This window comes from Pseudomonas sp. ICMP 3272 (assembly GCF_001466905.1).
GTDB lineage: Bacteria > Pseudomonadota > Gammaproteobacteria > Pseudomonadales > Pseudomonadaceae > Aquipseudomonas > Aquipseudomonas amygdali.
This window is the reverse complement of the sequence record NZ_LKEK01000042.1, coordinates 1-115,343: the sequence shown is the minus strand read 5'-3', so window position 1 is coordinate 115,343 and position 115,343 is coordinate 1. Positions and strand designations below refer to the sequence as shown.

The following is a 115,343-nucleotide window of genomic DNA, read 5'->3' as shown; positions in this document are numbered from 1 at the left end:
TGCGGAACGTTGACGGTGTAGCTGGTGAACAACCCGGCCAGTTCCGGCACGCTGCGGCTCTTGGCAATGATGTTCTGGGTTTCCTTGTACAACTCGTCGTAACCCAGGTTGCCACGGTCCTCTATCTGCAGTCGGAAACCGCCGATGGTGCCTAGCCCCTGTACCGGAGGTGGCGGGAAGATCGCCATGTACGCTTCCTGGATAGAGGCGAACTGGCCGTTCAGGGCGCCGGCAATGGCGTTGGCCGACAGGCTGGGGTCCTTGCGCTCGTCAAACGGTTTGAGGGCGACGAACACCACGCCGTTGTTCGGGCTGTTGGTGAAGCCGTTGATCGACAGGCCGGGGAAGGCAATCGCGTTTTCCACGCCCGGCTGTTTGAGTGCCAGCTCGGACATGCGCTTGATGACATCTTCGGTTCGGTCGAGGCTGGCAGCATCCGGCAGTTGAGCAAAGGCCACCAGGTATTGCTTGTCCTGGCTGGGAACAAAACCGGTCGGCGTGCTGGCGAAACCCAGCCAGGTCAGGACCATCAGGCCTGCATACACCAACAGCGCGATGCCGCTGCTGCGAATGACTCTCGCGACGGTGCCGACATAGCCATGGCTGGCTTTTTCGAAGAAGCGGTTGAACGGACGGAACAGCCAGCCGCCAAGGATTCTTTCAAGGAAACGCGAGAAACGATCCTTGGGCGCATCGTGGCCTTTGAGCAGTACCGCGGCCAGCGCAGGCGACAGGGTCAGCGAGTTGAAGGCCGAAATCACTGTCGAGATGGCGATGGTCAGTGCGAACTGCTTGTAGAACTGTCCGGTCAGGCCGGAAATGAACGCTGCCGGTACAAACACGGCGCACAGCACCAGCGCGGTGGCGATGATCGGTCCGGTCACTTCGGCCATGGCTTTGTGCGTGGCCTCAACCGGTTCAAGCCCCAGCTCGATGTTTCGTTCGACGTTCTCCACCACCACGATGGCGTCGTCCACCACGATGCCGATTGCCAGCACCAGCCCGAACAATGACAGCGCGTTCAGAGAGAAGCCGAACATGTGCATGACGGCAAAGGTGCCGATCAGCGACACCGGTACGGCCACCAGCGGGATGATCGAAGCGCGCCAGGTCTGCAGGAACAGGATCACCACCAGCACGACCAGGATCAGTGCTTCAAACAGGGTGTGAATCACCGCCTCGATGGAGCCGCGCACGAAGATCGTCGGGTCATAGACGATGCTGTAGTCCATGCCTTCCGGGAAGCTCTTTTTCAGCTCGGCCATTCTGGCCCGTACATCGTTGGAGATGTCGATGGCGTTGGAGCCGGGCCGCTGGAAAATAGGGATGGCCACGGCAGGCTGATTGTTCAGCAGCGAGCGCAGCGCATACTGGCTGGAGCCCAGCTCGACGCGCGCAACGTCTTTCAGGCGAGTGATTTCGCCGTCTGCGCCGGCACGAACCACAACGTTCTCGAACTCCTCCTCGGTGACCAGACGGCCCTGGGTGTTGATCGACATCTGAAAACTGGTGGCATTCGGCGAGGGCGGGGAGCCCAGCTGACCTGCGGCAACCTGACGGTTCTGCTCGCGAATCGCATTGACCACATCGGTGGCGGTCAGGTTGCGTGAGGCAGTCTTGTTCGGGTCCAGCCAGACCCGCAGCGAATAATCGCCCATACCGAACAGTTGCACGTCACCGACACCGCCCAGTCGCGCGAGCTCATCCTTGATATTGAGCACGGCGTAGTTGGACAGGTACAGCATGTCGTAGCGCTGGTCCGGCGAGGTCAGGTGCACAACCATGGTCAGGTCGGGGGAGGCCTTGTCCACGGTAATGCCGATGCGTGTCACTTCTTCAGGCAGCTTCGGCTCGCTGCGGGTCACGCGGTTCTGCACCTGCACCTGCGCATTGTCCAGGTCAGTACCCAGTGCGAAGGTGATAGTGAGGGTCAACTTGCCATCGGCAGTGGCCTGCGAAGACATATAGAGCATGCCTTCGACACCGGTAATCGCCTGTTCCAGTGGCGAGGCCACGGTTTCGCCGATCACCTTGGGGTTGGCGCCGGGAAAGTTGGCGCGTACGACTACTGTGGGCGGCACTACTTCCGGGTATTCACTGATCGGCAGCTGGAACAGTGAGATAGCACCGGCGATCAGGATCAGCAGCGACAGCACTGCGGCAAAGATCGGCCGGGAAATAAAGAATTTGGAGAAGTTCATCGGACGAGTCCCTTAGCCGCGCGGCGCAGTGGCGCTGGCGATTTTGACGGCCGCTTTGGGCGCCACTTGTGGCAGGTTGCTGGCTTCGAGAGCCTGGCGTTGTTTGAGCAATGCTGCGAGGGTGTCGGCACTGGCCATCGGTGTCACTTCAGGGTCCACAGGCTGGCCGGGACGCACGCGCTGCAAGCCTTTGACGACGATGGTGTCGTCCTTGCCCAGACCGTTACGGACAATGCGCAGGCCTTCGATTTTCGGGCCCAGCTCGACAGCCCGATAGGCAGGCTTGTTGTCCTTGTCCATGACCAGCACAAACTTCTTGCCCAGGTCGGTGCCCACTGCTTCGTCATTGATCAGCACCGCCGAGTAAGTGCCGCTGCCCACCAGTTTCAGACGGGCATACAGGCCGGGGGTGAAATCCCCGTCGGCGTTATCGAACACCGCACGACCGCGAATGGTGCCGGTCCTGGGGTTGACCTGGTTGTCGACAAAGTTCATCTGGCCCAGGTGCGGGTTGCCGGTTTCATTGGACAGGCCCAGGTACACCGGAGTGGTCTGGCCGCGCTGGCCTTTGCGGGCCAGCTCGGTGTACTTGAGGAACACGCGTTCGTCAGCGTCGAAGTAGGCGTAGACCTTGTCGGTGGAGACCACGCTGGTCAGCGCGGTGACATCTGCAGTCACAATGTTGCCAGCAGTGATTTCTGCGCGACTGACACGACCTGTAATCGGTGCGGTAACACGGGTAAAACTGAGGTTCAGTCGAGCCAGATCCAGCTGCGCCTGAATGGCCGCGACACCGGCCTTGGCTTCCTGCGCCGAGGTGGTGCGCGAGTCGGCCAGCTCGGCGGAAATCGCGTTGTTGGTACGCAGACGCTCGCCGCGCTGGGCTTCATTGTCACTGCGCAGTGCGACGGCACGGGCCTGTTGCAGTTGTGCCTCAAGACGACGAACTTCGGACTGGAACGGACGCGGGTCAATCTGGAACAGCAGGTCGCCTTTCTTGACCAGCGAACCGTCGGTGAACGCTACCTGATCGATCTGACCAGATACCCTTGGGCGAACCTCGACGGTTTCCGGTGCTTCAAGACGACCCGTGAATTCATCCCATTCGTTGATCGGCTGCTCCAGCACCTTGGCCACGCTGACCTTGGCTGCGCCAGGCGCACTGGTGGCTTCCGGCGCGCGGCCGCAAGCACTGATAACGATAAGGGCGAGGGCGGTGAGGGGGTAGCGCAGATGGCTGAGTGTCTGGTGCATGGGAAGTTCCGCCGATAGTAAAGAATGGGCGGATTCTGTTGCGCACAGGGTGTTATTAACGAATCGAATAAACCGAAGGTTACTATCACTGGCAATGATGAGTACCCATAGGTCTTCGAAAACCTGCCTCCGGGTGACCCGCAAGGTGGATGGTGGCCAGGCATTCGGGGCTGAGAATGCTCCCCTTATGGCGAGCCAAAAAGCTCATGTCATATTGCTATCTCTTCGATCAATCTTTGCAATCGCCGCCGCTATCAAGTTGTCCAGCGAACAGTCGATCCTTGAGTATTACGATAAATCCCGAGGAAAAGTTTGATGAAGTCGACATGGCTGGACAATTTGAAGGTCAGCAAAAAGCTGAGTATAGGCTTCGGTCTGATACTACTGGGCGTGCTGACGGTCACCGCGATCGGCTACCTCAGCACCAACCTGCTGATCGAGCGGCTGGGCAAGGCAGCCAAAGTTTCTGAAGTAAAGGCCGATGCGCTAAGCCTCAGGATCGCTGCGCAGGCCTATACTGCCAAGCCTGACGCGAGCAATTCGCAGGGCTACACGGTCGCTTTGGACAACCTGGGCAAGACCATCGAGGACGGCCTGAAGCTTCTGACTGTTCCGGCCAATGCCGATATTCTCAGAGGTATTCGCGATCAGGTGGGTGGCTTGAAACAAACGTTCAGCCAGTTGGTCGATAATAATCGGCAAATTGATCAGGCCATGCAGCCGTTGATCACCATTTCCGAGCAGGTGAGCGGAAGCTTCGAGACACTCCTGCAAAAGACCTTCGACGACGTTTCCCGCTCGCTGGATCAAAGCGGTATCGACCAGGTAAAGATTGCCGGCGACCTGCGCAATGGCATGACCAGTTTTCGCCTGGTGTTTCGCCGTTATATCAGTATCCCGACCACTGAAAACAGGCAGATCACCTTCGATGCTGCCGACTCACTGATCGCTAAGGTGAGCAGTGCGCGCAACCAATTGCCGAACAAGGCCGGCCCGGCAGTGGATGAGGCGCTCAGGGCACTGCAACAGTACAAATCGTTGATGGTCTCCATCTCGCAGCTGATGCAACAGAACGATCAGATTCGCGACAGCCTTCGCCAGCAGTCAATGGAGATCGTCACAAGTACCGAAAAGCTGATGGCGGGCCAGGTGGTCAGTGCCAATAAAGAAAAAGACAGCGCGGTCACCCAGTTGCTCATGGTGGCGGTGATCGTATTGCTGCTGGGCATCTTCGCGGCGATCCTGATTACCCGTCAGATTACTCGTCCGCTCGATTCCACGGTGATCGCTGCGCGTCGAATTGCCGACGGCGATCTGACCAATGACCTCAGCACCACTCGCCAGGATGAGCTGGGCCTGCTGCAAAACACCATGCAACACATGACCGTATCGCTGCGTACCCTGATTGGCGGTATCAGCAATGGTGTGACACAGATCGCCACGGCGGCCGAGGAGCTTTCAGCCGTCAGCGAACAGACCAGCGCGGGCGTCACTCAGCAGAAACTGGAAGTCGATCAGGTGGCGACCGCCATGAACCAGATGGCGTCTACCGTTCAGGAAGTGGCGCAGAACACTGAAGATGCATCGCAGGCCGCCAGACAAGCCAGTGATCGTGCTGCTCATGGCAGCAGCGTGGTGCAACACGCCACGCGTGAAATCAGCCAGCTTGCCGGTGAAGTGGGGCAACTGGGCGAGGCCATGCAGCGCCTGATACAGGACAGTGACAAGATCGGCGGTGTCATTGATGTGATCAAGGCGGTCGCGGAACAAACCAACCTGTTGGCCCTCAACGCGGCGATCGAAGCCGCACGTGCGGGTGAGCAGGGGCGCGGCTTTGCCGTGGTGGCCGATGAGGTGCGCTCGCTGGCTCAGCGTACACAGTCATCCACGACTGAAATCGAGGCGCTGATAAAGTCCTTGCAGGATGGCACCGGCGCGGCATCGGATCTGATGAATGCCAGCCGTCAACGTACCGAAGGCACCGTGGCGCTGGCGCGGCAGGCCGAAGAATCGCTGCTTGAAATCACTCATTCGATTGGGACCATCGAACAGATGAGCCAACAGATTTCTGCTGCCGCTGAAGAGCAGAGCGCCGTCACCGACGAAATCAATCGCAGTGTCATCAGCGTACGGGACATCGCCGATCAGTCGGCCACGGCCACTGAGCAGAGCGCGGCGTCTACCGTGGAACTGGCGCGCCTGGGCAGCAACCTGCAGGACATGGTTGCGCGCTTCCGGATCTGATTGCCGCCACTTTCAAAAAGTCGCGAGGCCCAAAAGTCTCACCCTGCAAAAAGAGCAGCGCTGGCAATCAGCGCTGCTCCACCAACTGCAAAAACCTTCGGGTTCGCTCGTTTTGCGGATTCAGCAGAATTTCGCCCGGGGTGCCGTCTGCCACGATGCGGCCTCCCTCCATGAACAGCACCCGGTCAGCGATGTCCTGAGCGAATTTCATCTCGTGGGTCACCAGTAACATGGTCATCTGAAACTCGTGGGCAATCGAGCGAATCACTGACAGCACCTCGCCGACCAGCTCCGGGTCGAGCGCCGAGGTGACTTCATCGAACAACATGACCTGCGGGCGCATGGCCAGCGCTCTGGCAATCGCTACACGTTGTTGCTGACCACCGGAAAGCTGGCTCGGGTAGGCATCGGCCTTGTGAGCGAGCCCGACCAGCCCAAGGTATTGATGCGCGCGTTCAAGGGCCTCTTCGCGAGGCAGTCTGAGTACCCGTAGTGGTGCTTCGGTGACATTTTCCTGCACGGTGAGGTGTGGGAACAGATTGAACTGCTGGAACACCATGCCTACCCGATGTTCCACCGGAGCCTTGCGTGCGCCAGGCCAGTGCCATCCGGATGTGCGCGCGGGCACTGCTTCGCCTGCGACTTCTATGCTGCCTTGCTGATAGTTTTCCAGCCCCTTGATGAGGCGCAATACCGTTGATTTACCCGAGCCACTGGGGCCGATCAAGGCGACTTTCTGACCTTGAGGAATGCTCAGGTCCAGACGGTCGATGATCCGGTTGCGGCCGAAGTCCTTGACCACGTGTTTCAGCTGTATCTGCGCAGTGGTGACGGGTAGGATTGCGGTGTGTGCGAGATCAGACATGGCTGCGCCTTTCCAGGTATTTGAACAGCAACGAGGTCGGCACACTGATCGCCAGAAACATCAGCGCCATCACTGTGTACGGTTCGTTGTAACGATAGGTCATGCCGGCGATCTGCTTGGCAGCCTGAAACAGTTCAGGGATGGTAATCACCGCCAGAAGCGGCGTTTCCTTGAACATGCCGATCAGGTAATTGCCGAGCACCGGCAGCATGGGTTTCAACGCCTGCGGCAGGATAATGCGCCGCCAGGTGTCGCCACGGCTGAAGTCCAGCGCGCGTGCGGCTTCCCATTGCCCGGCAGGGATGTCATCGATGGCACCGCGATACGCTTCGGCAATGTAGGCCGCGTAATAGCAGCCAAGACCTATCACACCGGTGGTTATGGCCGGGAAGGTGATGCCCGCCAGCGGCAGCGCGAAGAACAGCACATACAACTGGACCATCAACGGCGTATTACGGAAAAAGCTCAGGTAGCCTTTGCTCAGGCGATGCACGATGGTTATCTGCGAGCGCAGTGTCAGGGCCAGGATCAGACCGAGCAAAACCGCGAGCAGGAACCCCAGCACCACGACCTGCACGGTCACCAGCAAGCCCTGAAACAGCTCCGGCAGAATCGACCAGGCGAATGCTATATCAAACTCCATCGTTCATCCCCTGGCCGTGCGCCACGCGGTGGCGTGCTGCTCATAACGCTTGACCAGCCAGCTCAACGGCCAGGCCATCACGAAGTAGCAGATCAGCACGATGCTCCAGATCAGCGTTTGCTGGCCCAGCGTGGTTATCAATTGACTGCCGGTAAAGGTCAGGTCGGTGAGGGTGATGAGTGAGACCAGTGACGTGGTTTTCAGCAGCTCGACCAATTGATTACCCATCGGCGGGATCATGAACGGCAGGGCCTGCGGCAGAATGATTCGCCGAAACGCGCTTATCGGCCCGAAGTCCAGCGCACGCACGGCATCACGTTGGCCCTGGCTGACGTTGATCAGTGCCGAGCGAATGATTTCCGCGCCATACGCCGAAAACGTCAGGCCCAGCCCCAGCACACCAGTGGTCATGGGGGACAGGCGGATGCCGAACAGCGGCAGAATGAAGAACAGGTAAAACAGCAGCACCAATGCCGAGATGCCACGCAGCACCTCGACATACACCATGGCGAACCAGCGTAACGCCCTGAATGGCGACAGGCGCATCAGGGCGATTACAAACGAGAGCACCAGCACCAGCAGTTCGGCAAGCACAGTGATCTGCAGGGTGATCCAAGCGCCGTGGGCCAGTTGTCTGGCAATGAAACCTGCGGTTTCCAGTGTTGCAGCATCAACAGGCATGGCCGTACTCGTGTGGGTCAGGGCCGTTTACTGCGCGCCCTTGCGGGACGGGGCAGATCATGGGTTGCAGCGTTGGGCTGCGGTGATGGCCGGGTCAGCCAGTTCGTTTTCGGTGTAGCCGTACTTCTGCAGGATTTTCAGCAGCTCGCCCGACGCCCGGAGTTTGGCCAGTTGTTCGTTGAAAGCCTGTTCGAAGGCCGGATCGTTTTTTGGCAGGCCGTAGGCGTGGTAATTCCAGCCCGGTTTGCCACTGGCGTCCGGAATCTGCTCGAAAGGCAAGGCGCGCTCGATGTCCGGACTGTTGGATTTCTTGATCAGACTGATGACTTCGGCATCCGGGAAATACACCACGTCCACGCGACCCGCCTGCAAGGCGGCCAATGCCTCGGTGTCCTTGTCGAACAACACCACGTTGCCGTTGGCGATACCGCTGTCTTTGGCTTCCTGAACCTGATTGCTGCCAGGTTGCGTGGCCAGGCGCACCTTGGCGTTGCTGGCGACGTCCTTGAGGCTGTGCAGGTTCAGCGGGTTGCCGGTTTTGACAATGAACGCACCGCCGGATCGCGTCACCGGGTTGGAGAACGCGATGACCTTGCAGCGATTCGGATTGATGAACAGGCCTGCACCGATCAAGTCGAAACGACCTGCTGCCAGACCCGGCACCAGCGAACCGAAGTCAGTGATGGGCGTCTCGATCTGCTTGATGCCCAGCGGTTCAAGGATTGCACGCAGTATCTCGACGTTGGCCCCGGTCGCTTTGCCATCGGTGCCGATGTAGGCATAGGGCTGTTCGTTGGCGATGCCAGCGGTCAAGCCGTCAGTGCGGCCTTTTTCCAACAGCCCGGCCAGGGCGGGAAACGAAATGACGGCATTCAGCAACAGCGCTGAACCCATCAGGGCTGGGAACGACAGGGGGTTGATGCCTTTCATTGCGGTGCTCGAAGTAGGGGGATAGGGGCTTCTTGCTGATGCAGCCTGAACATGCGAGTCAGGTGCGCAAGTTGGCCTGGTCTTGCCTGCATCCTGCTTCGGCAACGTTTGGTGCATAAGATGAAACTCTATAGCTATTAAAAAGATAATTTAAATATCGATAAGGAATATGCATATACGCAGTCGCCGACGCCATGGGTTTCAAACGTCGTGCGACCAATTGATGCAAGCCCAGGTATTTGTCAGTGCATCCCTGTTTGTAACTCCAGACGCCGGCCAGGTATCGCAGCAATCAATTCCTGGGTGTAAGCCGCTTCAGGTCTGGCAAAAACATCCTCGGCCAGACCCTGCTCGACGGTCTTGCCATGCTTGAGCACCAGCACCTGGTGGGCAACGCTGGCGACGACTGACAGGTCGTGGGAAACCAGCACGTAGGCGATGCCGGATTCGGATTGCAGTTCGACCAGCAAGTCGAGAATCTGCGCCTGCACCGACACGTCCAGTGCCGAAACCGGCTCATCGAGCAGCAGCAGATCCGGTTGCAGGGCCAGCGCTCTGGCAATTGCTACGCGCTGACGCTGGCCACCGGAAAGCTCGCGGGGCAGCCGGTCCAGGTACGCTACGGGCAAGTGCACTCGCTCGATCAACTGGCGTGCGGCCTGCTCCAGTTCGCGGCCTTTGAGCAGGCCGAACGAGACCAGTGGCTCGACGATGCTCTCGAATAGCGTGAAGCGCGGATCAAGTGCCGCGAACGGGTTTTGTTGCACTAACTGGATACGCCGCCGCAGTGGTCTGAATTCGCGCCAGCCCAGGTCGGTAACATCCTGGCCGTCCAGCAAAACTCGCCCGTGGGTGGGTTTTTCCAGGCCCAGCGCAATGCGCAGTGCAGTACTTTTGCCAGAGCCGGACTCGCCGACGATGGCCAGGGTCTGGCCGGGATAAACCTTGAAGTTGACGTCCTGCAATGCCTGGAAGCCTGTGTCTTCACCTTTCACGTAGGGCAGGCGATAGGTCTTGCCGATGTTGCTCAGGGTCAGCAGAGGCGTGTCGCTGCTCGATACCGGACGCACTGTTGCCGGGCTCTTGCGTTGGCCGAAAGCCGGTGCTGCCGCGATCAGTGCGCGCGTATAGGTATGGCGAGGCGTGATGAGTATCTGTTGCGGCGGGCCTTGTTCGACCAGCTCGCCCTTGTTCATCACCAGCACACGGTCAGCACGATCGGCAGCCACGCCGAGATCGTGGGTAATGATCAGCAGGGAAATGCCGCGCTCGGCCACCAGGCGTTGCAGGTGATCAAGGATTTTGCGCTGCACTGTCACGTCCAGAGCGCTGGTGGGCTCATCGGCGATGATCAGGCGAGGATTGCCCGCCAACGCGATGGCGATCAGCACGCGCTGGCGCATGCCACCGGATAGCTCGTGCGGGTACTGGCGGGCGCGCAATACCGGCTTGTCCAGACCGACCTGCTGCAGTAATTCCAGCACATCGGCATCCACTGCCGGGTAACGCCGGCCGTGGGCTTGAATCAATGCTTCGGCAATTTGCCGGCCGATGCGCAGGGTAGGGTTGAGGCCGACCATCGGGTCTTGCGGGACCAGACCGATCACGCTGCCGCGAACCCGACGTTTTTCTCGCTCGGAGGCGTGGCTCAGGTCGTGACCATCGACGTGCAGCTCGCCGCCGGTGACGGTCGCGTTGTCTGGCAAAAGGCCGAGTATGGCGTTGGCCAGGGTCGACTTGCCGGACCCGGATTCTCCGACAATTGCCACGGTTTCACCCCTGGCCACCTGAAACGAGACGCCGCGTACAGCCTGGTTGGTCTGGCCGTCGAAACGGTAGGCGACACCCAGATGACGAATGTCGATCAGTTGAGCGGTATCGGTCATCGTTGAGTCTCTTCCAGAGTGCGGGCGATGTGATTGAAGCTGAACACTACGCCAACCACGAACAGACCAGGCAGCAGCGACACCCAAGGCGCGGTCATCAGGAAGTGACGACCGTTGGCGATCAGCGTGCCCCATTCGGCAGCCGGTGGCTCGGCACCGAAGCCGAGGAAACTCAGCCCGGCAGTCGCCAGAATCGCTGCACCGAAATCCAGTGTGGCAAGCACCGCAACTGGGCCCCAGGCGTTGGGCAAAATGTGGCGCAGCAGGGTTCGGGTCCAGCTGGCACCGCCCAGACGCGCCGCTTCGACGTAAGGCAGGGTCTTGACCCGCAGCACTTCGGCGCGGGTTGTGCGGGCGAAGCCGGGGATGATCCCTACACCCACCGCGATGGCCACCGGAATGGTGCCGAAACCGATGGCGGTGACAATCGCCAGCGCCAGTAAAAGGCCGGGCAGGGCCAGCAATACATCGATCAGGCGCATGATCACCGCATCGATGCGCCCGCCTGCAAAACCGGAAATCACCCCCAGGCTCAGGCCTCCGGCCATGGCGATGCCCACCGCCAGCAATGCGGCCTGTACCGACAGGCTCGATCCGTGTACCACGCGAGTGTAGAGATCACGGCCCAGTTCGTCGGTGCCGAACCAGTGCGCGGCATTTGGCGCGGTGAGTTTGTCGCTGGGCGAGGTGGCGTAAGGTGCGTAGCTGCTCAGCAGGTTGGGTGCCAGCGCGGCCAGTAATGCAAAGGCGACCATTGCCACTGCAAGCAGAAACCCCGGACGGCGCAGCAGGGGCTTGGCGGCCTCCACGGCGCGACTCAGGCTGCTGCGTCGCTGCCACTGCGCGGCAGGTGCGTTTTTGCCGGGAAGGTTTTGAGCGGAATCAACAAGGCGGGTCAGGCGCGCAAGGCGGTTGTCGAAGATAGTCATGGCGTCAGGAGACCTTTGGCGTGTGGGCGATGCGCGGATCCAGCGCGGGGTACAACAGGTCAACGATCAGATTGACCACGACGAAAGCCGCTGCCGAGACTGCAACGATGGCCAGCACCACCGGAATGTCCTGGCGCAGCACGGCCTCCTGGGCAAGACGACCGACCCCGGCGCGAGCGAAAATGGTTTCCACCAGCACGGCACCGGACACGGTGTTGCCCACTTGCAGACCGATCAGCGTCAACAGCGGCAAGGCAGCGTTCTTGAACGCATGGCGGGCCTGAACCTGGGCGCGAGTGAGGCCCTTGGCGTAGGCGGTAATGATGTAGGGCTCTTTCCAGACGCCCTGAAAGCCGCGTTGTAAAACTTGCGCGTACACTGCAGCGCTGGGGATCGCCAGTGTGACAGCGGGCAATATCAGGCTGGAAAAGCCCTTATTGCCGGTCGCTGGAAACCAGCCAAGGCTGAATGCGAACAGCTGAATGAACAACAGGCCCATCCAGAATACCGGTACTGAGAAGCCCAGCGACGGCAGCCGGGACAAGGCGACCTTCAACGGCTGCCAGCGCACGTAGGCGGTGAGATAAGCCAGCCCGACGCCACCGATCAGCGACAGAACAATGGCCAGCCCGGCCAGGCTCAGGGTTTGCGGCAAACGTTCGACCAGCAGTTCCGAAACCGGACGATTGAGTGTCAGCGAATTGCCGAAGTCACCCTGAACAGCGCCCCACAGCAGATCGACATATTGCTCGAAGACGCCTCGGTCCAGCCCGTAATAGAGCTTGGCTTGAGCAAGGTCCTGCGCGGACAGGGAGTCGATTTCGACACCTGAGGCGCTGAGCATGATCGACAGGGTATCGCCGGGCAGCAGATACAGAATGAAATAGGTGATGCTGTAGGCACCCCAGAGTACCAGCAGCGCCTGGGCGATCCGGCTGAGGATATAACGGCTCATGGCGTGACGATCTCGATGTCGTTGAACAGCGCAAAGCCTTCCGCCGTCCAGTGGAAGTTACGCACGTTTTTCGCCGTGGCGGCTTGCCAGACCCGCTCGTAGACCGGGAATGCCGAACCTTCATCGATCAGCAGGTCCTGCAGGTCGCCATAGGCTTTTGCGCGTTGTTCGCTGCGCGTGGCGGTCAGCCCGGCGTCAAACAGTTCCAGGGCTTTGGCCAGTGTTTGCGGTGCGTAAAGATTGGTCGCCAATGTCGAGCTGTTGGCGCTGCGCGGGTCGATGATGGTCTGCAGGATGATCGGGTCGGCGCGGGTCATGTAGGTGGACGTCAGGTCATAATTGCCTGCCGCATTGGCAGCTGCCCATTCGGCGGTAGTAACCACGTTGAGCTTGAGCTCGATACCCACCTTGCGCAGCTGATCCTGAATCAGCACATCACCAGCGGTTTCAGCGGGGGACAGGTTGTAGGCCAGCTTCAGTCGTTTGCCGTCCTTGTACCGATAGCCGTCGGCGTTCTTCTGCCAGCCAGCTTCGTCGAGCAAGCGCTCTGCACCCTGAGGATCATAGGCCAGTTTGTCGGATTGATTTTTGTAAAACGGCGTGGTGACGTCGTAGATACCCGACACCACCGGAAATTGCGGGTTGTAGACAGTGGCGGCGTAGGTCTTGCGGTCGATGGCCTTTTGCAGGGCCAGACGCACATTGCGGTCAGCGAGGATGCGATTGCCGCGCGTGTTGGGGTACATGTTCAATGCTGGCCCTGGCAGCGAGCGGCTCTGGATGGTCGCGCCCCTGGATTTGAACAGGTTCAGGTCCACTTCGGAGAACGGGTTGCGTGGCCAGAGGATATCGACCTGGCCCTGAACGAACTGGCCATTGCGCACGCTCTCTTCCGGAACGTAACTGACCTCGACCGCATCCAGATGCGCCTCGCCCCTGTTCTGCGCATTGGCCGATGGCCAGGCATAGCCCTTGCGTTTGATCAGGCGCAAACCGCTTTCAGGTGTGTAGCGCTCCAGCACGAATGGCCCGGTGCCAATGATCGCGCCCAACGAACGCTCCTTGACGCTGAGTGCGTAGGACTCTGGAGCAAGAATGGCGAGATTGGTGGTGGAGGTGGCTTGCAGAAAGCCCGCATTTGGCGTGGCCAGCACCAGTTTTACAGTGAAATCGTCCACGACTTCGGCGTGGTCGTAACCCTTCAGGTAGGTCGCGCCAAAGGTTGCAGGTAATTGCGCGGCAAACGCTTTATTGCTGTCGTAGGCGGTTTTTACGGCCTGTGCGTCGAAGCGCGTGCCATTGCTGAACGTCACATCCTTGCGCAAGTGGAAGGTGTACTCCAGCGCGTTTTCACTGACGTCCCAGCGCTCTGCCAGCCAGGGAATGATAATGCCGGTCTGTGGGTCCTGATCGGTCAGCGACTCGGCGACATTACGCAGCACCACGCGGTGCTCCAGCCAGTACACCTGGAACGGATCAAGGCTGACCAGCGTGGTGTTGTCTCTGAAGAAAGCGACTTTAAGCGTCTTGCTTGCCAGGCCTTCCTGGCCAGAGGGCGAGCAGCCGAGCAGGGTGAGGGCAGTAATGGCGGCGAATAACAGGCGTGCAAGAAGAGGGCGCACGGTCATCGCGCTGTCCTCCGATATACGAATCCGTGGGTGAAAGTCGAGGGTTGAGTGCGATGCATGGAAAAGTCCTCTTCAAGTCGAGCGCAGCGATCCGGCTGGTTTTAAGACCGTATGCTTATGGAAAGAGGCTGTAAAAGTATTTTTTCTTCTAAGCTAATATAGGTTTTTATGATTTATTTGATAATTTATTATGCTTTATAGGTATTTTGTGGTGCTTGGCTAATGTCTGCGGTGTAGGTTCGCAGCGATTCCAGGGAGAAGCGGGGTGGAACCTGTTCTTTCCTGATCGCCACCCATTGCTGATTTTGCGGGTGAGTCAGCCCGCAGCATCAGGGCGCGCAGGCGAATCCAGCAGCGGAATTGTCGCTGAGTATCCTGATCACGCAGCCCAGGCAGGTCTGATTGCAGTGGATGGTTTGCGAACCGGCTTGATGCCGGTTCGTTCGTTTACAAGGTGGCTCCCGCCGCGCCTGCCTTGCTCTTGAGCTCTGCTTCAAGGCGGTCAATGAACAGGCGCACCCTGTGGGGAACGCGCTGGCGTGTTGGCAGCACTGCCGTGACAGACAGCTGTTCGGGTATGGCATCTTCGAAGTCCACCTGCTGAAGGCTGCCTTCGTTGATTTCCTGTCGGACATCCCAATAGGTCAGCATGGCCAGTCCCATACCTTGTTTACATGCCGTGCGCACGGCCTCGACGCTGTTGGCAGAGAAGGGGCCCTGAGCGCGAATGGTGATGGGCTCGCCGTTTTTTGTGAACGACCACCAGGGCATTGCGTGCAAGGCAATGCACGGGTGGTGTCTGAGTTCGTCCAGTAGCGCTGGTTTGCCGTGCCTCGCCAGGTAGTCTGGGCTTGCACACACCACCCGTGGGTTGGGCGCCAGCGACCTGGCCACCAGAGCCGAGTCGCGTATCGTGGCAATCCGGATGGCGACATCGATTCCCAGTCCGGCGATGTCGACAATGCTGTCCGACAGCGTCAGGTCGATACTCAGTGCCGGGTTTTCCAGCATCAATGCGGGCAGCAGCGGCATGATGACTGTCTGACCAAACACACTGGGTGCCGTGACCCGCAAAACGCCGTTGGCAGATACTGCATCAGCCTTCAGTGTGGTGCGAGCGGTCTCGCTTGCTTCCAGTATGGTTTTGGCATGAGGCAGAAAAACTTCGCCTTCCGCCGTCAGCGATACCGAGCGGGTTGTACGGTGAACCAGCCTCACGCTCAGGTCGTTTTCCAGCGCTGCCAAACGTCTGGAAACCGCCATGGGAGATAACCCGAGTCGACGGGCCGCTTCGGACAGGCTCCTGCTGGATGCAATGGCCGCAAATACCTCTATGTCAGAAATTTGCACAGGTTCTATCCATTTCCGTTAAAGCGCCTTATCTGAACGGCTGGGTTCCAATGGGCTGCAACAGCACTTACCGTCATGCAGGTTATGTCAGCTGCTGCGGGCAATTCGCAGGCGATCTGCACAGTGAGGGTTTGAAGTATGAGCGAGATAAACAAACACGTTACAGCCCCGTTCGACATGGGTCATCTGAAACTGAAGAACAGGTTTGCGGTAGCACCCATGACACGCGTGAGCGCGGACGAGCAGGGCAATGCAACGCAGAACATGACGCGCTATTACGAGCGGTTCGCCAAGGGTGGTTTTGGCCTGATCATCACCGAGGGCAGCTATACAGATCGCAGTTCTTCCCAAGGCTACCGCTTCCAGCCCGGGCTCACCGATGACGAGCAGGCTCAGGCATGGCGTGCTGCCACCGATGCCGTTCATCGCCATGGCAGTGCGATGATTGCGCAGATCATGCACGCGGGTGCACTCAGCCAGGCCAATCGCTTCGTCAGCGAGTCTGTTGGCCCTTCGGCCATTCGTCCCAAGGGCGAGCAGATGGCGTTCTATTACGGCGCGGGCAGCTACCGGATTCCGCGAGCCATGAGCGACAAGGATATCGCCGAGGCCATCGACGGGTTCGCCCGTGCTACGCAGCTGGCTTTGGGCACTGCGGGCTTTGACGGTGTCGAGATTCACGGCGCAAATGGTTATTTGCTGGACCAGTTTCTGACCGACTACAGCAATCAGCGTACCGATCGATGGGGAGGTGATGTTCAGCAGCGCCTGCGCCTGACGCTCGATGTCATTGCCGAAGTGAAAAAAATGGCCGGGCAGGCACCGGTGGGTGTGCGCCTTTCACAGGGCAAGGTCAACGACTTCCAACATAAATGGGCGGGAGGAGAGCGCGATGCCGAGATTATTTTCGGTACGCTGGCAGATGCCGGAGTCGATTACATTCATGTGACGGAACACGAGGCATGGCAACCTGCTTTTGCCCAGAGTGAAGCCAGCCTGATCAAACTGGCCCGTCGCTACGCGCCCGATGTTGCGCTGATTGCCAATGGCGGCTTGCACGACCCGGAAAAAGCCGACAAGGTGCTGCGCGAGGGTGCAGACATCATCGCCGTGGGCAAGGGCGCCCTGGCAAACCCGGACCTGCCGCGGCTGCTGCTCGAAGGCCGAGCAGCCCGCGACTTTGATCCTGCCATCCTCGGGCCCATCGCCAACATCAAGGACAGCGAACTGGTCTGATTGCTTCTGATGAGTATCAGCGCGGGATAAGCGTGCTTAATGCCAAGTCGATAGGCGTTGCGCCCTGGGTCAGTTCGATGATCTGCCGGGATATCCCGGGTCGTTCGACCAGAGCAGCCAGGACGGCGGCTACGTCGTCGCGTGGTATTTCGCCATACGCAATGGCCAGGCCTGCGCTGACCTTACCGCTGCCCTGGCTGTCGACCAGGGTGCCCGGTCTGAGAATCACCCAGTCCAGTTCTGAAGATGCCAGATACACATCGGCTTGTTTTTTAACCCGCATGTAATTCTCGAAACCGGCTGAAGTGTCTGTGCCGCGCGCAGCTTCAGGAAATGCCGACACCAGCAGGAAGCGATTTGCCTTGGCAAGCAACGCGGCTGCCACGGCGGTTTCCAGGCCCTTGCCATCGATGGCATTGGTCAGCTCGATGCCCGCGCCGCCAGCCCCGGCGGTGAAAACCACCACGTCGCTGCCTGCCATCAAACCGGCCAGTCGAGACGCATCCAGCTCGGTGAGGTTGCCTAGCAAGGGCAGGGCGCCGGTCTCTTTTATGGCCGCTGATTGCTCTTCCTTGCGGTGCAGTGCGAGCACTTCGTGACCGTTGTCGGCAAGGTTTTTTACAAGGCGTCGGCCGATCTTTCCGGCGGCACCGATGACGAAAACTTTTGACATGAGATCTTCCTCTGGTGAGTCGTGCGCCGCTGCTGCGTAGCGTCGGCGCATTTCAGCCGGGTTAACCTTCGAACTGATGGTAAACCTTGGCAATCACTTTCCAACTGCCGTCGATTTTTATCAGCGTCAGGTAGTCATTGTAGTCCGCACCGATAGCGTCCTTTTCCATATCAATCCGCACCACTGCCGTGGTTGGCGTGATGGCAAGGACATCCAGACGCGTTGTGATGTCTGGAGCGGTACCGTTGCTTTCGACGAATGTGTACAGGTTGCTGATCGGTCCGCCCAGTAGTTGACCATTGGTGAAGCCATACATCACAGCGTCCTTGTGAAAAGCTTCTGCGATAGCGGCAACGCTGCATGTGCGCAAGCCGTCTACGTACTTGCTGGCCGTTGCGATAACTGCGTTGTAGTCGTTGGTCGGGACTGTTTTGATGTTTTTGCTCATGGGGGGCTCCTGGTTTAAAACAAACTGATTCTGGTGCTGCTGTGGTTTCAATAGTTACCCGGTGGCCAGTCCGTATAGCCCTTGGCACCACCACCGTAGTAAGAGTCACGCGGGGCAATGGTCAGTTCGGCACCATGGCGCAGACGCGCAACGAGATCGGGGTTGGAGATAAACAAGCGGCCGAAAGCCACTGCGTCGATCTTGCCTTGTGCGCGTCGCTCTACCGCCATCTTCAGGTCATAGTTATTGTTGCCAATGAACGGGCCATTGAACTGGGTACTTAGCGCGTCCATGTCGACACCTTCAGGCACTTCACGGGACGTGGCAGTGGCGCCTTCGACAAAGTGCAGGTAGGCGAGATTGAGTGTGTTCAGTTGCTGGATGAGATAACCATGAAGGCCCATGACGTTGCTGTCAGGGGCGGTGTTACCGGCATCCGGCGTCACCGGCGACAGGCGAATACCTACGCGCTCACTGCCCCAGATATCCACGATGGCCCTGGTTACTTCAAGCGTCAGGCGGGCGCGGTTTTCTATCGAGCCGCCGTACTGATCGGTTCGCTGATTGGTGGAGTCGCGCAGAAACTGGTCCAGCAGGTAGCTGTTCGCCGAGTGGACTTCAACGCCATCGAACCCGGCACGCTTGGCGTTTTCTGCCGCGTGTTTGTATTGCTCGATGATCCCGGGGATTTCGTCAGTTTCAAGCGCGCGCGGCATGGACACCGCTACGAACCCGTCGACGGTGTAGGTATTGCCCTCGGCCTTGATGGCGGAGGGAGCGACCGGTGCCTCACCATTGGGTTGCAGGTCGACACTGGAGAAACGACCTACGTGCCAAAGCTGGCTGACGATCCTGCCTCCAGCGGCGTGTACCGCATCTGTGACTTTCCTCCAGCCCGCCACTTGCTCTTCGCTCCAGATGCCAGGCGTTGCGGCATAGCCTCGACCTTGAGCGGAAATGTTTGTCGCTTCGCTCACAATCAACCCTGCTGTAGCGCGCTGTGCGTAGTAGGTTGCGTGTAATTGATCGGGAACGCCGTCCTCGTCGTAGCGACTGCGAGTGACGGGGGCCATGACAATACGGTTGGCCAGCTTGATCGAGCCCATCTGCATGGGTGAGAAAAGGTCGGTGGTAGTGCGTGAGTCGTTCATCAATTACCTCTGTTAGTGGACCGGTCGTCTACTAAAAAATTAAAAAAACGCGTGCTAACGCAGCAGGCGCTTGGTCATGGTCAGTGCTTTATCGAAAGACTCTGTGGACTTGTTCACCTTCACCAGAAGGGAAGCACCAAGCCAGAGTTGGTAGAGGGATTGCGCGAAGCCTTCATGGTCTCCCTCGGGATGAATGCTGCCATCGGCCGCACCCATGTCTACGCAAGCAGTAATACGTTTGATAATTCTGGCTGTACCGACTTCGAGCACGCCACGCATGTCCTCGGACAAGTCGCAAACTTCCGCTCCCAGCTTGACGACCAGGCACTTGCCTTCGGGAAGTTCGGTGCCTTGGGTTTCTGCCCAGTAATTAAAGTAGGCCAGCAGCCGCTCGGCTCCGCTGCCGGGACGCGCCATAAGTGCATCGATTCGGCCCAGGTATTCGGAAAAATACTCTTCCAGCAGTGCCTGACCGAATTCTTCTTTCGATTTGAAATAGTAATAGAACGAACCCTTGGGTACACCTGCCGTGCTTAAAACCTCAGCGAGGCCGACGGCGGTATAGCCTTTGTTCGTCATGAGCGATCTGGCCACATTGATGATGTGCTGTCGCATGTCCTGGGCTGGTTTCTTCATAATGTCGAGCATCCTAAATTGAAATAGACCAGTCGTCTACAAAAAATCGAAATTTACTGCATGGAAAAACCGCAATCGGTGGCAATAGCGCAGCTCATAAACAAAAATAATTTGTGCTTATGAAAAATTTATATTGATTTATTTTAGGTTAGCGTCGCTTTAGCATGAAGCTACCTTGAAAAAGCCGTCGGGCAGGGACCGTACCGTCCGACCTCATAAGCCAATAAGAGCTGTAATCGGAGTCCTGATGAGTCTTTCTCCTTTCCATCTTGCAATCCCTGTTTACGATCTGGCCGCGACACGTACCTTTTACGGCGAAGTGTTCGGTCTTTCCGAAGGACGCTCCAGCGCCCAGTGGGTCGATTTCGACTTCTACGGCCACCAGTTAGTGATTCACGAGCACCCGAAAACCGCTTCTCAAGAGAGTGTTCACAGCAACCCGGTGGACGGTCATGACGTACCGGTCCCGCACTTCGGCATCATTCTGGAATGGGCCCAGTGGGAGGCCCTGGCGGAGCGCTTGAAATCCTTTGGCACCGAGTTCGTCATCGAACCCTACATTCGATTCAAAGGCCAGGTGGGTGAACAGGCCACCATGTTCCTGTTCGATCCCTGTGGTAATGCCCTTGAGTTCAAGGCCTTCAAAGACATGAGCCAGCTCTTCGCAAAATGATAAAAGGCCTGGCGCGCAACATTGTGCCAGACCCTCTTGAGTGATCAGCAAGTCCTGAGTCAGTGCTTGTTCAGGGCCTGCTGGTTAATCAGTTCGACCAGCGCTTGCACAGGCTCGCTCAGGCTGCGACGAGCGCGATGTACCAGCCCGATATCGCGATGAAACGTGTGTTGTTGCAAATCGATGGAACGCACACCAGCAGGCCAGTCCTGGCTGCTCGCGGTTTCTGGGACCAGTGCGACACCCACGCCATTGGCCACCAGTTTGATGATCGCATCCAGTTCATCGAGCTCGCATACCTCGCGCAGCGAGACATGGGTTTGCCGCAGGAACCGGTCAACCTGACGGCCGCCAAACGACGATCGGTCGTAGCGAATGAATGGGTGAGCTGAAACCAGCTCCGACCAGTCATCCCCCGGCGTATCGGCAGGGACGATAAGCCGGTAGGGCTCGCGCACCAAGGTAGTCCATCGCAAGTCACTGTGCAGCGAGAAGGGTGGGCGAATGATCGCGGCCATGTCGATCTCGCCAGCGTCCACCTGATTGACCAGATCCATGGACAGCCCCGGGATGACACGCGTCCTGCACGCGGCGAATCGTTGGTGAAACTCGGCAAGCGCCTGCGGCAGAAATGAGCGCTGTACAGAGGCAATCGCGCCGATAGTCACCAATACGTTAGCGGGCAACCCCACCGTAGCAGTGCCCAGGGCGTTGAATTGGCGCACCAGGTCCTGCCCCTGTAACAGCACCTGTTGGCCCATTCGGTTGAGTTGGGCTGAACGTCCTTTTCGGTCAAACAGCTCGACACCTAGTTCCGCCTCCAGACGTTGCATCTGCGCACTGACGGCGGCCTGGGTGAGCCCTATCTTGCTGCCGGCAGCCGCAAAAGTCCCTTCTCTGGCCACGGCAATAAATGTTTTCAGTTCTTTAATCATGGTCAAATAATAATTGTATTTTGACTGAAAACGCATTTATTAAATTTGTTATTGGCGGGTTGCCCCGCCCGTATGTGAGCGATCACGAATGGCGACAGTCATTGCGGACCGCTCACACTTGTACCTACTCCATGGCCTCGGTCAAACCCTGATCTTCGCCGAGAAACCCGCCGCTCTGGTGATGCCACAGCCGCGCATAGGTTCCGTTCTTGCCGAGCAGTTCGGAGTGGGTGCCTTGTTCGATGATGCGACCGTCGTCCATGACAATGAGCCGGTCCATGGCTGCGATGGTAGACAGGCGATGGGCGATGGCGATCACGGTCTTGCCTTTCATCATTTCATCGAGGCTTTCCTGAATAGCCACTTCGACTTCCGAGTCCAGCGCGCTGGTGGCCTCGTCCAGCAGCAGGATCGGCGCATTCTTGAGCATCACCCGGGCAATCGCGACACGTTGACGCTGACCGCCCGACAGCTTGATGCCACGCTCACCCACCAGAGTGTCGTAGCCGCTATTGCCTTGCTTGTCGCTCAGTTGGCTGATGAACCCATCGGCCTGAGCACTGGCCGCCGCGCTGTGGATTTGCGCATCAGTCGCGTCGGGACGGCCATAGGCGATGTTGTCGCGGATGGAACGGTGCAGCAGGGATGTGTCCTGAGTGACCATGCCGATGGCACTACGCAGGCTGTCCTGGGTGACGTGCGCAATATTTTGCCCGTCGATGCTGATTGCTCCTTCATCTACGTCATAGAAGCGCAACAGCAGGTTGATGAGTGTGGATTTCCCGGCGCCGGAGCGACCCACAAGGCCGATTTTTTCACCCGGCCGAATGGTCACGTTCAGGGCATCGAGCACCTGACGTTCGCCGTTGTAATTGAAACTCACATTGTCAAAGGTTACCGCACCACCCGTGGTGACCAGGGCGGCTGCATCCGGCGCATCCTCAACCTTGGGGCCGCGGGTCAAGGTTTCCATACCGTCCTGTACGGTGCCAATGTTCTCGAACAGCGAGGTCATTTGCCACATGATCCAGTGCGACATGCCATTGACGCGCAACGCCATGGCGGTAATCGCCGCTACGGCACCGGTGCCGACCTGACCCTGATGCCACAGCCATAGTGCATAACCACCTGCACCCATGATCAACGCGACCACCAGTACCTGATTGACGATCTCGAACTGGCTGACCAGACGCATCTGGCGAAAGCCGGTCAGCTTGAAGTCTTCCATCGCAGCGCGTGCGAAGTGCGCTTCACGTTTGGAGTGGGAGAACAGCTTTACCGTGGTGATGTTGGTGTAGGCGTCCGAGATACGCCCGGTCATCGATGAGCGCGCGTTAGCCTGCTCCTGTCCGACTTTGCCCAGGCGGGGCACGAAATACAGCATGGCCAGACCGAACAGGGCGATCCAGGCAATGAAAGGCAGCATCAGCTTCAGGTCGAAGCCGCCGGCCAATGCAATGATCGCGATAAAGTACACCCCGATTCCGGGCGCGATTTCGATGAGTGTGAACAGCACCTCACGCACCGACAGTGCCGTCTGCATCACCTTGGTGGTGACGCGGCCAGAGAACTCATCGGAGAAAAAAGAAAGGCTTTGGCGCAACATCAACCGATGGAAGTCCCAGCGCAGCCGCAATGGCAGGTTGATCGCCAATACCTGGTGCTGGACCATCGTACGCAACGCGACCAGCCCGATGCTGGCCAGCAATACCAGGCCGATGCCCCACAGCACGCTGCTTTCCTGCATGGCCGTATCGTCGCCGGCCTTCCAGGCCGACAGCAGGTCCACGACCTGCCCGAGAAAAGAAAACAGCCAGGCTTCGTAAATCGATACGCCGGCACTCAGTAGCGCAAGCGCCAGGATGTAGCCACGGGCTCCCCGTGTGCAGGCCCAGAGAAACCGCACCAGACCGTCAGGAGGCGGCGGCACTTCGTCGGGCGGGAAGGGGTCGAGCCATTTTTCAAACGCGCGAAGCATGGTGGTCTCCGAAAGGATTTGGTGAGGATTCTGGCATTGGACGCCTATGCGCAATGCATCAAGGCGTTACCAGGGAATGCAGATGAGTCTGGACCTGCGGGTCATTGGTCGTCGGTAACACTACGCAGACTATCCCACAGGCCCATCATTTGAGTGACTGCGGCATCCAGTGTGGCATGTGGAACATCGTCGCGAGCCAGTGTAGACAAGCCCAGAAGAAAACTGTCGAACGCAGCAGCGAGAGCCTCCGGTATCACCGTCGCGGGCAATTCCCCTGTAGCAATGGCGCGGTGGATGCAGGCAACGATACCCGCACGATTCAGGTTCCTGGCTTTTGCGAGCGGTGCGGAAATCGCCTTGCTCTCTTCCGAGCACGTGCTCATCAGACCTAACGCCACCAGGCAGCCCTTGGGATGATCGGGCTCGCACTGCATTTTTGCGGACCGGCGAAGGGTGAGTTCAATCGCCTCCCTGGGCGGCAGAGTGTTGTCAAACAGGCTGTCGGTAACCCGACCGTGGGTGGCGAGATAGCGCTCCATCACCTCATTGAACAGTGCCTGTTTCGAGCCAAAAGCGGCGTAAAAGCTTGGTGCGGTAATGCCTCCGCCTATGTTCGCCTTCAATTGGCTCAGGGATGTTGCATCGTATCCATGCTCCCAGAACAAATGCAGCGCCTGAGTGATTGCCACGTCACGGTCAAACGTGCGCGGACGTCCCATCTGTGCCATGCCGGGTCTCCTCCAGAATTATTTAAATACTAGTCGATACATAAGTCGTTGACCACCTGGGGTGTTCTGCCTATATTTGTATCGATCAGTATATTAGTGGGGAGATTCGAATGACGACAGACGAGAAACAGAGCGAAAAACTTCCGCTCGGGGCATTGCTGGCTTTGGCGATGACAGGGTTCATTTGCATCGTGACCGAGACGTTGCCTGCGGGTTTGCTGCCCGAAATCGGCAGTGGCCTGGGAGTCTCGGCATCGTTTGCAGGGCAAATGGTGACTGTTTACGCGTTGGGCTCACTGCTGGCAGCCATTCCGCTGACCATCGCTACGCAAAGCTGGCGTCGCCGAACAGTCTTGTTGCTGACGATTGTCGGCTTCCTGGTGTTCAATTCCGTCACTGCGCTGTCTTCCAGCTACTGGCTGACCCTGATCGCGAGGTTTTTCGCTGGCGTCTCTGCGGGGCTGGCCTGGAGCCTTATCGCGGGTTACGCACGACGTATGGTCGTTCCCCAATTGCAGGGCCGCGCGCTGGCGATCGCAATGGTGGGAACGCCCATCGCGTTGTCATTGGGCGTGCCTCTGGGAACCTGGCTGGGCGGATTGATGGGCTGGCGCATGGCATTCGGATTGATGTCCGCAATGACCCTGCTGTTGATCGTCTGGGTGCTGATCAAAGTGCCGGACTATCCTGGCCAGTCCGCGGCTAAGCGCATGGCATTGCGTCAGGTCTTTTTCACCCCGGGCGTACGCTCGGTACTGGGAGTGGTCTTCACCTGGATGCTGGCTCACAACATTCTTTATACCTACGTCGCGCCGTTTGTTTCCGAGGCCGGGTTGGCGAGGGACGTCGATTTGGTATTGCTGGCATTCGGTGTCGCCGCGCTGGCGGGCATCTGGGTAACGGGACGGCTGGTTGATCGTCATTTACGCAAGACGGTGTTGGCCAGCCTCGCGAGCTTCGCGGCGGTTTCGGTGTTCCTGGGTGTGTTTTCTGGCTCGGCCCTGGCCATCTATATCGGGGTATTTATCTGGGGCCTGACCTTTGGCGGTGCCGCCACGCTTCTGCAAACCGCGCTCGCCGACTCGGCAGGCGAGGGCGCTGACGTGGCGCTTTCGATGAATGTCGTTGTTTGGAACAGCGCTATTGCAGGCGGTGGGCTACTGGGCGGCGTGTTGCTTGGGCAGTGGGGCGTGAGCTCGTTTACGTGGGTCTTGTTTGCATTATTAGTGCTGAGCCTGGTTATTGCGCTGCGTGCGCGGGCTCATGGTTTTGCGAGAGGTGATCGGCTGATGGAGTAAATCGGTGCCAGTGGCTGGAGACAACCACTGGACTTGCTCTTCGCTCAACACATGGTCGTCGGCGAGGCGAGCGCCATGGCGTTATCGCATCGCCGGCCGATCGTCATTACGCAATGCTGTAAGCGTTGAATGCCTTGCCCTGTTGCAGCGCGGTGACGATGTTTTTACGGGTCGCCGGCAGCTCGATGCCTTCATTGTCGACAAAGGTTGTTTCTTGCAGTTCGGCGGTATCGCCTTCACCGACAAAGGTGAAGCCAAGAAACTCGAGGGCTTCGCGGTCGACATTAAGGTTGGAACGCGGGGTGCGCAACGGCAGGCTGACACTCTGGCCATCCTTGCTGATGGTGTAGACCTCGGCTTCCTTGCGGGCACGCGTTGTCTTGCTCTTGGCGGTAGTGGGGTTGCTGATCGCCTGATGCGTCTGGTTCAGCACCTTGAGCGCCAGGCCGTAGACCAGTTCCTGAAATGCCGGGTCATTCTTGTAGCTGGACAGAATACGGCTGATCGGGAACTGCGTGCCAAGATCGGCCAGTGCTGCGCTGTCTGCCGCTTCGGCATCCTTGAGGCGTTTCAGTTGGCCCATCAGTTCGTAGGCTTTGTCGTCATCGTGCTCATCCTGCGCCAGACGAATGGCGGAACGCAGCTCACGGATTTCTTCGCTTTCCTTGGCGGTCTGGAACGCATCAAGCACCATCTCGCTGATGGTCTTGGCCTGCGGCACGTGCTGGGAAAGACCAATTGCGCTTTCGTATTCCAGCTTGGAGGAGGTCAGGGCTTCGTTGGTCTGGGAGTCAGGCATTGAATTTCACTATTTCAGGTTTGAGGCGCGAAAGGCTCAGGGCGTTTCGGGGGGCGTAATTTAGTGGAGCAACGCGAGGATGTCACGGACCATTAGCCAGGAGGTCCAGTCAGCACCTCGGCTTTAACCGGAGACAAGCAAGAAGTGAAGGCACTGGCCAGACCCGCTATCAGGGTACGAAAGATGCATAGAGCGTTCAAAAGTCAATTTGATGACGCACCCATGAAGCATGTTTACCGATCCTCAGTCAGGCTCGCGCCTTCCATGCTCACCAAAGCACTAATTGGCTTTATTGCTCTGGTGTGTGTATCGCTGGTTTTGGCTACAGCCTGGCAAATGAACCAGTCCAGACGTGAGCGTGTCGCTACCGCCACAATTACGGTTTCAAACATCGTTCTTGCTGCCGAGCAGCAAGCTCAGGATACGGTACGACAGGCTGATAATACGCTGCGTGATCTCGTGGAACGCGTGGAGCACGATGGTGTAGAAGGGCCTCAGCAAGCTCGACTGGCGAAGCGAATGGCTCAGGACGTGTTGAACGTCAACGGCATTCAAGGGCTTTTTATCTACGATGCCCAAGGCAACTGGGTCGCCAACTCTTTTTCTCAAGGTATACAGGTAAAAAACAACGGTGACCGCGCGTATTTCGTCTATCACCGCGACAACGCCGACGAGTCCATCCACATCGGCTCCATCATTGAGAGCCGCAGCACGGGAGACAGGGTCATCCCTATCAGCCGGCGTATCAATACTGCTGATGGCACATTTGCAGGTGTGGCTCTGGCGACTGTGCCTGTGGCCTATTTTCAATCATTCTTCAAACGCATGGATGTGGACGACAAGGGCGTTATTTTCCTCGCGCTGAACAATGGCGACCTGCTGGCTCGACGACCGACGCTGGCAGCATTGATGACCACCAATATCGCCAAAGGTGATCTTTTCACTCGCTATCTGCCATACAGCGACAGCGGCACCGCTGTGTTCAAGTCTGTAGTGGATGGCGTGGAAAGAATTTATGCCTATCGGCGGGTGTCCGGGTTGCCCATCGTCGCCGCCGCTGGTGTGTCCTGCGAGCATGTATTCGCCCCTTGGTGGGCTTATGCATATCGATCCATGGCGCTGGTCGGCATGATCAGTTTGACCCTGGTTTTACTCGGCATCTTGTTATACAGGCAAATCCGACACCTGATCACTGCGGAAAATGAGTTGAGTGTCGCCAGAGCCGACCTCGAGATCATCGCCAGGACCGACAGTTTGACGCATCTGGCCAATCGGCGTTGTTTCGACGCTACCTTTCAACTGGAGTGGGAACGAGCTTCCAGAGATAACTCATCCATCGCCCTTATTTTGTTGGATATTGACTGGTTCAAACAATACAACGACTGCTACGGCCATCTGCGGGGCGACGACTGCCTAAGCCAGGTAGCGGGGCTTATCGGAAGCGGTATCAAGCGGCCTGGCGACCTGGCCGCACGATATGGCGGAGAAGAGTTTGTGATTCTGTTGCCTGGCACAGATTTAACGGGTGCTTTAAGCGTTGCCGAAGAGGTCAGGTTATCCATTGAAAACGCACTGATAGAGCACTCCGCCAGCCCGCTGGGCCACGTAACAATCAGCTCGGGCGTGGTGGCGATCAACGCACTCGAGAAGGAGGGTTACACAGCGGCCCTGAGGGAAGCAGATCGACTTCTTTACTGCGCCAAAACCAGAGGTCGCAACTGCGTCGAGGGGCGGTCGATGGCCCATTCCACACGAAAGCAGTTCATAGGCCAGCCCGTTCTGGATTCAGGCCACTGCTGAGTTGAGGTCTTGTAAAGTCGTGACCGCTTTCTACCATCCAAAGGGCCTTTCGACGACGAGCTTAAAGTTTCCAGATTTGTGTCGATAGTCTCTTTAACATGTCAGCCATCATTGAAAAGCAGGAATCTCGCATGCGCCTCCGAAACCTCAATTTAGCTCCCCGAGCTGCCTTGTTTTTCGCGTCAATCATCGTATTGGTATTCGTGCTGGGGGTATTTGCAGTCCTGCAAATGGGCAAGCTCAGAGACGCCGAGAAAGACGTCGAACTCAATTGGATGGCCAGCATCCGCCAAACGTCGTTGATGAACACCACGACCCTTCGCCTGAGGCTCGAAACGCAGCGAGGCCTTGCTGACCCTCAATCCATTCAAAAGAATATTGAAAGCTTCGCTGGCTACCGTAAGGCATTCACCGAAGCGGTGGCGAACTATGAGCCCCTCATCGCCGATGAAAAGGAGCGCTCGCTTTATATTCCGGTAAAAAACAGTGCCGATGCCTATTCCAAGCAACTGGATATTCTTGAGCCGTTGATGAGACAGGGTGATATTGCGGCTGCGGTCAGCCTGGTGAGTACCAGCATCCGTCCAATGACGAACACAATGGAGGTGCAGATCAAAGACCTCACCAACTTTAACAACGAAGGCGCTGCACGGGCCGGGCAAACTGCGACGGATCTCTATGAAAACGGCCTGTGGCTTGTTGTAGGCCTGATAGCGGGTGTCGTTATCTTGACGGTCGGTTTGGCATTACTGCTGACGAAAAGTATTACCTCCCCGATTAACGACGCGCTGTCTGTCGCTGAGCGCATCGCGGCCAGTGACCTCTCCAAGGAGGTCTTGGTAAGCGGGACTGATGAAGCGGGGAGACTGTTGAAAGCGCTCGCGCAGATGCAGGCAAACCTGCGAAACACCATCATGCAGATATCCGATTCCTCTAATCAGTTGGCGTCTGCGTCTGAAGAGATGACGGCGGTTACCGAGGAGTCGAGTCGCGGCCTTGTTTCCCAGAACGATGAAGTCAATCAGGCAGCAACAGCGGTCACAGAAATGAGCGCTGCTGTTGATGAGGTCGCTCGTAATGCCGAGTCAGCTTCCGAAGAGTCAAAACGTACCCAAGGCTATACCGAGGTAGGTTTGGCGCGGGTGGCTCAGACGTTAAAGTCAATTGAAAAGCTGAACGGTAACGTTGAAAACACGAGCGAGCAGATTCAAGGGTTGTCAGACCGTGCTCAGAGCATCACCAAGGTTGTCGAGGTAATCAGGGCCATTGCAGAGCAAACCAACCTGTTGGCGTTGAACGCCGCCATCGAAGCCGCACGGGCGGGCGAGCAAGGCCGTGGATTTGCGGTGGTGGCTGACGAAGTAAGGGCTTTAGCCCATCGCACCCAGGTGTCTACTCAAGAAATCGAGCAGATGATTGCTGCCATCCAGAGCGATTCTGACCTGGCCGTGAAGGCGATGAATACGAGCAGAGACCTTGCGACCGAATCACTTGGCGTTGCCCAGGAGGCCAGTACCTCGCTGGATCAAATATCAACGGCCATTATTCAAATCAATGAACGCAACCTCATGATCGCGACCGCTTCTGAAGAACAGTCTCACGTCGCTCGAGAGGTGGACCGAAATCTGGTCAGCATTCGTGAGCTTGCGACACAGAGTGCTGCGGGAGCCGCGCAAACCGCGAGTGCGTGCGGTGAAATGTCGAAGCTGGCGGTTAATCTGAATCAGTTGGTTAATCGGTTTGTTGTGTGAGAACGGTTTTGGGGGCTGTATCCAGTTCCAGCATGAACGCCTTGAGGAGTAGGTCTTCCACCGCAGGGCTTGATTGCTTGATCAAGTTACAGCCGCCCGTGTGTGCAGTGAGGTAAAGCATGCCCTCAGATGTGCCCCCAATGTAGAAATCCACTGGAGGTGGATGGAGCTCTATGGTTTGTGGAAACGCAGAAATGATCAGCTGAACGGCCTGCCTGCCGACCCCTACAGAATATCGGGATCGCCGAAGAACATTTTGACTGGGTCCTAGCGCAGTATTTTCAGGTCGGAAAAACTAAACTATGCCCCCGGTTGTGCCCCACGTAGCGCGGGATATACGGGCGATCGAGATTTACGATCTCTAAGGCAAGCAATGCGCCCAGCCAAGAAACACCTGCTTGCGCACCACCGCGAACTCAAAAAACGCATCAGCGAGAACACCCCCAACGCAGCTTTGAAGCGAATGGATTACGAGAGTCTTATAACTGGCTACGGCATCCGCGGAACCATTTCGATAGAACTGAAAGAGATCGGCTACCCCAAGATCTGGGTAGATGCGCAGTTGTTCCCATGCTGATCCGAATAAGGTGGGTTCGGCCTATAACCATGCCAAATATCTTGAGGACGAAGAAGGCCAAGTCAATCTAGTCGTCAAGCTCTGTCCGGGGGTGATGTCGCCGAGGTCGCGATACAGTGAGCATGAGGAAAACCATAGTCATGCGTGGTCGTCCCTGGTTTTAACGGGTTGTGCGAAAACGTCGGCAAGCGCACACCGAGGACGGCGCACTAAAGCCTATCAAATGGTGTGACAGAGGAAGCGGCATGGACACACGTATCCAGCCCTCTACATAAATTGATTGCTCGACATCAAATCACCGTACTGGAAGTGCCTCCCAGTGGATTAATATGGATGCTATCTGGAACAGGCGCACGCAGTTTCGATGTTGGAAGGAGATTTCTGGTCGCAACTTGGCTCCTGGCCTTATCGGCAGCCAACGTATGTCCGCCCGAGATGCGAAAATAGACTGATCGCCCAATGAAGGGCTCGTTCGGCGGAAATTGTCCGCCAGGGACATGACGATGGACAGTAAGACAGAAGCAGCAACGCCCGACTCGACCATGGATGCATCGATTTTCCAGAGCACGCTCCCCAACGCCGAGAAGCTTGAGCAGGCGCGTACACAGTTGCTTGACCTCTCAGCGCGAAATCGACTCCTTAATATGCCGCGATCGAGCCGTACCTCGGCGATAGCGATCGTTGATGAGAAGACATCCGAGGTCTATCGCCTCCTCGTTCGGGAGGGAAAGGCGTTTACCTTCCTGGCCGGCAAGGCGGCGACTGATGAGTCCGATGACGATTCGGCAGCCGACGACACAAAGCCGGCCATTGAGTCCGATGAAATCGACCAGCTTGCCCAACCCGACGACAGCGTCGACGAGAGGGGCGTACTCACCCGTCACAGCGACACAAGGCTCCAGACTCGGCTCACGGGCACGGGTCTGCAAAAACACCTGCTCGAGCTGTACCTGAATTCAAAGACGCTCGAAGAAGAACAGGGCGTGAACGTCCTCTTTGCCTCCCTTGGCGCTCTCAAGTGGATCGATCCGAACAATGCAGCGAACGTCCGCCATGCTCCCCTGATCCTGATTCCCGTCGAGTTGAACCGCGGAACGGCGGGCGAGAAATTCCGACTCAAGGCTCGCGCTGAAGATGTCGCATCTAACCTGTCGTTGGAAGCATACCTCGACCGCATTCACAAGCTTCGTATGCCCGCCTTCGAAGCCAGCGATAGCTTCGATATCGATTCCTATTTTACGGATGTTGCGGCTGCGGTGGCGGACAAGCCCCAGTGGGAAGTGCTGCGGGATGAGATGACCGTCGGGTTCTTCTCCTTTGCCAAATTCCTGATGTATAGAGACCTCGACCCCGCCGTGTGGCCTAAGGGCAACACACTCGTTGATCGCCCACTCATCAAAGGCCTGCTCTCCGACGGCTTCCCTGGTGGAGAGGGTATGCTCGACGAGAGCGCCAACATCGATCCGGTCATCCCGCCGGCGGAGATGCTCCACATCCTCGATTGCGATAGTTCGCAAGCTATTGCCATCCATGAGGTGCGTCGCGGTCGCGACATGGTGATTCAGGGCCCTCCTGGCACCGGTAAGAGCCAGACGATTGCCAATATCGTTGCGTCGGCCATTAAGGACGGCAAAACTGTTCTGTTTGTGGCGGAGAAGATGGCTGCTCTCGAGGTGGTAAAACGTCGCCTTGATGAAAAGGGCGTGGGCGATGCTTGTCTGGAACTCCACAGCAACAAGGCTAACAAGCGCGCGGTACTGGATGAGCTCCGACGCACTTGGGATCTCGGAGCTCCGAAGTCAGCTCCCACCGGAAGTCTAATTGCTCGCCTGACCGAAGCGCGGGACGAGTTGAACGGCCATGTAGCGCGGCTCCATGCTGTCGACCCAGCATCCAGTCTGTCCCCATTCCAGGTCATGGGTCATCTCGCGCGCCTGCGGCAAGCGGGGGTGATGCCCAACGATGTCGTTCTGGAGGGAATCGACGCTTGGGGGGCGGATGGTTTCGAACGGCGCCATACACTTCTGAGCGACCTTGTCACACGGATTGAGATCATCGGCACACCCGACGACCACGCTTTTACCGGGGTGGGCATCGAAGCGATGCTACCAACCGATCGTGAGCGTCTCGTCGCTCGTATCGAAACCCTGCGCGGCCAGCTCCAGAACGCCCGCCAGTACATGAATGCTACTGCCAGTTTGCTTGAAGCCGAGTTTCCGCGCACGCTCAAAGAGCTGGTCCCTGTCAGCGCACTCGCCCGGCGCATCAGTGTGGCGCCTGTGCTTGATGCCGCTGCCATGGCAGATGACGGTTGGTCAAACGTTTCGATGGTCGATACATTGCTAGCGTTGGGTCACCGCTTTGCCGCCTTGCGCCAATCGCTGTCGACCGAAGTCAATGTTGAGGCATGGGACGAGGACACCCACGAGGCGCAGCAGGCGCTCACCGAATGCCCTGGTGACTTCAATGCGGATACCGTTCGCCGCCTCTGCGCCGTTCGCGACGCCATCCCGGCGTTATTGCAGGCTGCCCGCGGTCTGTCTCACGCACTGGGCCGCGAATGCGCGCCGACCGCTGGCGAATTTGCCCGCCTCGCCAAGATCGGCGAGCGGGTTGCAAATGCGCCACCGGCGAGCCCCGAAACGTTCGCTTCCGAGCTATGGGAGGGAGGCGTAGAGCGGGCCGGGCAGATCGCCCATACCGTCGCTGAGCTCGAAGGGGTTCATACGTCACTGGCAGGTCAGCTCCAGGAGCTCGCTTGGGATATCGACGTAGGTCCCGCCCGCGCCGCGCTCGCTGCGAAGGGCACAAGCCTATTCCGCTTCCTCAGTGGCGACTGGCGTGCAGCCAACAAGCTCATGCGCTCGGTCCTGGTTCAGCCCGCCCAACCTCTCCCGGTGACCCTGGCTTCTCTCGATACCCTGATCCGCGGTCAGGAAGCGCGGCGCGTCCTGCGCAATGAAGACAGTTTTGGCAAGGCAGCCTTCGGTGATGACTGGCAAGGCGATAGCTCGGTCTCCGCGCCGCTCGTGGCTTTGGTTGAATGGATGCGGTCCCTGCGCGGGCTCGGGGCCGAACCCCGTCTCATCGCTTCCCGCGGTCCTGAGAAGAATGATGTCGCCCAGCGTTCGAAGTACGTAAGCCTTTTGCTCTCGCAGGTCGCTCCCGACCTGTCCGGCGTCCATGTCGATTTTCTTACACAGGCAACGCAGGCGTTCGGCGACGCCACCGCGCCTGAACAACTCGACCTCGAGTCGTTGTTGCAGCTCGCCGTCCGCCACACGAATGCCTGGTCGACGGTAAGCGGCTTCCTGATCCAGGCCCCCACTAGCGCAGAATCAGTCTGTGCCGTTTTTGAAAGGCTCGATGCGGGACGCGAGGCGCGTCAGGGAGTACGAGATGGGGATAGCCTCGGCCGCGCACTATTCGGCTCCGCGTGGCGAGGGCTCGACAGTGATTGGGACGCCCTCTCGACAGCCGCTGGCTGGCTCAAAGTCAATGGAGACATCCGCGCGCTGGCCGGTCGAGTCCATGAGCGTGAGGCTCTCATTCCTCGCGCCAAGGCTCTCGACGAACAGGCCGTGCATCTCGCTACCGCCTTCCACGCCATCGCAGATGAGCTTGCACTCGATCTATCAGCAAGTGTTGGTGCGCCGCTCATCCATGAGGCGCATCTGGATTCCCTGACAGGGCGGCTATCACGCTGGGTTACCGAGCAGGAAGAACTCCACCGGTGGCTGGCCTATCGCGATCGTGCTGCACGGGCCGTTCGCGACGGTTGCGCGGATTTCGTCGCCCGACTTGCTGATGGACGGCTATCGACAACGAGCGCGGTCGCTGCGTTCGAGTTCGCTTATTTTGAAGGGCAATACCGTCGGGTGCTGAAGGCTGAACCGGCTCTGGGCCGCTTCGATGGCGTCGCCCACGGCCATATTGTCCGCGAGTTCGCCGAGCTTGACCGCCTGCGTATCGCAGCGGCGGCAGGCGAAGTCGTTCAGGCTCACCACCAGAATGTTCCTCGAAGAGACAGTGGTTCGATTGGCCCACTCGGGGTGCTTCGGGGGGAAATTCAGAAGAAGAAGGGTCACATGGCCCTGCGAAAGCTGGTCGAACGCGCGGCACCTGCGCTCACCGCCCTGAAGCCAGTCTTCATGATGAGCCCGTTGTCGGTCGCGCAGTTCCTGCCGCCCGGTGCACTTGAGTTCGACCTGCTCGTGATGGACGAAGCGAGCCAGATTCAGCCGGTCGACGCCCTCGGTGCGGTGGCTCGTGCGAAGCAGGTGGTTGTGGTCGGTGACCCTCGTCAGCTACCGCCAACCAGTTTCTTTGCCAAGCTCACCAGTGGCGATGAAGACATTGACGAGGATGAGCCAACGAAGGTCAGCGACGTTGAAAGCATCCTTGGGCTGTTTACCGCACGCGGCCTGCCTATGCGCATGCTCCGCTGGCATTACCGTAGTCGCCACCAGTCGCTCATTGCAGTCAGCAACCGCCAGTTCTATGAAAACAAGCTATTCATCGTGCCTAGCCCCTGGACTCAGGAGGGTGGGCGTGGCCTGCGCTTCCACCATGTTCGGGATGGCGTCTTCGGTTCACCGGTAAAGAGCGTCAACGGGCCAGAGGCCAAGGTAGTCGCTGAGGCTATCGTCCAGCACGCCCGTATGCATCCGAATCTGTCGTTGGGTGTAGCAGCGTTCTCCGCGTCGCAAAGCCGTGCCATCTTCGACGAGCTTGAAGTACTCCGCCGTGGTTTGCCAGCGGAGGTGGAGGCGTTCTTCAACCGCCGCAACAGTGAGCCTTTCTTCATCAAGAACCTTGAAAACGTTCAGGGTGACGAGCGGGATGTCATCTTCATCTCGGTTGGCTATGGACCGACCGTACCAGGCGGCAAAGTACCCATGCGTTTCGGGCCTCTCAATAACGAGGGCGGCGAGCGTCGCCTCAACGTGCTGATCAGCCGCGCCAAGCAGCGATGCGAGGTGTTCTCCTCAACGACCGATGAGCACATCGATCCTGCATTTTCCGCCAGCCGCAAAGGTATCGAGGCATTCCGTATCTTTCTCCGCTATGCCCGCACGGGAAAGCTCGACACGGCTGCCGTCACGGGACGGGACTTTGATTCCATATTTGAAGAGCAGGTTGCCTCGGCTCTCGAATCTCGCGGATACAGTGTCCAGCGTCAGGTGGGCTTGGCTGGGTTCTTTATCGACCTTGCGGTGACTGATCCGGAGCGCCCGGGTCGCTTCCTCCTGGGCATCGAGTGCGATGGCGCGTCGTATCATAGCGCCCAGTCCGCCCGGGACCGTGACCGTCTTCGCCAGCAGGTTTTGCTCGATCATGGCTGGAACCTCCACCGTATCTGGAGCACCGATTGGTTCCAGCGTCCACAAGAGCAACTCGACCTTGTCTGCCGGCAGATCGATGCGGCTCGTGCTGCGTTCGACGAGCGCGTAGTCGAGGAGGTCCTTTCAAAAGAGCAGGCTGTCGATGCAGCTGCCATCGAACGGGAGCTGAGGACGGAAGACGGTGATTTCACCTTCGAACCGTATGTCGAAGCGAACCCACAGCGGCCAACACATCGTTCGGAAGAAATCCACGATACCCCGACCGGCGTTCTTACCGAGATTGCGGTTAATGTTGTGCGTATAGAGGGACCCGTGCATACCGATGAGGTCGTGTCCCGTATCCGTGACGCCTGGGGCGCCAAGCGAGCTGGTAGCCGGATTCAGGACGCCGTCGAAAGGGCCATCGATGTGGCTGTCCGCCAGAACTCTGTGGTGCGTGACGGCGTTTGGCTCGCCATGACCAGCGCGCCTGTCGTTCCACGCGATCGTTCGCAGGTATCTTCACTGGCGCTCCGCCGGGCGGAGTATCTACCGGAAGCAGAACTTGCAGAGGCCATCGTCATCGTCGTAGCGCGTAACTTTGGCGCGAACCGCGATCAGGTCATCGAACGCGTTGCGCGCGCCATCGGCATCCGAGCTATCTCGGCTTCGGTACGAGAACGTGTGGCGGCGATGGTCGAGCACGTCGTCGCCTGTGGTCGTTTGGTTGATGAAGAAGGCCTCCTGAAAGTTCCGGAGTAGCTATTTTCTTGGGGGCGTCCTGACCGGTCCTAGAGTGTCATAAGACATTTGCGGTCGGTGAGGCGTCTGGCGACACGATGAGGACTGCTGGGCAGACCGTTATTTAGCGTGGAAATCTGAGCATCAGCCTTTCGTATGCGTAACCTCTTACAGGCACAACTTAAGGTAGGGATAATGACAGTAGTGGAATATTGCGTTTTCTAGGGATGGTCTGAAGCACGCGACTATTCAGGCGTGAATACCCAAGTCAAGGTGAAATTTACTTGAGTGGGGACAGCAAATCAGAAAAACGGCCCGAAAAAACGCTTTTCAAACCCGTTTTTTGCCTTGCAGAAGGGCCATCGGGCCCATTTGTCTCATGGCGGACGCACCTGTCCTGCCATGTCCAATAAACGTCGCCGCGACATCCATAGGTTCGACAAGGCAAACAAAGTGGTTCTATGTGCATGGTTCTTGGCCAGCCCGCGAAATCTCACCTTGACAGTATGGGCTCAACAGTTGATTGAGTGAGCACAACGTGCTAGCTCACTGCTTTGGGATTCTTAAGCTTCGGTATTCCCCGAATTTTGACCCAGTCTGACTACCTTTTTGGATGCTGTGGCGTTTTTATACGCCCTCATCTGACCTGTCATCAAATTTTTGGATCGCTTGCTGTTCAGCTTATAAATTATTGGTACGGCACCTTGGTTGGGATGCGAATACAGGTCGAACAAGAACTGATCTTTTTTGATATGAAATTCGAGATGGTTATAGTTGAAGAAAATTGTGCCGTCTTTCAGGCGCGTGGGGAAAGTTGTTGTCCAAATATCAGTCGGTGGTGAAACACTAACCTCCAAATAGTAGCCTGCTGGGAAGTTAGGTGCGCCGTCCGACAGTAAATAGTCCTTGATGGCAAGAGAGTCTTCTTCTGGCAAGGATATAGAATTGTAGTTTGGCCAGCCCTCTTGCGATGCTCTCCAGATGATGCTGAGCGCAAGGTAGTATATTTTCTTCGATTCTAGGCCTGGAACATCTTTAGCATAGAGGCTTGAGTCTTTAAGTCCCTTGAGATGATCATATATGATGGGCATTTCATTTGGTCTGGGCGCGATCAGCTTTGCGCAGTAGTCCTCTCCGTATGTGGAGAAACGGCGTTCGCAGTTTTTACCAAGCAGATACTGCGTCACCTGACGTCCGAGATTGTTAAGGCGATTGTCGTCCGTCTTGAACTGAGTTTTTGTCCCCTTTTTCTTCATTCGATCTATGTATTTATAAAAGTGCTTTGGCAAGAGATGGCTGTCTTGTAAATCATGCTCATCGTTGCAAAGCGCACATAATTTCTCGTTTTCAGCCATCTTGAATCCTCAATCATGCTCGTATGGTGGTGATGTCGGAGAGTCAATCGGCTGCATGTTCAACGTTCAGCTGAAAGCCTCAGGCCAGTCTATCGACTCACAGAGAGTCCGGTCGGAGCTATCCTCATCAATAGTCTGCTCGGCCTTAGGCTGGGGGCATCCTTTTGAAACCATCCAAAGCATGCCCTCAAATATGCCCCCGAATGTAGCAATCCACTGGAATTGAATGGATCTCCATGGTCTATGAAAAGGTAGAAATGATCAGCTGAACGGCCTGCCTGCCGACCCCTACAGACTATCCGGATCCCCAAAAAACATCTGAATCCGCGACCTCAACCAACGCTCTCCCGGGTCATTATCCTGCGCGCCCCTCCAGGCCATGTGCAGTTCGAACGTGCGGGTTTCAATCGGCAGGTCTTCAGACCGAACGCCCCCAGCGGCTGTTAGTACCTGCGCGGCATAGTCAGGCACGGTGGCGATGATGTCGGTGCCGGTCAGCAGTGTCGCCAGGCCATTGAACTGTGGTACGGCGAGGACGACGTGGCGTTTGCGGTCGATTTTTTCCAGGTGCTCGTCAATGAACCCGCTCAGGTCGCCGGCGAAGGAGACCAGTGCGTGGGGGCGGGCGCAGAAGTCGTCGAGGCTCAAGGGGCCGGGTATCGAGTCGGCGCGCAACAATTGCGGCTTGCTCCTGCGCAGAACCTTGCGCTTGGCGTTTGCAGGCAGGTCCTGGGTGTAGCTGACGCCGACCGAGATTTCACCCGAGGCCAGCAATGGCGGCATGAGGATGTAATTGACGCGTCTGACCACCAGCACAATCCCCGGAGCTTCAGAGCGCAGGCGTTTGAGCAGGGTGGGCAGCAAGGCAAACTCGACGTCGTCCGACAAACCGATACGGAACACCGAAGTGCTGGTGGCCGGGTCGAACTCTGAAGCACGGCTGACCGCTGTCGAGATGGAGTCGAGTGCCGGGGAAAGCAGGCCGAATATTTCTGTGGCGCGGGCGGTGGGCTCCATGCTCCGTCCGGTACGCACGAACAGTGGGTCGTCGAACAGGCCACGCAGACGAGAAAGTGCTGCGCTGATGGCTGGCTGGCCCAGAAACAGCTTTTCCGCCGCACGCGTAACGCTGCGCTCATGCATCAGGGTTTCGAAAACGATGAGCAGATTGAGGTCGACGCGACGCAGGTCGTTACGATTCATGCGGAATATCTCGGGCCATTTGTCGGTTGGGACGTGAGCAGGGTGCGATAGTACGAGCAAATGCGGGTCTGGCGCAGGGAAAATTAATGGCAAGGCCACGGAATGTCCACATGGCTTGCAATGTCTCGTCGACATGCGAACAATGGCGGCCATTACGCATCGTGGCTTCCAGACGCTTTCTGGCTGCGACATGCAGCTCACAGGACACAATCGATGACAGGCATGTCGACTATCAATAGCCACCGATAGTGTTCCCGGCAATGCCCGGATAAAGTTTGTGGCATCAAGGTTTACCAGGCGAGGTTCTAAATGTCCCGCACGATCCGTTTTCACCAGTTTGGCCCGGCCGAGGTGCTCAAGCTCGAAGAGCATCCTGTCGCGTCGCCTGTTACCGGCGAGGTGCAGGTGCGCGTCCAGGCCATCGGTGTCAGCTGGTACGACGTTCTCTGGCGACAAAATCTCGCGTCTACCCAGGCCCGGCTGCCTGCTGGCCTGGGTTATGAGATGGCTGGCGTGGTGACTGCGCTGGGCGATGGGGTCGACGATTTGCAAGTTGGCGACAAGGTCGCCAGCTTTCCGGCAGCCGATGCCAACCAGCACCCGGTCTATGGCGAAACCATCGTATTGCCGCGTCGGGCATTGACTCGCTACCCGGATGTGCTTTCGCCGGTCGAGGCCAGCGTGCATTACACACCGTATCTGGTGGCGTACTTTGCCTATGTTGACCTGGCGCGTATCAAGTCCGGGCAAACCGTGCTGGTCACCGACGCCAGCCACTGTTCCGGTCCTGCTTTCGTGCAGTTGGGCAAGGCGCTGGGCGTTCGGGTGATCGCCGCGACCAAGACCGAAGATGCCCGTGAGTATTTACAGTCTCTGGGTGCCGACAAGGTGGTGGTCACCGAAGAGCAGGACTTGCTGATGGCGATCAGCAAGTACACCGAAAACCGTGGTGTCGATGCTGTTTTCGATGGCCTCGGTGGCCCGCAGATGTCGATCATGGGTGATGTGCTCGCGCCACGCGGCAGCCTTGTGTTGTATGGCCTGCAAGGCGGTAATCAGACGCCGTTCCCGGCCTGCGCTGCGTTCCAGAAAAACATTCAGTTCTACGTGCACTGCCTGGGCAATTTCACCGGCAAGCCTGAACTGGGTATTACTCAGGATGAGGCTGCACTGCAACGCGCCTTGCAGCAGATCAATCAAATGACCGCCGACAAGGTACTTGCGCCGTTGCAGACACGCAGCTTCCCGTTCGAGCAGGTGGTGCAGGCGCACCGTTACATGGACGTCTGCCCGATTGGTGGGCGTGCGGTGCTGGAAGTCGAGTCGGTCTAATATTTTTTTGCCCTGTAATAAAAAAGCCCTCCGTTCTGGAGGGCTTTTGCATTCAGGAGTTTGGCGTTTCCTGCTCCTTCAATAATTGCTTGATGGATGACGCGAACTGACTGCCACCCTCTGCGGCGGTGTAGACGATGTGCAGTTGAATGTCGGTAACTGCAGCTTTGTTGTCTTTTCCTATGAATTGCTTCACAACTTCTGCATCTGGAAATTCCAGCGTCCAGTTCGATATCGCGCCTGTCCCTTCAAAAGGCAAATAGCGCCCATCGTCGAACATCAGCTCGCACAGCCAAGCTTCGCTGCCTATGCCCCGGCCGTCGTCCGACAGGCTGGAAGACAGCGCGATTTGCTGTTGCGCGCGCAGATTGGTCTTGAGGTACGGGTTGGACTTGCGTGTTCCGTACAAAAGCCTGGCGGCTTCGATATCCGGTCTGACCAGCGTGGTGCTGCCGGTCTGGTTAAGCACAGCGCAGAGGTTCTGCAAGCCGTCCGGATCACTGGATTGCAACTTGAAGGACACCGACACATGCTTGAGTTGGCGCAGATAGTGCCCGGGGTAATTACGATCAAAGTCAGCAGCTCTCAAGGAAAACATCAGAGGCTTGGTGCCCAGTTCCTGCAACGTCTTAAGCCATTTACCGTCGTCGGTTATACCTACTTGGGATCTGAGCGAAACCGTTTTGCGAATGTTCATGCGCCGTTCGGAAGACTGCAGGTAAGCCGCTTCCATCTCCAGCACATCCAGTTGCAATGACTCTCCGGCCAGCATGCCGCGGAAGTTGTCATTCCAACCGCCGGTGCGAATGAACTGCGCATGTTCGTAGTCGCCTATCTCATAGCGCCAGGCGCCTTCGAGGGCGAGAGCCATTGACAATACCGCATCGTAGGCCGGGGCGTAGACAGTGCTCATCCGCGCGACCAGCCAGTTGTAGGTAGGAATGATAGTGAAGCCGGTGGTCATCGACACATAGGCTTCCTGCATTGCAATACGCTGAGCTTTTGCTTCTTCGACGGCGATTGCTGCAGATTTTATAAGTATGTCTTGTTCGACGATTTGTTGGTTCAGGGTCGCCATTTCGAAAGCGGCGAGATCCACTTCAAGTTGCCAGCCTCTTGAGCGACGTTCGTATTCGGCCTCGGTAGTCAATCTGTCCGACGCGAAGGCCAGTGCTCTGCTCAAAGCATGAGCACTACCAATCGCGGCAGACACCGGAGCAGAAAATTCCTGACCACCCATTGCCATACCGAAAACATTGGGCAGCGCATCAAGCGTTCCTTTTACGGCCTCTGGTAACGACGTTGCAGTTTCCATGTACGCAGCATCGACCTTGCAACGCAGTGCTATAGACTCAAGATCAGTTTTCCCCTCGGAGACCTGATCCCTATAAAACGTGTGCCGTAAATCTATTGCATGCTTACCCGATATCAGCGTCTGTTTGCCTGCCTGGGCAGCGTTGAGCGCTTCTGCCTGGAGCTTTATTGTGAAGTCAGCAAGCTGGACTTGCTGGTCCTGTAGCTGCACCGACAGTGATGTGTCAAATTCACTCTCCATAAGATGCATCAGATGACGACCCATGTCGGTCAACACCCTTATTGCTTGCTGCACCCTCGTTACCAGTGCGGGAAAACGATAGACCGGTATCAGGCCGAAGGCACTATTATAGGTGGAACTGAGTCCACCGGCTTTCCCGGATGAATGGCTGAACGGATCGTCGGTTGCGTAGAGTGGCAAAAATGGCATTGCCTTGCCGTCAAGCGTCAGGCCGTGGCGCAGGTTGAACAGGCGCTGTTCGATGGTGCTGCGCAGATCGGTAAGGCGGGCGTTGAGCGGGGTACGGAACGCCCCTTCGGTGATGCCTTTCAACGGTTGAGCCGTCCAGCTGTCTCCCCTTGATGTTTCGGCAATCTGGCCGATCAGCTTGAGCGCCTGCTGATAGCTGAGCCAGGCCTGCGTGAGGCTGTCACGGGTGAGGTGCCGATAATAATGATCACCCTCGCGCTGCCAGTGTTCGACCAGAAACAGGAATACTGCCTGCCGGTAGTGACGGGACGAGGTGAAGGCCCGTATCGCCGGGTCGACAGAATCATCAAGCTGCGACGTGCCTGTGCTGATGTCGGCAAGCGGCCTAGTACTCCACAGCGCAGGTTGGTCATGTTCTCCAGTGCCAGTGCGGTAAGGGTCAAACAAGTGCTCAGTACACCAGCGTAACGCCTCCTGAAACTGTTTCTCCTCGCTGAGACGTGTGGTGACCAGAAACGGGAGATGCAGGAATAATTCACGGAAGTAGCGCCCGTTGGCACCATGGAAGTCCACCGAAACTGTACTTTCGGCGTCGATGGCAGGCTCCAGTAGCATCTGTGTATCCCATGCCAGCACACGATCAACCGACTGCGTGGCCCGGCTGACCAGTTGCTTGCCGAACAACGTGTTGAGCCGGATAGTGCTGAACGGGAGGTCTTGCATACCACTGAGTTCCAGGTAAAGGGCCTGTTCCGGGTTGCGGGTGATTTTGCAGTCCCATAGAGTAGACGTTCGAGACGAGACTATTTTGACTTCATGGAGTTGATTGACCACCCAGTGGTCCACCCCCACCAACGCCACCTGGTAAGTACCAGGTGAAATCTCATCAAGGTCTGCTTCGATAAAAGCCTCTCCATTGGCCACTACCTCTTTCCTGGCCCGCTCTACGAACGTTTCGTCAGCGGCAGCTTTGGTAAGGATTTTCAGCTGTATGGAGGCAAAGGCGGCATCACCCTGAAGGGCAGACGATGCGCCGTTGGGCAGCGGTATTTGCTGCAAAAAGTTGAATGAAATACGTAAGGTTTTGTTCAGTGGTCTTTTTACATAAGTCGATAGCGTGCTCGGCGACGCCTTGACTGGGACGAAGGTGACAAGATGCTCGTGGGTGGTGAATACACGTTTTTCGTATGATATTTTGCTCGATGTGAAAGGTAGTGCGACAGTTAAGTTTCCGTTTGTTGAAGCAGTTTTAAGGTTTAAGGTTTTTATGTGTTTAATTAAGTATTCGGGTGTATTTATTGTGTGGTTTATTTTAAAAAATTCTGAATGGTTTCGTGTCAAAAATTCATTACCTCTATCGTTGCCGATGTCGTTAAATAATTCGAGCATTAACTGTAAAACTATTTTTTTTTGATTTTTAGTAGGTGGCGAGATACCTATGGCTTCGAGTATTTCGGCGATATAATTTTCAAGCCCATTTATGTGTTCAGAGTCCTGTATAAGTACTGTGCTGTCAGTGAAAAAATTTATAATTGCTCTTTCATATGTTCTTGTAAAGATGGTGGGGTTTTCACCTTTGGTTGAATCTGTTGTCGATTCTATAGGAAAGTCGCTTTCAGTAAGTTGAAACTCAAGTTTGTAGGATTGGCTGGATAAAATGTCACCTACATACACGTGCTGAATCCTTCTAGCATCGTTGTACTCAGTATGCAATGCAGTAAGCAGTTTGCTTTCCTTGTCCTCTTCATTTTGGTGTTCTTCGCCTATCACTTTTTCATCAATCAACAACAAATCACGTGCCTGAACAAAAAAATCATAATCTTTCGTTCCTAGCGCATCCTTCTTTTTACCTGGTATTTTTGGCTGTCCTTTTACAGGGTTCTCTCTTTCAGGCTTGTCTTCTGTCGTTGCATCGTAAAGCAATGCGATCAACCAGGGGTCGTTCTCGCGCTTGCCATGTTCGTCCACAATAGCAATTAGCCCGGGTTTGTAAGTGTCGTCTTTAAGGTAATTATTATTTTCATCTTTTAAACGCTTGCCATCCTTTGTCCCGTCCAGGGCCAGCAACTCATTCGCTGGGCTCCATAGCCCATCTATCTGCTTATAGCAGTAATGCACGGTAATTTTTCTGAACTTTGTAGGCGTCTGCTTCGTTTCGTCTGCGCTGGGTATCGGAGTGGTCGAGCGTTCGACCCAGATCACATAGGGACGCCCAGCGATGATGATCGGACGAATCACATCCAGCGTTTGCCCATCTGTGGTTGGTGTTTGCACGATCTGCCCGCTCAGAGGCAAGCCGATTTTCTCCCATTCACTCCATGCCAGCGGGCTGAGTTGCCCCAGATTATCGCGCTTGCTGATATCCAGCGATCGCCAGTAGTACTCAGTCGGTTCGACGTTGGTCTTGCCGATGAAATGGTAGGTATCGCTTACCGGGTCAAAGCCGTCGAGGTAGCCGCTGACCACTTGCAGGTTGCTGACGTGCTCGAACTTGCCGATGTAGTTAGCCACCGCGAGTTGCACCATGTCGTTGGTCAGTTTGCCCTGATTCAGTTCATTTTCCAGCTCGACGAATGGTTGGCTCTTGCCGGGCCGCAAGGCTGGCTGGATAAGGTTTTCCGGATGGTTGACCTGTTGGTGCCAACTGCGCCAGCGCGCGTACTGGTTGCAATAGCGACGCCATTCGTCGTCCGCGTCAGCAATAATATTCCGCGCCGCTGTGTCGTAACCCGGTTCCAGGTGTGCGAAAAATCGGCTGAGGTAATGTTGCAAACTGGCCGTCGCATGCGCCATCTGACTGGTCATGACTTCACTGGAAACCTGCACATCGGTCAGCAGAAAGTTGGACAGATCGTCGGCGTCGGCAGCAGTGGAAAACCTGTAGTCAGGCGTGTTGGGCAAGTTGATCAGCAGGTAGCCAACCAGTGCATCTCGCCACGCTTCGTTGAGCGGAATATTGATAGCGTGCTGCTCGGCCTCATCACAACTTGCGAACAACAGCGTGGCAAGTGACTGAACCTGTCCATAGGATGATTTTGCATCCAGTGCAGTCAATGCGATAAGCGACTGGCATGACAGCCCTGTCTTCTGGCAAAGCAACTGTAAGCGCAGGACCTGATCGACATCGGCGACATTGAAAGCTCTCTTCTGAATCGGTTTGGCTTCAGCTACTTCTTTGGGTGCCGTGTTCAGCAGCCCATTTAAAGGGTTCCCGGTTCGCGTGCGGTCAGTAAAGCCGAGAATCTGACCTTTAAATTTTAAGAGTTTGCCACTTTTCTTCAGGTACTCAGCTCTTTCCTTATTTTGCGAATAGACTTCAGTGAACTCATCCGGACTAACGATCAGCGGTCCAGGGTTATCGCTTAAAAATTTTTGAAACGACATGAATATCGGCTTTATCCCTGAATACACATTGTTGATGTCCAGGGTCCAATAATAGTTTTGTGCAATATATGAGACTCCTCCATTCCCGTTGACGGTGTCTCTGGAGCTCTTGTCCAGGCTGGCGAGGTAATCGGCAAATGTCTTACGATCTGGTTTGACGATAACTTTGGTGGCCTCTGGCGCAGGCTTTGGCTCCGGCAGATACGTAGTCCCCACGGCACACAGCGTTTCTTCAGCGTTCCAGCCAATCAACTTGGCCAGCCGCTCTGCCGCTTCAAGTCCTGTTGACTCGTCTCCATCGCTGTTGATGGCCTGCAGATAATCCAGAACATCGGACTCCTGATAGCCAGTCTCCTGAGCGCGTTTGACCCAATTGCCAAGGCATGAAAGCTGGTAGCACAGGTCAAGGCTTGATCCCGACTCGTCCAAGGCCATTTGCTCAGGGTATTCCAGTAGCAACTCAAGCCCGGCGGGGCTGAGGTTGAAGCGCATGATCAGTTCGGCATGGCGTTTTAGCTCTGACCACATGACGAATGCGCTTTTGCTGAACGTGTTCTGGCTGCCCGCCTGAATTGCGTTGTTTTTTATTTCATTGAGCAAGGTGGCGGTACTGATGTCGAGCCAGCGCAACAGGAGCAATACGTGCTGTTCACTCAATACCGATCGACCAGGCTGATTGCTATTGCCTGACAGCGCCGCCCCCAACGACTTGATAACATCTTCCTGAGCGATCAGCGCCCCATTGATCTGCGCGGCGAAGGCCTCACCGGTTTTGAGGTAGGCATCTACATCCAGTGCATCACTCTGTGCTAACGCGCCCGCCAGACAGATTGAAATCTGAGCATTGATCGCCGCCAAGCGGTCCTGGCCCTGGAATACGGGAATTGCCTTGACCCAGCCATCTGTGTCAATCAGAGGGTTGAAAAGCTGCAGCCAGGTATTCTTGTCGTCCTTGAGTGCAACCTGCTGCACAGCGGCCAATGATGCAAGTCTGGCTTCTGTCAGCGATGATTTGCCCAGCCGATCTGCAGATTCCGTGATCAATTCCAGCCAGTCGGCCGGAGCGGGGAGCGTTTTCGCCTCGATATCCGGCGTGGGCGTCAGCAGCAACGCCAGTAGATCCAGACCGATGTTTTGCAGCCTCGCCCACTGAGAGAGGTTCACCGCAGCCATTATCACGTCGAGGATGTCCGGCTGATCGTCTTTATCAAGAAGCGTCGGTGCGCCAGCCAGTTGCTTGAGCAGGTCGTCGTTGCCGATGAACAGCAGCGACATCAGACCGGCCCCGGCCTGCGGCGATAGCCTCAACAGGCGCGGCAGGTAAACCTGACGATATAACGCAGAAAACAAGGTCAGTGATCGTTTGGGCAGTTTTGCCGGGGCGCCTTTTGCGGCGGGTTGCTGGAATCGCTGTGTAGTTGCAACGAAATCTCTGGCGGTCTGTTCGTCGATCTTCAGTGCGTAGCACATCTGCGCCAGCGTAGCCTGGCCCGCGTCGGTATCCAGATCGAACTCAGCGTCATCGAATATCACTCGGGTCTGATTGCTGTCGTTACCGTTGGCGGCCTGCGCACCCAATACGGTATCCAGAGCGGGCAATGCCTGACCCACCGAATATACCGGCAACGCGCCAAGCATGGTCGCAAACTGCCATGCGCTGACCTTGAAATCACGATGCAGGTAACGGAACACGCTGATTGCTCGCAACGTGTTGGCGGTAAAGTGGAAATCTTTGGTTTGACCTTCTGCACGCAAGGCGGACATTACCAGCGTATCGACGTCAGCGAACGGCATGCCGAGGAAGTGCTGCAAGTGAATGAGCTTGTGCAGGCGGGCGAAATGGCTGGCGCTGACGTTGGTCAGTTGCTGGCCTGACGAGCTGTCAGCGGGCACTGTAATGGCGATTGCCGGGCTGCTGGCATTGTTGATAAACGAGGCACCGTAAACCTGACTGGCTGCAACCTCTGTTTGCGATGCGACAGGGAGGTGTTCGGAACGTTTTACCGTGGTGCTGAAGCCGGTCTGCTTTCCATCGTCCGTACTTTTGAGGGCAAGCAGGTCGTAAAGGTCCTGTTCGCTCAGTCCGGTCTGGTGGCGAAACAGGGCTACATCGCTGATCGCCAGCAGAGCCTCGGTTGCGCTACCGGCTACGCCGTAGGCAGTTTTGAAAAAATCGGCTTTTGCCGCAGTCTCATTGTCCAGCAGCAGTGTGTGCAGGGACGGGTCAAGGCCGCTGCCCGAGAGTATGGCCGCGCGCAGGTCTTTCTGGCGGAAATTCTGGTAGCAGAAGTTGGGATAATCATAAGACGCAAGCTTGTGCACATCGAACAGCGTGATGCCCTTCTGCTCAAGCACCGCCCGCATTTGCTGGAAAGCCAGATGGAATGGCAGCGTTGCATGACTGCCCGATGCGGCGATGGCATTCGGCAATGGTGTAATGCCGGCCAGCATCTGCGCGGGATTAGCGAGTATATCGATCACCAGTTTTAGCGCGGATACGGTCTGGTGGGCGCTGGTTTCGTCAAGCAGCAGATCGCCCAGCGCAGGGCGCCGCACACCGAGTTTGATGGCCTTGTTGTCGGCCATTATTTCCAGCTTGATGGCTCGTTGATACAGGTCGCTCAGGTAGGCGATAGGCCCGTCGTTGGAGTCCAGCGCGCCCGAGGAGGTGATGTGCGCAAGGTTTTCCGGAAACAGACTGGCGTAGGTCGGAGATGAACTTTTTTCGAGGGAAGCGGATGGCAGGGCCATGGTTGTACGTCCTTGTTGGGTTTGAAAACTCCTTGTGCGTCTTTAATGCAGAGCGCATTGATCAAGCTTAGGACAGAGTGGGTCGATGTCGGTGAGTGCCGCTTAGAACCTTTGGCGATAATCGAGACAATTGAATGCCGGCTGTGTGATATTTCACCTCGACAATGCCGCGCCGGGCACGATGCTCTTTATGGCTTCATTGAAAGTACCGGTTCAGTTCCGCTGGACGAAGGTAAATATGGAGCTGTGGGCGACATGAGTATTAAAGTTTAATCAATCTGTCAGAATGCGCACAATGCCACTGGTGTTTCCTACAGGGCAGAGTAAAAGCATCATTGTATGTCGATACGCTCTTGCTCGCCGAGAGCTTCCTATAGAGGGATCTGGCGTGGAGTATAATTGGCAAAATGATAAGTCCTTGGCTGCTGAATGAGTGAGGCGTTTAAACGCGTTGTCTAATACGGCCGCCTTATGTAAACATTCTGCGTTGTTTTCAAAAGAAAACTGTCTATTGTAATTGTTTTGAAGATATTGATAATGCGTCGGTAATTACCACTCAGGGAATGAGTCATGCTCGACTATAAACTTGGTTGTCAGCTTGATGTTCAATGTTCTGCCTGCACCGTGTCGCGTCTTGAGCGACAGGCAGGTGACACACAATGAGTTCTATCCACGAACAGGCAATGAATTACGTCTATCAGCAAGTGCTGCAACGTTTGCTGGGGTATTTCACCCGTGCGGAACGCACTGCGTTGCAGTTGTTGATTCAGCGATTGATTGTCGCGGCTGGCGGGATCGAGCGAATTTCCGGTTTCAAGGTGCTGGTGGCGTTTGGCGGAGGCAAGGACAGTGCCTACACGCTGGCCTTTTTGCGCGCCGCCCAGTTGAGCATTGCCTGTCGATCGCCCGGTACGTTCAATTTGCGGGTCGCCAACCGACGTCACGCGGGCATGACCCCCGCAGTGATGGATAACATCAACCGCACCTATTCAGCATTGTTTCTGTATGACGACCCGCGCGTCGAAACGCTGGTGATCGACAACCAGTACACCCAGGCCTTCGAGCCGGATCTGCCTTTCTCCAGCGCAGGGCGCGAGCAGAATCGCCTGGACATGCTGCTCGGTGGACACCTGTCCGCAGGTGACGCCCGAACCACGTTTTGCAATACCTGCTACCTGGGGCTGGCAGAATTTCTGGGGCGTGCGTTGAGCTGGGGTAACGGTGTCGATGCTGTGGTCAGCGGCGATTCACGCAGAGAGCAGCGGCAGTATGCGACGTGGATCATGCGTCTGGCCCAGCGCTCCGGGCAGTACACGGGCAGCTGGGGCAACCAGACGCTAGCTGGCGTACTCAAGGTCATCGACACGATCGGCCAGGCGTATTACCACGAACTGTACGGGGACGGCGAAGACAGCCCGCGGGCAAACCGATCCATAGCGGTCCCTGAAAAAGCCAACGCGCCAGCCTTTATCACCATCGCCGATCTGGTCAGTTGCAAGGCGGATGAGCACTGGAATCTGCTGACCGAATTTCTTGATTTCCGCTTCGATGATCTGTCGTTCGGCTTCAGTGAGTCCGATTGCGCCAATCCTTTGCTGATGGCTCATATGCGTGGCCTGACTGCGCAGTACCTGCAAGAGCGCAATTATGCCGACGGGATAGCCGAATACCTTGAACTGGCAACATCGCTGATGCGCAGAAAGCAGATGCCGCCGCGATTGATCGATCAGGCGCTCAGCGCTTATGCCGGGCGGGCGCGAATCGAGACGCGTCGCGAGCTGGCTTCAGGCTTCGCTCAGGAGGGGTTTGGCCTGAACGAGACTCAACTGGTCTGCATGCTGTTCTCGCCATTCGTCAATCAGGGCGATGGCCTGGAAGCATTTCTGCGCCGCTGCCATCCCGGCATGCTGGTGGCACTGCCGGATCTGCACAAGGCGCTGTCAGGCTCGACGGCCCCGGATCAAGTGATGCAGTGGTTGGTGGATATCAGCGGACTGAACCTCAAATCGCTGCAAAACCTCTACGGCAAACAACGGGTGAACTTCGATGACCCGCACTCGATCATCGCCAGAATTCGCGCTGCCGATCCTGACAAACGCCGAATCATGACCGTTGACCCGGCGACCGGTCAGGCAGTGGTCGAGATGCTTTCCGGGCGCTGAACCGGTTTCGGATCATGGCTGCTGTCGGCAACCGGCGTCAGTCATGTCGCGATTTTCTGAAGCCTGGTCTGGCTGAGCGGCGGATACCTGGATGAAAAACAACACGGATTTCGCCTATCAGGCGGTTTACCGCTACCTTGTGCGGCTGGTCGACCAGCAGCAAGGCGAGCTGGCGCTGAAGATGCCGTCACTGCGACAGCTGGCACAGCGACTGAGCGTATCGATATCCACGGTGCAAAGTGCCTATTCGCTGCTGGAGAAGGAAGGGCGCGTCTATTCGCTTCCCAAGTCCGGCTATTACTCGGCACCGTGCAGCGGGAACAGGGAAGGGCGAGCATGCCCTGACAGCGATGGCGATCTGTTGCACGTACTGTGTGATAACGCCCGTCGCCCGGGCATGTCGCTGCTGGGGTGCGATGAACCGACCCTTCTGCATGCACAGGAAAGTCCGCTGCCGGCAATGGAGCAAGAACTGGTTCGCCGTTACCCGCGCCTGCGGGAGCCAGGTTTTCAGCCGTTCGGCGAGCCAGAGCTGCGCACCGCGCTGGCAGCCCGCTATACCCGCGACGCGGAACACTGCTGGCACGCTGACAATGTCTATGTCGCCCCGGACCTGCATGGGGCGTTCAAGGCCGTTATCGAAACGTTGGGGTTGCGCGGCGCTGTGGTACTGGTGGAGTCGCCTTGCGCCTGGGCGTTGCTGCGCTTGCTGCAATCGTTCGACATCCGCGTTATCGAGCTGCCATTGGACGAGACCGACAGCCTTGATCCTGCGCGACTCGATAGCCTGTTGCGCGACAATGATATCGGGCTTGTCGTGTTGCCTTCGTTGATGAACCCGGTGCGAGGCAGCCTGCGCCCGCCGGGTAACAGCGAGGCCGTTGCGCAAGCGTTAAACCGCCACCAGGTCTGGGTGCTGGAAAATGACAGCCATGCGGGTGTGCAATTTGCTCACGAGCAGGTCCCTTTGCGCCACTGGGTTGACCCACAACGGCTGGTGATTATCGGCGCATTTGACAAGAGCCTTGGGCCTGAAGCTCCTTATGGCTACCTGCTGTGCAAAACTCTTGAGGTGCGCTGGCAGCAGTATTTCTGGCTGCGAGCATTCGAACTGCCGCCGATTCGTCAGCGAGCCATTGCCAGGCTGTGCAGCAGTGGTCGTCTGGACAGGCAACTGATGGCGTTGCGAGAAACCCTGGCCAGACGCATGCAGTCGATGACAAGGCAACTGGATGAACAGACGGGTGGAACGTTGCGTTATCAGGTACCCGAGGGCGGCTGCGGCGTCTGGGCCGAGAGCGTACACCCCGTGGACATGCGCCAGGTCTTCGACAGGCTACTTGCCCAGCGTATCGTCATTACTCCCGGCGAACTGTTCAGCCTGCAAAACCGCTACGGGCAGCATTTGTGGATCAGCTACGCCATCGACTGGAGCCAGGATCCGGCCGCGCGCCTGGGCGCGTTGGGAGAAGCGTTAGCACAGGCGCGTCTGCCCTAGACACTTACATCGCAGGCCGTCGATCCATTTATGTTTGCCAGACGTGATTCAAGGCTGTTAACTGGACGCCTGTCCAGTATTCACAACCTACGGCTTCCCAGCGCAGTGACCCCGACCGCCCCTGTAAAACCCGACTCCGAGCCAGCCCTCATCAGTGACTCGCCTGCACGTTATGTCGTGGCCGTGCGCGCACTGTGCGAGTTCACCGCCAAGGTCGGCGATCTTGACCTGCGCTTCACACCATCGCCAACGGCTCAGGAAGGGATTGCCGGACACCGTACGGTCGCGTCGCGTCGTGGTGCTGACTACCAGGCCGAGCTCTCATTGAGTGGTGACTATCGCGAGCTGACGGTAAGGGGCAGGGCGGACGGGTACGACGCCGGTCGCAATCAATTGGAAGAAGTGAAGACCTATCGCGGCGAGCTGGATGCGATGCCTGCCAACCACCGTCAATTGCACTGGGCACAGGTGAAGGTCTACGGCTGGCTGCTTTGCCAGCGTCTGCAACTGGAGCAAGTGACGCTGGCACTGGTGTATTTCAACATTGTCAGCGAGCAGGAAACCCTGATTCGCGAGTCATTCAGTGCAACGACGCTGCAACAGTTCTTCGAGCAACAGTGCACGATATTCCTCGGCTGGGCGCAGCAGCAAATGGCGCATACGCAGGCGCTGCACAAGATGCTGGGCAGCCTGAAGTTTCCTCATCCGTCCTTTCGTACCGGGCAACGGGTGCTGGCCGAGTCGGTGTACAAGGCGGTGAGCACCGGCTGTTGTCTGATGGCTCAGGCACCCACGGGCATCGGCAAGACGGTGGGCACGCTGTTTCCATTGCTCAAGGCGGCGCCCGGTCAGCAGCTCGACAAGATTTTCTTTCTCACCGCCAAGACTCCCGGGCGTCGGTTGGCGCTGGATGCGCTTGAGGTCATCAATCATAGTGCGCCGGAGCTAAAGCTGCGGGTGCTGGAACTGGTGGCGCGGGACAAGGCCTGCGAGCATCTGGACAAGGCTTGCAACGGAGATTCCTGTCCACTGGCCAATGGCTTTTACGATCGTCTGCCAGCTGCACGCGCCGCTGCACTTGAGTCGCCCTGGCTGAATCAGGCTGGCGTGCGCGAGGCCGCATTGCGGCATCAGGTCTGTCCGTATTACCTCAGCCAGGAACTGGCACGCTGGGCTGATGTAGTAATCGCTGATTACAATTATTACTTCGACCTCAGTGCGCTGCTGTTCGGCCTCGGCCAGCTCAATCAGTGGCGCGTGGCGGTGCTGGTCGACGAAGCGCACAACATGGTCGAGCGGGCCCGGCAGATGTACAGCGCCAGTCTTGATCAGAGCCAGTTGAAAGCCCTGATCCAGACGTCGCCCGAACCCGTTAAAAAAGCCTTGCAGCGTCTCGACCGGCAATGGAATGCGCTGCACAAAGTGCAGCCCGCTGCCTATCAGGCGTACTCGGCGGCACCGGAAAAACTCATCGGCAGCCTGAACCAGTGCATCTCGACCATTGGTGATCATTTCAACGAGCACCCGCAGGCAGTGGATGGCACGTTGCAGGGTTTCTATCTGGAAGCCATCGGCTTTGCACGCATCGCCGAGCTGTTCGACGAGCATTTTATATTCGACATCACCCGGCGCGAGGCGGGCGGCAAACGCATTCTGTCGCGCCTCAGCCTGCGTAACGTGGTTCCAGCACGCTTCATCCGTCCGCGCCTGACCGCTGCGCGCAGCACCGTGCTGTTTTCCGCAACGCTCAACCCGCGGCATTACTATGCGGACCTGCTCGGGCTGCCGGTCAACACAGCTTGGATTGATGTGGAATCACCGTTTAGTCACGACCAACTCGACGTGCGGATTGTCAGCCGCATTTCCACGCGTTTCACTCATCGTCAGGCCTCGCTGGCACCGATTGTCGAGCTGATGGCCGAGCAGTTCGAAGCGCGGCCGGGTAACTATCTGGCGTTTTTCAGCAGTTTTGATTACCTGCAACAAGTGGCTGAACTGATGGCGCAGACTCATCCGCACATCACCCTCTGGCAGCAGGCGCGGGGCATGGGCGAGAGTGAGCGTCACGCGTTTCTCGACCGCTTTACCCTGAGCAGTCAGGGCATCGGTTTTGCGGTACTGGGCGGTGCCTTTGGTGAGGGTATCGACTTGCCGGGCGCACGGTTGATCGGCGCGTTCATCGCCACGCTGGGGCTGCCGCAGCTCAACCCGGTCAACGAGCAGTTCAAGCAGCGCATGGCTGCACTGTTCGGTGCTGGCTACGACTACACCTATCTTTACCCCGGCGTGCAGAAGGTGGTGCAGGCAGCGGGGCGGGTGATCCGCAGCCAGAGTGATCGTGGCGTGGTGATGCTGATTGACGATCGTTTTGCCGAGCACAAGGTCAAGCAGCTGTTTCCGGCGTGGTGGCGGCCTGAAACGTCAACGGCTTAGGGATCGATACTCAAGCAGCGCTGTCGAACTGCCAGTAAACTGCCGCATCGATTATGTTTTTACCTGCAGCAAGTCTTTATTTTTTCTCCGTATTTCATTTCTTAGTGGAGGTTGTATGAGTCTCAGTCCTTTCGCCGGCAAGCTGGCACCTGCGCAGTTACTGGTCGATATTCCGAGACTGGTCACGGCTTACTACACCGGTCAACCTGATGCATCGGTACCTGCTCAACGCGTTGCGTTCGGCACTTCCGGACACCGTGGCACGTCGTTCGATCTGGGCTTCAACGAATGGCACGTGTTGGCTATCAGCCAGGCGATCTGCCTGTACCGAAAGGCAAATGGTATCGACGGCCCTTTGTTCCTTGGCGCTGATACCCATGCGTTGTCCACGCCAGCCGCTGCCACTGCTCTTGAAGTGCTGGCTGCCAACGACGTAGAGGTGATGATCTCGCAAGGCGATGAATACACGCCAACCCCTGCGGTGTCTCACGCCATCATCTGTTACAACCGTGGCCGTACTTCGGGGCTGGCTGATGGCATCGTCATTACGCCGTCGCACAACCCGCCGCAAAGCGGTGGCTTCAAGTACAACCCGCCCAATGGCGGCCCGGCTGACAGTGATATCACCAAGTGGATCGAGAACAAGGCCAACGAACTGCTGGCCGATAAAGTCACTGGCGTTTCACGCATCAGTCATGAAAAAGCACTGCGTGCCGACACCACTCACCGCCATGATTACGTCAACACTTACGTAGCCGACCTGAAGAACGTCATCGATCTGGACGCTATTCGCGATTCGGGCCTGCGTCTCGGTGTCGACCCGCTGGGTGGGGCCGGAGTGAACTACTGGTCGGCGATTGGCGAGCATTACGGCCTGAACCTGGATGTGGTCAATAAATTTGTCGACCCTACGTTCCGTTTCATGACCGTTGACTGGGACGGCCAGATTCGTATGGACCCGTCTTCCAGCCATGCCATGCAGAGCCTGATCGGTCTCAAGGACCGTTATCAAGTGGCATTTGCCTGTGACCCGGACCACGACCGCCACGGCATCGTGACTCCGAGCGGTGGCCTGATGACGCCTAACAGCTACCTGGCGGTGTCCATCGATTACCTGTTCCAGAACCGTCCTGAGTGGCGCGCCGATGCGGCAGTCGGCAAGACGGTGGTCAGCAGCGGCATGATTGATCGTGTGGCTGCGCGCCTGGGCCGACGCCTGTACGAAGTGCCGGTCGGCTTCAAGTATTTCGCGCAGGGCCTGTTCGAGGGTTCGCTGGGCTTTGGCGGTGAAGAAAGCGCTGGAGCCTCGTTTCTGCGCCGCGACGGTACGGTCTGGACCACTGACAAGGACGGTCTGATTCCGGCCTTGCTGGCTGCGGAAATGACTGCCCGTACCGGTCGTGACCCGAGCGAAACGTACAAGACCATGACCGACGAGCTGGGCGAGCCGTTCTCGACCCGCGTCGACGCCAAGGCCAACCCGCAGCAGAAGGCGCTGCTGAGCAAGCTGTCGCCAGAGCAGGTGAGTTCCACCGAACTGGCGGGTGAGCCGATTCAGAAGGTACTCAGCAACGCACCGGGTAATGATCAGGCGTTCGGTGGCGTGAAAGTCATGACCGAAAACGGCTGGTTTGCGGCACGCCCTTCAGGCACCGAGGACATCTACAAGATCTACGCCGAGAGTTTTGTCAGCGAAGATCACCTCAAGCGCCTGGTAGCAGAAGCTCAAGTGCTGGTGGACGGGGCGATTTCGCCGAAGTAATCACCGCTCTGGTCAACGCCCGAAAAACCTCGAACCTGACCCGGTTCGGGGTTTTTCAGCTTTTGACCTGTGGTTCAGTCGCGATAGAAGACCTGCACCAGGTGATAACCGAATTTGCTTTTGATCGGGCCGTGCACCACGCGTAGCGGCTTCTTGAAGATCACCTGATCGATGGCACCGACCATTTGCCCTGGCCGGACTTCGCCCAGATCGCCGCCACGTTTGCCGGACGGGCAGCTAGAATGCTTTTTAGCCAGCACGTCAAACGCCTCACCCTTGGCAATGCGCAGCTTGAGCTGTTCGGCCTCTTCGGCGGTCTTCACCAGAATATGGCGGGCTTGGGCTTTCATGTCGCAATATCACCTGCTGCAAAAGGCTGCCATTATGCCTGCACTTGCTGATCGACGCCCGCGCGTCACGCGTGCCGTCATGACGGTCGTCGTCTTTTTACTTCATTTTGTACGGTATTGATTATGGATTTTCCGGCGCTGTTGAAGATTCTGGCCAGTCAGGACGGATCGGACCTGTATCTTTCCACCGGAGCGCCGCCGTGCGCCAAGTTCAACGGCGTGCTCAAGCCGCTGGGCAGTGAAACCCTCAAGCCTGGCGAGGTGGCGTTGATTGCTCAGGGGCTGATGGACGAGGAGCAGAAGCTCGAATTCCTGCGCGAACTGGAGATGAACCTTGCCGTTTCGCTGGCGGGCATCGGCCGGTTCCGGATCAATATCTTCATGCAGCGTAACGAGGTGTCAATCGTCGCGCGGAATATCAAGCTGGATATTCCGCGTTTCGAGGACCTGTTCCTGCCGCCCGTACTGCTCGATGTGATCATGGAAAAGCACGGCCTGGTGTTGTTCGTCGGTGCCACCGGCTCGGGCAAATCGACCTCGTTGGCAGCGCTGATCGATTACCGCAACCGCAACGCCAGCGGCCATATCATCACCATTGAAGACCCGGTCGAATTCATCCATCGGCACAAGAAGTCCATCGTCAACCAGCGCGAGGTGGGGGTCGATACCCGCAGTTTCCGCGCGGCGCTGAAGAACACGTTGCGTCAGGCTCCGGATGTGATTCTGATCGGCGAAATTCGTGACCGCGAGACCATGGAGCATGCTCTGGCGTTTGCCGACACCGGCCACCTGGCGATCTCGACCCTGCATGCCAACAACGCCAACCAGGCGCTGGACCGGATAATCAACTTCTTCCCGGAAGAGCGTCGTGCGCAGTTGCTGCATGACCTGGGCAACAACCTCAAGGCGTTCGTCTCCCAGCGACTGGTCAGAACCCCGGACGGCAAACGCCGCGCAGCGGTGGAAGTGATGATGGGCACGCCGACCATTCGCGACCTGATTCAGCGCAACGAACTGACCGAGCTCAAGGGCATCATGGAGAAATCCGGCAGCCTCGGTATGCAGACCTTCGACACGGCGTTGTTCAATCTGGCCGTCGAAGGGGCGATCAGCGAGGAGGAGGCGTTGAAGAACGCGGACTCGCAGAACAACGTACGCCTGCGCCTCAAATTGCACAGTGAAGGCGGTGCCGGAACCCTGACCACACCGCCGCCAGCACCTACCGGCAGCAGCACGGCAAGTACCGCCGAGTGGGGGCTGGTCGATGACGACGCGCCGGGGCCGCAGGCGTAAATCGGTGAAGCTCCTGCGCCCTCCGCGCAGAAGCTTCGTTATGGGCCAGATCAGTCAGGATGCGCCGCCGCCAGCAATTCCTGTGTGTAGGGGTGCTGCGGTGAGTCGAACACATCATGGCTGGCGCCGCGCTCGACAACCTTGCCGTCCTTTACCACGATGACATCATGGGCGAGGGCCTTGACCACCGCCAGGTCATGACTGATGAACAGGTACGTCAGGCCGTGCTTTTCCTGAAGCTCGCGCAGCAGTGCGACGATTTGTTTCTGCACGGTGCGGTCCAGCGCCGAGGTAGGCTCGTCGAGCAGAATCAGCGCGGGTTTCAGCACCAGCGCCCGCGCAATGGCGATACGCTGACGTTGACCGCCGGAAAACTCATGGGGGTAGCGATGCCGGCTCTGCGGGTCGATGCCGACTTCTTCCAGTACCCGAATAACCTCTGCATCGCATTTCGCCGGGTTGTACTGGCTGTGTACCTCCAGGCCCTCACTGATGATCTGCGCCACTGACATGCGCGGGCTGAGGCTGCCGTAAGGGTCTTGAAAGACCACTTGCATCTCTTTACGCCACGGGCGCATCTGTTTCTGACTCAGGCCGTCCAGCGCCTGCCCGCGAAAGCGGATACTGCCGCGTGACTCCAGCAGACGCAGGATCGCCTGGCCCAGTGTCGACTTGCCGGAACCCGACTCACCAACGATACCGAGGGTCTTGCCGCGCTCGATACTCAGGCTGATGTCATCCACCGCCTTGAGGTACTCCTTGTGCCGCCGCAGAATGCCGCCGGTCAGGGAGAACCAGACTTTCAGGTTGTCGACCTGCAGAACCGTTTCCCGCGTGTCGCGTGGCAGCGGCTCGCCCGCAGGTTCGGCGTCGAGCAGCAGACGGCTGTAAGGATGCTGTGGCGATTTGAACAGCGATTTGCAATCGGACTGCTCGACGATCTCGCCGGCACGCATCACGCAGACGCGCTGCGCCACACTATGAACCAGATTGAGATCATGACTGATCAACAGCAGCGACATGTCCAGGCGCTGCTGCAGCTCTTTGAGCAGCACGAGGATCTTGCGTTGCACGGTGACGTCCAGCGCAGTGGTTGGTTCGTCGGCAATCAGCAGCTCCGGCTCGCAGGCCAGTGCCATGGCTATCATCACCCGCTGGCGTTGGCCTCCGGACAGTTCGTGCGGGTAGGCTTTCAGGCGTTTTTCCGGCTGTTGAATGCCTACCAGCTCCAGCAGCTCGACAATGCGTTTCTGCGCTTCACGGCCACTGATGCCGCGATGCAGCAGCAGCGTCTCGCCTATCTGCCGGGCCACGCTGTGCAGCGGGTTCAGCGAGGTCATCGGTTCCTGGAAAATCATCGCAATGCGGTTGCCACGCAGCTCGCGCAGGGTGCGCTGGTCGGCACCCACCAGTTGTTGACCGCGGTAGGTGATGCTGCCGGTGGTCAGCGTGCCGTTGCACGGCAGCAGTTGCAGGATCGAATGGGCAGTAACGGACTTGCCGGAGCCAGATTCACCCACCAATGCCAGGCATTCACCGCGGCGCACGTCCAGGCTCAGGTTGCTGACCACTTTCTGCCCGTTGAAGGCGACGCTCAGGTCGCGGATTTCGATCAGGTTTTCCGACATGTCAGGACCTCGGGTCGAAGGCATCACGCAGCGCCTCGCCTATGAATACCAGCAGCGTCAGGATCAACGCGAGGGAGAAGAACGCTGTCAGGCCCAGCCAGGGTGCCTGCAGGTTCTGCTTGCCCTGGGCGATCAGCTCGCCCAGTGACGCGCTGCCCGCCGGCATGCCGAAACCCAGGAAATCCAGCGCGGTCAGGGTCGAAATGGCACCGGTCAGGATGAATGGCAGATAGCTCAGCGTCGCAGTCATCGCATTGGGCAGGATGTGACGCATGATTATCGTCCGGTCCCCCAGGCCCAGTGCACGCGCTGCCTTGACGTACTCCAGGTTGCGGCCACGGAGGAACTCGGCGCGCACGACGTCGACCAGCGTCAACCAGGAAAACAGCGCCATGATGCCCAGCAGCCACCAGAAATCGGGTTCGACGAAGCCTGACAGGATGATCAGCAGGTACAGCACAGGCAAGCCGGACCAGACCTCCAGCAGACGTTGGCCGAGCAAGTCTACCCAGCCGCCGTAATAGCCTTGCAACGCGCCAGCGGTGATGCCAATCAGCGCGCTGATGAAGGTCAGGACCAGCGCAAACAGGATCGACACCCGAGCGCCGAAAATGACCCGCGCCAGTACATCGCGCGCCTGATCATCGGTGCCGAGCCAGTTGTTCGCTGAGGGCGGGCTGGGGGCCGGGGTAGTCAATTCATAGTTGGGCGTGTCGTCACTGAACGGGACTGGCGGAAACAGCATCCAGCCGTCGCCCTTGGTAATCAGCTGACGTACGTAGTCGCTGCGGTAATCCGGCTGGAAGGGCAGTTCGCCGCCAAATTGTTGCTCGGTGTAGCGCTTGAACACCGGAAAGTAGAGCGAGTGCTGGTAACTGACCATCAGTGGTTTGTCATTGGCGATCAGCTCACCGCCCAGAGTCAGGGCAAACAGTGCGCAGAACAGCCACAGCGACCACCAGCCCCGGCGATTGCTGCGAAAGCGCTCAAGGCGGCGGCGGGCCAGCGGCGAGAGGCTACGCATCATGCATTCCTCGCGCTGAAGTCGATTCGGGGGTCAACCAGCGTGTAGCAGACATCGCCAATCAGTTTTATCAGTAGGCCGAAAACGGTAAAGATGAACAGCGAGCCGAACACCACCGGATAATCCCGCGAAACGGCCGCTTCATAGCTCATGCGGCCCAGGCCATCCAGCGAGAAGATCACTTCGATCAGCAGCGAACCGGCAAAGAACACGCTGATGAACGCCTGCGGAATACCCGACACGACCAGCAACATGGCATTGCGGAACACATGGCCATAGAGCACGCGCCGCTCGCTCATGCCCTTGGCGCGGGCGGTAGTCACATACTGACGGGTTATTTCGTTGAGAAAGGAATGTTTGGTCAGCAGGGTCAGTGTGGCAAAACCGCCAATCACCAGCGCTGAAACAGGCAGCACCAAATGCCAGAAATAGTCAGCGATCTTGCCGACGGTGCTCAGTTGCTCGAAGTTGTCCGAGACCAGCCCGCGCACCGGAAACCAGTTCAGCGACGTGCCACCGCAGAACACCACCACCAGCAGCATGGCGAACAGGAAGGCTGGCGTGGCGTAACCGATGATGATCGCGGTGCTGCTCCAGATATCGAACTGACTGCCATGTTTGACCGCTTTGCGAATCCCCAGCGGGATGGATACCAGGTACGTCAGCAGCGTCGCCCAGAGGCCCAATGATATGGAGACCGGCATTTTTTGCAGAATAAGGTCGGTTACCGTAGCGCCGCGAAAGAAGCTGTTGCCGAAATCCAGTCGGGCGTAACTCTTCAGCATCAGCCAGAGCCGCTCATGCAAGGGTTTGTCGAAACCATATTGACGTTCGATCTGCTTGATCAGTACTGGGTCCAGTCCTCGGGACGCTCGAGAGTGTCCGGCACCGGCCGACTCGCTCGCACCCGCGCCCACGGTCGCACCGCCAATTCCCTGCAAGCGTGCAATGGCCTGTTCGACAGGGCCGCCCGGCGCGGCCTGCACGATGAAAAAGTTGACCAGCAAAATACACAGCAGGGTAGGGATGATCAGCAGCAGGCGACGCAAAATATAGCCGAGCATTCAGTGCATCTCCGAAACGATGGCTGAAGCACCGCGTTTTTCAGCGAACTGCTCGTTGGTCAATGGCGTCGGGCTGATTTCCCACCATGTTTCGATGGCTTCATTGTTGCTGGCCTGGATTTTCGGAATGCCGAAACGGTTCCACCAGACGGTGGAAGAGCCGGGCGGGTAATAATTGGGAATCCAGTAGTAATTCCATTGCAGTACCCGATCCAGGCAATGTGCATAGTCGGTCATGGTCTGCTTGTTGTCGGCCTTGAGCAGCCCTGCAATCAGGGTGTCGACGGCGGGGTCCTGAAGTGCCATGTAATTGCTGGAGCCTGGGTCCATCGCTACTTTCGAGCCAAAGCTGTTGTACAACTCGGCCCCCGGCGAGGTAGATACCGGGTAGCCGGTGACAATCATGTCGTAATCGCGGGCCATTACCCGGTTGAGGTATTGCGCGGAATCGATGCGACGAATATCAAAATGAATGCCGATCTGCGCCAGCGTACGTTTGTAGGGCAGCAGCATCCGCTCGAAACCATTCTGTGCGTTGAGAAACGTAAAGCTGAAGGGTTCGCCCTGTGCGTTAACCAGTTGGTCGCCCTGCGGCGTCCAGCCAGCCTCTTTCATCAGCGCCAGTGCTTGCAGTTGCTTGTCGCGAATGAAGCCTGTGCCATCGGTTTTTGGCGCCTTGAACACGCTGTCGAACACCTGGTCAGGGACCCTGCCACGCAGCGGCTCAAGGATTTTCAGTTCGGCGGGAGTCGGCAGCTCGCTGGCAGCCAGCTCCGAGTTGGAGAAGAAGCTGTCCTGGCGAATGTACATGTTGCGCATCATCTGCCGGTTGGTCCATTCAAAGTCCCAGAGCAACGACAGCGCCTGGCGCACGCGGCGGTCCTGGAACATCGGTCGGCTCAGGTTGAATACGAAGCCCTGCGAGCTTTGCACCGCACCCTTGGCCAGTTGGGCCTTCTGCAAGCGACCGTCATTGATTGCCGGGCCGTCATAGCGGATTGCATAGCCAGTCGCGGAAAACTCGCGATTGTAATCGTAGGCCCCGCCCTTGAGTACGGTGCGTGCTACATCGATGTCGCCGAAATACTCGATGCTGAAGGTGTCGAAGTTGTACAGGCCTTTGCTGACCGGCAGGTCTTTGCCCCACCAGCCTGGGTCACGTTGAAACGTGACGGTGCGCCCCGGGTCGACATGGCTGATGGTGTAAGGCCCGCTGCCCGGAGGAACTTCAAACCCCGCGCCACTGGCGAAGTCGCGGGATTTCCACCAGTGCTCGGGGAATACCGGCAGCGAAGCCAGATCAAGGGGCAGGGTGCGGTTATCGCTGTTCTTGAAGTCGAAGCGGATTTGCGAAGGCGATTCGACCTCCAGGCCCTGGACCGCTTCAAACTGGGTCCGGTATTGCATGTTGCCTTGGGTCATCAGCAGTTCGTAGGTGTACTTCACGTCGTTGGCGGTAATCGGTGTGCCGTCCGCGAAACGTGCCTTGGGGTTCAGGTAAAAGCGCAGGGAGAGGCCGTCCGCGCCACGCTCCATTTTCTCGGCGACAAGCCCGTAGACGGTGTAGGGCTCATCCATCGAGCGCGTAGCCAATGGGGAGTAAAGCATGCCATTAATCTGCGAAACGCCCATACCCTTGTCGGTGAAGGGCATCAGGTGGTCGAACTGGCCGATTTCTATGGCCGAGCGTCGCATGCTGCCGCCTTTGGGCGCGTCCGGGTTCACGTAATCGAAGTGCTTGAAGTCGGCTGGATAGCGTGGAGCTTCGCCGTAAACGGTCAGGGCGTGTTGTGGTGCTGCGGACAGCGATTGGGTTGCGCCAACGAAGGTCAGCGTCAAGGCGAGCAACGATGAAAAAACAAAACGCATGACTCGAATCCTGACTGACGTTCGCAAGCGAATGTCAGGGTTAAAGGCGACTGACTGTAAAGGTATGGCGAAAATCCCGGCAGCGCTCATGCCTCTGCATCGCGCTATCTTCTACAGACAAATGGCCGCTTCGCCAAGCCACTGCGCGCAGGCTGGGCCACTGCGCTGTTGAAAACGACCACATACAAAAACGGCCCATCCGAAGATGAGCCGTCTGGCATGCGGCGCAGCAGGATCAGTCCTGACGGCTGGTCACTTCCAGCAGGTGGTAGCCGAACTGAGTCTTTACCGGACCCTGAACGGTGTTCACCGGAGCACTGAATACGACAGTGTCGAATTCCTTGACCATCTGGCCTGGACCGAACGAACCCAGGTCACCGCCCTGGCGGCTCGATGGGCAGCTGGAGTTGGCCTTGGCGATTTCAGCGAAATCAGCGCCGCCTTCGATCTGAGCCTTGAGTTCGTTGCATTTTTCTTCGCTCGAAACAAGGATGTGGCGGGCAGTGGCTTTAGCCATGGGGAATAATCTCCTGTGAAAAAAAAGAAACAGCCTACCGGATTCAGTGCGGTATTTCCCGACAAAGTTCCTTTGCTCTGTTTATCTGTAACGCAGACGGTCAACCGCGCGACGCAACAGCTGTTCGGTGCCTTCCCAGCCAAGGCAGCCATCGGTGACCGAAACGCCGTACCGCAGCGTCCCGCCCAATGCCTGGCAGCCGTCGAACAAGTGGCTCTCGATCATCATGCCGATCAGCGAGGTATTGCCGGCCAGGCGCTGTTCAAGAACATCGTTAAAGACGTGGGGCTGGCGTGACGGGTCCTTGCCACTGTTGGCGTGGCTGCAATCGACCATGATTCGCGATGCGATATTGTTTTTGGTCAGGCTGGCCTGCACCCGAGCGACGCTCTGGCCATCGTAATTGGGGCCGCTGTGGCCGCCGCGCAGCACAATGTGAGTGTCCGGATTGCCCTGCGTCTGGATGATTGCCGGATGACCGTGACCGTCCATGCCGAAGTGGCGATGCGGATGCGCCGCTGAACGCATTGCATCGCAGGCCACCGCGACGCCGCCGTCAGTGCCATTCTTGAAGCCGACTGCCATCGGCAGCCCGCTGGCCATTTCCCGATGGATCTGCGACTCGGTGGTGCGCGCACCAATCGCGACCCAACTGAGCAGGTCATCGAAATAGCCCGCGGCCATAGGCTGCAGTATCTCGGTGGCGATCGGCAGGCCCATGCCCAGCATGTCACGCATCAATTGTCGCGACAGCGCCAGGCCTTCAGCCATATCGTCACTGCCGTCCAGATGGGGATCGTACGCCAGGCCTTTCCAGCCCACTGTCGTGCGCGGCTTTTCGACGTAGGCGCGCATGACCAGCAGCATCTGGTCACTGACTTGCGCCGCAAGGCCGGCCAGTCGCTCGGCATATTCACGAGCAGATTGTGGGTCATGGATCGAGCAGGGGCCCACGATAACGAGCAGTCGCGAGTCTTCACCTTCAAGAATGGCGCGTACGGCGCGGCGATGGGCAGCAACCTGTTCGGTCAGCGCTGCATTCAGTGGCAGGCGCATTTTCAGTTCAAGCGTGCCGGGCAGGCGTTTCGAGGCGGGGCTGTTGTCTGCCAGAGCAACGGCATGGCTGGACAGGTCGGACGGTTTTACGGCAACGGACGAATTCATATTCTGGCTTCCTGGGCTGGCGGGGCAGTCCCGCGCAGACCTACTGGGGTGTTCGACAAAGGGCCATATTGGCCGGGCGTTTGTGGTTGCCACCTGGCAGTGACCGAACGGAGGCGGCAGGCTGTCCCGAACGGAGATGGCTAAATCGCCAGGCGAAGTCGATGTCGTTGCGGTAATAAGTGGCGTAGTTCATGTCGTAGTCCTCAATGTGCAGCGTGATATTTATGAAGGGTTGAAAATACCTGGCCCTGAAAAACAAAACCCCCGGTCGGGAAGCCGACCGGGGGTAGAGAATTCTCTGGTTGGCGTCCCCTTGAAGTGGGCGCCGGATGGGTATCAGGCGCGCCAGTGGCTAAACCAATACCCATAATAGGAGTTGAGCTGAACAGGAGCATTCACCGAGGCAACCCGCACAGCCACAGCACATGCACGGCAGGAAATGCCGGTAGCCGCTTGAAGCAGTGATGAGGTGGATTGCAGCATGGTGGGTCTCCGTTGATTGCTCCGAAGCTTACTTCAGGAGCGGTGGCGCATTCAATTGGAAAATTCAATCACCAGGATTATCAATGGCTACGAGCATTGACGTGCTGGTCCAGAGGACGAGGGGGTAGCGAACCGCTCAACGGCTGATGACAGTTACCTGGCGGCAGGCTATGGTGCGGCCAGGCTTCTACATATTGCGCCTGCAGTCTCCGGCAGGATCAGCTACTCTTCACTCATTACTTCTTCCTGCGGGGTTTGCATGTTCGGGATCGTCCCGATTTTCATGCCCAGCAATACGGCTACCTTATGCGCCTCACCGCGCCTGCCTTTCTTGCGGCCCGCCAGCACCTGGTAAGTTGTCGCCGGATCAATGCTGTTTTCCCGAGCGAATTCCTGAACAGATTTTCCCTGTTGTTCGAGCCAGGCCTTGGCTTGTGCGGCGGTGCGTATTCCGGGCATAGTTCAAAACCGTTCAAATCTATTCAATTCCGCGGGATTCTAACATTCGTTAGGATGGCTTTAACAGGATCATAGATTCAAATGAGTGGAATCGGTTGTCGGCTGAGAAAAGAACGAGAGCGTCTGAGCATGTCTCAGCGTACCTTCGGTGAAATAGGGGGAGTTGAGGCTAACGCCCAGGGAAAGTATGAAAATGGTGATCGCGCGCCCAAGGCCGATTACCTGGCTGCGGTGGCGGCCAAAGGTGTGGATGTGCTCTATGTGCTGACGGGAGCGCGCACGCCGGTGCCGATTGACAACCTCAGTCTGATCGAAGAAAAGATTCTGGGTAATTACCGAGTGTTGGCCAAGGATGATCAGGATGCGATCAGGCGTCTGACGACCACCATCGCCGAGCTTTCCGCTCCTGAAAAGCTTCCTTAGTGCAGGCATTGCGAGGCGGACATGCAGCCTGCTTTTCTGCGGCCTGCGGGTTTTTTTCGTCGTTCTCGAAGCACCCACCGTCAAGTTGTCGAGAGTCTGAGTTCGCAGTGCTAGGTCTGACTCATTGTTTTTGTTATGGTGATTGGCATTCGTTATGACCGTTGCGCGAGGTGTCTGCTTGATTAAGGTGCTAGTTGTCGATGACCATGATCTTGTCCGGACAGGCATCACACGCATGCTGGCCGACATAGACGGTCTGCAGGTTGTCGGGCAGGCTGATTCCGGCGAAGAATCACTGAAGAAGGCGCGCGAGCTCAAGCCTGACGTTGTACTCATGGACGTCAAGATGCCGGGCATCGGTGGGCTGGAGGCGACGCGCAAGATGCTGCGCAGCCACCCTGATATCAAGGTCGTCGCAGTCACTGTCTGTGAAGAAGACCCGTTTCCGACCCGTTTGCTGCAGGCAGGTGCTGCCGGCTACATGACCAAGGGTGCGGGGCTTGCCGAAATGGTCCAGGCCATTCGCCTGGTGTTTGCCGGTCAGCGTTACATCAGCCCGCAGATTGCCCAGCAGCTGGCCTTGAAGTCGTTTCAGCCGCAGGTCAACAATTCGCCGTTCGATCTGCTTTCCGAGCGTGAAATCCAGATTGCCCTGATGATTGTCGGCTGCCAGAAAGTCCAGACCATCTCGGACAAGCTGTGCCTGTCACCGAAAACCGTTAATACCTACCGATACCGTATCTTTGAAAAGCTCTCGATCAGCAGTGATGTTGAACTGGCTTTGCTCGCTGTACGTCACGGCATGGTTGATGCCAGCGCCTGAACATGACCCAGACATTCGATCCAAGTGCATTTCTCGCGACCTGTAGCGGTCGTCCCGGCGTCTACCGTATGTTCGACGCCGAAGCCACACTGCTTTACGTCGGCAAGGCCAAGAACCTCAAGAAGCGTCTTGCCAGCTATTTTCGCAAAACCGGACACGCGCCCAAGACCGGAGCACTGGTGTCGCGCATCGCCCAGATTGAAACGACCATCACGGGCAACGAAACTGAAGCGCTGTTGCTGGAGCAGACCCTCATCAAGGAGTGGCGGCCGCCCTACAACATTCTGCTGCGTGACGATAAGTCCTATCCCTATGTGTTTCTGTCCGATGGTAACTACCCGCGACTGAGTATTCATCGGGGAGCCAAAAAGGCCAAGGGCCGTTATTTCGGGCCTTACCCGAGTGCCGGCGCGATTCGCGAGAGCCTTAGCCTGCTGCAGAAGACTTTTCAGGTGCGGCAGTGCGAGGACAGCTACTTCAAGAACCGCACACGTCCTTGCCTGCAATATCAGATCAAACGTTGCAAAGGGCCGTGTGTCGGGCTGGTCGAGCCTGAGGTGTATGCCGAGGACGTACGTCACTCGGTGATGTTTCTCGAGGGACGCAGCAATGCCCTGAGTGACGAACTGAACGCCTCCATGGAAAAAGCCGCGATGGCGCTCGACTTCGAACGCGCAGCCGAGTTGCGCGATCAGGTCGCCTTGTTGCGCCGCGTCCAGGATCAGCAAAGCATGGACGGCGGTACCGGCGATGTCGATGTGGTCGCCGCGTTCGTCAACCCTGGCGGTGCCTGCGTGCACCTGATCAGCGTGCGGGGCGGGCGGGTGCTGGGCAGCAAGAACTTCTTCCCGCAGGTCGGCATAGAAGAGGAGGTCGGCGAAGTGATGTCGGCATTCCTGGCTCAGTATTTCCTCGGCGGCATAGACCGCGAGCTGCCCGGCGAAGTCATCGTCAATGTCATCAACGACGATTTCCCTGCGTTCGTCGACGCCGTCGAAGAACTGCGCGGCGTCGAGATGGTTATCAGTCATCGCGTGCGCGGCACCCGGGCGCGCTGGCAGCAAATGGCGGTCACCAATGCCGAGCAGGCACTGACTGCGCGGCTGGCCAACCGTCAGCATGTTGCGTCGCGATTCGAAGCGCTGGCCAAGGTGCTGGGGCTTGAAGATCCGCCAATGCGCCTCGAATGCTACGACATCAGCCACTCCAGTGGTGAGGCGACCGTAGCGTCCTGTGTGGTGTTCGGTCCGGAAGGCCCGATCAAGTCCGATTACCGGCGTTTCAATATCGAAGGCGTGACGGCAGGCGACGACTATGCCGCCATGCACCAGGCCTTGACCCGACGTTACAGCCGCATCAAGGCCGGGGAGGGCAAGTTGCCGGATGTGCTGCTGGTGGACGGCGGCAAGGGCCAGATGTCCATGGCCCGTGATGTGCTCAATGAATTGCAGGTGCCTGATCTGATTCTGCTCGGTGTCGCCAAGGGCACCACGCGCAAGGCGGGCTTTGAAACCCTTTACCTGAACGACGCAGCACATGAATTCACGCTGCCCGGCGATTCTCCGGCGTTGCACCTTATTCAGCAGATTCGCGACGAGGCTCACCGTTTCGCAATCACCGGTCACCGCGCGCGGCGCGGCAAGACCCGGCGCACCTCGACCCTTGAGGGCGTTGCAGGCGTCGGGCCGACCCGGCGTCGTGACCTGCTCAAACATTTCGGCGGATTACAGGAATTGTCCCGTGCCAGCATCGATGAAATCGCAAAAGCACCCGGAATCAGTAAAAAGCTGGCAGAGTCGATTTATGCAAACCTGCACAGCGAGTAGAATGCCCGCTCACCTCGTAGCCAGTTGTGCCGATGAATATCCCTAATCTGATCACCGTACTACGCGTTTTATTGATTCCGATCTTCATTTTGCTGTTCTACATGCCTTATCACTGGAGCTACATGGCCGCCAGTGCAGTCTTTGCGTTCGCTGCGGCGACCGACTGGCTCGACGGGTATCTGGCCCGCCGTCTTGAACAAAGTACACCCTTTGGTGCCTTTCTCGACCCGGTAGCAGACAAACTGATGGTGGCCGTTGCATTGGTGCTGCTGGTTCAGGCGCATGCCAATCTGTGGCTGACGCTGCCCGCTGCGGTGATCATCGGTCGCGAAATCGTCATTTCTGCACTCCGCGAATGGATGGCGGAAATCGGCGCGCGTGCGCAGGTTGCCGTTTCCAACATGGGCAAATGGAAAACGGCGGCGCAAATGCTCGCGCTGGTCATTCTGCTGGGCAACCCGCCTGCGATCACGCTCTGGGTGATTCTCGGCTACGCATTGCTGCTCGTTGCAGCGGGGCTGACCCTGTGGTCGATGGTGCAATACCTCAGAGCCGCATGGCCGCACCTCAAGACTACGGCAGAAAAAAAATAAGTTTTTGAATCAAGGGCTTGACGCAGCTTTCTGAAACGCTAGAATAGCGCCCGTCATCAAGACAATGCGGGAATAGCTCAGTTGGTAGAGCACGACCTTGCCAAGGTCGGGGTCGCGAGTTCGAGTCTCGTTTCCCGCTCCAAATATAAATCCATGTATGCACAAGAGGCATATGGGATTAACAAAAAAGACGCTTAGGCGTCTTTTTTCGTTTTTGCGGTAAATATCCCGGGTTTACTTTCTTGTGATGTACTTCTGCTTGTCTGAAGCAGTTTTGGCGTCCGAAGCCATATAGCCGTCGCCACCTCAAGCAGTCGAAGGAACAGTAGACCGGCTGGAGGCCATTATCGGGTACCCGCTGCGCACCTACGAAGACTTCGTCAAGGAAGCCACTGTCGGTTGAATCGTCGGCAGGGCAGCCATCCTGCCGGGTAAGAAACCCGGCAGTCAGTGCTTTAGTAGTTCACCCAGGCGGCATCGTTATTGGCAGACTGTACCCAGCGCACACCTTCTACGCCAGTGTCGATACCCGGCTTGGCAGCCCATGCCATGCGTTGCCCCTGAACTTCGAAACTCATCTGGTCAGGGCGTTCATCCCTCCATTCGATACTCGCCTTCCCGACTACTATTTATAATGTTGCTCGAACACCGCTACCTGCTCCGGTGTAATGAGTTGAAAGGGCACCCAGACCTCGGCGTCGACCGGCTCGCCTTTGATCATTTTTATGGCCGATTGCAGAGCTGTGGTCGCTTGGGCCTTCGGGTCTTGAAACACCGAGGCTGCCAGCATTCCACGTTTGATTGCCGCCAGGCCATCAGGCAAGCCGTCAATGCCTACAATTGCAACTTCCCCCTTCGCTTTGCCAGCCTGTTGTAACGCCATGGCGGCGCCGATGGCCATCTCGTCGTTATTGGCCACGATGGCATCAAAGGTTCTGCCCGCCAGTAGCCAGTTACTGGTCAGGTCCATACCTTTGTTACGTTGCCATTCCGCTGTTTGCTGCTCGACGATCGTTATGCCCGGATAGTCCTTGAGCACCTGTTTGACGCCTTCGCTGCGGTCGTGTGTCGAGTTCTGCGCAAGGTCACCCATGATGAGCGCGATAGTACCTTTGCCTCCCATCTTTTCTGCCAGATAGCGCATCTGCAATTGTCCTGCCTCAATGTCGTTGGACGCCACGGTGGTAACGCCCTTGGGCAAGACGCGCTCATCCGGGTGACGGTTGACGTAGACAAGCGGCATCTTTGCCTCGACCGCTGCGCGGGTCATATTTGCCGTGGCGGCGGTGTCCACCGGCAAGACGATAACCGCATCCACTTTCTGGCTGAGAAAGCCCTGAACCTGATTGATCTGGCGAACCACATCGCCTTGAGCGTCCTCGAACTGGAGCTGCACATTCTCTTTTCGGGCAGCTTCTTCCAGGCCGCTGCGCACATAGGTCATGAAGTTATCGTCGACTCTGGCGATCGTGACGCCAATTCGGTAGCTCGCAGCAGCCCATTGGCTGGAAACCAGTAACAGCACGGCGATAAACAGTTTGCGGAAGGGCATGAGACGTTTCCTTTTGTTGTTATGTGTGACGTTCACCAAGACCTGTCATGAACGTTTCCAGCGCTTTTCACGAGAACTTGCTCAGGTGTTCCTCAATCCAGGGTGAAGGCTTTTTTGAAGCGTTCCAGTGCTGCTTCGCTGTTGCCGCTGGCCCAGCCTTCAAGCCCGACGACACCCGTATAGCCCATATCGAACAACGCTCTGGCAATGGCGGGATAATGAATTTCACCCGTACCAGGCTCTTGGCGACCCGGGACGTCGGCGACCTGGATTTCTCCTATGGCGCTGCCTGAGCGCTGGATGAGTTCGATCAGGTTTCCTTCGCCGATTTGCGCGTGATAAAGGTCCAGGTTCATTTTCAGGTGCGGGCTGCCCACGGCCTCGATCAGGGCCAATGTGTCTTCAGCGCGAGCGAACGGGGTGCCGGGGTGGTCGACCTCGGTATTCAGGTTTTCCAGCAAGAATACCCGGCCTGCCTCTTCGCCAAGGCGAGCGAGTTTTTCCAGCGTTTTGCAGGCACTCAGCCACATGCGTCCATTGACATGAGCCACCGGATTGACGGGCAGACCTTTGTCGTCAAGGCCCGTGCCATGCAGGTTCAGGCTCGGGCAATTGAGCCGGGCGGCAACCGCGAGGGATTCGCGTGCGCTGTCCAGCAGGTGCTGGATTGCGTCGGCGTCGGTCAGATTGCCGTGGGTGTAGCCGGTCATAGAGGTGAAATTCGCCCCTGTGGCAGCCAGCGCTGCGATGTCCTTATTGGCCCAGCTCCATATTTCGGCGCTGAAGCCCAGCTCGTGAATACGCCTGACACGCTCGGTGAAGGGTAAATCCAGGAACACCATCTCGGCGCTGACCGCTAATGTGAACGGTATGGAGCTCATGCGCAGACTCCTCGTGACACCGCCACCGGCCGGCCTTGCTGGAACGACTCGATGCAGGCGCGGGCAATGGCCAGCGCCGCTCGGGCATCTTCGCCACTGGCCAGGGGTTTGGCCCCGGTACGCAGGCAGTCGGCAAAATGATTGAGTTCGGCGATGTAGGCGTCACGCAGCAGGTCGGTGTCCAGTCGTTGGGAGTCGGCCTGTATGCCATTGGCCAGATAACGGGTCAGATCAGATTCACTGACGTTGCCCATAGTCAACATGCCGGCACTGCCGAAGACCTCGCCCCGGACGTCGTAACCGTAGACCGCCTGAAAGCTGGCTTCAGCGGTGGCAATGGCACCGTTGTCGAAACGGATCATCACCACCGCTGTGTCCAGAAACCCATTGTTCTTGTAATCCGGTGCAATCAGCGCATCAGCCATGACGAACACGCTGACTGCCTCGGCACCGGGGTTCAGGTAGCGCAGGGTATCGAAGTCATGAATCAGCGTTTCAAGAAAGATCACCCATTGCGGCGAGGCTGCCGGATTGTTCAGCGCAGGATCTCGGGTTAACGAGCGCAACAGTTGCGGTGTACCTATACGCCCCTCAACCACGTTCAGATGAGCCGTACGAAAGCTTTTGGCGAAGCGACGGTTGAAACCGACTTGCAAGGGCACGCCGGCATCGGCGGCCGCAGCGATAGCGCGGTCGGCTTCCTCGAGAGTGATCGCCATGGGTTTCTCGCAAAAAACGCCCTTGCCGGCCCGCGCCGCGCTGATGACCAATTCTGCGTGGCTGCGCGCGGGGGCAGCGATCAGCACGCCATCCAGGTCTGGGTCGTCCAGCAATTGCTGAGGGTCGGTGTAAACCCGATCTACCCCTAACTCTGCGGCCAGACGCGACGCCTGGCCCGGAGTGGGGTCGGCGATGGCCGCAAGGCAGGCACCGGGAATATGGTGGGCGGCGGTCTGGCCGTGGAAGCTGCCCATGCGACCGGCGCCAATCAGACCAAGGCGGAGAATTTTTTTGCTCATGAAATAACCCTTTTTAATTGTTGTTCGATTATTTCCCGGCCGTAAGCGCGCCGGGCAAAGGGGGGGAGAGCAAAGGCCATGCCATAACTTAAGCTATTGATTTTAAAAGTTTATTAAAAATTTCCAATCAAAAAGTGTTCATTTTAATGACATGTCTATACTGACATGTTGAATATATGAACATGGATACATCAATGTCCTCACCGTCTGCGACCTTCAGCGTACAAGACCTCGGATACCTCACCGCATTGGGGACTGTGGCACTCAACAGCGGTCCCATACCCGAACTGGAGCAGGCCTGGCGGGCGCGCCTGAGTGGCGTTGACGAGCGCCCGGCGACGGTCAGGAAGGTTATTTGGGATTCCTGGGGGCGCAGCATCGCAGGCGGCGTGAACCCTGAAGACAGCGACTACCGGTTTGTCGACCCTCAACACCTTGCGGCTACTCTGGCGGCCAATCGGGTTTTGATTGCCGCAGCCGCTCAAGTGATGCGCGGCTTGCTTGCCTATAACCCGAGAGGCCATATCAACCTCACCGATGCTGAGGGCACCACACTGTATTTTTGCGGGCTGGATCTGACGCCGGTAGGTACGCGTTTGCTGGAGTCGGTGCAGGGCACCAACTGCACCGGACTGGCCCTGGCTGAAGATTCCCTGGTGTATGTACTGGCAGAGGAAAACTTCGGTACAGGCCTTCGTCAGCGGCGGATGCATTGCGCTGCGGCGCCAATCCGCAATGCCCAAGGCAAGACCCTGGCGATGCTGACCCTGACCGCAGAACCTGGCTGGTTCCATTTTCATACGCTCGGCACTGTCCAGGCGGCGGCCGAGGCCGTCTCGCGGCAAATGGCCTTGCAGGCGCTGCTGGAAGAACAGCAAACCGTTCTCGAAGTGCTCAACGAAGGTTTGGTGGTACTGGACGAACGAGGCTGTATAAAAGCGCTCAATCGCTATGCCCGGCAGCTTTTTCGGGTCGGCCTGGATTTGCTGGGCAGCCCGTTCCAGCGTCTGGGGCGCAGTGATTTGAACGAACAGATTCTGGCGCGTATCGGTGAAGGGCTGCGGGACCTGGACTGCACCTTTGAACTGCATGATTTCAGCCAGTTGTCCTGTCTGGTTTCGGTATGCCCACTGGAGCAGGGCGGGCGCGTGGTGTCGCTGCGAGAAAATCGGCGCATTAGGGAGATCACCCGGCGAATTATCGGCACTCAGGCCCGTTACACGTTCGAGACCATTCAGGGCTGTTCACGGGCGATTGCAGATGCCGTGCATTTTGGGCGGATCGCCAGTCGCAGCGATTCCACCACCTTGATTCTTGGCGAAAGCGGCACCGGCAAGGAGTTGTTCGCCCAGGCGATCCATAATGCGAGTGACCGCAATAGCGGGCCTTTTGTAGCGGTCAACTGTGGCGCGATTCCCCGGGACCTGGTGCAAAGCGAGCTGTTCGGCCATGTCGAGGGCGCATTCACGGGTTCGGCTAAAGGCGGGTCGGCGGGCAAGTTCGAACTGGCCGATGGCGGCACGATCTTTCTTGATGAGATCGGCGACATGTCCTTCGACGCGCAGGTCAGCCTGTTACGGGTGTTGCAAGAGGGCGAAGTAACCCGGGTCGGGGCGAAAAGCTCGCGACCAGTGGATGTACGCATCATTGCCGCCACTCACCGTAACTTGAGTCAGGCAGTGGCCGAAGGCGCCTTTCGTGAAGATCTGTATTACCGACTCAACGTGCTCAACCTGACCGTACCGCCGCTGCGTATGCGTCGGGAAGACATTGCCTTGCTGGCGCAACATTTTCTTGATCGTTGTGCCCGTTCATTGCGCAAGTCAGTGCTGGGGCTTTCTGCGCAAGCTCTGGAATTGCTGGTGGCTTATAGCTGGCCGGGCAACGTGCGAGAGCTGGAAAACAGCATTGAGCGCGCGACCAATCTGGCCACGGGTGAGCTCGTCCAGCCCGCCGATCTGCCCCTTGAAATCAGGCAGCGCAGCGGCCCCGCGGTGCCGGGCCGGCTGCCAGTGCCTTTGGCGGCCCATGACCTTGGCACCCACGAAATGCACGCGATTATTGCGGCGCTCGAAAGCACCCGAGGCAACATTCGCCTCGCTGCTCGACAGCTGAACGTTTCCCGCGGCGGGCTGTACAACAAAATGAGTCGATTCGGCTTGAACGCCGCCGATTTTCGAGGGCTCTGACGCCGGTCAGGCGTCGGTATTCTCCGAGGTCACGATCTGTAGCGGTACATACACCCGGTGCCTGAGCGGATCGAAGCTGTTGACGGTCTGCAACTCGATCAGCAGATTTACCAGTGCCTCGGCAATTTGAAGAGGCTGGGAGTCGATCACCACGTCAACCAGCCCGTTCGCGAGTGCGAGGCGCGACAGTTCGGTGGACTCCTGTAAAATGCAGCACAGCGCTGGACGTCTGGGCAGTTGCGCGAGGGCACTGATGATGCCGTCGCCACCACCGCCCACCACGCACAGCCCGCGCAGATCGTCATGATTGCCCAGCAATTCCAGGCTCGCCTCTTCGGTGATATCACAGTTGTCGAGGTTGATCAGCGGCACCAGAGGACGTAACCCCGGCGCATGTTCTGCCAGGTAACTGTGTAGCCCTTCAACCCGCGCCTGATGGCCAAGAAAGCGATGGCCGCCGAGCAGAATGCCGATGCTGCCTTTGCGAGCACCGCAGGTACGTGCCAGCAGCCAGCCCATGGTGCGTCCGACCTGATAATTGTCCTGACCGACGTAAGGCTCATCGGCCTTCTCATGAATGTCTGAAAGCAGCGCTATCACCGGGACGCCAGCCTGGCGAATCTGTTCAAGAGCAGCGTTGATCAGCGGGTGGGCGAAGCTGACCACCGCCAGGCCGTCACATTGCACTGCCAGTTGTTCGAGTTGGGCAACGATGGCGGCCGGGCTGCGATCAGTCACGTATTCGAACTGGCAGGTCAGATTGGCCCCGATACGACGTTGCGCGGCCTGGCCAATGGCCTTAGCGAGGTTGGCATAGAACGCTTGGGCGGTGTTCAGCAACAGAATGCCGAAACGGTAAGTGGGACGTTGCTCGACAATGCGCTGCGCAATCAGCCGTGCGGCGAAATAACCCACTGCTTCCGCGGCCTTCAGCACCTGCTCGGCGGTAGCGGGGTTTACCGGAGCGCGGGCGTTGAGCACGCGATCGACAGTCGCGACACTCAAGCCTGCCTGCGCGGCGACAGTCGCGATGGTGGGGCGCTTATTGTTATTCATGACATGCCCTTGAAGCGGCTTGATAGAAAACTATCAAGCACCGCAGATGCTCGATGATAGCTTGATAGTGAATGTATTCAAGGCCTTGAGAGGGGGGTGGGTGCTCTCTATATTTTCTTACGCAAAGTTCCTGAAACTTCACACTTGCGGAGAATAATAACAATGCCTCAAGACACTGCAGCCTGTCAGCGCGACTATAGCCTGACCGGCCCCGAAGCTGCCCGTGCAGCGGAAAAAGGCCTGGTATCTGCCGAGTGGTACCAGTCGCCCATCTCTCGTCAACGCATGAAACAATTGATGCAGCGCCGCGACGGCCCGGCCTTGCTCGACACTGCAATCTGGTTGCTGGCGCTGCTGGTCAGCGGTTTTGGCGGCTACTGGTTCTGGGGTTCCTGGGCATGTGTGCCGTTCTTCCTGGCTTACGGCGTTCTTTACGCCACAGCCTCCAACCCGCGCTGGCACGAGACTGGCCACGGCACCGCGTTCAAGACCCGGTGGATGAATGACGGGTTGTACCAGGTGGCCAGTTTCATGTGCATGTTCGAGCCACATGTATGGCGCTGGAGCCATGCGCGGCATCATACCGACACTATCGTGGTAGGTCGCGACCCGGAAATTGTCGAGCCACGGCCGCCGAGCCTTGTGATGATGTTCCTGAACCTGTTTCAGATTCCCTTGCTGATCAAAACAATGGGCGGCGTGTGCCGACATGCTTTTGCGCATATGAGCGAGCAAGAGAAGGATTTCATCCCGGTGTCCGAATGGTCCAGAGTGTTTCTGGCCGCGCGTATCTGGCTCGCCATCTATGCCGGAGTGGTTGCTGTGGCACTGTATCTGCAGAGCTGGTTACCCCTCATGTACGTCGGTTTGCCCATGCTTTATGGCGGCTGGCTGTCTTACCTGTTCGGCCTTACTCAACATGTGGGGCTGGCTGAAGACGTGCTCGATCATCGCAGCAACTGCCGCACTATCTACATGAACCGCGTGCTGCGCTTTCTGTACATGAACATGAACTATCACCTTGAGCACCATATGTACCCGATGGTGCCGTATCACGCGTTGGCGCAACTTCATGAAGAGATCCGCCACGACTGTCCGCCGCCTTATGCCAGCCTCGGCGAAGCCTTCAAGGAAATTATTCCAACCCTCCTGAGGCAGCGCCGCGACCCGACCTACTTCATCAAGCGCCAGGTGTCACATGCTTCAGCGCCTGCCACCGCCGCACGTCCCCAGCCTGAAGCGACCTCCGGCTGACACTTTCCGGTTGTTCCCGAACGAGAGAGAAAAACCATGAACAATCAATGGATTGATGTATGCGCCGTGGGCGAAATTGATGAAGAAGACGTCATGCGCTTCGATCACGGCCCGCATACCTATGCCGTATACCGTTCCGCCGACAACGAATTTTTCGCCACGGCGGGCCTGTGCACCCACGAAAAGATTCACCTCGCCGACGGGTTGGTAATAGATCACGTCATCGAATGCCCTAAACATAACGGCCGCTTCGACTATCGCAATGGCAAAGCCCTGGGAGCACCCGTGTGCGTCAATCTCAAGACCTTTGCCGTACGGGTCGAAGCCGGGCGGGTTTTGCTTGCGGTCAGTGACTGAAAATCAGGAGTGCATGCCATGAATGCTCCATTGATTATCGTTGGCGCGGGTCATGCAGGTGGCCGTGCAGCGCTGACCTTGCGCGATCAGGGTTACGCCGGCCGACTGATACTGATCGGCTCCGAGCCGCACGTGCCGTATGAGCGTCCACCTTTGTCCAAGGGCGTACTGCGAGGCTCCGTGGACCTGGCCGGTTGCAGCCTGTGTGCGGACACGCGCCTCACTGAGCTGGGTATCGAGCATCTGACCGACAATCCGGTAAAGAGCCTCGACCCGCAGGGTTATCGCCTGCAGTTGGCTGACGGCGATGAGTTGCCTTACAGCCGATTGCTGTTGGCGACCGGGGGCAGGGCGCGTTGCCTGGCACAGATCCCCAGGCACCTGAGCAATGTTTTCTACCTGCGCACCCACGATGAAGCATTGGCGTTGCGGGGTGCCTTGATCCACGGTTCACGCCTGGTGATCATCGGTGCCGGGTTCATTGGCCTTGAAGTTGCGGCGACGGCGCGGGCTCTAGGCTGCCAGGTGACGTTGCTCGAAGCAGGCCCTCGTCTGGCCGGGCGCGTCTTGCCTGAAGAAGTGTCCCGGGCATTGCTGGATTTGCATCGGCAGCACGGCGTCGATGTACAACTCAATGTCGTGCTTGAAGGCGTGCAAGGCAATGAGCGCGCCGAGTCAGTGCTGCTGGTCGACGGCCGGAGTGTGCTTTGTGACGCAGTGGTTGTCGGCGTTGGCATGCAGCCGAACATCGAGCTTGCAGTAGCGGCTGGCCTTGCCGTGGGGCAAGGGATTCGTGTCGACGATCGACTGCGCACCAGCGCCCCGGACATCTTCGCCGCCGGTGATGTGTGTGAGTATCGCCTGCACCCGGAGGGGGTATATCAGCGGCAGGAGACCTGGCGCAACGCCGAAGCGCAGGGGCGCCACAGCGCATTGAATATGCTGGGGTACGATCTTCCGTTCCAGGAGGTGCCCGGCTTCTGGTCCGATCAGTACGACTGGAGCGTGCAGACAGTCGGTGTAACCACGCAGCCCCTGCCTTCAGCCAGCCGCGCATTGGCCTGCGGTGGGCGGTTGCTGTTCTACCTGGATGCGCAACAACGACTGCAGGGGGCCTGTGGCCTGGCGCTGGGCAACAGCGTTGCCAAAGATATCAAGCTGTGTGAGCGCCTGATCGTTGCCCGAACTCCGCTGAGCGTCACCATGCTCAACGACCCCGAGTGTTCGCTCAAACAACTGCTGAGGCTCTGACATGGACACATTTCTGGTATTTCAGTCGCTATGGGCCATGCAGGACCATCGTGGCCAGTGTGACGTTCCCATCGAGGCGCAACTGGACAGAATTGCCGCCGCCGGCTTTGACGGGATCACCGACCATTACTGGCATGCCCCCGATGTCATGCGGCTGCATGCCGCCGCAGAGGCCCGTGGCTTACAGATTGAAGGCCAGCTATTCCCACAGACAGTAGCCGATCTGGACAGGGCGCTTGAAGTTGCTTGCCGCTACGGTTGTCACCACCTGACTCTGCAGGCCGATGCACGTCCGCGGACGCTGGCCCAGGCGATCACGTTGATCGAGGGCTGGCAGCGTCTGGCCGAGCAGGTGGACTTTCCGGTTCTGCTGGAAACTCACCGTTACCGCCTTACCAGTGATCTGTTGTTTACCCTCGACGTGCTGGCGCAGATGCCGGACCTCAAACTGTTGGCTGATTTGTCCCACTACGTGGTAGGTCGGGAGTTGCCCGAGTCGGCGACGGCCGAGGACGACGAGCACATTCACAGCATCTTGCGCCATAGTTGGGGCTTTCACGGCCGTATAGCCAATAGTGAACAAGTGCAGGTGCCTTTGAGCTTTGCACAACACCGCCCCTGGCTTGAGCGGTTTTCAGCCTGGTGGCGTTACGGTATTGAAGATTGGCTGGCTCGACCGAATAAACCAGCCAGCCTGTCTTTCACGTGCGAGCTGGGCCCACCCCCGTATGCAATCACAGGGAGTGACGGGCGCGAAATTTCAGATCGCTGGAGCGAGGCACTGTTACTCAAGGATCTGATTCGCGGAATCTGGAATGATTGCCGTTCAAGGGTCTGACGGGTTCAGCCCACTTGATGCGAATGGTGAACTCTTCAAAAGCATACCGATGTGTACATTTTAGGTTGACGACCCATCGCCAACGGTTTAAAACTATACACGCCGGTACAGTTTTGGTGGTCTCGCAGTTCATTGCAGACTGACACATATCCAGAACAGTCCGGCAGCGCCTCGCAGAGCAGTCTGATGATGATCGATTAAATGCCGTGCAACGCGGTACGTCGCGATCATGGATGGCCCTGCATCAGGCAAGAGAGTGCTCCGAGATACAGTGCCCCTGGAAAACGTGCTTCTGGATAAACAGTCCCGGGATATTACCAGTGCCCTTCAAAGGTACTGCCCGTGACGGTGCGTGCCTGATAGTAGTCGGGCTCGGGGATTGATGGTGAGTGCTTGAATTTCAATAACCTGATCACGCTGGAGAGTTCTGCATGCACTACGTTAAAAACATGAAGTTGGCCGGGCTGTTGTTATTGGTTTTTCTGGTCACGGGGTGTGCCAGTCACGAGCCGTCGCCTTATTCAGGAATCGAGTCATCACTTGAAATGCGGCCCAACAAACAGGACATCTCGGGTCGTATTCCCTTCAAGTACTCGACGTCAGTCAACTGGAACCAATACGATAAAGTAATGCTTGAACCTGTGGTGATCTACTCGGGAGCGGATGCGCAATTTTCAGACCTGGAGCGCAACGAAAAGACCGTCCTGGCCAACGACATGACAGTCAGCTTCTCTGAAGCCCTGGGCAAGCATTTCCGGTTCACCGACACACCTTCACGCGGGACAATGCGCATTCGCCTCACCCTGACCGGGGCCGAGACCACTGTTACCGGGCTGTCTACATTCTCCCGATTCGATATCGGCATGGGGTCATATAACCTCGTTCAGGCTTCCAGAGACCGTGAAGGTACGTTTACCGGGTCCGTCAGCTATGCCGTCGAGATCTACGATGCGTCCACTTCGCAGCTTCTGGAGTCCTATGTCACTCGGCAATATCCAAAGGTTTATGACATAAGCTCGACCTTCGGGCGTTTGTCGGCGGCGCAGGCGGGTATTTCCAGAGGCGCGGATGAGCTGATTGAGTTGTTGCTCTCAAAGTAAAGCAGCCTTGGGAAGCCCGGCCTGATAATCGGGTCTTCCTGTCAGTCAGACACCTGAGAAGTGAAAATGCTATTTTTGAATAATAAAATAAATATAAATCAAAAATAATAATATTAGCTTATGACCAAATAGAATTATATTTTCGAAATTGATTCCGTTATGTTTGGTTTCAACAGCCTACCCCTTACCTCGGATGGTACCAATCGTTATCAGGATTCTGCGCATCAGGCCGCCGTCGAGTGTGCCATGACCGAGGGATAAACCAGTCCCCTCAAGCAGAATCGTTGGAAGGGAGTTCAACGTATGTTGCCTGTTCAATCCTGCCACTGGCTTTATTCCTCTCGCCCTGCTGTTGACAGGCGCTGCGCGTCACTTCTGCCGCCAACCGGCTTCTCACCCCACCGCTAGCTCATTGCGCAGGTTTTACCTGCACAGCCTGAAACGTGCGTACCGCGCTGTCCCGACGACAGCAGGAGCGCCCGACTTTGCGATTTGCATGCACGGCTTCAATGACGGCCATGTCTGGAGTGAATATGAAGCAAGCTTTACACCGTGCCCGAGCCTCGACTGCCGTGCTGGGCTACTGCCCGCTGGCGTTGGCGATAGGGAGCGTTTTGCTGTCAGGGACGATTCAGGCCGAGGAAAAAACCTCCGAGGATGAGCGTCGCACCTTGTCCACCGTGGTAGTTACCGGTAATCGCGGTGCCGAGCAGCGCACCGTGACCAGCAGCCCGGTGCCGATCGATGTGGTCAGTGCCAAACAATTACAGAGTACTGGCAAGCCCGGCCTGATGGAGGCATTGAGCGCGGTCATCCCATCTCTGACACTGCCGGAAAAAACCGGTTGGGACGCCAGCGGCATTGCCCGTGCGCCCAACTTGCGTGGTTTAAGTGCCGCCGAGGTGCTGGTGTTGGTCAATGGCAAACGCCGCCATACCAGCGCGACTCTTAATATCAACGGCATCAACACCGGCGCTGCGCCGGCAGACCTCGATCTGATCCCGATCAGCGCCATTGATCATGTAGAAGTGCTGCGTGACGGTGCCGCGGCTCAATATGGCTCCGATGCCATTGCCGGGGTGATTAACGTCATCCTCAAGGCCGACACCAGCGGCACCTCGGTGACCAACGCCGGGCTCGGTTATGACGGCAAGAAGCAGACCGTGCAGCAAAGCCTCAATAAAGGCTTCGAGATTGGCGACGGCGGTATCGTGCAACTGGCGCTGGACGCCCGCAGCCAGAATGACGACAACAAGGCCAGCGCCAATGGCTACACCTACGAACAAGCCTACGACCTGGCGGGCAAGTCCACGTACGGCGGTTACGGCACGCCGAAGACCAATCTGCTGACCCTGGGTTACAACGCCGAGCTGCCGATCGATGACAGTTTCAGTCTGTATTCCTTCACCACCTATTCGCGTCGCAAGGCCGAGCAGGGGCAGAATTTTCGCCTGCCGACCATTACCAATACGATCACCACCGGGCCCAATGGTTATCCGGCGGGATACACACCGACCTGGTACATCGACGAAGACGATTTTCAGGCTGCGTTTGGTGGCAAAGGCACGCTTGGTGAATGGGACTGGGATCTGTCCAGCACTTACGGGCGCAACGAGGCGGAGCAGGGCACCACGCATAACCAGAACCCGTCGCTGGGTGAGGCCACGCCCAACAGCTTCACATCAGGAACGTGGATTTCCACCGAGCTGACCACCAATCTGGACTTCAAGCGCGGCTTTGACATCGGCCTGCAAAAGCCCCTCGACGTGTCCTACGGCCTTGAACATCGACGCGACACCTATGAGGTGCAGGCGGGCGACTATGAATCCTATGCCAACGGTGGTTACTGCGTCGCACCCGGCAACTGTGCATCGTCAGGTGCGCAGGTCACCAACGGCATTTCGCCGGATGAAGAAAGCAGCGCCTCGCGCAACAGTGTCGCCAGTTATGTCGACGTAGGCTTCAACCCTGTGCCTGACTGGTATGTCGGCAGCGCACTGCGCTATGAACATTACAACCAAGGTGCGGGCGCGACCCGCAGTGGCAAGTTGACCACACGCTACGACTTCACCCCGCAGTTCGCCGTTCGCGCCACCGTCAGCAATGGCTTTCGTGCGCCATCCCTGGCCAACAGTCTGTTCAGTGCACGTTCGACCACTTACGGCGTGGTGGACGGCGTGTACCAGTCGATCAATTACGGCGTATTGCCCACCGGCTCGGGTGCCGCCAGAGCGTTGGGTGCCGAGGACCTCAAGCCGGAGCGCTCCACCAATTTCAGCCTCGGTTTCACCCTGACGCCTACCGATCAGTTGACCCTGACCGCCGATGCCTACGTGATCAATCTGCGTGACCGCATCACTCTGACCGGCACCCTGCTGGGTGATGAGGTCACTCAGGTGCTGCTCAACAACGGCATCGATTCGACGTCGGGCGGCCAGTATTTCATCAACGGTGCCGACACCCGCACCAAGGGGCTGGATCTGGTCAGCAACTACCGTCAGGACCTTGGGCAGTACGGGTCAGTGAAGTGGACAGCGGCGTTCAACTGGAACCAGACAAAGATCCTTAGCTACAAGGAATCCACCTCTATCCTCGGTACGTCCTATGAGCTGATGGACCGCGAGGCCCGCAATCTTATTACTGGCGTGCAGCCGCGTACCAAACTGATTCTGGGCGGCGACTGGAGCATCGAGCGCTTCAACCTGAACCTGGCGCTGACCCGTTACGGTTCCTACAAAGAGGTCAATTCCTCAGCCAATCGCGATCTGGATCGGGTGTACAGCGCCAAGTGGATCACCGATCTGGACCTCGGCTACAACCTCAGCAAAAACCTCAACGTTGCCATCGGCGCAAAGAACCTGTTCGACATCTATCCAAGGAAACAGGGGGTTCCCAGCAGCACCATGGTCAGCAGTTACGGCACCTATTCGCCCTACGGTTTTACCGGCGGTTACTACTACACCCGGCTGACTTACGCCTTTTAAGGCCAGCACCTGAAAACCCCCATTGAGTGCGAGGAACAAGCATGCCCACTGTCGCCAAACCCTATGACTTCATCGACGAAACCAGCCGTTACCCGCTGCGCCAGAGCCGGGTAGCACAACCACCGATCAAGGCGTTGCAAGTAGTACCCGCCCGGCATCCCGGTCGCTGGGTGGGGTCGATATTCGCCGCACTGGTGCTGGTCGCCATCGTGCATTCGCTGGCGACCAATCCGCGCTGGGAGTGGGGCGTGTTCGGGCAATGGTTCTTCTCGCCGTCAGTGCTGCGCGGCCTGGCCCAGACGTTGCTGCTGACACTGCTCAGCACCGTGTTCAGCATCATTCTCGGCACGGCGCTGGCGCTGGCACGCCTGTCCGGCTCACCGCTGCTGGCTGCGCTGGCCTGGGGCTACATCTGGTTTTTTCGCTCGATGCCGGCGCTGCTGGTGTTGATCATTCTCTACAACTTCGCCTACCTGTACGACCACATCGTACTGGGTGTGCCGTTTACCGATCTGGTCTTCGCCGAATGGTCAACGGTCGACGTGCTCAGTCAATTCACCGTGGCGGTCCTGGGCTTGAGCCTGATGCAGGCGGCGTATACCGCAGAAATCATTCGTGGCGGGCTGATCGGTGTCGATGCTGGCCAGCATGAAGCCGCCGCAGCCCTGGGCTTGCCGGCTTCGCGTCGGGTTTTCCGCATCATTCTGCCCCAGGCACTGCGCTCGATCCTGCCTTCGGGCTTCAACGAAATCATCGGCCTGGTCAAAGGCACTTCCATTGTTTACGTGCTGGCCTTGCCAGAGCTGTTTTACACCGTGCAGGTCATCTACAACCGTACCCAGGCGGTGATTCCGCTGCTGATTGTTGCCACCGTCTGGTACCTGATCATTACCACGCTGTTGACCAGCGCGCAGTACTACGTCGAGCGACACTTTGCTCGTGGCACGGCGCGTGTTTTGCCGCCCACGCCCTTGCAGCGAGTGCGCGGCTGGTTGAAGGAGAAGCATCATGAGTGAAGCCTCTGCACCCGTGCGCGCAGGGCGCATTCAGATCCAGGGCGTGGGCAAACGCTTTGGCAGCCAGCAGGTGCTCAAGGACATTGACCTGAGCATTGAACCGGGCAAGGTCACGGTGATTCTCGGGCCGTCCGGCTCGGGCAAGTCCACGCTGTTGCGCACCATCAACCACCTGGAAAAGATCGATAGCGGTTACATCACCATCGACGGCGACTACGTTGGTTATCGGCGTAAGGGTGATCTGCTCTATGAGCTCAAGGAGCGCGAAATCCTCAAGCGGCGCATCGAGGTCGGCTTCGTATTTCAGAATTTCAACCTGTTCCCGCACCTCACTGCCTGGGAAAACATTGCTGAAGCACCGTTGGCCCATAAACGCTGGAGCAAGGCCGAGGCGCAGGCAAGAGCAGGTGAATTGCTGGCCAGGGTTGGCCTGGCAGACAAGGTGGACGCTTACCCACGCCAGCTTTCCGGGGGCCAGCAACAGCGCGTCGCCATTGCCCGTGCGTTGGCGCTGGACCCCAAGGTGCTGCTGTTTGATGAACCTACCTCAGCCCTCGACCCCGAGCTGGTCGGCGAGGTGCTGGATGTCATCAAAGGGCTCACGCAACTGGGGGTCACGCTGGTGGTAGTGACCCACGAGATCGGTTTTGCCCGGGAAGTGGCGGATCACGTGGTGTTTCTGTGCGATGGCCAGTTGATTGAGCAAGGGCCGCCGGAACAGGTTTTCCACCATCCCCGACACCCTCGCACCGCTGCCTTTCTCGGCAAGGTGCTGTGAATTTCCCGCTTTCAAGGAGTGATTGCTGATGCTAGTGAATACCGCCCGCGTAGCCCTGCTGACGATAGCCGTCAGCGTGGCGCAAAGTGCTTTTGCTTCCACCGCGCAACCGGTCGACCTCAGTCCTGACCGGCAACGCATTCATGTACCGCGTAACGAAGCGGCCATTGCGCAGATCCCGGCGGGCTTCAAGTTTGCCCAGCCAGGCAAGTTCACCGTGGCCGTCTCCGGTGTGGCGGGGCCGCCCCTGGCGCTGCTGGCCAATGATGACAAGACCACCATCGGCAGCGAGGCCGACACCGCGCAACTGGTGGCGGACAGCCTGGGCCTGCAATTGAACGTGGTGCAGACCAGTTGGGAGGACTGGCCGCTGGGCGTCAGTTCGGGCAAATACGACGCAGTCATCAGTAACGTCACTGTGACCGAAGCGCGCAAGAAACGCTTCGATTTCGCCACCTACCGCCAGGATGTCCTGGGCTTCTATGTCAAGACCAACAGCAAAATCAGCGAGATAAAACAGGCGTCGGACATCGCGGGGCTGAAGATCATCGTCGGCTCCGGCACCAATCAGGAAAAGGTCCTGTTGGCGTGGAACGAGGCTAACGAAAAGGCTGGTATCAAGCCTGCGCTGTTGCAGTATTTCGATGATCAGGCGGCTGCGCAGCTTGCCATTCAGTCGGGGCGCAGTGATGCGCTGTTCGGGCCCAATTCGGTGTATGCCTACTCGGCCGCCATCACCGGAGGCATCAAGCGGGTCGGCACGGTTAACGGCGGCTGGCCACTGCAGGCTGATATCGCCGTGACCACGCGCAAGGACAACGGTCTGGTCAAACCGATTCATACCGCCCTTGAAGGCGCGATTGCCGGCGGGCAGTACGAGCAAGTGTTGCAGCGCTGGGGCCTGGATGTGGAGCGCGTCGACAAGTCGCTGATCAACCCGCCCGGCTTACCGGATTGAGGCCTTCAAGGGAGCAAATGACATGGGACTGACACGACGTGAAGCACTTTCCAGCATTGCTGCGGTAGGTGGCGAAAAAGCCGTCAAGGACGCGCTTGCGGTACTGGGGCTGGGGCCTTCATCACACCGGCGGCCAAAACCTCTGAAACTCGGAAGCGGGCTGGGGCAGGGCACTCGCGTACTGGTGCTGGGTGCCGGAATCGCCGGGCTGGTGACTGCGTTGGAATTGACGCGGGCAGGGTTTACTGTGCAAGTGCTGGAGGCCCGTGATCGAGTGGGCGGCCGCAACTGGACGTTGCGCAGCGGCGATCAGGTGGACTACAAGGACGGTCGCACGCAGACCGTGGGCTTTGATCCCGGGCTGTATTTCAATGCCGGGCCAGCGCGGATTCCCAGCCAGCACCGCACGCTGCTCGACTATTGCAGCGAGTTGGGAGTGCCGCTTGAAGTGCTGGTCAATAGCAGTCATGGCGCTCAGGTCCGCCCGGACCTGCAACAGCCCGCGTTCACTGTCGGCCAGGCTATCAACGACGCCCGTGGCCACCTCTCGGGTCTACTGGCCACGGCGGTGCAGCGCGATGCTCTGGACGATGTGTTGAGCGGCGAAGAGCGTCAGCGCCTGTTAGCGTTTTTGCAGGTGTATGGCGACCTCTCGCAGGAACTGGCTTATGAGGGCAGCCTGCGTTCCGGACATCAGGAGTCGCTCTCGCATCCGGGGGCATTGCCGACCAGTGCGCAGCCGGTAGAGCTGGAGCGCCTGCTGCATCCCGAGCTGTGGGGCGCGCTGCTGCACACTGAGTTTCCCGAGTTCTCGGCGACCATGTTTCAGCCGGTCGGCGGTATGGACCGCATCACCGACGCCTTTTACCAGCGCCTCACCGAACAGGTGCAACTGGGCGCGCAGGTGCGCCAGATTCGTCAACTGGAAGACGGTGTGGCGGTCACCTATCACGACAGACACAGCGGCCGCGAACAGGTAGTACGCGCCGATTATCTGGTCTCGACCCTGCCGTTGCCGTTGCTGGCCAGGCTGGATACCGACTTCAGTAATCCGGTAAAGGCCGCTTTGCTGAGCACCCGCAACGATCAGGCGACCAAGGTGGCGTGGCAATCCCCGCGCTTCTGGGAAACCGATTACCGCACCTATGGCGGGTTGTCCTGGATCGACCATCCGGCGCGCCTGCTGTGGTACCCGAGCAATGACTTGAACACCCGCGATGGCCTGCTCGTCGCCGGTTACGTGACCGGGGAGGGTGCCGACGTGTTCGGCGCGAAACCGTTCGAGGCGCAATACGCAGCCTCCAGAGAGGCGGTCGAACTGCTGCATCCCGGTTACTCGCATCACTTGCGTAACCCCTTGGCCGTGTCCTGGGAGCAGATTCCTTACAGCGAAGGCCCGTGGCTGCAACGCGAACATTTCCCGGCCGACGCCAGCGCCTTGCTGGATGAACCTCATGGCCGGGTTTACTTCGCTGGCGACGGGCTGGTGCAGAGCGGCGTGGGTATCTGGCAGGAATCGGCCGCCAATTCGGCGCGCCATGTGGTCGGGCAACTGGCCGAGCGGGTCATCCAGCAACGGCAGACCGCGGCCCTCGCGGCGTCGTGAGCCTTCATTGCAGCATCAACATCTATTGGGGAGAGACACCATGAGCGACAGCATTCAACGTACCAGCGTCGGCGATTTTCCAATCTCGCAAACCGTGACCGTGCCTGCCTCGGCCAGCCTGGTGTTCATCAGCGGCACTTTGCCCGACCTTGCCGACCCACACGCTCCGGCGGGCACGCCTGCCGCCTATGGCAACACTGAAGTGCAAAGCGTTTCGGTGTTCAGCAAACTGCGCAATATCCTCCGGCAACAGGATCTTGACCTGGGCGATATCGTGCAGTTACGAGTGTTTCTGGTGGGGGCCGAGGAAACCGGCGGCAAGCTTGATTTTGCGGGCCTGCAGGCCGGTTACACGCAGTTTTTCGGCACCCCCGAGCAACCCTTGAAACCTGCGCGCACCGCTTTGCAGGTAGTGGCGCTGCCATTGCCCGGTGCGCTGATCGAGGTCGAAGCCATCGCGGCCAGACCTGCTTGATCCAGTGCCGTCAGTTGCTCGACTATCGCCGTGCGGCCCGGGTACTGACGTCCACCCACACCGCCAGCACCAGGATGCCGCCCTTGACGATCATCTGCCAGTAACTGTCGACGTCGAGCATGGACATGCCGTTATCGAGACTGGTGATGACCAGCGCGCCAAGCAGGGCACCGTAGACAGTGCCCGAGCCGCCGCGCATGGAGGTGCCGCCGATAAAGCAGGCGGCAATGGCGTCCAGTTCACCCATGTTGCCGGCCGAGGGCGAGCCTGCAGCCAGGCGTGCGGTATTGACCAGCCCGGCGAAGGCACACATGACGCCCATGATGCCGAAGATCCACAGTTTTACGGCCTGTACGTTGATGCCGGATAACCGCGTGGCTTCCATGTTGCTGCCCACCGCATAGACGCGACGTCCGAAAACCGTCTGGCTGGTGACATAACTGAACACACCGAGCAGGACCAGCAACAGCAACACCGGAACGGGGATTCCGTCGTAGCTGTTGAGCACATAGACAAACCCGCCCAACACAGCGCCGATCAATACCACGCGTAACACATCACGAATCATCGAGTGTGCCGCCAGCCCGTGCAGTGCTCTGTTGCGCCGTTGTTTCCAGGTCAGAAACAACGTCAGCGCCAGCAACAGTACGCCAAGCCCTGTGCCGACAGAGTGCGGTAAATACCCTTGGCCAACGTAGACCAGCGAAGGCGATACCGGGGCGATGGTCGTACCACCGGTGATCCCCAGCAGAATGCCGCGAAAGGCCAACATACCGCCCAGCCCGACAATAAAGGAGGGAATGCGCAGGTAGGCCGTCATGTAGCCGTTGGCCAGGCCAATCATCAGCCCGCATAGCGCAACCACGCTCAGGTTTGCCAGCAGCGGCACGTGGTAGACCACATCGAGAATCGCCGCCAGGCCACCGAGCAGGCCCAGCAATGAACCCACCGACAGGTCGATCTCGCCACTGATGATCACCAGCACCATGCCACACGCCAGAATGCCGGTGATGGACATCTGCCGCAGCAGGTTGGAAAGGTTGCGCGGGGTCAGAAACCCGCCGTCGGTCTGCCAACTGAAGAACAGCCAGATAACCGCGATGGCAATCACCAGCGCAAGCATTTTGTAGCGGGTGAAGAACTGTTTGACCTGGTTCATCTATGCGGTCTTCCGGGCATTATTGTCAGGGGCATCGGGGTGGCTGAGCGCAGCGGCGAGCACCTGTTCCTGAGTGAGTTCATGGTTGATGAAGTCGCCGCGCAACTGGCCTTCGCCAATTACCAGCACACGGTCGGACACGCCCAGCACTTCGGCCAGCTCCGAAGAGACCATGATGATCGATACACCTTCGGCCGCCAGCGCGCCCATCAGCTTGTAGATCTCGTACTTGGCACCTACATCGACGCCGCGGGTGGGCTCGTCGAGGATCAGCACGCGCGGTCGGGTCAAAAGCATTTTCGCCAGAACGGCTTTCTGCTGGTTGCCACCAGACAGGCTGGTGATCGGCAGGAACGGGCTGGCTGTCTTGAGGTGCATGCGCGAGATTTCCCGGTCGATGCTGCCCAGCTCGGCTTCGGCGTCGATGCGGGTCATTTTCGAGTAGCTGTCGAGGACCGCGAGGGTGATGTTCTGACCAACGCCCAGGTCCGGAATAATGCCCTGACGCTTGCGGTCTTCGGGAACCATGCACAAGCCCGCGCGGATTGATTTGAGCGGCGTGCGTGTGTCGACAGGCTGGCCGTCCAGCCACACTTCACCGGTATATCGGCCCGGGTAGGCACCGAACAGCGCGGACACCAGTTCGGTGCGACCTGCGCCGACCAGCCCGGCAATGCCGAGAATTTCCCCGCGCTTGAGAGCAAACGAAATGTCGTCGACCCGTTTGCGTCCGGGGTTATCGACGTCGTAACAGGTAACATTCCGCGCCTCGAAAATCACCTCGCCGATCTCATGGGGTTCGGTGGGGTAAAGGTTGCTCATTTCGCGACCGACCATCTGGGTGATGATCTTCGGGATGTCCATGCCCGACATGGCGGTGGTGGCGATATGCTTTCCATCACGGATCACTGAAATGGTGTCGCACACGGCCGCCACTTCATCGAGTTTGTGCGAAATGTACACGCACGCCACGCCCTTGGCTTTCAGGTCACGAATGATGTCCAGCAGCACCTCGATTTCCGAGCGTGTCAGGGCAGAGGACGGCTCGTCGAGGATCAACAGACGAGCTTTCTTGTTCAGTGCCTTGGCGATTTCCACCAGTTGCTGGTAACCGCCGCCGTACTGGGAAACCGGCAGTGCCACGTTCATGTCTGGCACTTTGAGCTCACGCATCAACACTTCGGCGCGATGGATCATGGCCGGGTAGTTCATGCGCCCACCCGGGAGCGTCAGTTCATGACCCATGAAGATGTTTTCGGCCACCGACAGGTCAGGCACCAGCGTGAGTTCCTGATGAATGATGACGATACCGGCTTCTTCCGTTTCGCTGATTGACTGCGCCTTGAGGGGGTTACCATCCCAGAGGATCTCGCCGTCCCAGGTGCCGTAGGGGTAAACCGCTGACAGCACCTTCATCAGCGTGGACTTGCCCGCGCCGTTTTCGCCGCACAGGCCGACGCATTCACCGGGCCGGACCTTGATGTCAATGCCGTTCAGGGCTTTGACGCCGTCAAAGGTTTTGACGATGCCGTTCATTTGCAACAGATAGTCGGACATGGCACAGGCTCACACGGGGATCCAAGGGCGTGCCTGAGCCTGCGCAGCCGTTCTGCACAGGCCCAGGCTTTCTATCGACTGATTATCGATAGCTCACTGGCCGCCCATCTGCGCCTTGGTGTAGAACCCGTCTTTCTCCAGCAGGTCGATGTTGTCCTTGGTCAACGGTGTCGGGGTCAGCAGGATGGTGTCGACTTTCTTGCTGCCATTGTCGTACTGCGCGGTAAAGGCAGGCTTCTCGTTGCGCACCAGTTGCACCGACAGTTTGGCGGCTTCGCTGGCAATCAGCTTCAGCGGCTTGTAGACGGTCATGGTCTGGGTGCCATCAATGACCCGCTTGACCGCCGCCAGGTCCGCATCCTGCCCCGAAATGGGCACTTTGCCGGCCAGTTTCTGTGCGGCCAGTGCCTGAATTGCGCCCCCGGCGGTGGCGTCGTTGGACGCGACGATGCCATCGATCTTGTTGTTATTTCGGGTCAGGGCATTTTCAACAATGCTCAGGGCTTCAGTGGGGTTCCATTCCTTCACCCACTGTTGGCCGACGATTTTGATATCGCCCTTGTCGATGGCTGGCTGCAGCACCTTCATCTGACCTTCGCGCAGAATCTTGGCGTTGTTGTCAGTGGGGGCTCCGCCCAGCAAAAAGTAGTTGCCCTTGGGCGCTGCTTTCAGTACGCCGCCGGCCTGCATTTCGCCGACCTTTTCGTTATCGAAGGAGATGTAAGCGTCGATGTCGGCGTTGAGGATCAGCCGGTCATAAGACACCACTTTGATCCCGGCCTTCTTGGCTTCGGCAACGGCGTTGGTCAGCACGGTGGCGTTGAACGGCACGATGACAAGCACATCGACGCCGCGAGAGATGAGGTTTTCGATCTGCGATATCTGTTTCTGCTCGTTGGCATCCGCCGACTGTACGTAGACCTTGGCGTCCAGTTTCTCCGCTGCCGCAACGAAGTAATCACGGTCGCGTGACCAGCGTTCCAGACGCAGGTCATCAATGGAAAAACCGATTTTCGGGTGGGCGGAGTCGGCCATGACCGGCAGGGACAGCAAGGCCAGAGCGCTGGCAAGCAGCGTGCGTTTCAGGGTGTTCATAGGGTGCGTCCTTTTATTGTTGTTCGAAAGACACTTCATGATGTGCAGCGTAATGCCGGTGCAACTGTAGAACGTTGTCGGACGCCGCGGGCACAGATTTGTCGTGAGAATGTCACTGCGGCGTCCGTTCAGCCTTGCTTCAGGAGTAGATAAAGCGGTTGACCACTCCTTCAAGCAATTCCTGCCGACCGCTGACGGCTTGTGGGTTGAGGTCGTTGGCGAACGCATGCTCGGCCAGCGAAGCGAGACTGAAACCTCCGCTCAGTACGGATTGGCCAAACGGCTGCTGCCAGCCTGCGTAGCGCTGGTCCTTGAACTGCTGAAGCTTATCGTTTTGCACCATGGCCGCTGCGCGCTCCAGCGCCAGGGCGAGCACATCCATGGCGGCAACGTGGCCGTGGAACAGGTCGACTTCGTCGAGGCTCTGACGACGGACCTTGGAATCGAAATTGTAGCCGCCATTGGTGAAACCACCGGCCTTGAGAATCTCGTAGGTGGCGAGGGTCATCTCCTCGACGCTGTTGGGGAACTGGTCAGTGTCCCAGCCGTTCTGCGGGTCGCCGCGGTTGGCATCGATGCTGCCAAAGATCCCCAGCGAGACTGCTGTGGCAATTTCGTGGTGGAAGCTGTGTCCGGCCAGGGTCGCGTGGTTGGCTTCGATGTTGACCTTGATCTCTTTTTCCAGACCGTACTGCTGCAGAAAACCGAACACCGTAGCACTGTCGTAATCGTACTGATGCTTGGTGGGCTCCTGCGGCTTGGGCTCGATCAGCAAGTCGCCTTTGAAGCCAATCTTGTGTTTGTGCTCGACCACCATACGCATGAAGCGGCCCAACTGTTCGCGCTCCTGCCTGAGGTCCGTGTTGAGCAGGGTTTCGTAGCCTTCACGACCGCCCCACAGGACGTAGTTGGCCCCCTTGAGTCGCTGGGTGGCGTTCATGGCACTGAACACCTGAGTCGCGGCGTAGGCAAATACTTCAGGGTCCGGATTGCTGGCGGCCCCTGCGGCAAAGCGCGGGTTGCTGAAACAGTTAGCGGTGCCCCACAGCAGCTTGATCCCGGTTTGTTCCTGATGACGTTCCAGCTGATCAATCATCTGCGCGAAGTTGTTGCGATACTCCTTGAGCGAGCTGCCTTCCGGTGCCACGTCGGTGTCATGGAAGCTGTAGTAGTCGATGCCGAGTTTGGAGAAAAACTCGAAAGCTGCTTCAGCCTTGCCGATAGCCAGCTCCAGCGGGTCCCCGGAACCTTGCCATGGACGCTTGAAAGTGCCGACACCAAACATGTCGGCGCCCGGCCAGACGAACGTGTGCCAGTAACAGGCCGCCATGCGCAAATGCTCGCGCATGGGTTTGCCGAGAATCAGTTTGTCGGCATCGTAGTGACGAAAGGCAAGGGGCGAGTCGCTGTCAGGGCCTTCATAGCGAACCTTGTCGACGGCGGGGAAGTACGGCATCTGCGTTTTCCTTATTGTTCTTGGCGATGCCTCGATACTAGCAACGGCCTTGGGCCTGCTGATTATGAAAATCGTCAACGCACAGTGCGATTTTGAGTATTGAGCTTGGTCCTTTACGGGCCTAGTCTGTGTTGAGAGACGTAGTGCTTATCGAATCGATATAAAAATCCGGCATAAAAATAATGAAAACCGTACCCCCCGTTCACCGCATTGCACTGTTGTTCAACGGCAGCAAGATCTATGACCGCGGCATCATCAGCGGCATCGGCAACTACCTAAGCAGTACCCGGGTGTCCTGGGATCTGTTTCTGGAGGAAGATTTTCTCTGTCGCTTGAAAGGCATCGAGCGTTGGCAGGGTGACGGGATCATTGCCGACTTCGACGACCCGCTGATTGGTGAGGCATTGGCCGGCATCAGGCTGCCGGTGGTGGCGGTAGGCGGTTCCTACCAGGATGAGCGCGCCTACCCGAAGGGCATCCCCTATGTCGCGACCGACAACCACGCCTTGATCAAGGCCGCCTACGAGCATTTGATAGTGGCCGGGCTGACCCGCTTTGCCTGCTTCAGTCTGCCTGAGGCTCAGGCCAATCGCTGGGCGCAGGAGCGCGAGCAGGCCTTTCGTCGACTGCTGCAGCGCGACGGCCTGCACGCCGAGGTCTATCGCGGCCTGGGCACCAGTGCACCGCTCTGGGACAGCGCTGTAGAACAGCAGATCGCCTGGCTGCAAAGCCTGCCCAAGCCGATCGGCATCATCGCGGTGACCGACGCCCGCGCCCGTCAGTTGCTACAGGCCTGCCTGACTGCCGGAATTGCTGTGCCCGAACAAGTGGCGCTGATCGGCATCGACAACGATCCGTTGACCAGAACCCTCACGCGGGTGCCGTTGAGCTCGGTGGTTCAAGGCACCGACACCATGGGCCGAACCGCCGCGCGCCTGCTGCACCAGATGCTGCACGGCATGCCGTCTTCGGGCACCCACATTCTGATACCGCCGGACGCTGTCAACGTACAGGCTTCGAGTCTGCATCAACCGTTGGGGGACCCCTATGTGATGCAGGCGTTGCTGTTTATCCGGCAGTACGCGTGCCAGGGTATCAAGACCGCGCAGGTAGCGGCTTATGTGGGCGTTTCGCGCTCGTCGCTGGAGGCGCACTTTCGCCGGGTGCGGGGCTGCAGCGTGCATGACGAGATCCTGCGTTTCAAACTGGCCGCTGCCGCACACGGGTTGCAAAACACTGACTGCGCAATTGCCGACATCGCCCGCGATTGTGGTTTCCGGTCGGCGCAATACCTGCATACGGTCTTTCGCCGGGAATTTGGTTGCACGCCGCGAGAGTACCTGCAAGGTGTCAATGCGGCAGTGCAATGCCCGGTTGCCTGAGAAGGTCAGGCAGCCACGACCCTTATCGTCCAGAAGTCGGTGGACAGATTTTCATCCAGCAGATAGCTGTAGGGCAGGGTGAAGTAGCCTTCCATGCCCCAGCCAGTGCCCCATGAGTTGCGCAGGATGAAATGCTGGTGGGCATCGTTGTAGCCCACTGCCAACACGCAGTGCCCTCCGAGCATTTTTTCGTGAGGGCCCGGCATCGGGGCATGCCCGGTCTGGGCGACTTTCTTGCTTTCAAAGCTTTCGTAGACGGAAAAACCAATGACAAACGGATAGCCTGCCGCCAGGCAGCCTTTCATCTGGTTGAGGTTTTGCGCAACCTTCTGGTAGGACACCGCTTTGTATTTACTAGCGTCCTTGTAACAGGCAGCCGGAGGTTTGACAGCGAACTTTTCAATGTCATAAGGCCACTCTTTTTCAGGGCAATCACCTTGCTCCGCTACACTTTTGATTCCGTGGCGGATCATCGCGCCGCTGTCCGAATCGACGGTATGCTCAATGACCCGTTCGTTGTAATAGATAAACAACCGCGAGGGCTCGAACGCGGGCGTCAGCTTTTGCTTCATGCGATCAAACTGAATCGCTCCGGCAATACCGTTTGCGGTGCAACTGCCCAGTTGGCCCTGGTCGTATACGGGCGGGCAATGGGGGCGCAGATCAACCATGTGTGGGAGCGCCGCCAGCGCCGTTGTGGGGGCCGCATAAAGATGATCGCGATGATCAGGCAGATCGCGAATCCATCCATACTGTTTCACGGTATAGGTCATTTCGTATCTCCTTGTAAGACACTGTCGGAAAAGTTGACAGTCCTCATGTAAACAGGTTTTTGGCAGGCGCGGATTAAACTTCATTTAGTAAGTAGTGAGCTATGAGTTGGCCGAGTGGGCTCATTTGGCCAGTACTGTTAGTTGAGTAATAGGCCATGTGAATCAATTTTTAAATGAACTTGCGGAATAGACTTTCCGCTTTTTTCTGCGCTGGGTACGAGCCACAGAGATTTATCGAAAGTGGCAAAACGATACTGCTTTACAGACGCTTATCCTAAGCCTCATAAGCGTACCAGCTGGTACATTTAAATTGACAGCATGCGATGTCCGGGCTAAAAGATACACCTCGGTACAGTTATGGGCAGGCGCGAGCCACCGCATGCAAGATGAGGGGTAGAGGGATGGAGACGATGCAACTGCATGAAATACTGGCTGCTCACCTGCGTATCGATAAGCCGCAAGCGCTTTGTAACCCTCAACGAGGGCAACGCAGCAGCGGTGAGATACTGGGAGGAGAATTTAACGGCGATCGATTGCAGGGGCAGGTTCTTCCGGGAGGTAGCCTTTTTCTCGTGCCCCAGGATGACAGCCTTGCACGATTCAGCCTGTACTACACCTTGCTGACTGACGACGGAACAAAGATAGATGTCGTCGGAGAAGGGCTCGTGGCCTTCGATGAAACGGACCGCGCGCCATTCGCCGAATCGCGCTGTCGGTGCACATGCAGCAAACAGTTCAGCGTTCCTTCCGGCGCTCATGATTACCTGCAGAGAAACCTGTACGTCGGCAGATTAAATATAAAAGCCGGGGATGACCGCCTGCGTGTCAGTATTTATCAGGTTAACGAGATATAGAGAGCCTTCAAAGAAGCGCGTGGGTGTGAAAGCAAGTGTCAAGTGTGTTATCAAGGTATAAACCTTGTCGCTGACACTTGGCGGGTCGGAGTAATGGCGTTTAAATCATTTTTGCTGGTTATGTATATAACCAGAGACTGGTCAGTCTGACAAGGCGGCTTGCGTGCAGGCTGGGTTCAACCATTCTCAGTTTATCAGTCGGCTTTGAAGTGCTCGAAATTGTCCACCAATAAGCAATTCAAGCGTTACTTCCATGGGCGTGAGGACGGTCTGTCGCCCACGCCGGATATATGTCTGGTTCATTTGGTTGTGGCGTGACCGTTACTAGCTGGCAAAAAAGCTTAGTCCTTTGCCGATCGCGCATTCATAACTCACCGGATTGCCGACCTGCTGGTAGCCGGGAACACTCAGCGTCGTCATGCTGAATACGGCACTGCCATTAGAGCGTATCTGGTAGCGAATGAACTGCTCGATGGGCTTGTTATCGCGATCGAGGGTGAAGTGGCTGTCCGAGAACGCGAGGGTGCCGTCGGGAGTGATGCGGTAGGCATCGATGCGTTTGCCGCCTTTGGTTTTGGACGGCTCGGCACCCGCGACCGAAGACTTGCATTGCCCAAGATCAATCGCCACAGCGACCGACTCTCCGGTGTTCAACGCCTGGATGATAGCGGGGTAGCTGACCAGCGCGTCGCCAGCGTGAGCAGCACCGGGCAGTGCAAGGGCAAGTAATGCGGCAGCGTAATAATATTTCATGGCAACTCCAGTAAGTCAGTCTGAAGGTTGAAAAGACCGTCATCTCGTGGTTATCGAGCGTCGCGAAACCTACCATAAGGTTTCCTTGAAGTGGGCCCTGAATAGCAGTGGCACGGCTCTGATTCGACGTTCTTCATTCTTTTTCTCGATCAGCCGATAGAAATGACGGTGCTAATTTATTCGTCAGCCACGGGAAGGGGATTGAACATGCTGAGACAGCTGAAAATAGCCGCGCGGACCTCCGCCTGCTTTGCGTTGATGGTGGTGCTGGTGTTCGGGCTTGGTATTTTTAGCATTCAGCAATTGCACGGTATTCGTGAGCAATCGCTTGAAATCGAAAACGACGCGCTTCCAGGGATTGCGCTGGGTGACGATATTGCCCTGGCGGTCGAGAAAACCCGCACCACCGTGGCCAAAATGCTTGCCACGCATGATCTTGCGCAGGTAGCTCAGGCTCACAACGAGTTCCTTGAAAGAAAGGCTGGTTTTCAAAAGGCCGTAGAGGCCTACGACCCGCTGATCACCGATGATGAAGAGCGCGCGCTCGTAGAGGGTCTGAAGAGCACTTATCAGGGCTACATCGAGCGTGGCGAAAAGGTCTATACGCTGATCAACGAGAATCAGGCAGAGGCCGGAAGGGCGCTCGTCTGGGGCGAGATGAAGGCCATGGCGGAAAGTATCGAAGCCGCCCTTGGCAAGCTGGAAAAGATCAATGATGACTCCGAAGCCGAATCCAGCGCTGCAGCGACTTCGGTGTATGAAAACGCCCTGATCGTCACTCAGGGGGTTATGTTTCTGACGGTGTTACTGACCGTATTGCTCGCCTGGCGCCTGACCAAAAGTCTGGCAGTGCCGATCAGTCAGGCGCTGCACAGCTCGGAAACCATTGCTGCGGGCGACCTGCGTCCCAGCGCAATCAACCGTGAGGGCACTGATGAAGCGGCCCTTTTGCTGCAATCGATGGAGCGCATGCGCGGCAATCTGAGCCAGACCCTGAGTCAGGTGGGCGATGCCGCTCACCAATTGGCCTCGGCCACAGAGCAAATGAGTGTGCTGATGGTCAACAGCAACGCTGACCTTGTGGTGCAGAACAGCGAGATAGAAATGGCCGCCACCGCCGTTACCGAGATGAGCCAGGCGGTCGACGAAGTAGCGCGAAATGCGGTGGCCACCTCGGAAGAATCCAAAGCCTCTTCGGTGTCGGCCCGCGAAGGTCAGGAAGAGCTCAATCAAACCGTTCAGTCGATCCTTGAACTGACCCGCAATGTCGGCACCGCGTCGGTCGAGGCGCAGGCGCTGGCAACCCGCACGCTGGATATCACCAAGGTCCTGGATGTTATTCGCGCAGTCTCCGAGCAAACTAACCTGCTGGCCCTCAATGCCGCCATCGAGGCGGCACGGGCTGGCGATGCCGGGCGGGGTTTTGCCGTAGTTGCGGACGAAGTTCGCGCGCTGGCTCATCGCACCAGCGAGTCGACCCGTGAGATCGAGACCATGATCGGGCACATCCAGCAGGGCACCAAGAGCACGCTGGTGGCGCTTGAAGTCAGTACCGAGCAGGCCCAACGCACCAAACAGCAGGCCGAGTCGGCCAACGCCGTGCTGGCCAGTATCGCCAGTTCGGTCATGGTCATCGATGAGCGAAATACGGTGATCGCCAGCGCTTCTGAGGAGCAGGCGCTGGTCGCGCGCGAAGTGGATCGCAACCTGGTACGAATCCGTGACTTGTCGGCGCAGTCGGCAGTGCGCACCGGCCAGACCGGCAGTGCCAGTCAGTCGCTGGCCGAACTGGCGAGTGATCTGACTACTACCCTTAGGCAGTTCAAGCTTGGCTAAGCAGTCAGGCATGACCTTGCTGTTGCCCGGACAACAGCGAATCGACAATGTGTTCGCCGCCTTGGGCCTGAAGCGTCGGCTATCAGCCTAGACGCAATTCGGCGCAATAGCCTGCAAGCCAGGCTCTGCGCCGTTGCCAGCGTAACCGCAGGGCTTTGGGCATGACCTGTGCACTGCTGATCAGGATTGTTTTCCTGAGCCAGCGGAGCCACCCGAATGCCTGATGCCGTCCCGATTTACCAGCCAACCCGCCTGCGTGCATTAGGGCGCGCTCTGGCGCTGACCGTGTTGGCCACCAGCTTTGTCGCGACGGCATATGCCGATGACAGCGATGTACCTTCGCTGGCGGGCAAGCGCATCGCGATCAGCATGACCGGTACCAGTCACTACTTCGATATCAAGACGTTTCAGGCGCAGGTGGATGAGGTCAAGCGCCTGGGTGGCACGCCTATAACGCTCGATGCAGGTCGCAACGACAAGAACCTGGTCAATCAACTGCAGACCGTGGTTACGCAAAAACCCGACGCGGTGATTCAGACCCTGGGCACACTCAGCGTTATCGACCCCTGGCTCAAGCGCATCAGCAAGGCGGAGATTCCACTGTTCACCATCGATGCACCGTCGCAATACAGCCTCAACAACACCACCTCGGACAACATTGCCACCGGCAAGGCACTGGCCGGGCAACTGATCAAAGACGCGGGTGGCAAGGGCAACGTGCTGGTGTTCAACGGCTTTTATGGTGTGCCGGTGTGTGCCATTCGTTACGACCAGCTCAAGTTGGCGCTCAAGGATCATCCGGAACTGAAAATCATCGAGCCGGAGTTGCGTGACGTCATTCCCAACACGGTTCAGGACGCTTACTCGCAAGTCTCGGCACTGCTTAACAAATACCCCAAAGGCAGTGTTTCGGCGATCTGGGCGGCCTGGGACATTCCCCAGCTGGGTGCCAGCAAGGCACTGATCGACGCCGGAAGAACTGAAATCAAGACCTATGGCGTCGACGGCACCCCGGAAGTGCTTGAGCTGATGCGCCGTGAGAACTCGCCGATTGGTGCGGTGGTTGCGCAGCAGCCGGCCCTGATCGGCAAGACCGCGGTGCAGAACGTCGCTCGCTACCTGGCCGGGCAACGCGACCTGCCCAAAGAGACTCAGGTGCCGACCTTGCTGACCACGGCCGCCAACTTGCCGCAAGTGCAGGAACTCAGGGGCGATAACTGACGCAGGAGATCGACCATGAGAGCAGCGATTGCAGACGTTACGAGGGCAACGGCGGCCTTGCACTTGCAGGGCATCAGTAAGCGCTTTGGTGCCACTCAGGCACTGGATGGGGTCAACCTGCGGGTCGAGGCCGGAACGATTCATGGGCTGGTTGGCGAAAACGGCGCAGGCAAGTCAACCCTGATCAAGGTCCTCGCCGGTATTCATCGCGCCGATGCGGGCAGCTTGAGTATTCATGGCCAGCAGTTCGACAGCTTTACTCCGCGCCAGATTGAAGCCGCGGGCGTGCATTTCATTCATCAGGAGCGCTTGCTGCCGGGCAGCTTCAGCGTCGGCGAGGCGTTGTTTTTCGGGCAGGAAATCAAACGCGGTCTGTTCGTCGATCGACGCGCTCAGGAGCGCGAAGCGGCCCGGTTGCTGGATGATTATTTTGCCATGCGCCTGCCGAGCGGGGCGCTGGTACGCGATCTGGACAGCGCGCAGCGACAGATATTGCAGATCACTCGCGCACTGCTGGCCAAACCGCAGGTGCTGGTGTTCGACGAGCCGAGTGTGTCACTGGTCAAACAGGAGGTGGACCGGTTGTTGGCGATTGTCCGGCGCTTGCGCGATGACGGTCTGACCATTGTGTACATCTCCCACTACCTGCAGGAAATCGAATCGTTGTGTGATCAGGTCACCGTGCTGCGCAATGGACGCGATGTGGCGGTGGTTGATCCCGCGCTTGTCAGCACCGCGCAGATCGCCCGGCTGATGGTCAATCGTGACGTGGGTGAGCAATATTTCCGGGCGCAGACGCAGCCCGGCCCGCCAGTGCTTCAATTGAACGGGCTGGGAGCAGGACGCTTTTACAACGGCGTTGACCTGAGCGTGCGAAGTGGCGAAGTGGTGGGCCTGACCGGGCTGGTCGGCTCGGGTGCCAAGGAATTGCTCAAGAGCCTGTTCGGGCTGCTCAAGCCGGATCGTGGCGACGTGCTGTTGAATGGTCAGCCGTTGCGCCTGAAATCCCCTCGTGATGCGGTGCGCAACGGTATCGCGCTGGTCCCCGAAGAGCGCCGCACGCATGGCGTAGCGCCAGCGCTTTCGGTGCTGGAGAACATTACCCTGGCCAGCCTCGGGCGCTTCAGCCGCTGGGGATTGCTCGACGGTGCTGCGCAGTCAAGGGAAAGCCAGCGCCTGATCGGTGAACTGGCGATCAAGACCTCAGGCCATGATGCGGCGGTTCAATTGCTCAGCGGTGGCAACCAGCAAAAGGTCGCCCTGGCCAAGTGGCTGAGTCGACACTCGACGTTGTACCTGCTGGATGAGCCCAGTGTGGGTGTCGACATTGGTGCCAAGGTGGAAATCTACCGGCTGATTGCCCGGCTGGCTGAAGGCGGTGCAGCAGTGCTGGTGCTGTCGTCGGACCTGCCGGAACTGATCGGCATCACCCAGCGCATTGTGGTGCTGCACAGGGGGCGTATTGCGGGCGAATTCGATTCGTCGAGCACCGACAGTGACCAGTTGCTGGCCTGCGCCACCGGTGCCAGCGAAAGCCGTCATGACGGTAAACATACTCTCCAGGAGACCCGCCATGTCCACGCTTGAAACATCAGTCATTCAGGTCGGCGATCCCTCGCAACGCTGGCTGGTGCGGCTGGCACAGCGCGGTTCGTTGCTGGTATTTCTGGCGATACTGCTGGGCTTTGCGGTCAGCGCGCCCAACTTTCTCAGCATCGGCAACATCAGCAACGTGTTCGCCCAGTCAGCCGTGCTGGGCATATTGGCGCTGGGCCTGACATGTGTGGTTATCGGCGGTGGCTCCAACGTTGTCAGCGGCGGGCTGGACCTGTCGCTGGCGGCCAATCTCGGTCTGTGCGCAGCCGTTTACAGCAGTCTGAACAACGCCGGTTTCGACGCCTGGCAAGCGATTGGTTTGACGCTCGCCTGTGGTCTGCTGGTTGGCGCGCTCAATGGTCTGGCAGTGGTGTTTTTACGCTTGCCGCCGTTGCTGGCGACACTTGCGAGCATGAATTTGATTGCAGGTCTGGAGCTGGTGCTGACCCAGAACACCGTACTGGCTACCGATTCCGCGCTGCTGGACAGTCTGGCTTCCGGCGTCTGGCTGGGCATTCCGGCGCTGGCGTGGGTGTTGCTGAGTGTCGCAGCGCTGTTGTGGCTGCTGATTCAGCACAGCGCGTTTGGCCTGCGCCTGTATGCCATCGGTGAATACCCGCAAGCGGCAACTGCTGCCGGCCTGAATCTGCAGGGCCATGTGTTCGCCAGCTACCTGATTGCCGGTGGCTGCGCCGCCATTGCGGCGTTCTGCTCTGCTGCATTTTTCAGTGGCAGCACCACCGGCTCCGGCGACATGCTGCTGTCAGTGGTGGCGATTGCCTTTCTCGGTGTGGTGTTCTCGCGGCGCCTGACCGCCAACATTCCTGGCACCTTGCTGGCGACGTTGCTGCTGGGTTTTCTGATCAATGGCTTTCAATTGCTGAACATCTCCAATTTCTGGGTCAATGGCGTTCAAGGCGTGCTGATCCTGCTGGTGGTGGCATTTTCCGGGGCGCTGGGCCGCCGGGAGGGTGAACAATGAATACGCTGACCCTGAACACTTCTTCAACACTGGTGAAATTCCTGCCGCGCCTGTTGCCTGCGGTCCTGCCGCTGTTGGTATTGATCATCCTGCTGTTTTTCGCCATCAATGCACCGGGATTTCTGAGCTGGGGCAACCTGTCGAGCCTGGTGCTGAACAATTTTGTGTTGCTGGCCATTGTGGCCGTTGGCATGACTTGGGCAGTTGCTGCCGGCGGCATCGATCTGTCGGTGGGAACGGCGCTGGACTTTGCCAGCCTCGGCTTTGTCGTCACGCTCAATGGCGGCCACGGTCTGGGCGCGGCCATCGCGGTGGCCTTGTTGGCAGGCGGCGCGGCGGGCGCGTTTAATGCGACGCTGATCGCCGGGCTGCGTATTTCGCCGTTTCTGGCGACGCTGGGTACATTGTTTATCGGCACCAGCGTGCAGCAGCTGTTATCCGACGGTGGTCAACCTATCTACATCGCTCAGGGCGCGTTGCCGGGCATTAGCGGTGTACTGATTCTGGGCGTGCCATTGCCTCTGGTGGTGGTCGGGGTGCTGGCAGGGTTTTACGGGCTGGTGCTGGCGCGTGGCCGTTTGGGGCGGGAAATGCTTGCGCTGGGGACTCAGCCGCAGCTGGCGTATTACTCGGGGCTTTCTACCCGGCGCATCGCCGTACAGGTGTTTGTCGCCAGCGCTCTGGCCTGCGCGGTCGCCGGTATCCTGCTCAGCTCCACGGTCAACGCCTACGTGCCGATGTCGGGCAATGCCTACCTGATCAACGCCATTGGCGCGGTGTTCATCGGCACGACGCTGAGTCGCCATGGGCGTGCCAACATTGTCGGGACGTTATTGGGCGTGCTGTTCATCAACGTCATCGCCAATGGTTTGTTGTTGATCGGCTGGAACTTCTATTGGCAGCAGGTAGCGACCGGGGTGCTGATCTTTCTGGTGCTGGCGTTCAGCTTTGCCAGTCGCCACCTGTTGCGTAACGCGGCGTAACCTTACGCCTCAGGCTTTGCCGGTACCGCTGCCGATCTGCCAGACAAAAGGCGGCTCGGTACCATTGATGCGCCAGTCACCGACAATGCGCGCCTTGTAGATCAGCGGATTGTGCGATGCCGCTGTGCGAGCATTACGCCAGTGGCGATCCAGCGCCTTGTTGACGCTGACGCCTGACGCGCCCAGCGCATTGAACAGCTCGGTGGCAGAGCGCAGCACCAGTTCCGACACAATGACCTGCGCCTTGGCCGTCTCGATTTCCGCGGCAATGTTGGCGTCTTTTTCCTGCTGTGGATTATTGCCGAAGCGTGCCACATAAGCGCGTTGCAAAGGCTCGGCAGAACGCAGGGTGGCCGCCTCTGCGGCGTAGACCTGGGCGGCGATCTGGCCAACCACTTGCTGCACCTGTGAGTCCTGGCTGACGCTGCCCGCATTGCCGTGGCTGAAGATGCGCTTGCGGTCGCGCACTTCATGCGCGATGTCGCGTTCGACGGCTCGGCCAATACCTGCCAGCACCGCCAGCAGCACCAGCTGATAGAACGCCGTCTGGTATTTAAAACGCTGCTCGAACGGAATGACATGTGTGGCAGGCAGCGGCACATTGTCGTACACCGAGGTGCCACTGCCGGTGGTGCGCTGGCCAAACCCGTCCCAGTCGTCACTGTGACGCACGCCTGCGTGCCTGGCATCCACCACCGCAATAACATCGGCTCCAGTGTCGGCGCGCTGGGCGTAGACGTCGATCCAGTCGGCGAAAATGCTGCCGGTGCTGTAAAACTTGGTGCCGTTAAGCACGAAGCCATCGCCTTGAGGGCTGACTTTGGTTATCACATCGCCGATTTTCACTGCCCCTACCTCGGTCCAGCCGTTGCCGACCAGATCCCCAGCCACGAAGCGTGCAAACCATGTGTCCCGGTCGGCGCCGGGTGGTGCATTCAAGCGGTCTTCGACAAAGGCGAAATGCGCTCGCAAGGCTTGCGGAATGTTCGAGTCGGCTTCGGCCAGTTCTATCAGCAGTTGAAACAGCTGGCTGACCGAAGCACCCGCACCGCCGTATTCAATGGGCACCCGCACAGCGCCGAAACCGGCTTTCTTCAGCCAGGCAATCGGTTCATAGGGCAGGGCGCGGGCTTTCTCGCGTTCGACGTTGCCAGCGCCGATCTCGCGGAAAATCGGCCGGAACCGGTTGGCCAGAGTTTCGTAATCGGTGCCCAGCGAGAGAGGGTTTGAGCCGGTTGATTGAGTCATGCGGTACTCCTGAACGCGAAGAGATCGGCACATGGGCCGGGTGGGTTCGTGCAGATCTCTGCATGCTTTATGCCTGAATATAACTAACTGATTTTTATAGATTTTATTTTAATTGGCGGATTCATCTGTTGTCCGGGCAACAGCCGCGCAACAGCTTGTCTGCAAACCGCACAGTGATAAAACTCATTCAGGCGTTGCAACTTATTGATATTAATAAGGTTGTTAGACTGGCACGCTCGCTGCTATGGCTTCATCGATTCTTTATCGACGGAAGCGCAACATGTGCGACTCATTGCCCCAGGCGCTGCTACAGCAGGCTCAAAGCCGCCCTGAACAGACGGCCTTGCGTTACAAGCAATTCGGTATCTGGCAGAAACGTAGCTGGGGCGAGCTGGCCATTGACGTCAGAAGCTTGGCTGCTGCCTTGAAGTGCGTCGGGTTCGGCCCGGCCGACAGGCTGTTCATTATCAGCGAGGCGCGAGCCGAAGCGTTGTTGTTGACGCTGGCGGCGCACTGGCTTGGGGGCAGCGTCAGCTTGCTCGACCCGGCGCTGGATAACCGCGCATGGCTGGCAGGCCAGTCGCCGGAGTTTGCAGTGGTCGACGGGCTGGAAGCGCTTCTCCAGGTGCGCGTCGCCTCACCGGGCATCGTCGTGTTGCTGGACAAGCGCGGCCTGACTGAGGCTGATGACAGCGGGGTGATCGACTATGCCCGACTGTTGAACGGACCCGCTGGCGACGTTGCCGATCCGCTCCAGAGCCGGGCTGCGGCCTTTGTCTTTCCCGCTGTCGACTGGCAGCCGGACCTGCAGTTGAGTCATGCAGTTCTGCTTTCGGACGCAAGGCAATTGGCGCAAAGGCATGCGCTTTCCAGCCAGGATCAGGCATTGGCCGCCAGAGTGTTTGCCGCCAGCGGGCAGGCGCGCTATCTGTTGGCACCCTGGCTGGTTGCCGGGTTTTGCCTGAATTTTCCCGAGGCCCTTGGCACTCGCGACAACGACCGTCGCGAACTGGGGCCCACCCTGGTGCTGGGCACTCGCGAGTCCTACGCACGTCTGGAACTCTGGGTCAGGGAGCGCTTGCCGCTACCAGGCAGCATCAGCCACCGGCTTTATCAATGGGCGATGGCTCCTGCTCCGGGTGCCGTGCGGCGCTGGCTGGGTTATTGGTTGATTCGCCGCCCGCTGCTGGACGTGTTGGGCATGAGTCGGCTGGCTAAACCATTGCTGGCAGGCGATGCGCTGACGCCACAGAGCGAAGCGTTTTTTACGGCGCTGGGTATCAGGCCAATCAGGTTGGGGGCAGCGAGCCAGGCCAATCAGTCGCAAGAACCGGCAGATGATATGCCGCATGCGCCAGCACTACTGGGTGTGCCGTCTTGAGTGCGCTGGCGCCTGTGACGCTGTTGGAACTTGAAGATATTTCCTTATCTTTCAAAGGGGTTAAAGCTGTTACCTCAATCAGTTTCTCGGTGGCTACAGGCGAGATCTGCGCATTGATAGGCCCCAATGGTGCGGGCAAGAGTTCGCTGCTCAACGTCATCAATGGCGTGTATCAGGCGCAAAGCGGCTCCATCACTTATGCCGGCCAGACGCGCCGCCGGATGCGTCCGCACCAAGCGGCCGAGGGCGGTATAGCCCGTACTTTTCAGAATATCGCCTTGTTCAAGGGCATGAGTGTGCTGGACAACGTGTTGACCGGGCGCAATCTCAAACGGCGCAGTACCTGGCTTGAGCAGATGCTGCGCATCGGTCGGGCACCTGCCGAAGACGACGAACAACGCCGGCATGCCGAGCGGGTGATTGAGTTTCTGCGCATCCACCCGTGGCGCCATGCACTGGTGGGCAAACTTTCCTATGGCCTGCAAAAACGTGTCGAACTGGCCCGCGCCCTGGCGGCGGAACCGCGTCTGCTGTTGCTGGACGAGCCGATGGCCGGAATGAATGCCGAAGAGAAGCACGAGATGAGTCAGTTCATCCGCGATATCAATCGTGAGCTGGGCGTCACTGTGGTGCTGATCGAGCACGACATCGGTGTGGTGATGGGCCTCAGCGACCATGTGGTGGTGCTGGATTACGGTCGCAAGATCGGGGACGGCACACCCGCGCAGGTTCGCGCCAACCCTCAGGTAATCGCTGCGTATCTCGGCACGCGTCGTTCGTCTTCGGTCGGGAAACCATAAACCATGGAATTCTTCTTTGAAGTGCTGATCGGCGGGCTGTTGGCAGGTGTCATGTACTCGCTGGTGGCGATTGGGTTTGTGCTGATCTACAAGGCGTCGGGGGTGTTCAACTTCGCTCAGGGCGCGATGGTGCTGTTCGCGGCGCTGACGTTTGTCAGCCTGCTGGAGCGGGGTGTGCCATTTTTCTGGGCGTTTCTGGCAACGCTGGCCAGCATGGTGGTGCTGGCGCTGTTGATCGAAAGAATGGTTCTGCGCCCACTGGTCAATCGTCCACCGATCATTCTGTTCATGGCCACCCTTGGCCTGTCGTACATGATCGAAGGCCTGGCCCAGGCGCTGTGGGGGGCGCAGGTTCACGGCCTTGAGCTGGGCATCCCTGACGAGCCACTGGAAATTCGCGGCATGTTGCTCTCGCAGTTCGACCTGTTCGCGGCGGGCACGGCTGCGGCGCTGGTGATTGCCCTGTCGTTGCTGTTCAACCGTACTCGTATCGGTCTGTCGTTGCGTGCAGTGGCGGACGACCCATTGGCCTCGCTGGCCGTGGGTATCCGTTTGCCACGCATCTGGGCGGTGGTCTGGGCCGTGGCCGGGTTTGTCGGACTGGTGGCCGGGCTGCTCTGGGGGGCGCGGCTGGGGGTGCAGTTTTCCCTGTCACTGGTGGTGCTTAAGGCGCTGCCGGTGTTGATCATTGGCGGTTTTTCCTCGATTGGCGGCGCGATTGTCGGCGGTCTGATCATCGGCGCAGCCGAGAAGCTGGCCGAGATTTACCTGGGGCCGATCATCGGCAGCGGTATCGAAAACTGGGTGCCGTATGTGCTGGCGCTGTTGTTTCTGCTGGTTCGCCCTGCCGGCCTGTTCGGCGAGCGGGCGATAGAGCGCGTCTGACTTTCATCAAGGATCAATGCCATGCTTTATCGAGAAACCGGACAATTGGCGAGTAGCTACGCGGATGAACGCCGGGTGTTTCGTCTGCGCCAGGACCGCATCGGGCTGTGGAGCCTGTTGGTATTCGCTTTTATCGCAGTGCCGTTGCTGGGTAACGATTACTGGTTCAGCGCGATCCTGATTCCGTTTCTGGTGCTGTCGCTGGCGGGGCTGGGGCTTAACCTGTTAACCGGTTACGCCGGGCAATTATCGCTGGGCTCGGCTGCGTTCATGGCGGTGGGTGCTTTCGCTGCCTATAACCTGCAACTGCGGGTGCCGGGCATGCCGTTGCTGCTCGGTTTCGCGCTGGGTGGGCTGGTGTCTGCGCTAGTGGCGTTGCTGTTCGGGCTGCCCAGCCTGCGGATCAAGGGCTTCTACCTGCTGGTTTCGACACTCGCCGCACAGTTTGTGGTCGAGTGGGTGTTGACCCGCTTCAGCTGGTTCACCAACGACAATGCCTCGGGCGTGATCACCTCGCCGCCACTGATCATCGCCGGGGTGAATTTCAGCTCGCCGCAAGGCCGCTACCTGTTGACGCTTGGGCTGGTAGTGCTGCTTTTCTGGCTGGCGAGAAATCTGCTTCGCGGCGAGCTGGGCCGCAACTGGATGGCCGTGCGCGATATGGACACCGCCGCTGCGGTAATCGGCATTCGCCTGTTCAAAGCCAAACTTCTGGCATTCGCCATCAGCGGTTTCTATCTGGGCGTCGCTGGCTCGCTGTGGGCGTTCGCTTATCTGGGCACGGTCGAGCCGCATGGTTTTGACCTGAACCGGTCATTCCAGATTCTGTTCATCATCATTATCGGCGGGTTGGGCAGCGTGCAAGGCAACTTCCTTGGCGCGGCGTTCATCGTGCTGTTCCCGATTCTGCTCGGCAACCTCAGCGCCTTGTTGCCGGTCGGCCTGATCGATTCCGGGCAACTGGAAAACATTCAGAAAATGCTTTTCGGCGCCTTGATCATCGCTTTTCTGATCAAGGAGCCCGAAGGGCTGGCGCGTCTCTGGCTGCGCTTTCGTCAGCGCGCACGCGTCTGGCCGCTGCGCTATTGACTGGTTACTCACCCACAAAAACCTCGTGTACCTCAAGGAATGCGCCTATGAAACACCGAAAATCCCTGTTGCGTCTGGCCCTCGGTATGGCCCTGCTGGGGTGTGGTCTGGTTACCACGGCACAGGCTGCCAACGAGCAGTATTTCCCGCTGCAGAGCTACCGGGTAGGCCCTTATGCTGCGGGCGGCACCGGGTTTTTCGGTGGTTTCATCGACTACCTGCAATACGTCAATGCCAACGGTGGGGTCAATGGCGTCAAGTTGACCTGGTCGGAGTGCGAAACCGAATACGTGGTGGAGAAGGGCGTCGAGTGCTACGAGCGTCTCAAGGGCGGGCTCAACGGTGCGCCGGCTGCGGCGACCAATCCGCTTTCCGTCGGCATCGCCTACGCCACGCTGGAGCGCTCTACTGCCGACAAACTTCCGCTGATCACCATCAACCACGGACGCACGGATTCCACAGACGGCAGTGTCTTTCCCTATGTGTTTCCGCTGCAGTTGAACCCGTACTCCGAAGTGTCGGCCATCGTCAATTACATCGGTCAGCGTGAAGGCGGCCTGGCGTCGCTCAAGGGCAAGAAAATCGCGGTGCTGTATCACGGCTCGCCTTATGGCAAGGAAACCAATGGTGTACTGGAAACCCTGGCAAAAAATTACGGCTTCGAGCTGACCACCCTGGAAGTACCGCACCCCGGTAACGAACAGCAATCGCAATGGCTGAACATTCGTCGCCTCAAGCCCGACTGGGTGATCCTGCGTGGTTGGGGGGTGATGAATCCGGTGGCGCTGAAGTCGGCGCAGAAGGTTGGTTTTCCGGTGGATCACATTATTGGCAACATCTGGAGCAATTCCGAGGAAGACGTGATTCCCGCAGGGGCAGCCGCCAAGGGCTTCATTTCAATCACCACGCACCCCTCCGGCACTGACTTCCCGGTGCTGCAAGGCATCAAGACGGCGGTGCTCGACAAGGGGCAGGGCAACCTGGCCGACCCCAAGCGTTTTGGCACCGTGTATTACAACCTGGGTGTGGTGAACGGCATCCTCAATGTCGAAGCGCTGCGCATTGCACAGGCCCGATTCGGCAATAAGCCACTGACTGGCGAGCAGGTGCGCTGGGGGTTCGAGCATTTGAACCTTGACGACGCACGCTTGCAGGCGCTGGGTGCCAAAGGGCTGGTACAGCCATTGAAGCTGTCGTGCGCTGACCACGAAGGCGGTGGTGCGGTGCGCTTTCAGCAATGGGACGGCCAGCGCTGGAACCTGATCAGCGACTGGATACAGGCTGATCGTGCCTTGTTGCGGCCCATCATCGAGGCATCGGCTGCGCAGTACGCCAAGGAAAAAGGCATTACCCCGCGCGATTGCAGCAAGGAGCAGTAAACCCGATGAGCCTGATCCCGCATGCTGCGCCCGCTGCCGAAACCATTCTGTCGGTGGAGCAGGTCGAGGTGTTCTACGAGCAATCCATCCTCGCGTTGCGCGGGATCAGTCTGCAGGTTCGGCAGGGCCAGATCGTGGCCTTGCTGGGGGCCAATGGCGCGGGAAAAAGCACTACGCTCAAGGCCATTTCCAGACTGGTGAGTGCCGAGTGGGGCGAGGTGGTCAGTGGCCGGATTCACTACCAGGGCCTGCCAATCACCCGTTCCGATCCTTCGGCACTGGTCAAAAACGGTCTGGCGCAGGTGCTGGAAGGTCGACACTGCTTCACCCACTTGAGTGTCGAGCAGAACCTGCTGATCGGCGCTTTTGTGTCGCGACCATCACGGGCCGAAATCAAGGCCAGGCTGGAGAAGGTCTACAGCTACTTCCCCAGGCTGCGCCTGTTGCGTAAACGGCTGACCGGCTATACGTCGGGCGGTGAACAGCAGATGGTCGCCATCGGCCGGGCATTGATGTCCCAGCCTCGTTTACTGCTGCTCGACGAGCCTTCCATGGGACTGGCTCCGCAGGTAGTCGAGGAGATTTTTGACACGCTGGCGCGGCTCAATCGCGAGGCGGGGCTGAGCCTGCTGGTGGCCGAGCAGAATATCAATCTGACCCTGGAATACGCGCACTTCGGTTATGTGCTGGAGAACGGCCGGGTGGTGGGCTCAGGGACTGCGCAGGAACTGGCCGGGAGTGACGATATCCAGAACTTCTATCTGGGCACAGCGACTCAAGTGTGAATCCCCGCTGTTCGCCCAGCAACAGTGTTCGGACATTTTGTTCTGCGGGGCACCGCCGAGAATCTTAAATTTAATGCAAGCGACTGTTTTAAAAGAAAAATAATTTACGGCACGGGCTGTGCACTGTTCAAGGTCAAGCGTGTTGAGTGTTTTCAACCTGTCGCCAACGAGCAGGAGCCAGCCCATGAGTAACCCACTCTCAATTCCACCTGCAGCACCGCCCAGAGCACATGTCATCGCTTCCGATGCCGAAGCCATCGAAGTCGCCACAGCACTGGCCAGCCGGTTTGCCGAGGAAGCGTCGCTGCGTGATCGCGAACGCCGTCTGCCGGTCGCCGAGCTGGATGAGTTTTCCGCCAGCGGACTGTGGGCCATTACCGTGCCCAAAGCCTATGGCGGTGCAGGCGTTTCCTACGTCACTGTTGCGCAAGTGATCAAGATCATTTCTGCCGCCGACTCTTCGCTCGGGCAGATCCCGCAGAACCATCTGGGCGTGCTCGATATCCTGCTGCAGACCGGCACCGAGGAGCAGAAGCGCCACTATTTCGGCAAGGCACTGGCCGGTTACCGCTTCGGCAATGCGTTCTCCGAGTCGAAAAGCAAGAACGCCGGAGCCTTCCAGACCCGTATCCGCTTCGATGGCGAGCACGCGGTGCTGGACGGTGAAAAGTTTTACTGCACCGGCGCGCTATTCGCGCACATCGTGCCAGTGGCGGGGGTCAACGAGAAGAATCAGGCCTTTATCGCGTTCGTCGAGCGCGGCAATCCGGGCCTGACGATCATCGACAACTGGGACGGTTTCGGCCAGCGCACCACCGCCAGCGGCGGGGCAGTCCTGAACGCTGTCCGCGTGCCGTCGAGCGCGGTGATCCCTGCGCACCGGGCATTCGATGAGCCGACTGCCGACGGGCCGATTTCGCAGATCATTCAGGCGGCGGTGGACACCGGCATCGCCCACGGCGCCTTCGAGGAAACCCTCAAGCACGCACGACTGGCGCGGCCATGGATCGACAGCAAGCAGGATTTCGGCTGGCAGGACCCGTTCAGCATCGCCACCATCGGCGACTTGCAGTGGCGGCTGCATGGCACCGACGCGATTCTCGCCAAGGCCGGCCAAGCCATTGACCATGCGTTGGCCGAACCCAGTGAGGCCAGCGTCGCGCAAGCATCGGTGATCGTCGCGCAGGCCAAGGTGCTGTCGGCACAGATTGCCTTGCTCGCCAGCAGCCAGCTGTTCGAACTGGCTGGCACCCGTTCGGTGCTGGGCAAACTCAATCTGGACCGTTACTGGCGCAATGCGCGCACCCACACCCTGCATGACCCGGCACGCTGGAAATATCACCTGATCGGTAATCAGGTGCTCAACGGCATTGCACCGCCACGCCATGCCTGGAACTGATCAAGGAGTACGCCCATGACGCATCCCGCTATTACCGCACAACTGAAGGTCGCCGCCGAAGACCTTGGTCAGGCGCGCGAAGGCTTGCAAGACACCCTCGATTATCTGCGTGAGCACGCTCAGCCATGGCCGCTCAGTGACCTGCAGCGCATTGTCGATGATCCCTATGTGATCAGCAAAGTCGGCGACCTGCAGATTCGTCTGGAGGTTGCCGCCGCGCTGCTGGAGCGTGCCCGGAGGCTGGATGGCTCGCCCGAGCAGCGCCTTGTCGCCAGCAGCGAGGCGGTCATCGCCAGTGCCGATGCATTGCAGGCGGTGGGCAATATTCAGTACGAATTGACCGGCCAACGTTCGTCATTGCCTGCCCCGACCGGTCGTGAACCGCTGCGCTGGCACTATCAGGTTATCGGCAATCAACGCCTCAATGGCGTGGTTCCGCCGCAGCTTCAGGAGTAAGTGTATGTCTCGTCAGATTCGCCTCAATGCGTTCGACATGAACTGCGTCGGCCATCAGTCGCCTGGCCTCTGGGCTCATCCTCGTGATCGCTCCTGGCAGTACAAGGACCTGGAATACTGGACCGATCTGGCCAGAATTCTTGAGCGCGGCAAGTTCGATGGTTTGTTCATTGCCGATGTGCTGGGCATTTACGATGTTTATCGGGGTAACGGTGAGGCGGCCATTCGCCAGGCCACGCAGGTGCCGGTCAATGATCCGTTGCAGCTTATTCCGCCCATGGCGCTGGTGACCGAGCATCTGGGCTTCGGCCTGACAGCGTCGCTGTCGTTCGAACATCCTTATCCGTTTGCCCGTCGTCTGTCGACGCTCGATCACCTGACCAAGGGCCGCGCAGGCTGGAATATCGTCACGTCGTATCTGGAGAGCGGCGCGAAGAACCTGGGGCAGAAAACCCTTACCGAACACAATGCGCGCTATGACTATGCCGAGGAGTATCTGGAGGTTTGTTACAAACTCTGGGAAGGCAGTTGGGAGGAGGGCGCGATTCTGCGTGATCGCGAGCGTCGGGTATTCAGTGACCCCGGCAAGATCCACGAGATTCGCCATGTCGGCAAACACTTCCAGGTGCCGGGTATTCACCTGTGCGAGCCGTCGCCGCAACGTACACCGGTTCTCTATCAGGCTGGGGCTTCAAGCCGCGGCAAGCAGTTCGCCGCCGAGCACGCCGAATGCGTTTTTGTGGCCGCACCCTCCAAAGTTCTGCTGAAAAAGACCGTGGCCGATATCCGTCGCCGCACCGCCGAGGCCGGTCGTGACCCCTCCAGTGTGCTGATTTTCAACTTGCAGACGGTGATCCTTGGCGAAACGGACGCCAAGGCCAAGGCCAAATTCGAGGAATACAAAAGCTGGGTCAGTTATGAAGGCGCGATGGCGTTGATTTCCGGCTGGACCGGCATCGACTTCAGCCAGTTCAAGCCTGATGAGCCGCTTCGGCATGTGCACACCAACGCCATTCAGTCGGCAGTCGAGACCTTTTCCACTGCTGACCCGAACACGGTGTGGACGCCGCAGGCGCTGGCCGATTGGGTCGGTATCGGCGGTTTCGGCCCGCTGTTTGTCGGCAGCCCGGAAACCGTGGCCGACCTGCTCCAGGAGTGGGTTGAAGAAACCGACGTGGACGGCTTCAACCTGGCCTACGCGCTGACCCATGAAACGTTCATCGATGCGGTGGACCTGCTGGTGCCGGAACTGCAGAAACGCGGCGTCTACAAGACCGAATATGCCAAAGGCACCCTGCGCGAAAAGCTGTTCGGCGAAGGACCGCGCCTGGAAGCGGGGCACCCGGGCGCTGCCTTTCGCGACCTCGCTGCACTGCATCGCGCTCGCCAAACGGAGAGTGCCTAAACGTTTGACGACTGTCGTTGCCCAGGTGGCGCGGCGCAAATCTGTGACGCGGAGCGTCACGAACGGCATTCCCACGCTGGAGCGTGCGGAACGATAATCCC

Annotated in this window: 86 protein-coding genes, 1 tRNA gene and 5 pseudogenes (1 of these 92 running past the window's edge); 49 read left to right on the top strand and 43 right to left on the bottom strand. The window is 58.2% G+C overall.

Features of this window, described 5'->3' with window-relative positions; all coding sequences use genetic code 11:
* On the bottom strand, positions 1-2,201 hold the 5' portion of the coding sequence (locus AO068_RS08635) for an efflux RND transporter permease subunit (protein WP_058408144.1). It extends 991 nt beyond the left edge of the window; the window shows 2,201 of its 3,192 coding nt (coding positions 1-2,201); its start codon is at positions 2,199-2,201; its stop codon lies beyond the left edge, outside the window.
* 12 nt (positions 2,202-2,213) lie between these two features.
* A complete protein-coding gene (gene mexE, locus AO068_RS08630) occupies positions 2,214-3,455 on the bottom strand; it encodes a multidrug efflux RND transporter periplasmic adaptor subunit MexE (RefSeq protein WP_002553305.1) in 1,242 nt (413 codons plus the stop codon).
* A 315-nt stretch (positions 3,456-3,770) separates the two neighbouring features.
* Between mexE and AO068_RS29705 the strand changes: the two are divergent.
* Positions 3,771-4,793: pseudogene (locus AO068_RS29705) on the top strand (methyl-accepting chemotaxis protein); the annotation flags it as partial.
* Positions 4,794-4,826: 33 nt separating this feature from the next.
* Positions 4,827-5,699 (top strand): methyl-accepting chemotaxis protein, encoded by an 873-nt coding sequence (locus AO068_RS29700; RefSeq protein ID WP_404944469.1) that lies wholly within the window; start codon positions 4,827-4,829, stop codon positions 5,697-5,699.
* Positions 5,700-5,766: 67 nt separating this feature from the next.
* Here the strand turns inward: AO068_RS29700 and AO068_RS08615 are convergent, their stop codons facing one another.
* The 9 genes from AO068_RS08615 to AO068_RS08575 all read right to left on the bottom strand — a co-directional run bounded on the left by AO068_RS08615 (position 5,767) and on the right by AO068_RS08575 (position 15,566).
* A complete protein-coding gene (locus tag AO068_RS08615) occupies positions 5,767-6,564 on the bottom strand; it encodes an amino acid ABC transporter ATP-binding protein (protein WP_058408142.1) in 798 nt (265 codons plus the stop codon).
* Complete coding sequence (gene ehuD / locus AO068_RS08610) at positions 6,557-7,207, bottom strand: ectoine/hydroxyectoine ABC transporter permease subunit EhuD (RefSeq protein ID WP_004664960.1); 651 nt, start codon at positions 7,205-7,207, stop codon at positions 6,557-6,559. The genes AO068_RS08615 and ehuD overlap by 8 nt, the downstream gene beginning before the upstream one ends.
* Before the next feature lie 3 nt (positions 7,208-7,210).
* Positions 7,211-7,888, bottom strand: a complete 678-nt coding sequence (ehuC, locus tag AO068_RS08605; RefSeq protein WP_058408141.1) for an ectoine/hydroxyectoine ABC transporter permease subunit EhuC — start codon at positions 7,886-7,888, stop codon at positions 7,211-7,213.
* 57 nt (positions 7,889-7,945) lie between these two features.
* Positions 7,946-8,818, bottom strand: coding sequence for an ectoine/hydroxyectoine ABC transporter substrate-binding protein EhuB (gene ehuB, locus AO068_RS08600; protein WP_058408140.1), 873 nt, complete (start codon positions 8,816-8,818; stop codon positions 7,946-7,948).
* A gap of 242 nt (positions 8,819-9,060) precedes the next feature.
* Positions 9,061-10,704, bottom strand: a complete 1,644-nt coding sequence (locus tag AO068_RS08595) for a dipeptide ABC transporter ATP-binding protein (RefSeq protein ID WP_058408139.1) — start codon at positions 10,702-10,704, stop codon at positions 9,061-9,063.
* On the bottom strand, positions 10,701-11,633 hold the full coding sequence (locus AO068_RS08590) for an ABC transporter permease (RefSeq protein WP_080394920.1): 933 nt from the start codon (positions 11,631-11,633) through the stop codon (positions 10,701-10,703). The genes AO068_RS08595 and AO068_RS08590 overlap by 4 nt, the downstream gene beginning before the upstream one ends.
* A 4-nt stretch (positions 11,634-11,637) precedes the next feature.
* Entirely contained in the window at positions 11,638-12,588 is a 951-nt protein-coding gene (locus AO068_RS08585; RefSeq protein WP_058408138.1) for an ABC transporter permease, read from the bottom strand.
* Complete coding sequence (locus tag AO068_RS08580; RefSeq protein WP_058408137.1) at positions 12,585-14,216, bottom strand: ABC transporter substrate-binding protein; 1,632 nt, start codon at positions 14,214-14,216, stop codon at positions 12,585-12,587. Before AO068_RS08580 ends, AO068_RS08585 begins: the two co-directional genes overlap by 4 nt.
* Before the next feature lie 447 nt (positions 14,217-14,663).
* Positions 14,664-15,566 carry a LysR family transcriptional regulator gene (locus AO068_RS08575; RefSeq protein ID WP_058408136.1) on the bottom strand — a complete coding sequence of 301 codons (903 nt, stop codon included), beginning with the start codon at positions 15,564-15,566 and terminating at the stop codon, positions 14,664-14,666.
* A gap of 138 nt (positions 15,567-15,704) precedes the next feature.
* On the opposite strand from AO068_RS08575, the gene AO068_RS08570 reads away from it, so the two are divergent.
* On the top strand, positions 15,705-16,802 hold the full coding sequence (locus tag AO068_RS08570) for an NADH:flavin oxidoreductase (protein WP_058408135.1): 1,098 nt from the start codon (positions 15,705-15,707) through the stop codon (positions 16,800-16,802).
* Between the two features lie 16 nt (positions 16,803-16,818).
* Here AO068_RS08570 and AO068_RS08565 read toward each other — a convergent pair whose 3' ends face one another.
* From AO068_RS08565 to AO068_RS08550, 4 genes are all read right to left on the bottom strand, one after another.
* The gene (locus AO068_RS08565; protein ID WP_058408134.1) at positions 16,819-17,475 is read right to left on the bottom strand and encodes an NAD(P)H-binding protein; all 657 of its coding nucleotides are present in this window, start codon (positions 17,473-17,475) and stop codon (positions 16,819-16,821) included.
* A gap of 61 nt (positions 17,476-17,536) precedes the next feature.
* Positions 17,537-17,923: a nuclear transport factor 2 family protein gene (locus AO068_RS08560; RefSeq protein WP_058408133.1), complete on the bottom strand. Its 387-nt coding sequence runs from the start codon at positions 17,921-17,923 to the stop codon at positions 17,537-17,539.
* Between the two features lie 47 nt (positions 17,924-17,970).
* Complete coding sequence (locus AO068_RS08555) at positions 17,971-19,074, bottom strand: alkene reductase (RefSeq protein ID WP_058402303.1); 1,104 nt, start codon at positions 19,072-19,074, stop codon at positions 17,971-17,973.
* Between the two features lie 54 nt (positions 19,075-19,128).
* Positions 19,129-19,710, bottom strand: a complete 582-nt coding sequence (locus AO068_RS08550) for a TetR/AcrR family transcriptional regulator (RefSeq protein WP_058408132.1) — start codon at positions 19,708-19,710, stop codon at positions 19,129-19,131.
* Positions 19,711-19,957: 247 nt separating this feature from the next.
* On the opposite strand from AO068_RS08550, the gene AO068_RS08545 reads away from it, so the two are divergent.
* Positions 19,958-20,383: a VOC family protein gene (locus tag AO068_RS08545; RefSeq protein ID WP_024660034.1), complete on the top strand. Its 426-nt coding sequence runs from the start codon at positions 19,958-19,960 to the stop codon at positions 20,381-20,383.
* Positions 20,384-20,442: 59 nt separating this feature from the next.
* Here AO068_RS08545 and AO068_RS08540 read toward each other — a convergent pair whose 3' ends face one another.
* The 3 genes from AO068_RS08540 to AO068_RS08530 all read right to left on the bottom strand — a co-directional run bounded on the left by AO068_RS08540 (position 20,443) and on the right by AO068_RS08530 (position 24,024).
* Complete coding sequence (locus AO068_RS08540) at positions 20,443-21,318, bottom strand: LysR family transcriptional regulator (RefSeq protein ID WP_058408212.1); 876 nt, start codon at positions 21,316-21,318, stop codon at positions 20,443-20,445.
* Positions 21,319-21,442: 124 nt separating this feature from the next.
* A complete protein-coding gene (locus tag AO068_RS08535; protein ID WP_058408131.1) occupies positions 21,443-23,296 on the bottom strand; it encodes an ABC transporter ATP-binding protein in 1,854 nt (617 codons plus the stop codon).
* Positions 23,297-23,397: 101 nt separating this feature from the next.
* On the bottom strand, positions 23,398-24,024 hold the full coding sequence (locus AO068_RS08530; protein ID WP_058408130.1) for a TetR/AcrR family transcriptional regulator: 627 nt from the start codon (positions 24,022-24,024) through the stop codon (positions 23,398-23,400).
* 110 nt (positions 24,025-24,134) lie between these two features.
* On the opposite strand from AO068_RS08530, the gene AO068_RS08525 reads away from it, so the two are divergent.
* On the top strand, positions 24,135-25,322 hold the full coding sequence (locus AO068_RS08525) for an MFS transporter (RefSeq protein WP_058408129.1): 1,188 nt from the start codon (positions 24,135-24,137) through the stop codon (positions 25,320-25,322).
* Positions 25,323-25,428: 106 nt separating this feature from the next.
* On the opposite strand, the gene AO068_RS08520 is transcribed toward AO068_RS08525, so the two are convergent.
* Positions 25,429-26,121: a hypothetical protein gene (locus tag AO068_RS08520; RefSeq protein ID WP_058408128.1), complete on the bottom strand. Its 693-nt coding sequence runs from the start codon at positions 26,119-26,121 to the stop codon at positions 25,429-25,431.
* Between the two features lie 222 nt (positions 26,122-26,343).
* Here AO068_RS08520 and AO068_RS08515 point away from each other — a divergent pair, with 222 nt between their 5' ends.
* The 4 genes and pseudogenes from AO068_RS08515 (at position 26,344) to AO068_RS08500 (ending at position 36,335) form a co-directional block, all read left to right on the top strand.
* Positions 26,344-27,921, top strand: a complete 1,578-nt coding sequence (locus AO068_RS08515; RefSeq protein WP_058408211.1) for a diguanylate cyclase — start codon at positions 26,344-26,346, stop codon at positions 27,919-27,921.
* Positions 27,922-28,019: 98 nt separating this feature from the next.
* The gene (locus AO068_RS08510; RefSeq protein ID WP_404944479.1) at positions 28,020-29,672 is read left to right on the top strand and encodes a methyl-accepting chemotaxis protein; all 1,653 of its coding nucleotides are present in this window, start codon (positions 28,020-28,022) and stop codon (positions 29,670-29,672) included.
* 379 nt (positions 29,673-30,051) lie between these two features.
* Positions 30,052-30,295 (top strand): annotated as a pseudogene (locus tag AO068_RS29215) (integrase arm-type DNA-binding domain-containing protein); the annotation flags it as partial.
* A 457-nt stretch (positions 30,296-30,752) separates the two neighbouring features.
* On the top strand, positions 30,753-36,335 hold the full coding sequence (locus tag AO068_RS08500; RefSeq protein ID WP_058408210.1) for a DUF3320 domain-containing protein: 5,583 nt from the start codon (positions 30,753-30,755) through the stop codon (positions 36,333-36,335).
* Between the two features lie 356 nt (positions 36,336-36,691).
* On the opposite strand, the pseudogene AO068_RS28045 reads toward AO068_RS08500, so the two are convergent.
* The 3 genes and pseudogenes from AO068_RS28045 to AO068_RS08490 all read right to left on the bottom strand — a co-directional run.
* Positions 36,692-36,817: pseudogene (locus tag AO068_RS28045) on the bottom strand (IS5/IS1182 family transposase); the annotation flags it as partial.
* A 60-nt stretch (positions 36,818-36,877) separates the two neighbouring features.
* Complete coding sequence (locus AO068_RS08495; RefSeq protein ID WP_058408125.1) at positions 36,878-37,669, bottom strand: hypothetical protein; 792 nt, start codon at positions 37,667-37,669, stop codon at positions 36,878-36,880.
* A 288-nt stretch (positions 37,670-37,957) separates the two neighbouring features.
* Complete coding sequence (locus AO068_RS08490; RefSeq protein ID WP_002553328.1) at positions 37,958-38,872, bottom strand: LysR family transcriptional regulator; 915 nt, start codon at positions 38,870-38,872, stop codon at positions 37,958-37,960.
* A 309-nt stretch (positions 38,873-39,181) separates the two neighbouring features.
* Here AO068_RS08490 and AO068_RS08485 point away from each other — a divergent pair, with 309 nt between their 5' ends.
* On the top strand, positions 39,182-40,204 hold the full coding sequence (locus AO068_RS08485) for a zinc-dependent alcohol dehydrogenase family protein (RefSeq protein ID WP_058408124.1): 1,023 nt from the start codon (positions 39,182-39,184) through the stop codon (positions 40,202-40,204).
* Positions 40,205-40,256: 52 nt separating this feature from the next.
* Here the strand turns inward: AO068_RS08485 and AO068_RS08480 are convergent, their stop codons facing one another.
* Positions 40,257-48,083 carry a Tc toxin subunit A gene (locus tag AO068_RS08480; protein WP_058408123.1) on the bottom strand — a complete coding sequence of 2,609 codons (7,827 nt, stop codon included), beginning with the start codon at positions 48,081-48,083 and terminating at the stop codon, positions 40,257-40,259.
* A 659-nt stretch (positions 48,084-48,742) separates the two neighbouring features.
* Here AO068_RS08480 and AO068_RS08475 point away from each other — a divergent pair.
* From AO068_RS08475 to pgm, 4 genes are all read left to right on the top strand, one after another.
* Positions 48,743-50,245, top strand: coding sequence for a hypothetical protein (locus AO068_RS08475; RefSeq protein ID WP_058408122.1), 1,503 nt, complete (start codon positions 48,743-48,745; stop codon positions 50,243-50,245).
* Positions 50,246-50,336: 91 nt separating this feature from the next.
* Positions 50,337-51,743, top strand: coding sequence for an aminotransferase-like domain-containing protein (locus tag AO068_RS08470; protein WP_058408121.1), 1,407 nt, complete (start codon positions 50,337-50,339; stop codon positions 51,741-51,743).
* A 105-nt stretch (positions 51,744-51,848) separates the two neighbouring features.
* Entirely contained in the window at positions 51,849-54,176 is a 2,328-nt protein-coding gene (locus AO068_RS08465) for an ATP-dependent DNA helicase (protein WP_058408120.1), read from the top strand.
* Positions 54,177-54,291: 115 nt separating this feature from the next.
* The gene (gene pgm / locus AO068_RS08460; RefSeq protein WP_058408119.1) at positions 54,292-55,938 is read left to right on the top strand and encodes a phosphoglucomutase (alpha-D-glucose-1,6-bisphosphate-dependent); all 1,647 of its coding nucleotides are present in this window, start codon (positions 54,292-54,294) and stop codon (positions 55,936-55,938) included.
* Between the two features lie 74 nt (positions 55,939-56,012).
* On the opposite strand, the gene AO068_RS08455 is transcribed toward pgm, so the two are convergent.
* Complete coding sequence (locus AO068_RS08455) at positions 56,013-56,288, bottom strand: peptidylprolyl isomerase (RefSeq protein ID WP_002553334.1); 276 nt, start codon at positions 56,286-56,288, stop codon at positions 56,013-56,015.
* A gap of 123 nt (positions 56,289-56,411) precedes the next feature.
* Between AO068_RS08455 and AO068_RS08450 the strand changes: the two genes are divergently transcribed.
* Positions 56,412-57,581, top strand: a complete 1,170-nt coding sequence (locus AO068_RS08450; protein WP_058402324.1) for a PilT/PilU family type 4a pilus ATPase — start codon at positions 56,412-56,414, stop codon at positions 57,579-57,581.
* Positions 57,582-57,631: 50 nt separating this feature from the next.
* Here the strand turns inward: AO068_RS08450 and AO068_RS08445 are convergent, their stop codons facing one another.
* The 7 genes from AO068_RS08445 to AO068_RS08415 form a co-directional block, all read right to left on the bottom strand.
* Positions 57,632-59,209 (bottom strand): ABC transporter ATP-binding protein, encoded by a 1,578-nt coding sequence (locus AO068_RS08445; RefSeq protein WP_058408118.1) that lies wholly within the window; start codon positions 59,207-59,209, stop codon positions 57,632-57,634.
* Between the two features lies 1 nt (position 59,210).
* On the bottom strand, positions 59,211-60,233 hold the full coding sequence (locus tag AO068_RS08440) for an ABC transporter permease (RefSeq protein WP_058408117.1): 1,023 nt from the start codon (positions 60,231-60,233) through the stop codon (positions 59,211-59,213).
* Positions 60,233-61,297 carry a microcin C ABC transporter permease YejB gene (locus AO068_RS08435; RefSeq protein ID WP_058408116.1) on the bottom strand — a complete coding sequence of 355 codons (1,065 nt, stop codon included), beginning with the start codon at positions 61,295-61,297 and terminating at the stop codon, positions 60,233-60,235. Before AO068_RS08435 ends, AO068_RS08440 begins: the two co-directional genes overlap by 1 nt.
* Positions 61,298-63,166 carry an extracellular solute-binding protein gene (locus tag AO068_RS08430; RefSeq protein WP_058408115.1) on the bottom strand — a complete coding sequence of 623 codons (1,869 nt, stop codon included), beginning with the start codon at positions 63,164-63,166 and terminating at the stop codon, positions 61,298-61,300.
* Between the two features lie 235 nt (positions 63,167-63,401).
* Positions 63,402-63,683, bottom strand: coding sequence for a peptidylprolyl isomerase (locus tag AO068_RS08425; RefSeq protein WP_002553340.1), 282 nt, complete (start codon positions 63,681-63,683; stop codon positions 63,402-63,404).
* An 81-nt stretch (positions 63,684-63,764) separates the two neighbouring features.
* Positions 63,765-64,847 carry a 3-deoxy-7-phosphoheptulonate synthase gene (locus tag AO068_RS08420; protein WP_058408114.1) on the bottom strand — a complete coding sequence of 361 codons (1,083 nt, stop codon included), beginning with the start codon at positions 64,845-64,847 and terminating at the stop codon, positions 63,765-63,767.
* 705 nt (positions 64,848-65,552) lie between these two features.
* Complete coding sequence (locus AO068_RS08415) at positions 65,553-65,789, bottom strand: DNA-binding protein (protein WP_058402330.1); 237 nt, start codon at positions 65,787-65,789, stop codon at positions 65,553-65,555.
* Between the two features lie 129 nt (positions 65,790-65,918).
* Here AO068_RS08415 and AO068_RS08410 point away from each other — a divergent pair, with 129 nt between their 5' ends.
* The 5 genes from AO068_RS08410 (at position 65,919) to AO068_RS08390 (ending at position 69,596) form a co-directional block, all read left to right on the top strand.
* Positions 65,919-66,212: a helix-turn-helix domain-containing protein gene (locus AO068_RS08410; protein WP_058408113.1), complete on the top strand. Its 294-nt coding sequence runs from the start codon at positions 65,919-65,921 to the stop codon at positions 66,210-66,212.
* Between the two features lie 178 nt (positions 66,213-66,390).
* A complete protein-coding gene (gene gacA, locus AO068_RS08405) occupies positions 66,391-67,035 on the top strand; it encodes a response regulator transcription factor GacA (RefSeq protein WP_002553344.1) in 645 nt (214 codons plus the stop codon).
* A 2-nt stretch (positions 67,036-67,037) separates the two neighbouring features.
* Positions 67,038-68,861: an excinuclease ABC subunit UvrC gene (gene uvrC / locus AO068_RS08400; protein WP_005732030.1), complete on the top strand. Its 1,824-nt coding sequence runs from the start codon at positions 67,038-67,040 to the stop codon at positions 68,859-68,861.
* 32 nt (positions 68,862-68,893) lie between these two features.
* Positions 68,894-69,454, top strand: a complete 561-nt coding sequence (gene pgsA / locus AO068_RS08395; protein ID WP_058408112.1) for a CDP-diacylglycerol--glycerol-3-phosphate 3-phosphatidyltransferase — start codon at positions 68,894-68,896, stop codon at positions 69,452-69,454.
* Between the two features lie 66 nt (positions 69,455-69,520).
* A tRNA-Gly gene (locus tag AO068_RS08390) sits at positions 69,521-69,596 on the top strand.
* A 313-nt stretch (positions 69,597-69,909) separates the two neighbouring features.
* Here the strand turns inward: AO068_RS08390 and AO068_RS29430 are convergent.
* The 4 genes from AO068_RS29430 to AO068_RS08375 form a co-directional block, all read right to left on the bottom strand.
* Positions 69,910-70,032, bottom strand: coding sequence for a hypothetical protein (locus tag AO068_RS29430; protein ID WP_002553348.1), 123 nt, complete (start codon positions 70,030-70,032; stop codon positions 69,910-69,912).
* A 47-nt stretch (positions 70,033-70,079) separates the two neighbouring features.
* The gene (locus AO068_RS08385; RefSeq protein WP_057401198.1) at positions 70,080-71,006 is read right to left on the bottom strand and encodes a sugar ABC transporter substrate-binding protein; all 927 of its coding nucleotides are present in this window, start codon (positions 71,004-71,006) and stop codon (positions 70,080-70,082) included.
* A gap of 92 nt (positions 71,007-71,098) precedes the next feature.
* The gene (locus AO068_RS08380; protein ID WP_058408111.1) at positions 71,099-71,887 is read right to left on the bottom strand and encodes a TIM barrel protein; all 789 of its coding nucleotides are present in this window, start codon (positions 71,885-71,887) and stop codon (positions 71,099-71,101) included.
* On the bottom strand, positions 71,884-72,906 hold the full coding sequence (locus AO068_RS08375; RefSeq protein WP_046832840.1) for a Gfo/Idh/MocA family oxidoreductase: 1,023 nt from the start codon (positions 72,904-72,906) through the stop codon (positions 71,884-71,886). Before AO068_RS08375 ends, AO068_RS08380 begins: the two co-directional genes overlap by 4 nt.
* Positions 72,907-73,100: 194 nt before the next feature.
* On the opposite strand from AO068_RS08375, the gene AO068_RS08370 reads away from it, so the two are divergent.
* Positions 73,101-75,095 (top strand): sigma-54 interaction domain-containing protein, encoded by a 1,995-nt coding sequence (locus tag AO068_RS08370; protein ID WP_058408110.1) that lies wholly within the window; start codon positions 73,101-73,103, stop codon positions 75,093-75,095.
* Positions 75,096-75,101: 6 nt separating this feature from the next.
* On the opposite strand, the pseudogene AO068_RS08365 reads toward AO068_RS08370, so the two are convergent.
* Positions 75,102-76,192, bottom strand: a pseudogene (locus AO068_RS08365) (LacI family DNA-binding transcriptional regulator).
* A gap of 121 nt (positions 76,193-76,313) precedes the next feature.
* Here AO068_RS08365 and AO068_RS08360 point away from each other — a divergent pair.
* From AO068_RS08360 to AO068_RS08310, 11 genes are all read left to right on the top strand, one after another.
* The gene (locus AO068_RS08360; RefSeq protein ID WP_058408109.1) at positions 76,314-77,405 is read left to right on the top strand and encodes a fatty acid desaturase family protein; all 1,092 of its coding nucleotides are present in this window, start codon (positions 76,314-76,316) and stop codon (positions 77,403-77,405) included.
* Between the two features lie 36 nt (positions 77,406-77,441).
* Positions 77,442-77,762 (top strand): MocE family 2Fe-2S type ferredoxin, encoded by a 321-nt coding sequence (locus AO068_RS08355; RefSeq protein WP_002553354.1) that lies wholly within the window; start codon positions 77,442-77,444, stop codon positions 77,760-77,762.
* Positions 77,763-77,780: 18 nt separating this feature from the next.
* A complete protein-coding gene (locus AO068_RS08350; protein ID WP_058408108.1) occupies positions 77,781-79,013 on the top strand; it encodes an NAD(P)/FAD-dependent oxidoreductase in 1,233 nt (410 codons plus the stop codon).
* A gap of 1 nt (position 79,014) precedes the next feature.
* Positions 79,015-79,851, top strand: coding sequence for a sugar phosphate isomerase/epimerase family protein (locus AO068_RS08345; protein ID WP_005732041.1), 837 nt, complete (start codon positions 79,015-79,017; stop codon positions 79,849-79,851).
* Positions 79,852-80,282: 431 nt separating this feature from the next.
* A complete protein-coding gene (locus tag AO068_RS08340) occupies positions 80,283-80,951 on the top strand; it encodes a DUF3313 domain-containing protein (protein WP_058408107.1) in 669 nt (222 codons plus the stop codon).
* A gap of 533 nt (positions 80,952-81,484) precedes the next feature.
* Positions 81,485-83,935, top strand: a complete 2,451-nt coding sequence (locus AO068_RS08335; protein WP_058408106.1) for a TonB-dependent receptor plug domain-containing protein — start codon at positions 81,485-81,487, stop codon at positions 83,933-83,935.
* A gap of 41 nt (positions 83,936-83,976) precedes the next feature.
* Complete coding sequence (locus tag AO068_RS08330; RefSeq protein ID WP_002553360.1) at positions 83,977-84,951, top strand: amino acid ABC transporter permease; 975 nt, start codon at positions 83,977-83,979, stop codon at positions 84,949-84,951.
* A complete protein-coding gene (locus AO068_RS08325) occupies positions 84,944-85,729 on the top strand; it encodes an amino acid ABC transporter ATP-binding protein (RefSeq protein WP_004665212.1) in 786 nt (261 codons plus the stop codon). The genes AO068_RS08330 and AO068_RS08325 overlap by 8 nt, the downstream gene beginning before the upstream one ends.
* 28 nt (positions 85,730-85,757) lie before the next feature.
* Positions 85,758-86,687 (top strand): ABC transporter substrate-binding protein, encoded by a 930-nt coding sequence (locus AO068_RS08320; protein WP_005733125.1) that lies wholly within the window; start codon positions 85,758-85,760, stop codon positions 86,685-86,687.
* Positions 86,688-86,709: 22 nt separating this feature from the next.
* A complete protein-coding gene (locus AO068_RS08315; protein WP_058408105.1) occupies positions 86,710-88,293 on the top strand; it encodes a flavin monoamine oxidase family protein in 1,584 nt (527 codons plus the stop codon).
* Between the two features lie 40 nt (positions 88,294-88,333).
* Positions 88,334-88,768 carry a RidA family protein gene (locus tag AO068_RS08310; RefSeq protein ID WP_058408104.1) on the top strand — a complete coding sequence of 145 codons (435 nt, stop codon included), beginning with the start codon at positions 88,334-88,336 and terminating at the stop codon, positions 88,766-88,768.
* 22 nt (positions 88,769-88,790) lie between these two features.
* On the opposite strand, the gene AO068_RS08305 is transcribed toward AO068_RS08310, so the two are convergent.
* The 4 genes from AO068_RS08305 to xylA all read right to left on the bottom strand — a co-directional run bounded on the left by AO068_RS08305 (position 88,791) and on the right by xylA (position 94,035).
* Positions 88,791-89,927: a sugar ABC transporter permease gene (locus AO068_RS08305; protein ID WP_058408103.1), complete on the bottom strand. Its 1,137-nt coding sequence runs from the start codon at positions 89,925-89,927 to the stop codon at positions 88,791-88,793.
* Entirely contained in the window at positions 89,928-91,484 is a 1,557-nt protein-coding gene (gene xylG / locus AO068_RS08300) for a D-xylose ABC transporter ATP-binding protein (RefSeq protein ID WP_058408102.1), read from the bottom strand. It abuts the gene before it with no gap.
* 93 nt (positions 91,485-91,577) lie between these two features.
* Complete coding sequence (gene xylF, locus AO068_RS08295; RefSeq protein ID WP_054077933.1) at positions 91,578-92,579, bottom strand: D-xylose ABC transporter substrate-binding protein; 1,002 nt, start codon at positions 92,577-92,579, stop codon at positions 91,578-91,580.
* A 139-nt stretch (positions 92,580-92,718) separates the two neighbouring features.
* A complete protein-coding gene (xylA, locus tag AO068_RS08290) occupies positions 92,719-94,035 on the bottom strand; it encodes a xylose isomerase (RefSeq protein ID WP_002553370.1) in 1,317 nt (438 codons plus the stop codon).
* Between the two features lie 182 nt (positions 94,036-94,217).
* On the opposite strand from xylA, the gene AO068_RS08285 reads away from it, so the two are divergent.
* Positions 94,218-95,417 (top strand): XylR family transcriptional regulator, encoded by a 1,200-nt coding sequence (locus AO068_RS08285; RefSeq protein WP_057401213.1) that lies wholly within the window; start codon positions 94,218-94,220, stop codon positions 95,415-95,417.
* Between the two features lie 5 nt (positions 95,418-95,422).
* Here the strand turns inward: AO068_RS08285 and AO068_RS08280 are convergent, their stop codons facing one another.
* Positions 95,423-96,190 carry a C1 family peptidase gene (locus AO068_RS08280; RefSeq protein ID WP_058402347.1) on the bottom strand — a complete coding sequence of 256 codons (768 nt, stop codon included), beginning with the start codon at positions 96,188-96,190 and terminating at the stop codon, positions 95,423-95,425.
* 401 nt (positions 96,191-96,591) lie between these two features.
* On the opposite strand from AO068_RS08280, the gene AO068_RS08275 reads away from it, so the two are divergent.
* On the top strand, positions 96,592-97,044 hold the full coding sequence (locus tag AO068_RS08275; protein ID WP_058402371.1) for a DUF3237 family protein: 453 nt from the start codon (positions 96,592-96,594) through the stop codon (positions 97,042-97,044).
* 324 nt (positions 97,045-97,368) lie between these two features.
* On the opposite strand, the gene AO068_RS08270 is transcribed toward AO068_RS08275, so the two are convergent.
* Positions 97,369-97,797, bottom strand: coding sequence for a VirK family protein (locus tag AO068_RS08270; RefSeq protein ID WP_058408101.1), 429 nt, complete (start codon positions 97,795-97,797; stop codon positions 97,369-97,371).
* 162 nt (positions 97,798-97,959) lie between these two features.
* On the opposite strand from AO068_RS08270, the pseudogene AO068_RS29695 reads away from it, so the two are divergent.
* From AO068_RS29695 to AO068_RS08245, 6 genes and pseudogenes are all read left to right on the top strand, one after another.
* Positions 97,960-98,481, top strand: a pseudogene (locus AO068_RS29695) (MCP four helix bundle domain-containing protein); the annotation flags it as partial.
* Positions 98,455-99,633, top strand: coding sequence for a methyl-accepting chemotaxis protein (locus AO068_RS08265; RefSeq protein ID WP_410003677.1), 1,179 nt, complete (start codon positions 98,455-98,457; stop codon positions 99,631-99,633). The pseudogene AO068_RS29695 and the gene AO068_RS08265, both read left to right, overlap by 27 nt.
* Positions 99,634-99,849: 216 nt before the next feature.
* Positions 99,850-100,854, top strand: a complete 1,005-nt coding sequence (locus AO068_RS08260) for a sugar ABC transporter substrate-binding protein (protein ID WP_058408099.1) — start codon at positions 99,850-99,852, stop codon at positions 100,852-100,854.
* Between the two features lie 15 nt (positions 100,855-100,869).
* Positions 100,870-102,441: a sugar ABC transporter ATP-binding protein gene (locus tag AO068_RS08255; RefSeq protein WP_058408098.1), complete on the top strand. Its 1,572-nt coding sequence runs from the start codon at positions 100,870-100,872 to the stop codon at positions 102,439-102,441.
* Positions 102,428-103,432 (top strand): ABC transporter permease, encoded by a 1,005-nt coding sequence (locus AO068_RS08250; RefSeq protein WP_058402352.1) that lies wholly within the window; start codon positions 102,428-102,430, stop codon positions 103,430-103,432. Before AO068_RS08255 ends, AO068_RS08250 begins: the two co-directional genes overlap by 14 nt.
* Positions 103,429-104,415, top strand: coding sequence for an ABC transporter permease (locus tag AO068_RS08245; protein ID WP_004665242.1), 987 nt, complete (start codon positions 103,429-103,431; stop codon positions 104,413-104,415). Before AO068_RS08250 ends, AO068_RS08245 begins: the two co-directional genes overlap by 4 nt.
* 9 nt (positions 104,416-104,424) lie before the next feature.
* Here the strand turns inward: AO068_RS08245 and AO068_RS08240 are convergent, their stop codons facing one another.
* Entirely contained in the window at positions 104,425-105,663 is a 1,239-nt protein-coding gene (locus AO068_RS08240; RefSeq protein WP_058408097.1) for an acyl-CoA dehydrogenase family protein, read from the bottom strand.
* A gap of 280 nt (positions 105,664-105,943) precedes the next feature.
* On the opposite strand from AO068_RS08240, the gene AO068_RS08235 reads away from it, so the two are divergent.
* The 9 genes from AO068_RS08235 (at position 105,944) to AO068_RS08195 (ending at position 115,242) form a co-directional block, all read left to right on the top strand.
* Positions 105,944-107,044: an AMP-binding protein gene (locus AO068_RS08235; RefSeq protein ID WP_058408096.1), complete on the top strand. Its 1,101-nt coding sequence runs from the start codon at positions 105,944-105,946 to the stop codon at positions 107,042-107,044.
* Positions 107,041-107,844: an ABC transporter ATP-binding protein gene (locus tag AO068_RS08230; RefSeq protein ID WP_404944487.1), complete on the top strand. Its 804-nt coding sequence runs from the start codon at positions 107,041-107,043 to the stop codon at positions 107,842-107,844. The genes AO068_RS08235 and AO068_RS08230 overlap by 4 nt, the downstream gene beginning before the upstream one ends.
* Before the next feature lie 3 nt (positions 107,845-107,847).
* Positions 107,848-108,729, top strand: a complete 882-nt coding sequence (locus AO068_RS08225) for a branched-chain amino acid ABC transporter permease (RefSeq protein ID WP_005733105.1) — start codon at positions 107,848-107,850, stop codon at positions 108,727-108,729.
* Between the two features lie 21 nt (positions 108,730-108,750).
* Positions 108,751-109,818: a branched-chain amino acid ABC transporter permease gene (locus AO068_RS08220; protein WP_004665249.1), complete on the top strand. Its 1,068-nt coding sequence runs from the start codon at positions 108,751-108,753 to the stop codon at positions 109,816-109,818.
* Positions 109,819-109,865: 47 nt separating this feature from the next.
* A complete protein-coding gene (locus tag AO068_RS08215) occupies positions 109,866-111,197 on the top strand; it encodes an ABC transporter substrate-binding protein (protein WP_058402356.1) in 1,332 nt (443 codons plus the stop codon).
* 5 nt (positions 111,198-111,202) lie between these two features.
* A complete protein-coding gene (locus tag AO068_RS08210; RefSeq protein WP_058408095.1) occupies positions 111,203-111,982 on the top strand; it encodes an ABC transporter ATP-binding protein in 780 nt (259 codons plus the stop codon).
* 184 nt (positions 111,983-112,166) lie between these two features.
* The gene (locus AO068_RS08205; protein WP_058408094.1) at positions 112,167-113,381 is read left to right on the top strand and encodes an SfnB family sulfur acquisition oxidoreductase; all 1,215 of its coding nucleotides are present in this window, start codon (positions 112,167-112,169) and stop codon (positions 113,379-113,381) included.
* A 15-nt stretch (positions 113,382-113,396) separates the two neighbouring features.
* Positions 113,397-113,837 carry an acyl-CoA dehydrogenase family protein gene (locus AO068_RS08200; protein ID WP_005733099.1) on the top strand — a complete coding sequence of 147 codons (441 nt, stop codon included), beginning with the start codon at positions 113,397-113,399 and terminating at the stop codon, positions 113,835-113,837.
* Positions 113,838-113,841: 4 nt separating this feature from the next.
* Positions 113,842-115,242, top strand: a complete 1,401-nt coding sequence (locus AO068_RS08195; protein ID WP_058408093.1) for an LLM class flavin-dependent oxidoreductase — start codon at positions 113,842-113,844, stop codon at positions 115,240-115,242.
* The last annotated feature ends 101 nt before the right edge of the window (positions 115,243-115,343 follow it).

Excerpts from the sequence above, each read along its gene's own strand:
- AO068_RS08250 (WP_058402352.1), top strand. The coding sequence starts at position 102,428 with ATGTCCACGCTTGAAACATCAGTCATTCAGGTCGGCGATCCCTCGCAA.
- AO068_RS08235 (WP_058408096.1), top strand. The coding sequence starts at position 105,944 with ATGTGCGACTCATTGCCCCAGGCGCTGCTACAGCAGGCTCAAAGCCGC.
- AO068_RS08370 (WP_058408110.1), top strand. The coding sequence starts at position 73,101 with ATGTCCTCACCGTCTGCGACCTTCAGCGTACAAGACCTCGGATACCTC.
- AO068_RS08340 (WP_058408107.1), top strand. The coding sequence starts at position 80,283 with ATGCACTACGTTAAAAACATGAAGTTGGCCGGGCTGTTGTTATTGGTT.
- AO068_RS08320 (WP_005733125.1), top strand. The coding sequence starts at position 85,758 with ATGCTAGTGAATACCGCCCGCGTAGCCCTGCTGACGATAGCCGTCAGC.
- AO068_RS08420 (WP_058408114.1), bottom strand. The coding sequence starts at position 64,847 with ATGAATTCGTCCGTTGCCGTAAAACCGTCCGACCTGTCCAGCCATGCC.
- AO068_RS08440 (WP_058408117.1), bottom strand. The coding sequence starts at position 60,233 with ATGCGTAGCCTCTCGCCGCTGGCCCGCCGCCGCCTTGAGCGCTTTCGC.
- AO068_RS08545 (WP_024660034.1), top strand. The coding sequence starts at position 19,958 with ATGAGTCTTTCTCCTTTCCATCTTGCAATCCCTGTTTACGATCTGGCC.
- AO068_RS08585 (WP_058408138.1), bottom strand. The coding sequence starts at position 12,588 with ATGAGCCGTTATATCCTCAGCCGGATCGCCCAGGCGCTGCTGGTACTC.
- AO068_RS08435 (WP_058408116.1), bottom strand. The coding sequence starts at position 61,297 with ATGCTCGGCTATATTTTGCGTCGCCTGCTGCTGATCATCCCTACCCTG.
- AO068_RS08265 (WP_410003677.1), top strand. The coding sequence starts at position 98,455 with ATGAAGGCCATGGCGGAAAGTATCGAAGCCGCCCTTGGCAAGCTGGAA.
- mexE (WP_002553305.1), bottom strand. The coding sequence starts at position 3,455 with ATGCACCAGACACTCAGCCATCTGCGCTACCCCCTCACCGCCCTCGCC.
- AO068_RS08590 (WP_080394920.1), bottom strand. The coding sequence starts at position 11,633 with ATGACTATCTTCGACAACCGCCTTGCGCGCCTGACCCGCCTTGTTGAT.
- AO068_RS08595 (WP_058408139.1), bottom strand. The coding sequence starts at position 10,704 with ATGACCGATACCGCTCAACTGATCGACATTCGTCATCTGGGTGTCGCC.
- AO068_RS29430 (WP_002553348.1), bottom strand. The coding sequence starts at position 70,032 with ATGAGTTTCGAAGTTCAGGGGCAACGCATGGCATGGGCTGCCAAGCCG.
- ehuC (WP_058408141.1), bottom strand. The coding sequence starts at position 7,888 with ATGCCTGTTGATGCTGCAACACTGGAAACCGCAGGTTTCATTGCCAGA.
- AO068_RS08515 (WP_058408211.1), top strand. The coding sequence starts at position 26,344 with ATGAAGCATGTTTACCGATCCTCAGTCAGGCTCGCGCCTTCCATGCTC.
- AO068_RS08430 (WP_058408115.1), bottom strand. The coding sequence starts at position 63,166 with ATGCGTTTTGTTTTTTCATCGTTGCTCGCCTTGACGCTGACCTTCGTT.
- AO068_RS08285 (WP_057401213.1), top strand. The coding sequence starts at position 94,218 with ATGAAAACCGTACCCCCCGTTCACCGCATTGCACTGTTGTTCAACGGC.
- pgsA (WP_058408112.1), top strand. The coding sequence starts at position 68,894 with ATGAATATCCCTAATCTGATCACCGTACTACGCGTTTTATTGATTCCG.
- pgm (WP_058408119.1), top strand. The coding sequence starts at position 54,292 with ATGAGTCTCAGTCCTTTCGCCGGCAAGCTGGCACCTGCGCAGTTACTG.
- AO068_RS08530 (WP_058408130.1), bottom strand. The coding sequence starts at position 24,024 with ATGGCACAGATGGGACGTCCGCGCACGTTTGACCGTGACGTGGCAATC.
- AO068_RS08455 (WP_002553334.1), bottom strand. The coding sequence starts at position 56,288 with ATGAAAGCCCAAGCCCGCCATATTCTGGTGAAGACCGCCGAAGAGGCC.
- AO068_RS08425 (WP_002553340.1), bottom strand. The coding sequence starts at position 63,683 with ATGGCTAAAGCCACTGCCCGCCACATCCTTGTTTCGAGCGAAGAAAAA.
- AO068_RS08550 (WP_058408132.1), bottom strand. The coding sequence starts at position 19,710 with ATGAAGAAACCAGCCCAGGACATGCGACAGCACATCATCAATGTGGCC.
- AO068_RS08315 (WP_058408105.1), top strand. The coding sequence starts at position 86,710 with ATGGGACTGACACGACGTGAAGCACTTTCCAGCATTGCTGCGGTAGGT.
- uvrC (WP_005732030.1), top strand. The coding sequence starts at position 67,038 with ATGACCCAGACATTCGATCCAAGTGCATTTCTCGCGACCTGTAGCGGT.
- AO068_RS08270 (WP_058408101.1), bottom strand. The coding sequence starts at position 97,797 with ATGAAATATTATTACGCTGCCGCATTACTTGCCCTTGCACTGCCCGGT.
- AO068_RS08335 (WP_058408106.1), top strand. The coding sequence starts at position 81,485 with ATGAAGCAAGCTTTACACCGTGCCCGAGCCTCGACTGCCGTGCTGGGC.
- AO068_RS08450 (WP_058402324.1), top strand. The coding sequence starts at position 56,412 with ATGGATTTTCCGGCGCTGTTGAAGATTCTGGCCAGTCAGGACGGATCG.
- AO068_RS08385 (WP_057401198.1), bottom strand. The coding sequence starts at position 71,006 with ATGCCCTTCCGCAAACTGTTTATCGCCGTGCTGTTACTGGTTTCCAGC.
- AO068_RS08560 (WP_058408133.1), bottom strand. The coding sequence starts at position 17,923 with ATGAGCAAAAACATCAAAACAGTCCCGACCAACGACTACAACGCAGTT.
- AO068_RS08520 (WP_058408128.1), bottom strand. The coding sequence starts at position 26,121 with ATGCCTGACTCCCAGACCAACGAAGCCCTGACCTCCTCCAAGCTGGAA.
- AO068_RS08325 (WP_004665212.1), top strand. The coding sequence starts at position 84,944 with ATGAGTGAAGCCTCTGCACCCGTGCGCGCAGGGCGCATTCAGATCCAG.
- AO068_RS08380 (WP_058408111.1), bottom strand. The coding sequence starts at position 71,887 with ATGAGCTCCATACCGTTCACATTAGCGGTCAGCGCCGAGATGGTGTTC.
- AO068_RS08355 (WP_002553354.1), top strand. The coding sequence starts at position 77,442 with ATGAACAATCAATGGATTGATGTATGCGCCGTGGGCGAAATTGATGAA.
- AO068_RS08220 (WP_004665249.1), top strand. The coding sequence starts at position 108,751 with ATGCTTTATCGAGAAACCGGACAATTGGCGAGTAGCTACGCGGATGAA.
- AO068_RS08485 (WP_058408124.1), top strand. The coding sequence starts at position 39,182 with ATGTCCCGCACGATCCGTTTTCACCAGTTTGGCCCGGCCGAGGTGCTC.
- AO068_RS08305 (WP_058408103.1), bottom strand. The coding sequence starts at position 89,927 with ATGAACCAGGTCAAACAGTTCTTCACCCGCTACAAAATGCTTGCGCTG.
- AO068_RS08410 (WP_058408113.1), top strand. The coding sequence starts at position 65,919 with ATGTCTCAGCGTACCTTCGGTGAAATAGGGGGAGTTGAGGCTAACGCC.
- AO068_RS08210 (WP_058408095.1), top strand. The coding sequence starts at position 111,203 with ATGAGCCTGATCCCGCATGCTGCGCCCGCTGCCGAAACCATTCTGTCG.
- AO068_RS08565 (WP_058408134.1), bottom strand. The coding sequence starts at position 17,475 with ATGTCAAAAGTTTTCGTCATCGGTGCCGCCGGAAAGATCGGCCGACGC.
- AO068_RS08360 (WP_058408109.1), top strand. The coding sequence starts at position 76,314 with ATGCCTCAAGACACTGCAGCCTGTCAGCGCGACTATAGCCTGACCGGC.
- xylA (WP_002553370.1), bottom strand. The coding sequence starts at position 94,035 with ATGCCGTACTTCCCCGCCGTCGACAAGGTTCGCTATGAAGGCCCTGAC.
- AO068_RS08200 (WP_005733099.1), top strand. The coding sequence starts at position 113,397 with ATGACGCATCCCGCTATTACCGCACAACTGAAGGTCGCCGCCGAAGAC.
- ehuB (WP_058408140.1), bottom strand. The coding sequence starts at position 8,818 with ATGAAAGGCATCAACCCCCTGTCGTTCCCAGCCCTGATGGGTTCAGCG.
- AO068_RS08205 (WP_058408094.1), top strand. The coding sequence starts at position 112,167 with ATGAGTAACCCACTCTCAATTCCACCTGCAGCACCGCCCAGAGCACAT.
- AO068_RS08255 (WP_058408098.1), top strand. The coding sequence starts at position 100,870 with ATGAGAGCAGCGATTGCAGACGTTACGAGGGCAACGGCGGCCTTGCAC.
- AO068_RS08580 (WP_058408137.1), bottom strand. The coding sequence starts at position 14,216 with ATGACCGTGCGCCCTCTTCTTGCACGCCTGTTATTCGCCGCCATTACT.
- AO068_RS08480 (WP_058408123.1), bottom strand. The coding sequence starts at position 48,083 with ATGGCCCTGCCATCCGCTTCCCTCGAAAAAAGTTCATCTCCGACCTAC.
- AO068_RS08240 (WP_058408097.1), bottom strand. The coding sequence starts at position 105,663 with ATGACTCAATCAACCGGCTCAAACCCTCTCTCGCTGGGCACCGATTAC.
- AO068_RS08345 (WP_005732041.1), top strand. The coding sequence starts at position 79,015 with ATGGACACATTTCTGGTATTTCAGTCGCTATGGGCCATGCAGGACCAT.
- AO068_RS08260 (WP_058408099.1), top strand. The coding sequence starts at position 99,850 with ATGCCTGATGCCGTCCCGATTTACCAGCCAACCCGCCTGCGTGCATTA.
- AO068_RS08310 (WP_058408104.1), top strand. The coding sequence starts at position 88,334 with ATGAGCGACAGCATTCAACGTACCAGCGTCGGCGATTTTCCAATCTCG.
- AO068_RS08570 (WP_058408135.1), top strand. The coding sequence starts at position 15,705 with ATGAGCGAGATAAACAAACACGTTACAGCCCCGTTCGACATGGGTCAT.
- AO068_RS08495 (WP_058408125.1), bottom strand. The coding sequence starts at position 37,669 with ATGGCTGAAAACGAGAAATTATGTGCGCTTTGCAACGATGAGCATGAT.
- AO068_RS08330 (WP_002553360.1), top strand. The coding sequence starts at position 83,977 with ATGCCCACTGTCGCCAAACCCTATGACTTCATCGACGAAACCAGCCGT.
- ehuD (WP_004664960.1), bottom strand. The coding sequence starts at position 7,207 with ATGGAGTTTGATATAGCATTCGCCTGGTCGATTCTGCCGGAGCTGTTT.
- AO068_RS08375 (WP_046832840.1), bottom strand. The coding sequence starts at position 72,906 with ATGAGCAAAAAAATTCTCCGCCTTGGTCTGATTGGCGCCGGTCGCATG.
- AO068_RS08415 (WP_058402330.1), bottom strand. The coding sequence starts at position 65,789 with ATGCCCGGAATACGCACCGCCGCACAAGCCAAGGCCTGGCTCGAACAA.
- AO068_RS08470 (WP_058408121.1), top strand. The coding sequence starts at position 50,337 with ATGAAAAACAACACGGATTTCGCCTATCAGGCGGTTTACCGCTACCTT.
- AO068_RS08475 (WP_058408122.1), top strand. The coding sequence starts at position 48,743 with ATGAGTTCTATCCACGAACAGGCAATGAATTACGTCTATCAGCAAGTG.
- AO068_RS08280 (WP_058402347.1), bottom strand. The coding sequence starts at position 96,190 with ATGACCTATACCGTGAAACAGTATGGATGGATTCGCGATCTGCCTGAT.
- AO068_RS08535 (WP_058408131.1), bottom strand. The coding sequence starts at position 23,296 with ATGCTTCGCGCGTTTGAAAAATGGCTCGACCCCTTCCCGCCCGACGAA.
- AO068_RS08225 (WP_005733105.1), top strand. The coding sequence starts at position 107,848 with ATGGAATTCTTCTTTGAAGTGCTGATCGGCGGGCTGTTGGCAGGTGTC.
- AO068_RS29700 (WP_404944469.1), top strand. The coding sequence starts at position 4,827 with ATGCAACACATGACCGTATCGCTGCGTACCCTGATTGGCGGTATCAGC.
- xylG (WP_058408102.1), bottom strand. The coding sequence starts at position 91,484 with ATGTCCGACTATCTGTTGCAAATGAACGGCATCGTCAAAACCTTTGAC.
- AO068_RS08215 (WP_058402356.1), top strand. The coding sequence starts at position 109,866 with ATGAAACACCGAAAATCCCTGTTGCGTCTGGCCCTCGGTATGGCCCTG.
- AO068_RS08540 (WP_058408212.1), bottom strand. The coding sequence starts at position 21,318 with ATGATTAAAGAACTGAAAACATTTATTGCCGTGGCCAGAGAAGGGACT.
- AO068_RS08350 (WP_058408108.1), top strand. The coding sequence starts at position 77,781 with ATGAATGCTCCATTGATTATCGTTGGCGCGGGTCATGCAGGTGGCCGT.
- AO068_RS08510 (WP_404944479.1), top strand. The coding sequence starts at position 28,020 with ATGTCAGCCATCATTGAAAAGCAGGAATCTCGCATGCGCCTCCGAAAC.
- AO068_RS08445 (WP_058408118.1), bottom strand. The coding sequence starts at position 59,209 with ATGTCGGAAAACCTGATCGAAATCCGCGACCTGAGCGTCGCCTTCAAC.
- xylF (WP_054077933.1), bottom strand. The coding sequence starts at position 92,579 with ATGAACACCCTGAAACGCACGCTGCTTGCCAGCGCTCTGGCCTTGCTG.
- AO068_RS08195 (WP_058408093.1), top strand. The coding sequence starts at position 113,842 with ATGTCTCGTCAGATTCGCCTCAATGCGTTCGACATGAACTGCGTCGGC.
- AO068_RS08500 (WP_058408210.1), top strand. The coding sequence starts at position 30,753 with ATGGACAGTAAGACAGAAGCAGCAACGCCCGACTCGACCATGGATGCA.
- AO068_RS08490 (WP_002553328.1), bottom strand. The coding sequence starts at position 38,872 with ATGAATCGTAACGACCTGCGTCGCGTCGACCTCAATCTGCTCATCGTT.
- AO068_RS08525 (WP_058408129.1), top strand. The coding sequence starts at position 24,135 with ATGACGACAGACGAGAAACAGAGCGAAAAACTTCCGCTCGGGGCATTG.
- AO068_RS08245 (WP_004665242.1), top strand. The coding sequence starts at position 103,429 with ATGAATACGCTGACCCTGAACACTTCTTCAACACTGGTGAAATTCCTG.
- AO068_RS08615 (WP_058408142.1), bottom strand. The coding sequence starts at position 6,564 with ATGTCTGATCTCGCACACACCGCAATCCTACCCGTCACCACTGCGCAG.
- AO068_RS08275 (WP_058402371.1), top strand. The coding sequence starts at position 96,592 with ATGGAGACGATGCAACTGCATGAAATACTGGCTGCTCACCTGCGTATC.
- AO068_RS08555 (WP_058402303.1), bottom strand. The coding sequence starts at position 19,074 with ATGAACGACTCACGCACTACCACCGACCTTTTCTCACCCATGCAGATG.